The sequence below is a fragment of the Alloscardovia sp. HMSC034E08 genome, assembly GCF_001813415.1.
Taxonomy (GTDB): domain Bacteria; phylum Actinomycetota; class Actinomycetes; order Actinomycetales; family Bifidobacteriaceae; genus Alloscardovia; species Alloscardovia omnicolens.
Genome location: NZ_KV812468.1, coordinates 864,373 through 979,715, shown reverse-complemented (window position 1 = coordinate 979,715; position 115,343 = coordinate 864,373). Strand labels below are relative to the sequence as shown.

Genomic DNA, 115,343 nt, shown 5'->3' with positions numbered 1-115,343 from the left:
CTCACGCATTACATCAACAGTAGCCACTGTATCGGCCAAAGCAGTATGAAAATCACCATGAGGATACACACCATAATATTGTGTGGTATCAATCAGCTTACGAGAACCTGGTCGATGACTTACAGCACGATCAATAACCAAAGGATCGAGCACAAGAAGTTCTCTTTGAGCATGCGCTAAAAAGTTTTCGGTATCACGGTCGCGCAGCTCAGTAGTGACATCAGCTAAACCAATCTTATGCATATCGCCGTTAAGCATAGCAATATCAAACGGAGCGTTATAGGCTAACACAGGAATATTTCTTAACTGAGCAGCAATAATAATATCGCTTATTTCATGAATACTGTCCACCTGATCAGCGCCGTGAGTAGCTAAAAATTCATCAGTAAAACCATTCACGCGGCTAGCAGCAGGATGCATAGGCATACGAGGATTAATAACCCATGATTGCGTTACGTCGCTCGTGAAATCTTTATGAGGATAACGCAAAACAAGTGAAGCAGACACAATAGAATCCTTACCAGATATAGTGCCTGTTGTTTCCGTATCAAAACCCAAAATAAAACTGTCAGCCAGAGCAGTATCCATACTCTGAACAGGAATCGCTTGTATCGTGTCGGCTAAAGACGTCATGCGTACCATTATTGTGCAACAATAAGACCTATGACAACACACGAAAAACGAGCCCAGTTTGAAGCACAGGCTATGCCCATTGTGGATCAACTCTATCGTTTTGCAATGAAACTCACGAATAATCCCGAGGATGCGCAAGATCTTGTGCAAGACACCTTCGAACGTGGGTTCAAAAATTACGACTCCTTCGAACAAGGCACAAATTTTGCTGCATGGATGACAACTATTGAAAGAAATCTCTATTTCAATCAATACAACAAAGCGAAAAGACGCCCACAACGCGCTAACTCCAGTACGGGCGAATACGATGACTGGGATATTTACGCAGCACATGAGCACTCATCAGAAGAACTTAAATCTGCAGAGCAAACTTTTATGGATGCTTTTGCTCCAGAAGAAATAATTGCCGCACTCAATAAACTTTCTCCAGAACGGCGAGAGGTCTTTATAGCCGCAGCTATTGACGGTAAAAGTTACGCTCAGGTAGCTGAAGAACAAAGCGTAAAAATAGGAACTGTTATGAGCCGTCTGAACCGCGCTCGCAAGCAGTTAAAAGAAGAACTAGAACAGTATGCGGCTGAGCGGGGGATTTACGCTCAGCGTGAAGAGAAGTAATGGCATGCGCTGTTTGTGGTTGATATGAGAAGATAGGATTTTTGGAGGAATAATGAGTACGTACGTACGGAGCAACCAAGTGGTAACAGTACGGTGTAATTTTAACTGTGGCTCATCTGTGATGATTAATCGCTACACGCGCATCGATTTGAACGATAGACCGAGTGCGATTGTATCTACCTGTTCTTTGGTGTCGGAAATGCGCTCAGGAATTATGCCGGAGCTTGAAGGGGAGTGCTTTGATCCGAATACCTGCTGCGATGCGCGCGAACGTGAGATGATTGCTGCGATTAAGGATTGCTTGAGACCTGTGCAGGCACCAGCATCGTTATATGAGCGCTTGCAGGAGTGTATTGACTGTTTATGTGAGTAGAGGAGTAGAGTTTGGCTGGTTTTATTGTTGGTCGGCTCCCATCAGCTTGTCATCGGCTTGTGAGGATTCTGTAATTTTTTAGGTTACTGGTGTTGGTATAATAGATGTCGTTGTTGCGATGGGGCGTCTAGATATGTGCATATGACGGTATGTATGGTATGCACATGATGGCGTCTCTTTGTATGTTCTAACGGTAGTGAGGAATAAATGGAGACGCATTCACTGTATACGAGAATGAAGCGAGCAAGCTTTATTGCTGTTTTTATTTTTGCAGTTGGATCTCTTGCCCTTGCTGGTATTGCCGCTGCTCATGCAGATGATTCCGCACAATGTGTTCAACCTAATAGCGTAGAACTTCCATCTGAACGTACTCATGATTCTGATGCTCATTTTTGCGATATGAATTATGAGCGATTTGCACAGCAGGTATGCTCTGCATAATTTTTCTTGTATTTTCTTCTTATTTTAAGCTTTAGCTTTTCGGTTTTTTATTGAAGTTTGATTTTGGCTTATTAGTCAGGTTGTATTGGTAGGAGCGCAGTTAAGAGTTCTTCTTTCTCAGTTTTGACTAAATTCAAGCGGATTCTGCAATTACGCACTCAGCATGGGGCTTGTCGGATTTTTGTGTAAATGGTTTTGATTATGGCAGGTTATTGAATCTGTTTGAGTAAAGAAACGGGACTTCGATTGAGTATTTTGGTAGATTACGCGGTTTTCAGTAAAGTATACGGGAGAGTTGACCCTAAACATGTGGGTTCTGCCAAGTCGTGTGTTGTAGATTATGACACGTTGAACGTGTCCTTTCTCACAGCAGTTAAAACCTTTAAGCCAAACCTTGCAAAAGCCATATCACGTATAACGGTTCTTCGGAGTTTAGAGGGGGTTATGTAGGTTTTCGGTTGTAGGTGCGTGGAGGTTGTGAGCGTGGCGCGCTGACAATGCGTGCGTCCTTTTTTAGGTGATAGCAGCTCTCATACGTTCCTGAAAGTTGCTAGCGTCGCACGCACACAACGCCAACGTCCATAATTACGGTGAAATCAGCGCTCAGGAGTGCGTGGAAGTTGCTAGCGCGGAACGCTAACAACACTCGCGTCCATCGTTGGGAGGGTGCCAGAAATTTTGTGTAAATGGTTGGTTGCCCTATGGTGATTTTATTGCTTGTTTTTCAGGGATTGTAGTAGTGGCGTGACCCTGTGATGTGGCTGATTTAGTGCTGGCTAGTTGACTCTGTCTGTAATGAGACAAGACGCGTTCAACGTGCCTTGTCTCATTACACATGCCGATTGACAAAACAGAGATGGAGAAGCAATCATCGCCTATAACCCCGACGCAATCAATCCTCCTGCGTCATCCAAAGGCAGATTCACCAATTAAACCACATACACAAAAAACTTACACCCTCGGTCTTGAGGCTGGTCGCAATGAGGTTGTGCTTGACCTGGCTATCTTGGTTCATCGCACAGTTGAGCAAAAAGGTTAGCCGATATACTGTGCACACCATAACCTTTCGTCTTTCTCGTACAGCACACACAACTATAAGAGGTATTGCTCTTCTTTAAGAGTGTCGCATGGCAGCACACTGCTCCCAGTAAGTCCGCGTTCAACGTGTCATGTCTGGGAGCATGCAAAACCGCATATCTCACAGAGAAACCTCGCTCATCAAGTGCCACACACAGGTATGACTTGCTGAAAGACCATGTCACTTACACTAGGTTACATAATCAAGCCCTGCTCCAGCGAGCCAAATCCAACAAAATCATTTACACAAAAAACGGGCACGCCCCGCGTTCATGCACGAATCATGAAGTACCCTAATATGACCACTCGCGCTACCTGTTATCAGAGAAATAAGCCGGTTCTTGCAGCACAATCCTACAATACTCCGACCAATGCGCCAGATCCTACGGCAGTCAATCGCAAGCAACTAAGCCCGACTAACCGCCTGCAGAGCTAAAAGCAACGGGAACTATCTCGAAAGAGATAATCCCCGTAAAGTATATGCTACGTTGAAAAAATCAACGAGGCTTATGCATTTGGCCTCTTGCCGTGGTTTGCAGCCTTCTTACGGCGTTCACGACGCATACGTCCGCGCTTACCCATGGTAAACTCCTTTTACTTGTAAATTTACTTTATAGAGTATGCCATATACTCAAGACTGGCTGAGCATATGGCATGCAAAGCGTGCGTGAACTTTACTTCACTTCTCGAGCTGCATAAGAGATAGTTGTGCGGCTACTGCGTCCAGGTTCAATCACAATCACATCTTTGCCACTCTTAAACGCATTCGCATATGCCGTTTGAGGTTCGATGGCAACACCTGCAGGTTTGTGCGATGCTTCCCAACCAAAACCATTGCACACCTGGAAGGACGTAATGGTCTCATCGCCGGTAATAAGCACTTCAATGCCATCTGGTCGCGTAAATACAGCCTGAATTGAGCCATCAGCCGCATAGTCAAGATCTGTCCATGCATCATCAAAGGATTGAATGCCCAGAGGGTTCCCCTCGCGCAGATCGTAACGAGTTCCGTCAACAGCTTCTAAACCTGTTGGCAAAAGACGGTCATTAACAGTAACATGTGTGCGCGCAGGAAGATTCAAACGGCATTCACCGTTTGTAGCGTCTAGCTTGGCGGTAGTTTCTGCCTCAGAACCGCTAGCAAACCAAGGATGTGTAGCTAAAGCCCATGGAGCATTGGTGTCCCCGTTATTGAAGGCTTCAATGCTTAACTGCAATCCGTCATCAGCGTGAACAGTGTAGGTAACTGTAACGAGCAAATCAAATGGATATGATGCCAAGTTTGGGGTACGCCAGCTTAGACTTACGCTCGAAGTAGATAATGCCTCTAACTTCCATGGATAGCGATACCCCAAACCGTGAATAGAGTTATGACGTTCGTGCTCGTCAATAGGGAAGGAGTAATCCTTACCCTCGAAGCTATATTCACCATCTTCAATACGGTTTGGATACGGAATAAGAATCTGCCCACTACATGCTTTTACTGGATAGTTAGGGTCGAAAGGAACAACAATATTCTTGCCATTTATGGTGAAGCTTTCCAATGCCGCACCCTGCTCAGTTACTACAGCTGTGTAGCTTCCGGCATGAATAGTGTATTCTTGTCCTGCTCGAGAGGGGAGAATGCCTGCCATATGTACCTCTTTCGTACGTTATATCCTCGTTAAGTTTTAACGAGGATGACTACCTCGATCGGCAACTTCTGTAATTTTAGCATTAAGCTGACCGATTAAGTCAATTGGTTTAACTTCTATGCTCAGTCCGCGTTTTCCTCCTGAAACGAGGATTGTAGTGTGCTGCTTAGCGCTTGTATCGAGAACTGTTTCGTGAGGATTTTTATGACCGAAAGGAGAGATACCTCCTACAACATACCCTGTGCTTCGTTGAGCCATCTGAGGATCTGCCATATGCGCTTTTTTGGCGCTGAAAGTAGAGGCAACTGCTTTGAGATTAACATGACAGGTAACAGGAACAATAACAGTAACCATGCGTTCGCCAGGTTTCTCGCCAACATCAACGAGGAGCGTTTTATAAATACGGTTAGCAGGAACATCAAGTTGAGTTGCTCCTTCTAAACCGAAACCATCCGCCATATGATCTGCATTATGTTCGTAAGTGTAGGTTGTGTAGGCTATGCCTGCGCTTTCAAGTTCTTGTAGAGCGGCTGTAGCAGCTGAAGCATGATTTTTCTTTTTCTTAGCCATGTTTTTAACTTTAGTCAGGCGATTGGAATAAAAAAATCAGGGTAGTGCGAGCGAAAAAACACTACCCTGAAGACTTAGTTTGTGAGCGACTACTCTAAGCCAATCGACTTGAGCTGATGTACTCGAACAGAGGAATAGGATGTAGACCCTGATTCGCTGACCAATTCAACTGCACGCTCACCCTCGCCAGCATAACTGTATGAGCTCAGAACCTGTTTACCGCCATTGACATAAACTTCTACGCAACCGCGATCAACGAAAATGCGCAAATCTAAACGACCAGTTGACACTTCAGCATCGCTAACAGGTGCTGCGCGGTATCCGCGGTCTCCTGCATAAGCAGTCTGACGGTCAATAACGACGCGCTTGGTCTGCTGATCATACGCAATATAAGTGAAGGAGCCGTCTTCTGTAGCGTGTACGCGCACACCGGTACGTTCTGCAGAAGTAGAAGTCAAATCAATGCTTAGCTCAAGTTCCACACACTGAGCGTCACGCTCAAGGCGAAGCACAGAATTGTGAGAAACGCTTACTGAACCCCAATCCTGAGTAGCGCTACGTAATCCCAGCATTTCTGCGGCAGGAGCAGTATGCACATCTCCATCAGCACCCAAGGTAATCTCACGAGGAAGAGTTAAATTACCGCACCAGCCGTCAGCCTGCATGGGAATAGGCTGTTCGAATGGACTCATCCAACCGTACATAAGCTGACGTGAACCGTCATTGAAAGATTGTGGAGCGTAATAATTGTGACCCCAATCCCACAAACGGAACTCAGTTTCAGGCTTAAAGGATTCGCCTGGCTTCCATGTTCCAATCATATAACCAGCATTATTTACGTTGCGGTTCATATAACCGTTTGCTTCAGCGCCCATAGCAGAGAAGCCAATAACCCACTTCTCGTTACCGTCTTTATCGATAAGAGGGAAGAAGTCAGGGCATTCGAGCATAAAGACGTTCTTATCAGGATGTTCGAATAGAACGCGATCATAGATCCAATGAACCATATCATCAGAGGTGAAGAGCCACATTTGACCACGTTTGTCTGCCGAGGAGACGCCAAAGGTCATGTACCAGGTATCTCCTGTTTTCCATACCTTAGGATCGCGGTAATGGTGGTCTACTTGATTAGTTGGGCAGTCAATAATCATGCCGCGCTTTGTAAAGCTTTTTAATCCATCGTCATTTGGCTGTGCAAGCATCTGCACCTGCCAATCGCCACCCGTATTATCTGCTCCATTTGCCCAACGATGTCCGGTGTAGTAGAAGTTAATTTCTCCATCATTGCCAATCACTGCAGAGCCGGAGAAAACGCCGTCTTTTTCTTCTTCAAGACTTGGGGCGAAAGCAATAGGTTCGCGCTGCCAGGTGAGCATATCAGCAGAAGAAACATGACCCCAGTGCATTGGACCCCACTGCGTGCCATAAGGGTGAAGCTGATAGAACACATGCCAGCGACCCTTATAGAAGCACAAACCATTAGGGTCGTTAATCCAACCGCCGTTAGAAGCGATATGAAAACGAGGATACCAGCGGTTATTACGGCTTTCGGCAAGTTGAGCAACTGCTTGTTCAGCGCGTGCTAGTTCTTCGTCATGCTGCGCAGTAGTATGAATAACTGGCTCGTCAGGAATAAAGTTTGTCATGATTGTACCTTTCAACAGTGAAATGGATATGCGTTTATGCGGTCTGCATAGCTTTGAGCTGCTTATCGGTGTAGAACGGATCTCCGCCAACCTCTTGATCATCCTTCTTCAAGATGAAGAAACCATAAATGAGTGCAGCCAAAACGATGGCAGAGATTGTTAAGAAGGTTGTGCGGTCGCCCAGAGCATCGTGTAATGCGCCCAATGGCGTGGAGAAAATAACCTGACCAACTTGAGAAGCCACCTGGAAACCAACCATGTAGAGAGTTGCAGACAGCTTCGTATCGAAGTGCAAGGTGAAGTAGCGGAAGGTTGGCAACACAAACAGAGGCACTTCAATAGAGTGGAACATCTTGACGATAGAGATAGAAATATGGTCGTGGAAGATGCCGCACAAACCGATACGAGCAAACATAATGAAAGCGCCGCACAGGAGTGCATTACGCACGCCAATTTTGCGCATAATAATTGGCACAACACCCATCATGGCGGATTCCATGAATACCTGAATACCGTTGAGTGTGGAGTAGGTGCTATTACCGATTTCTTCGGTTGGGAACAGGCTGGTGTAGTAGGTTGGGAACATCTGCTGATCGAAAACCGTATAGAACGTGTTAGTCAGCAGCATAAAGACGATGAGCAACCACAAGGTTGGCATAGTTAAGACGGAAAGCATATCTTTTATAGAAGGATTGCTTGGAGCTGCTTCATTATCTTGATTGCCAGATAGCGCTTCTTTCTGCTGAGATGGAACCCAGAAAGCGTAAATAGCAAGCATTGCCAGACCGAATACAGAACCAACCCAGAAGTTAATCATTGGATTGATGTTAAAGATGTGACCTGCTACTAAAGCAACAATAGCGTAACCGAATGAACCCCATGCGCGGGACTGTCCAAATTCGAAATCAAACTTACGGGAGTAACGTTCGGTTAATGCTTCAATAAGAGAGCAACCAGCCATAAAGCCCGCAGATAAGACAACAGATCCCAACAGAGCGCCAATGAAACGAACTGATCCGCCAGCTTGAATCATGGGAGCGTAGATGAAGTGAACGAATGGACCTACTAAAGCTGCAATAGCAGAAATTGCAATTGCAAGATGGCGCTTAATACCTAACTGGTCTTGAATAGCGCCGTAAGCAAACATAATAATTAGTGTCGCTAAGGAATTGATGGAATAGATTTGACCAACTTCAGCTCCATTGAGTCCAATGGTATTGAGCCAACGCTGGAAGAATGACCACCAGATGCCCCATGAGCAGAAGAACATAAAAATGCCAAAAGAACTTTGTAAATAGGAAGGATTCTTCCATACTTGAAAACGACTGTGTTCCATGTAACTCTCATTTCTGTTTTATTAGCGAACGATCATCTTTGTTCAATGAGCTAACAATTTTGTATACTATAGCGTCAAACGTTTGACGTCAAACGATTGACAAAGTTTTCCGAATAATGAACGGAAATTTTCTTGTATCTCAAAAAATGGACTGTTATTCCTGTGTGTATACTGAGTTTTTCTCTACTAGAGTGCAGTGAATAGTTACATCTCCATTACTTGATAAAGCTGGCAGGGGAGCAGTGGTCTCAGGTAGCTCAAAACTATGCGGATCTTTATTTTCGATTAAACTAATCAGCTTGCAAGCTGCCCAATATCCCATTTCGTAGTGAGGAAGCTCCACAGTAGAAAGTTGGGGAGAAAGAGTTTCTGCTAAAACGCGGTGGTTATCCACACCCACCACCTGTATATCTTTACCAATTGTCAGGCCTTTGCGTGCAGCAGTGTCATACACGTACCAAGCGCGTGCATCATTAAAGCAGAAGAATCCGTCAGGCTTGTGCGTATCCATCAAGGCGCGTACTTTACTTAACGCGTCGTCGTTGTGATGCACTTGAATAGCTAAATCCTTATCAAAAGGAAGTCCTGCTTCATGCAGAGCCTTTTTATATCCTTCTAATCGTAAACCTTCAGCAAGCATAGGCTCTTCACAACCAATATAGGCAATGCGCGTGCAACCTGCGGCAATCAAATGCTTTGTGGCATCGTAACCAATAGAAACTTCATCTGGAACTATGCCAGTGCGGTGCACAGAAGCAAAAGAATCTTTCTGTGCAGTTGAATCGCTCATAGCATCGGTAGCATTAACCAAAATCGTATGATAATCGCGTAGACTATCTGGAACGATTGCTCGGCGATTCGACATTTTAGCAATAAAGAATCCATCTACACCATAACGTTGAAGAGCGGTTATCTCTGTTTCTTCGTTTGATGCTCCGTCCGTAGACACGGTCATAATCACATATCCATACTTGCTGGCGGCATCTTGAGCGCCTAAAATCATAAGACCTGCATAGGGTGTGGTTGCTACCTCTTCGCTGAGGAAGCCTAAAATATGCGTTTGGCTGGTGCGCAATCCGCGCGCCATCAGGTTAGGAGAGTAGCCGAGATCTTTGGCAATCTTTCGGATTTTTTCCGCGATAGCAGGTTTGATACGTCCAGAATCACGATTATTCAAAACCAGCGAGACGGTAGAGATGGAAACACCTGCAATCTGTGAAATCTCTTTCATTGTCGTCATTGAATCTATCCTTACAAGGCTTGTCTCTTCGTTGAACTGGCGCTTCTGGTCAGACTCGTTACGAGTCTGCTTGAATATCCTTTTGCATGATACATGGCACTGAAAACCTTCACATGGGTGAGTCGCGTCCCGCACAGTTTCTTATATTGATTATGGGTGTCATCCCTTCTGAATCGAGGAATAACGCCCATAATCAAATACTTTTAGCCAATCAAGCTGTTAATCAAGCTGCTCAGAAGAAGCCATCTGAGCAGTCATGCCCTTGTTAATATGCTTCTTCAGAGGGTCTCCATCAACGTCCTGAGTATCTTTCTTAATAATAATCAAGCCGTAAACGAACGCTATAAAGGTAATAGCTGTCATAACCATAAAAGTAGTGGTGCTGCCTGTGCTATCGAGCAAGTAACCCAACGGGGTAGAGAAGATAATCTGACCGCCCTGAGAAGCAAACTGGAAACCAACCAAGTAGAGCGTAGCAGACATCTTCGTGTTGTAATGCAAAGTGAAGTAGCGCATAGCAGGCAAAACTGTAAATGGCATCTGCAAAGCGTGCATCATGCGGTCTGCAGAGAGCAGATAAATGTTATTTCCCATAAGAAGAACAAGACCAATGCGAGCAAACATAACGAAACCGCCCAAAAGCAGAGAGTTACGCACGCCAATTTTTTCCATAATGATTGGAGCCAAAGCCATGCACGCTGCTTCTAAGAACACCTGAACGCCGTTAATAACAGCATATGTATCCGTTCCCACAACAGAATCAGAGAACTGATCAACATAGTAGGAAGGGAACATTTGCTGGTCGAAAACGTTATAGAAAGAGTTCGTGAACAGCATGAAGGCCATAATAATCCATACTTCTGGCATGCGCAGAACGCCTAAAATATCATGCAAAGATGGGGTAGTAGCAGCCTGCGATGTTGAGCCTGCTTCCTGATGCATAAGCTCGCGCTGTTCTTGTGGAATCCAGAAGGTGTAAATAGCCAAAACGCCTACTGCAAAGAATGATCCTAACCAGAAAATAAGTAATGGATGAATGGTGGAAGCTACGCCAGCAAAAAGAGCTACGATAGCATAGCCTAATGAACCCCATGCGCGGGTTTGACCGAATACAAAGTTGAATTTACGTGAGCATTTTTCGCCGATTGCCTCGACGAGCGAGTTACCAGCAATAAAGCCTGCGGATAGTACTACGGCGCCCACAAGAATACCAATAAAACGTACCGCTCCAGGGGTGCTCAACATAGGCGCATAGATGAAGGTGACGAACGGTCCAATAAGCGCTGCAATAGTGGATACTGCAATAATAAGATGACGACGAATACCCAACTGGTCTTGAACTGCACCGTACACGAGGAGAAGGATAAGGGTGACTAATGAGTTGGTAGAGTAAATCTGACCAACTTCGGTTGCGCTGAGATGAACACTCTCCTTTAACCAAATACGGAAGAATGACCACCAAATTCCATAGGCGCAGAAGAACAGGAAAATGCCGGCCGAATTTTGCAAGTAGGACGGATTTTTCCACATGGGTAAACTACGTTGTTTCATTTTTCGCTCTCGTTTCTGTTTCATTTTAGCGAGTGTGAACACTTGTGCTAAAAGCCCAAACAGACTTTATACTAAGCATTCAAACGATTGACGTCAAACGATTGAAATTAGTTTTTCTGGGAAAGAAAACCAATATGGGGGATATTGCTGGAAATGGACATATGATATGTTCGTTTTGTGCTGTTATATATCTTTATTCGTGTTAGATTTCGAACGGGTTCGAAGCATGAAAAATAGCTGATTATAGGGAAAGGCTATATATTTGTTCGTTCGTTCACCTTTAGGGCAGTGAACGACTGTGATAAATTGCACATTTGACACATTGTGAGACGAAAATATGAGAAAGCAAGTTAACGGTGCTGACTTACGTGATATGGGGAAGTGATTACTGGCTAGTGTGATGCTGATGGGACTTTGCTTCACTACATCTGGAGAGAAAGCAAAGCTGATACAGTGCGTGTGATTTTAGTGGGTGTTTTATTCTTTGGATTCCTGTGGCAGGTCGGAGCGCTTGGTCGGTTCGTGAAATATGCTTTGCATTAGCACTTCACGATTCACACATGTATGAGGACTTTAATCACTCTTAAAAGTGCGCGTGTGCGTTGTTAGCGCTCGGCGCTAGCAACTTCTACGTAGTCGCGAGCGAGAATTGAGAGGGTTTTTCGAGCGCACATGTTGTCAGCGTTCCATGCCCACAACTTCCACGCACCTACAATCTACAAAACCTACAAAACCCCGGTAAATCGAACGAACCAGAAAAAGTAATTCCAGCAGCAACCAATCCCATATCTGATTCCAATATCCGATTCCATACCAATCCAGGGTTGTGCTTCCCAGCAAAGAAAACCTCCTTCATCTGCTCAAGAGCAAAAGAAGGAGGTCCCAATAAATCAATATAAATCAATAAACGTTATGCATAAGCTATATGCTCACCAATAACGCTTTTGCAATATTTACTCGTTAATCTCAGCGAAGTGCAAGAGAGTACGAATCATGTTGCAGGTGAAGCCATACTCGTTGTCGTAGAATGCTACGGTCTGAACGAGCTGCTTGTCGCCAGCAGTGTTTACTACGGTCTGAGTTGGATCGAATACGCCACCGTGGGTGTCGCCGATAATATCGGACGACACGATGCCGTCCTCATTGTAGCCGTAGTACTCAGTGTCGGAGAATGCTTCCTTGAATGCTGCGTTGATCTCGTCAGCAGTTACCTTCTCGCGAAGCTGAGTGGTGAGCTCAGTGATGGATCCATCTGGAACCTGAACGCGCTGTGCGTGACCCTGGAACTTGCCGTCTACGGAAGGAACAACCTTACCAATAGCCTTAGCCGCACCAGTGCTGTGAGGAATGGTATTCACAGCAGCTGCGCGGTTGTTGCGACCGTTCTTGTTGCGAGGGCCATCGAGGATCATCTGAGTACCGGTGTAAGCGTGGATAGTGGTCATGAAGCCAACTTCGATGCCCCACTTCTCATCGAGAAGCTTAACCATTGCAGCCATAGAGTTGGTGGTGCAAGAACCTGCGGAAACAATTGCATCTGCTGGGGTCAAGATGTCGTGGTTTACACCGTATACAACGGTAGGAGTGGTGTCGTCCTTAGCAGGAGCGGAGATAAGAACCTTCTTAGCGCCTGCATCCAAGTGAGCCTGGGATTTCTCAGCAGAAGTGTAGAAGCCGGTGCACTCAAGAACGTACTCAACACCATCATTCTTTACCCATGGGATATCCTTAGCATCGCGTTCTGCGTATACTGGATATTCCTTACCGTCAACCACGAGAGCAGTGTCAGTTGCGGAAATCTCATATGCAGTGCCATCGTCATGCTTGAATGGACCCTGGCTGCTGTCGTACTTGAGCAGGTAAGCGAGCATGGATGGGGTGGTCAAATCGTTGATTGCTGCAACATCGATGTCACCAGCTGCACCGCCACGGTTCTGAAGCTCGAGAATACGACGGAATGCGAGACGACCGATACGGCCGAAACCGTTAATACCAATCTTTACTGTCATTTAATACTTCCTTATTAACTGTGCCGTGATTTATATTCTGTTATATACATCACGAAATGAGGCTTATTGCCAACGTGTTTTATTTTAATGTGCGCTATGTACTGAGTGAATCGTGTCGCATAGTTTTACGCTGCGTGCTTACCTCGGCGAGGTGTTGAAACTGTCTGCATATTCAAATGTTCAGACTTCTGTGTCTGCACTGCTCCGAAATCGCCGTCCTCTATCACATGACTATCTACGAGAGGAGATGGTGCCTCACTCGGATACATAATAACGAGCGATCCACCATCAACAGCAATCAAAGCAGGAGTATCAGGTAAAAATTCGTTACTCAATCCTACAGGATTAATACTGCTCATTTCAACGTCATCAAGAGTGTATTTCAAACCTTCTAACGACACATGAGCACAGGTGCTGGAATACGAAAAAACAGACAGCGGTCGCCTACTCGCAACATATCCTGCAGGAAAACGCAAAACAGAGTCAGTAATAACAGTGCAAATCATATGGTCAGCATGCATAAAAGCAATCCCGCCATGCGCTGCAATTTTTGCGGCCAACTGAATGTTTGCAAAACTGTGGTCCATCCGACCGCCAAAAACGCCGTAAAATTCGAAACTACGAATGCCGAGCTGCCAAGCGTAACGCACAGCAGCCATCATATCGGAGTCATCTTTCTCTGCAGGCAATTCAATCATGCGTGTAGAAGCAGAAACAGAATAATCATCGACAACTGAATCCATATCTCCAATAAAAGCGTGAGGAGTAACGCCTAAAGCTGTTACGTGGTCGTAGCCGCCGTCAGCAGCAATAACATAAGCATTCGCTGGAATAAAAGGCATTTCATCGAAATACTCACCTGCGCCAAAAATAACTGCTTTTTTAGCTCTACGGAAACTCGACTGCTTATTGCTAGAAATGCTCATATGTCTAGTATACGGTGGGTGTATGAGTAATGAAGCAAATACAGTAGCAAGCAATGACGATGCAAACTCGCGCGTGGCTTATTTTGCAGGCGGGTGTTTCTGGGGTTTGGAGGAATACTTCAAGAAAGTTCAGGGAGTTATAACGACCCGTGTTGGATACGCAAACTCAAGTGTTGTGAACCCGAGCTATGAACAGGTCTGTTCAGGCGCTACGGGAGCAGCTGAAACTGTTGAAGTTCTCTACGATCCTGACCTCGTTAGTTTGCGCGTGCTTACCCTGTTATTCCTCGACGTGATTGATCCATGGAGTGTAAACCGTCAAGGGAATGATGTTGGTGCTCAATATCATTCAGGCTTGTATCTGTATGGTAGCGATGAACAGCAGCAAGAGCAGAAAGACGTTTTTCGCACCGCTATCGCTCAGTTAGAAGCTCGGGAGCAGCTCTCCGGCAAGGAATGCGCAGTTGAGGTTGTTCCTCTGCAGAACTTTTATGCTGCTGAAGACTATCATCAAGATTATCTTGACAAGAATCCTCAAGGATACTGTCATATTTCTGTGCAAGCCATGTTGCGTGTTCCTCAGCGACAGAAATATATTGAGCGCATTTGGCAGCTAAGCAATTTGAGTTATGCAGTTACGCAAAATGCAGACACTGAGCGACCTTTTGCGAATGCTTATGACCGCACTTTTGAACCGGGAATTTATGTTGATATTGTTTCGCGCAAACCGCTGTTTGTGTCGTCAACAAAGTTTGATTCCGGTTGTGGCTGGCCGTCGTTTAGTAAGCCAATTAATAACGATGATCTTGTTGAAGTTGCTGATTACTCGCTCTTTGGTCGTTCGCACATAGAAGTGCGTGCAAAAGATTCAGACATTCATTTGGGACACGTTTTTACTGACGGTCCGCAGGATATGGGAGGGCTGCGTTACTGCATGAACTCCGCTTCCTTGGAGTTTATTCCGCTTGAGGATTTGGAAGAAAAAGGATATGGCGATTTGATTGAGCTCGTGCTTCAGGGCGAGAACTGATTGCTGAGATAGCGCAGGATAGTAAAAGATAGCGCGAGATAGTACATAGCGCTTTTTCTGCTTTCTTCGCGTGCTTTTTTACTTTCTTTTTTGCTGCTTGGTATGACGGATAGGTACGTGTTATGCCTAGCAGCTGTTTTTGGACATTGATTCTGGTGATTTTTCACAGCCGCGCATGTACGTTCGCGCGCAACGTGCGTAACAGCGGCTTTCGTGAGTAAAAATGCGCTGTTCGGCGTTGTAGAACAGGACGGATGCGTACTCATCGTGTGCAATAGCAGATGAGCTAGGTAACATAATCGTTACATAAAAATTCTTGTAAGATAACAGCCCGTGTATAAAATAGCGTTTTACATGTTGAGATAAAGAAGAATTAAGGAGGATATATGGCTGCCAAAAGCGTTCATGTTGGCGAGAATATTGAAAATCCACTTGTTGAACTCAGCCATGTAGAGAAGCATTACGGCGATTTGCATGTACTTAAGAATATCAATCTTAAGGTAGGCAAGGGTCAAGTAATGGTGGTTTTGGGACCATCTGGTTCTGGTAAATCAACTATGTGTCGCACTATTAACCGCTTGGAAACCATCGACTCAGGTGTTATTCGTATTGATGGTGAACCTCTTCCAGAAGAAGGCAGAGATTTGGCGAACCTGCGTGCAGAAGTGGGTATGGTATTCCAGCAGTTCAACCTGTTTGCAAACAAGACGATTTTGCAGAACGTCGCTTTGGCTCCTATGAAGGTGCGTCATATTGCTAAGCAAGAAGCTGAAGATGAAGCTATGGAGTTGCTCGCTCGCGTAGGCGTAGATTCCCAGGCAGCAAAAATGCCTGCACAGCTTTCCGGTGGTCAGCAGCAGCGTGTAGCTATTGCTCGCGCTTTGGCTATGCATCCTAAGGTTATGCTTTTCGATGAGCCAACCTCGGCACTCGATCCAGAAATGGTGAACGAAGTTCTCGACACTATGACCGAGCTGGCACACGAAGGTATGACCATGATTTGCGTAACCCACGAAATGGGCTTCGCTCGCAAGGTTGCCGACAATATTGTCTTTATGGCAGACGGCAAGATTTTGGAAGCAGGCACGCCTGAAGAGTTCTTCGAAAACCCTCAAACAGATCGTGCAAAGGACTTCCTGTCTAAGATTCTTAAGCACTAAAGCGGGGCAGGAGTTATGAAGAAGTTTATTCATAAAGCTCTGGCAACGGCTTTAACCGTTGTTAGCGTGGCGTCGCTGGCTGCGTGCTCAACGTCCTCCAGCAGCGATGACCGCAAAATTACTATTGGTATTAAATTCGATCAGCCAGGTGTGGGCTTTAAGAAGGGTGGCACCTACACAGGTTTCGATGTGTCTGTAGCGCGCTATATTGCCAACTACATGGGCTACGAAGATTATCAGATTGAATGGAAAGAAGCCCCATCGAAGCAGCGCGAAGCTATGCTGCAAAATAATGATGTCGACATGATTTTGGCTTCGTATTCCATTACCGACGACCGTAAGAAAACCGTTGATTTTGCAGGTCCATATTTGGTCGCAGGTCAGGATTTGCTCGTGCGTTCCGACAACACCACCATTAAGGGACCAAATGATTTAAACGGTAAGCGTTTGTGCTCGGTAACCGGTTCTACCTCGGCTGTCGTTATTAAGGAAAAGTATTCCGATAAGGTTCAGCTTATGGAACAGCCTGGCTACGCTGAGTGTGCAACTGCTTTGTTCTCGGGCATTGTAGACGCCGTAACCACCGATAATATTATTTTGGCTGGTTTGGCTGCCAACTCCCGCGGTCGCTTAAAGCTCGTGAACGCGCCATTTACTCAGGAATATTATGGCGTAGGTATTCACAAAGGCAATACTGGTTTAGCTCAGCAAATTAACGCTGCTATTAAAGAAATGGTTAGCTCGGGTGCATGGCAGAAAGCTATTGAAGATAACACCCGTGGCACTGGTTTCTCTCCAGATAAGGAATATAATCCACCAAAAGCAACCGAGGGGGAGGGAAAGTAATGAACGACATTCTTAATCTGTTCACTGAATACGATGTCGTCGGCGCTTTCTGGGTGAATATTACGCTCACCTTCTGGTCGGCTGTTATCGCCACAATTTTGGGTGTTTTGCTCATTATGATGCGCATTAGCCCAATCTCGTCCTTGCGCGGTTTTGCAGCAGGATACACGGAATTCTTTAAGAATATGCCGCTGACCATCATTATGGTGTTTATGGTTTTGGGTGTGTTCGGTCAGCTCAAAGTGTGCTTCTCCGACACCTTCGCTATTAACTTCTTCTGGTTGTCTGTGGTTGGTTTGGGTGTGTATACGGCTGCATTCGTGTGCGAATCTTTGCGCAGCGGTATTAATACTGTGCCGGTTGGTCAGGCAGAAGCATCGCGTGCACTCGGTCTCACCTTTATGCAGTCTGCAACGCAGATTATTTTACCTCAGGCTATCCGCGGTTCCGTGGCGCCTTTAGGAAATACTTTGATTGCTTTGCTTAAGAACTCGACTGTAGCGGCTGCAGCGTCTGTAGCTACAGAAACATCGAGTTTAATGAGCAGTATGATTGAGTTCCATTCGCAGCATATTATTGCTATCTTCCTTATTTTTGCGATTGGCTATCTCATTTTGATTATTCCTATTGGTTTGCTCACCACATATTTGTCTAACAGATTGGCGGTGCGTCGATGAAAAATCAAGATACTTCTACAAAACTGCTTTTCGACGAGCCAGGTCCACGCGGTCGTCGCCGTATTCGTATCCTCAACTGGGTGGCTATTGTTCTTATTGCACTGTTCGTCGTCTCCATTTTGATGCGACTGCATAACCCTCCTCAGGGCGAAAACCAGCTGTCCTGGCAGCTGTGGCAGCCAGCTTTGGAACTCGAAGCATGGACGGATTTCTATCTGCCAGGTTTGGGCCTTACTTTGGGCGCTTCGGTTACCGGTATTATTGGCTCGCTTATTTTTGGCTTGTTCTTTGGTGTGCTGCGTTTGTTACCAAACGTTATTTTGCGCTCCATCGCCGGCCTGATCGTTGAGTTCTGCCGTGCAGTTCCAGTGCTTATTATGATGGTCTTCTTCTGGCGTTGGTTCGCCGGCATCGGCATTAAGCACTCGTCCTATTACTCGGTTGTGCTCGCTTTGATTTTGTATAACGGTTCCGTTATCGCAGAGCTTGTACGCTCGGGTGTAGGAAATCTGCCAGGAGGCCAGCGCGAAGCATCTTTGGCTTTGGGCTTAACACGCACTCAGGCGCTTATGAGCATTGAAGTGCCTCAGGCTATTTACGCTATGTTGCCAGCAACGGTTACACAGCTTGTGGTTGCTTTAAAGGATACCGCTTTAGGTTCGATTATTCTGTACACCGATTTGTTGCAGGAATCTCGCCGACTTGGCTCCATGTACTTCAATATTTTGCAGACGCTGACTGTTGCAGCCGTTGTCTACTTTATTGTGTGCTGGATCGTATCGCGTATTGCAGAAGCCTTGCCTCACTGGATGGCTAACCACACCTCGGGTGCTGTGGAAGAAGAAGTTGTGCCTCCAATCGCAGTTATGGATGCAACAAACCGTAACCAGATTAAGGCAGCAAAAACTCCTCGACCATTCGGTGGTACGCAATCTGTGTATCCAGATCACTTCCATGGTTCACACGCCCACAACGAGCACTGGGCTCATAACCACTACGTTGAGCAGGAGAATCTGGATCACCCACACCATTATCGTGAGGAAGCTAAGAAATACACGAAAGAGGCCATGCAAGCCCTTGGTTTAAAGAAGAAACCAAAGAAGGATGAGCCTAAGAAGTAACAGCTCCACGATGCTCCTGTTGTCTTGCTAAGCGCGAGAGGGCAGGAGCATCTGCTTTTGTCTAGGCTTATGGTAATATTGTCAAGGCTTGAGAAATCAAGAAAGTGGAATTTCCCACCTGGAAGTTTTTTGTGACTTCGGGTTCAGACTTAGGTCGCACTGCACGCAGGTGCTACTAAGAGCATCGGATTCTTTACAAGAATTTATATGCCGCATCTGTATGCAGGTAGACACAGGTCTCTGGGATGTACCCACGCATAGTTTTACGAATGGAGACATCATCACTGAACCGCGTATTAACGATGAAATTCGCACACCACAGCTGCGCCTGATTGGACCTAAGGGTGAACAGGTGGGCGTTGTTGCCACTTCAGTCGCTCTCAATCTTGCTCGCGAAGCAAATTTGGATTTGGTTGAAGTTGCACCTAATGCAAAGCCACCGGTGGCTAAACTCATCGACTATGGTAAGTACAAGTACAACGAAAAGATTAAGGCTCGCGAAGCACGCCGCAACCAAAGCACTGCTGAGGTTAAGGAGATTCGTTTCCGCCTTAAGATTGACGATCATGATTTTGAAGTGAAGAAGGGTCACGTTGAGCGATTCCTTAATGGTGGCGACAAAGTGAAAGTCACTATTATGCTTCGTGGACGTGAGCAGTCTCGTCCAGTTGGAGGCGTGGAACTTCTACAGCGTTTGGCTGACGAAGTTCAGGAGTCTGGCTCCATTGAATCACGTCCTCGTCAGGATGGTCGCAACATTATCATGGTGCTCGCACCAAAGGGCAAGAAAGTTCAGACTCAGTCTGAGCAGCGCCGACGTGGTGCAGAGTCTCGTGCAGAGCGTCAAGCACGTCAAGCCGCTCGTCTGAACGCGAAGCGTGAAGCTCAGACACAAGCTGTGGCTGAAGCAGAAAGCAAGCTGGCAGACGCAACTGCGAACAAGACTTCTTCCCAGAAGACGACAAGCAAGGAGGGCAGCAATGCCTAAGATGAAAAGTAACTCCGCTGCATCTAAGCGAATCCGCGTGACTGGTTCCGGTAAGCTCATGCAGGCAGGTTCTGCAATGCGCCACAACTTGGAGCACAAGAGCGCACGTAAGCGTCGTGCTTTGAAGGCAGACCAGGTACTCGCACCAGCACAGAGCAAGAAGCTCAAGAGCATGATCGCTAAGTAAGCGCGTGCTGGATTAGGATTTTTTAGAAAGCAGAGGAAATACTATGGCACGTGTAAAGCGCGCAGTTAATGCTCACAAGAAGCGTCGTGTTGTTCTCGAACGCGCTAGCGGTTATCGCGGTCAGCGTTCTCGCCTTTACCGCAAGGCAAAGGAACAGCTCCTTCACTCATTTAACTACAACTTCCGCGACCGTAAGGCTCGCAAGGGTGACTTCCGCAAGCTGTGGATTACCCGTATTAATGTTGCAGTTCGTGCTGAAGGCATTACATACAACCGCTTCATCCAGGGCCTTCGCCTTGCAGGCATCGAACTCGATCGCCGTGCATTGGCGGAGCTCGCTGTAAGCGATGCAGAAACCTTCAAGGCAATTGTGGAGCAGGCAAAGGCAGCTCTTCCAGCTGATGTGAACGCTCCAGTTGAGGCTTAAGTAGCACTCAAGAATTACTTGGCTTAACCTGTAAGTAAACGGAACCTCCGCACAGTTTTCTGCGCGGAGGTTCCGTGTAGAGTAGCACATATGAGTTTTGAGCAGCAGATCGAACAATTTAGCGTTCATATTGGCGTGGAACGCGGTTTATCGCCCGCAACAGTTAGCGCCTATCAATCAGATCTCAATAAATATATAACGTGGCTTACATCGCGAGGCATCGAAAAAGCGGAAGAAATTCACCGTGAGGATATAGAGCAATTTATCACCTCTCTCAGTGGCATGAGCGCTCGAAGTATTGCGCGATCTTTAGCCTCTATCCATGAATTTCATAAGTTCCTCAGCGCAGAAGGTATTGTTCCTGCAGATGTTTCTCAAGGAGTAAAAGCGCCAAAAGTAGGCAGTTCCTTGCCGAACGTTCTCACTATCGATGAAGTATCTCGCATAATCGACGTTGCAGCTCAGTCAGCGCAAACGGGCGATCCGGTTAGTATCCGTGACCGCGCACTTTTGGAGTTTATGTACGCCTCAGCTGCACGTGTTACCGAAACTGTTGGTTTAGATTTAACTAATCTCGATCTTAACGATCGTGTGGCTCGTTTACTCGGAAAAGGTGATAAACAACGCCTCGTACCGCTAGGATCATATGCTTGTGAAGCGCTCAGCGAGTATCTTGCAACTGGGCGTGAACAGTTAGCGCTGAAATCTAAAACAGGCATAGAGCAGCGCGCAGTTTTTCTCAATAAACGAGGTAAAAGGTTATCCCGTCAAAGCGTGTGGGAAATCGTTAAACAGTATGCAGCTCTAGCTCAGGTACATAAAGATATTCATCCGCATACGCTGCGTCATTCGTGTGCTACGCATCTTGTTCAGGGGGGAGCAGACGTGCGTACAGTACAGGAATTACTAGGTCACGCATCGGTTACCACAACGCAAATCTATACGCATGTTTCCCCGCAAACACTTATAGAAAGCTATATTTTATCGCATCCTCGAGCGCGCTAAAGTTCTGCAAAGTTGTCTGCAAAACTTTATTCATATCACTTATCTGCTCGCATATCCCACGAAAATAGTATGATGGAAAGTAAGAGATGAGAGAAAGTTACTGGTAGATATGAATACTTTTGTGAAAAAATGTGTAAATCTAGCGCCAGGTATGGCGATAAGTTTGGTGATTGGTCTTGCTGCGTGGGTTTTAGGCAAGTTTCTGCCAGAAATTGGCGGACCTATTTTTGCAATATTGCTCGGAATGCTTATTGCTTTAGCATGGAAAAAGAAGGGCGCTGCAGCATCCGGTATTAGTTTTACCTCGAAATACGTTCTGCAAACAGCGGTAGCTCTTCTTGGTTTTGGATTAAATCTTGCTGTTGTTGCTCAAACTGGATGGCAGTCTTTGCCTATTATTGTAGTAACGATTACGGTTGCTCTCGTTTTGGCATGGCTGATGAGTAAAGCGCTACGAATGACCTCTAATACAGCCATTTTGATTGGTGTCGGCTCCTCTATTTGCGGAGGTTCGGCAATTGCCGCCACAGCTCCCGTTATTAAAGCGCGTGATGAAGAAGTAGCACAATCAATTTCTGTTATTTTTCTTTTTAACGTTATTGCTGCTTTGCTCTTCCCGCTGCTGGGTATGGCGTGCGGTATGAGTACGACCTCGGGAGAGGTTTTCGGTATTTTCTCTGGAACGGCAGTCAACGATACTTCGTCTGTTACAGCTGCAGCGGCTACGTGGGACACTATGTGGCGCTTGGGATCTGCGACTTTAGATAAAGCTGTCACCGTGAAGCTCACTCGTACTCTAGCCATTATTCCTATCACCTTAGTTTTGGCTATTCTCGTGCAACGCAAACAAGCTGCGCAAGAGGGGAGTGAATCGAAGTCTACTTTTTCCTTAAAGCGCGCCTTCCCACAGTTTATTCTCTGGTTTATTGTAGCATCTCTTATCACCACTCTTGCAGGATTCATGGGTGTTGCTCCTGAATCATTTAACCTGCTCAAAGAGCTGTCTAAGTTCTTTGTGATTATGGCGATGGCTGCGATTGGCTTGAACAGCGATCTAGTTCATCTGATTAAGACTGGCGGAAAACCACTGCTTTTGGGCGCTGTATGTTGGATTGGTATTACTATATCGAGTTTGCTGATGATGATTGCGCTAGGATTACTATAAGAGCAAGTATTTAGCGAACGATTGCATATGCGGTCTTGTGACCTGATGGTTGGAGACCGCATTATTTATGCTGTTTTAAGTAGAACGGGTGACATAGATACGAAAATACAAAGTTTTTGCAACACGTTTCTGACAACGTTTGCAAAATAAAAAAATGTAGTGCATAATGGTGTTATCCGTTTTACGGTGTTCATCGCAGAAGATGATGACGGAAAGATATTCGATATGTGGCACGCATATCGGGAGGAGGATTCGATGATGAATCGAGTATTGAAGTCAACAGTAGCAGTAACTGCAGTGGCAGCAATGTCTTTGGGAGCATTGGCAGCATGTGGTAATTCGAGTGCTTCCGATAATGGCAAGGGTAAGGTGTACTTCCTTAACTTCAAGCCAGAAAATGCAGACCAGTGGAAGCAGCTTGCTAAGGACTATACCAAGGAGACTGGCGTTCAGGTAAAGGTTCAGAACGCAGCTTCTGGTACATACGAACAGACTTTGAAGTCCGAAATTGCAAAGAGCGAAGCTCCAACTTTGTTCCAGGTAAACGGCCCAGTAGGCTACCAGAACTGGAAGAAGTACACTGCAGACCTGTCCAAGACTTACTTGTACGATCAGCTTGTCGATAAGGACACTGCATTAAAGGATGGTGATAAGGTTGTTGGTGTTCCTTACGTAACTGAGACCTACGGCATCATCTACAACAAGGACATCTTGAACAAGTACTTCGCTTTGTCGGATGCAGCAGTGAAGTCCGCAGAAGAAATCAATAGCTTCGACAAGCTCAAGGAAGTTGCTGACGGTATTCAAAAGCACAAGGATGAACTCGGCGTAGACGGTGCCTTCACCTCTGCAGGTTTCGATTCCAGCTCTGACTGGCGCTTTAAGACTCACTTGGCTAACCTGCCTCTGTACTACGAATTCCAGAAGGATAAGGTAACCGAGCAGCCTGCAACAGTAAAGGGTACATATCTGAAGAACTTCAAGAACATCTTCGATCTGTACATTACCGATTCCACCACTCCAAAGACTCAGCTGAGCTCCAAGACTGGTGACGACGCAAACTCTGAGTTCGCTCTCGGAAAGGCTGCTTTCTACCAGAATGGTACATGGGCATGGTCCGATCTAAAGAAGGCGGGCATGAGTGCTGACTCCCTCGGCATGATGCCAATCTACATCGGTGTTGACGGTGAAGAAAACCAGGGTCTGACCACTGGTTCCGAAAACTACTGGTGCATTAACGACAAGGCATCCGATAAGGATAAGAAGGCTACTGAAGACTTCCTCAAGTGGGTTATTAGCTCTGACGAAGGTAAGAAGTCGATGACTGAAGACATGGGCTTCACTGTTCCATTCAAGACCTTCGCTGACTCCACTCCAGACAACCCATTGGTCAAGATTGCAGTAGAAGATGCTAGCTCTGGCAAGAAGCCAGTTTCGTGGAACTTCACCTTCATGCCTTCCGAAACATGGAAGAACAACCTCGGTAGCGCAATGCTTGAATATGCACAGGGCACCGGGAACTGGGATGCTGTGAAGACAGCATTCGTTGATGGTTGGAAGACTGAATACGATGCTTCGCACTAAATGTTGTGAGAAGTAACTAGCTCTCTGTTAAATCCTGAGTCTCCTTTTTGGGAGGGGGCTCAGGATTTTTTTATTGGTGAGGGAGACTTTGCGGGCTTTGGTAATTATTCAACCTCTGCGTCTGAGCATTAGAAACTGCATTAAAGGTTCTTTGTTTTTTGGGAGAGCAGGTGCGTGGAGGTTGTGAGCGCGGTGCGCTGACAATGTGTGCGCTCGAAAAACTCTCTCAGCCCTCGCCCATGCGTAAATCATGGAACGCTATACCAAGTCATGCTTCACGCATCACTCAAGTTCCTACGCACCGCGATAATAACCAAATGGAATAAGCCAACCCCAATCAAATCCCACGAAATTCAAAGCCCTCCTAAAATCCAAAGAACCGCTTTCGCGTAAGTCTACGAACTGATTATCTAAAGCAAAGCCCGTCCGCACAATACTGCAGACGGGCTATCTGTATGAGCGCTAAAATGTGTAATTACGCGCGAGGTCGGGAAGTAGAGGAGCGCACAATAAGCTCAGCCTTTTCTACTACAAAAGTCTCGTCAATCTCTTTGCTGTCAATCAGCTCTAATGCCATGCGTGCAGCCTTGCGAGCCATATCCACTGGGTTCTGGCGAATTGTTGTTAATCCCAAATCTGCGCTATACGAACCATCATCAAATCCCACAATCGACACGTCATGCGGAATGTGAATGCCACTACGTTCGAGTAAGAATTGCAGAGGGATGGCAATACCGTCTTCCTGACATGCAATAGCTGTTGGCAGCGGATCCATAGCAAGAACTTGAGAAGCCACATCACTAATATTGTATTGCCCATTCTCACTAATCTCGCATGCAATACTGCGAATGCGTACTCCGTGATCTTTGCAATAGTTCATAAACGAATCGATACGATTTTGCACAGAGAAGTGCAAAGAAACTTCACGATGTGTATTCACATACACAATCTCTTTGTGTCCTAGTTGAATCAAATGCCGAGCAGCAATCTCAGATCCATGAATATCATCAATGTTAATAGCGGCGGTGAAACCGAGCTCCTCAGAGTTGTCGGCATTAATACCAATAATAGGAACCCCGATGGAATTGAGCTGTTCTACCTCGTCGCGGTCAATACTGAAAGATGAAACAATAACAGCATCCGCATTGCGTCGCACAGGCAGAGTTTGGAAAAACTCTTTGCGCTCATCAATGCTACCAATCTGGAACACAGAAACGTCATAGCCGGCTTCATGAAAAATCTCGTTAAGTCCCTCAAAAACCGAAGAAATGAACCATAAATTCATTTTGCCGCTCATCAGCAGCGCAATGCGTAATGACTTCCCGGATTTCAAAGCTGCTGCTGAACGCGATAGAGAAAAATGCATCTGTGCAGCAATGGCAAGAATGCGGTCACGGGTTTTTGCCGATACTAAATCCGGTCTAGTGAACGCGCGAGAAACGGTGGACGTGGATACGCCTGCAGCCTCTGCTACATCCTGAATAGTGTGTTCCATGCTTCTAACCTCCGTACTAAAAGTAGCATATTGCACAGTGAATGCGAACGCACCCCAACGCGACTACAAACGTTTGCAATAATCTATCAATTAAGAATGTGCACAGTCTATGTGCATGTTATTTCTTTTATTATACGTCATAAACGCCGAAATATAGCGAAAATTACAAAGTCAATTGTATATGCTTCTTGCATTCATACGCAATTTTGTTTAAAATATCTTGCGCGACATATTGCAATAAATTTGACATTCTATGCAAACGATGTCTATTATAGTTTTACTGTTTAAATCTGCCATGCTTGACCACAGCGGAGTGCGAGCGGTGCACAATACTAATGCATAGAGGCAGGGCAGTATTTCGAAGGAGGAGAGCCATATGGCAGTAGATATGGTCGGAAAAGCAGTCAGAAAGTGGTGGGGCTTGTTTGCGCTTCCCACATTCCTGGCCTTTATTGTTGGCTTTATTGTGCCATTCATTATGGGTGTGTACTTAAGCTTGTGTGAATTTACAACAGTAACTGATGGTGAGTTTGTAGGCTTCAAAAACTACGCGAAAGCTTTAGCAGATAAAGAATTCCTTCACGCTCTCGGATTCTCTGCAGCCTTTACAGTAGTTACTACCATTGCTATTAATGTTATTGCTTTTGCTATCGCTTATATGCTTACTCGAGCAATCAAGGGTTCATCGTTATACCGTTCCGCACTGTTTATGCCAAACCTTATCGGCGGTATTGTGCTCGGTTATATTTGGTTGCTCTTACTCAACGGTATTCTTGCTCACTGGGGTCGCGCATTAACCTACTCAGGTGTGTACGGTTTCTGGGGTTTGGTGCTGGTGGTTAGTTGGCAGCAAATTGGTTATATGATGATTATTTATATCGCTGGTTTGCAATCCTTATCATCCGATGTTATTGAAGCTGCAGCAGTAGATGGTGCAACAGGAATGCAAACAATGTTCCGTATTATTATTCCTTTGATGATGCCATCGATTACTGTGTGCTCCTTCTTAACAGTAACCAACGGCTTTAAGCTTTATGATCAGAACTTAGCATTGACTAACGGCGCTCCAAGTAATATGTCTGAAGGCTTGGCAATGAATATTACCCGCACCTTCTATGGACGTATGGGTTGGGAAGGTGTAGGCCAAGCTAAAGCGGTTCTCTTCTTTATCTTGGTTGCAGTTATTGCCTTGATCCAAAACAGACTCACCACAAGCAAGGAGGTGCAGGCATAATGAATAGCAATAATACGGTCAAGCACAGTGGATTCTGGTCTGCATTCTTCGCTGTTCTCAGCTTATTGTGGATTTTCCCTATTGTTCTGGTATTCATCAACTCCTTCAAGCAGAAGGCATATATTTCCGAAAACGCTTTCTCTCTCCCTACGAGTAAATCCTTTGTGGGGCTTGAGAACTATACGCGCGGTATTGAAACCACGAACCTCTTCACCTCGTTTGGATGGACCTTCTTTATTACAGTGGGAGCGGTTACGCTGATTCTTCTGTGCACCTCCATGTGCGCATGGTGGATTGTGCGCGTAGACAATTGGGTAGCTAAACTGCTCTACACCCTGTTCCTGTTCAATATGATTGTGCCATTCCAAATGGTGATGTTTACTCTTTCGAAGTTTGTCGATATGCTTAAGCTGAACACTCCTTGGGGTTTGTGGTTCATCTACTTGGGTTTCGGAGCTGGTCTCGCGGTATTCATCTTCACTGGTGTTATTAAGGGTATTCCAAAGTCCTTGGAAGAATCAGCAATGATTGACGGAGCATCAGTGCCACGCACATTCTTCCAGATTGTTGTGCCAATTATGAAGCCATCGATTATCTCTGTAGCAATTTTGGAAGCTATGTGGATTTGGAATGACTACCTCTTGCCATACTTGACCTTGGATATTGAAAAATACAAGACTATTTCGGTAGCAGTACAGTATCTCAAGGGAGGCTACGGCTCGATTGATATGGGCTCAATGATGGCATGCCTCGTTTTGGCGATTATTCCAATTATTATCTTCTACCTCGCTTGCCAGAAGTACATTGTTAGCGGTGTTATGGCAGGTGCAGTTAAGGGATAAACTAGATTATTGCATCACGCTCAGGAGCGTAGGGAGAGCTATCCTTACGCTCCTGAACATATAGGGCAATGCATAACGAAGTACAGTTACAAGAGCAGTGAGCTAAGAACCAGAAATCCCAGAACTAGAAGTATTAGAAGCAGAGGAGATAGGCAATGAATTGGTTATCGCCAGATTCCAAGTTTATGGAAGCATGGAATAATACTACAGACGGTATTCTTATTAATCTGCTTATGTTACTGACTTCAGTTCCGCTTGTTACCATAGGAGCTGCCTTAGCTGCAGGTAACGAAACTGCGCGCAAAATGCTGCAAGGAGAGGGAAACTCGGTGGTGCGCACTTACTGGGCGTCATACAAATCCAACCTCGGTAAAGCAACACTATTATGGTTACCATATTTACTCACTGGCATTACTTTGTTTGGTATGTGGGCTTTTTTGCATGAACCTTGGGCTATGGTAATAGAGATTTTCCTCAGTATTATGTGGGTTCTTGGTTTTGAATGGACTTTTGCTGTTCAAGCCCGTTTTGATAATACGGTTGCGCGCACATGGCTTAACGCTTTTGTTTTTGCATTGAGCAATCCGCTTTTTACTGCACTTTTGATTATTATTGACGTTGCTTTTATTTTTATTATTGTGGGAACTGTTATGTATCTTTCTCCTGTACTCTTTCTCGTGATTGTTTTTGGGTACGGAAGTATGCTCATGCTTCATGTGCCCTTTACTGAGCGAGCTTTTTCTCGCTATATTCAATAAAATGTAGTGTTATTAACATATCTGAGACAATCACAGTAACAACCACAAGAGCTTTCGCCTAGACGTGCTAATCTAATAACATGCCAACAGATCTTTTGGGTCGAGAGTACGAAACTTTCCCCGCACCGAAAACACTGGAACAACACGGTCCTGCTCGAATTATTGCTATGTGCAATCAAAAAGGTGGAGTGGGTAAAACAACCAGTAGTGTCAACATTGCTGGTGCGCTTAGTCAGTATGGTAGGCGAGTTCTTGTTGTGGATTTCGATCCACAGGGTGCGGCATCAGTTGCATTAGGTGTGAACGCAAACAAAGTGCCTAATACTATTTATACGGCTATGTTTAACTCGAGCATGGATGTGCATGACGTTATTCAACACACCCGTTTTCCAGATTTGGATGTTATTCCAGCAAATATCGATTTGTCTGCTGCCGAAGTTCAGCTCGTCACTGAAGTAGGTCGTGAACAGGTGTTGGCATCTGTTCTACGCCAGGTGCGTAACGAATACGATCTGATTTTAATTGACTGCCAACCATCATTAGGTTTACTTACTGTTAACGCTCTCACAGCCGCAGACGGAGTCATTATTCCTGTAGCTGCAGAGTTCTTCGCCTTACGTGGTGTAGCCTTGCTGATGGATTCCATAGAAAAAGTAAAAAGCCGTATTAATCCTCAACTGGAAGTTTACGGCGTTTTAATGACCATGTATACGCGCACTTTGCACGCTGAAGAGGTAGTCCAGCGAATTTATGATGCCTTCCCAGGTAAGGTTTTCCACACAGTTATTTCGCGTTCTATTAAAATTGCTGACGCATCGGTGGCAGCAAAACCAATAACCATGTTTTCTCCTCAGCATGCTACAGCGAAGGAATATCGTGAAGTAGCTCGCGAAATTGTGGCTCAAGGAATTGTTGCCTAGTTTTCAGGCTGTGCGTAGGTAAGGTAAGCGGTGGCTGAAAGTTTTCACGTCGATCTTGAGGAATATCAAGGTCTTTTTGACGTACTTCTCAGTCTCGTCAGCCAAAGGCAGTTAGAGCTTACTCAGATCTCATTATCTGCTGTTACTGAGGAATTCGTAGCCTACATTAAACAGCTGGATATGCGCGATAATGCTGACCAAGTCAGCTCATTTATCGATGTTGCATCGATTTTGATTGAAGCGAAATCCGCGCAGCTTATACCTCGTGAGCAAGCGGATGAAGATTTTGAAGCACACCTTGAAGCCTTGCAGCAACGCGATTTGCTGTTCGCTCGTCTGTTACAGTATCGCGCCTTCAAAACAGCAGGCGAGGAGTTCCGTCGCAGTTTTGCCGCTCATTCAGGACGCTTCGCTCATCCGGGAACGTTGACTCAGGCTTTGGCACAGCTTATACCAGAAGTAGAGATGACGTTGTCTCTTGATGATTTAGCCCGTTTAGCAGCTCATGTTGTTGCCGATGCTCCTGCGAGTGAGGTATCTGTGTCCCAGCTACACGTTCCTCTGGTTGATTTGCGGATGCAAGCAGGTATTGTACGTGAACGTTTGCGTTTAGCAGGAGATAGAGCAGATGTTACTTTTGCTGAACTGATTAGTGATGCAAAGGAAAAGATTGAAGTAGTGGCTCGTTTTCTTGCTATTTTGGCTTTCTTTAAGCAGGGAGTTGTGCAGCTCAAACAGGCACAACCTTTTGATGATTTGCATGTTCGTTGGCTTAACGAGATGGATACGGCCGAAACAGTGGATGTGGTGGCGATTTCTGAAGGAGATTTTGCATGAGTACCGATACCTCTACCGCACTTCATACCGCCAGCGCAGAGCGCTCAGAACTGCATAGTGCCCTAGAAGCAGTGCTTATGGTTACTGATCATCCGTTAGAATCCGCAGAACTTGTAAATATTATGCGTGATGCAGGTTTTATTAGCGGAACGGATAATGATATTGCTACTGCTATCGAGGAGTGCTTCGAGTACTTAGCACAGGAATATACACAGCAAAACCGCGGTTTCGAATTGCATCATAATCTACAAGGCTGGCAGTTAGTCAATGCCCAAGAATTTGAGCAAGTCGTGGCTCATTTTATTGCTGATGGTCAAACAGCACGTCTATCTCAAGCAGCCTTAGAAACCCTCGCTATTATTGCCTATAAACAGCCGATGACGCGCGCTCAAGTCAGTGGTATTCGTGGTGTAAGCTCAGACGGTGTTATTCGTTCTCTAACTGTGCACGGTCTTATCCGAGAGCAGGGAAGCGATGAACAAAGTCATGCAGCCCTGCTCGTAACAACCGGTCTTTTTCTCGACAAAATGGGCATTCAATCTTTAGAAGAATTACCAAGTTTAGCGCCGTTCTTGCCTGAATCTGTTCTTGCACAAACTGAACAAGAATAATCACCTTCTTTTTATCTTCTCTCTATCTTTTCCGTATCGCGTGCTGTGTCTGCGTGAAAGCGTACACTTGTAAAGGTTTGTGTCTCGCGCACGAGCGCTTGACTCTCAATAAGCTTTTTCAATCAGCTAATAAAGAGGTAATGAATGGCAATTCGCTCTAATATCCGTAATGTGGCAATTGTTGCACACGTAGATCATGGTAAAACTACGCTGGTGAACGCAATGCTTCAGCAGTCTAACGTCTTCTCTGAGCGTGAAGAAGTTCCAGATCGCGTCATGGATTCTGGCGATATCGAGCGCGAGAAGGGTATTACTATTCTCGCGAAGAATACCGCTATTCATTACAATGGTCCAGCAGCTCAGGCTTTGGGCGAGAGCGATGGTATTGTTATTAACGTAGTCGACACTCCTGGTCACGCCGATTTCGGTGGCGAGGTAGAGCGCGGTATTTCTATGGTTGACGGCGTTGTTCTGCTCGTCGACGCTTCGGAAGGTCCATTGCCTCAGACGCGTTTTGTGCTGCGTAAGGCTTTGGAAGCTAAGCTGCCAGTTATTTTGGCTATAAATAAGACTGATCGTCCAGATGCTCGTATTAGCGAAGTCGTATCCGAAGCAACAGATTTGCTGCTCGGTTTGGCTCAGGACGTTGTCGAAGAGGGTGTGGATCTCGATTTGGATTCTCTGCTCGATCTGCCAGTTATTTACTGCGCTGCTAAGGCAGGACGTTCCAGCGTGAACCAGCCAGCAGATGGTGACGTTCCAGATAACGATAACCTCGAGCCTCTCTTCGAAATGATTGTGAAGAACATTCCTGCTCCTCACTACAACGAAGATACTCCTTTGCAGGCTCACGTCACCAATATCGATGCGTCAGATTATTTGGGACGTTTAGGTTTGGTTCGTATTTACTCCGGAGAGCTGCTTAAAGGTAAGCAGTATGGATTGGCACGAACAGATGGCAAGATTGTTAACTTTAAGTTGACCGAGATTTTGCGCACCGAAGGCTTGGACCGCGTTCCAGCAGAAAGCGCTGGCCCTGGCGACATCGTTGCTATTGCAGGTGTGGACGATATTATGATTGGCGAGACCATCGTCGATCCTCAAGATCCACAGCCATTGCCACTCATTCACGTGGATGAGCCAGCAATTTCCATGACTTTCGGTACAAACGATTCGCCTTTGGCTGGTACTGAGGGCAAGGATCACAAGCTGACCGCTCGTATGCTCAAGGACCGTTTGGATAAGGAACTGATTGGTAACGTGTCCATTCAGGTTATCGATACTGACCGTCCAGATGTATGGGAAGTTCGCGGTCGCGGTGAATTGGCTTTGGCTGTTTTGGCTGAAGAGATGCGTCGTGAAGGCTTCGAACTGACTGTGGGTCGCCCACAAGTTGTGACGCGCACTGTTGACGGCAAGGTTATGGAGCCATTCGAGCACTCGACTATCGATGTGCCAGAAGAGTACATGGGCGCTGTAACCCAGTTGATGGCTGCGCGTAAGGGACGTATGGATTCTATGACGAACCACGGCTCTGGTTGGGTGCGTATGGAGTTTACTGTTCCAAGCCGCGGATTGATTGGCTTTAGAACCCAGTTGCTGTCAAGCACTCGTGGAACAGGTATTGCATCCTCGATTTCTGCTGGCTACGATGAGTGGGCTGGCGAGATTGTGGTTCGTCAGAACGGTTCTATGGTTGCCGATCGTCAGGGTAAAGCTAGCCCATATGCTATGCAGAAGTTGCAGGCTCGCGGTAACTTCTTCGTGCAGCCACAGTCCCCAGTATATGAGGGTCAGGTTGTGGGCGTTACTGGTAAGCCAGGCGACTTGGACATTAACATTACGCTGGAAAAGCATATGACGAATATGCGTTCTGCAACAGCAGATGTTCTCGAAACCTTAACTCCGCCAATTCAGATGAGCTTGGAAGAGTCCTTGGACTTTGCGAACGATGATGAGTGCGTAGAAGTAACACCTGAATCCATTCGCGTGCGCAAGATTATTCTTAGCCGCGATGCTTGGTACAAGTGGCATGCTCAGCAACGTCGTCAGTCTAAGCAGAAGTAAGCACAAGTAAAGGTTGATTATAAAGTGTCTACCCAGCCCAAAAGCCTCACATCTTGGCTCACCACTATCGCTTTTGCGATAGTGGTGGCTGTGGTAGGCACTTTTGCATACCGTTTGGGTGCTGCCTACAATATTCCCTATGGTTTGTTCTTAACCCTTCTTGCTGTGGGCATGTCGAGCTTTATGGCAGGAGTGCGCGGCAATATTTGGCATATTTTTGCGCATGGAGCTGTGTCTATTGGCATTACGTGGGCAATGGCATTATCGAGTACGAGTACGGTGGTGGCTTTAGGTGGTTCCTCGCTGATTACCTATTGGTCGCAGCATTGTTCGCTTTACTGGTTGTATGGCATTATTGTTGTACATCTGGTCGTTATGTTTTTACCGGCTCGATGGACGAAGGCTTTCCAAGACTAAAAACCCTTAGACACAAAGGATGCTTATGCGCTTGTACTATTTAGGTCCGCACGGTTCGTTTACGCATCAAGCAGCACAAGCAGCAGCGCAGCGGTACAGTAAGAGCGGCGACAGCGTTGAGCTGAGCGCCTGCGCGAACGAGCGAGAAATTGTGTCGCATGTAGAAGCCACTGATGGCTGGGGCATTATCGCTTGGGAAAATAATGTCGAAGGCTATATCGCTCAAAATCTCGACCGTCTTATCGACGCGCATAATATTGCGGGCATCGACCGCCTGAGCGTAAATGTTGAGTTTGACGCTTTCGTGCGCAAAGATCACACAGAACTGATTGAAGTGAGCGCTCATCCGCACGGTTTAGCGCAATGTACTAAGTTTATCGCGGACAATCAGCTTCGTTTAGTTCCCGCGCAATCAAATACAGCGGCCTGCGAAAACCTGCAGCCGCATCAAATAGCTTTAGGACCTCAAAACTCGGGGGAGCTGTACGGTTTAGACACCTATAAACGCGCGGTTCAGGATTATAGTGGCGCACACACAGATTTTCTCGTTCTCGCACCGCGCGAAGCCGTTGTAGAGCGTAACCGCTTGCGCTGCGCTTCGAAGGCTTCCTGCGAAAGCATTATTACTGTTATTCCGCTGTTTACTGGTCCAGGCGTAGTAGCGAATCTGTTGGACGTGTTCCGCGATAACGGTTTAAACATGACCAGCCTTATTTCTCGCCCGATTAAGGCGGTGGACGGTACGTACAGTTTTGTGATTACTTTAGACGCGGCACCGTGGGACGCGAATATGCAGGCCGTTTTACGCGAGATAGAAGAGCACGGTGATTGGGTAAAGATTTTAGCCGTCTATGAGCAGCGCGATATAACGCATGTGCCGGTGTCGCAATGGAATTTGCCGCAGGTGGGAATCAACCCGATGTTGGTGGAGGAGTAGACAGTGAAGATTGGTATTGCAGGACTCGGCTTGATTGGCGGATCCCTCGCATTAGCCTTGCGCGAGAACGGTTTCGACGTTGTGGCGTGGAATCATCGTAGCGCTCCTTACGAGGCTGCGCGCACAAACGGTATCGAATGCGCTCGCCGTATAGAAGAGCTTGCCGCGGCTGAGCCGGATGTTCTCGTTTTGTGCACGCCTTTGAAGGCGATGGATTCGGTTTTGCAGCGTTTAGCGCCGGTATTATCGCACAAGACAACGCTTACCGATGTGGGCAGCGTAAAGCGCGAAGTATTAGACAGTGTATCTCGCCACGGTTTGCGCTCGGTTTTTGTGGGTGCGCATCCTATGGCTGGCAATGAGCTCGCAGGTTTTGACGCTGCAGATGCACGGTTATTTGATGGTGCAACGTGGGCGTTAACTGTAGAAAAAGATACTGACCGTGAGCGTTTTATTCACGTGGGACAAATGGTGTGCGATGGCGTAAAAAACCGTTTTATCGTAACCACGTCCGTTGAGCACGATAAAGCAACGGCTCAAATTTCTCATATGCCCCATGTGGTGGCTACCGCCTTGGCTGCACAGTTGGTGGATAATCCTGTGTCGAACGTGGCGTTGGCTTTGGCTGCAGGCTCGTGGCGCGATATGACGCGCGTAGCTCTGACCACTCCTGATCGTACGCAGGCGATGGTGGACGAGAATCCCGATAACGTGGCAGTTTTGTTGCATGGCATGGCGCAGCGACTTGAAGAAGCGGCAGAGCTTATCGAGAAGGGCGCGCCTTTGGCGAGCTTCTTTATGCGCGCGCAGCCGTATCGCGAGGTGAAGGCAAAGCTGAACAAAAAGATTCCAGAGGGAGTCTTTACTGTGCGCTGTGGGGAAAGCGACGATTCCTGGGCTTCGGATTTAGTAGCAGCATCGCGTCGTGGCGGTCGCGTTGAGCATATTGATGTTGTTGAAGCTACTGTGCGTCATTTCCCGCATTTGCGCGAGGAGGAATAGGTTTTAACCGCACAATCTTGCTGACTTCAATCCGCACAATCTGAGAGGGACGCGAACCGTTCGCCGCTGCATCGCGCTGCAAAACGAGAGCATCAGAGTGTGTCTCGAGAACGTGGCCCACGAAATCACGGAACTGCGTACGCCCTGTGAAACTATCGGTACCATCGGCAGTGCGCACAACAATGCGCGCACCCAACGGTATAGACTCTAAAGACACCATAGTGAGTATTATACTGAACACAGTTGCGCGAAGGAGGGTGCATGGACGAGGCGTTGGAGCAATATCTCAACTATATTCGCACGAATAAAGGCTTAAGCCCAGCAACTTTGCGCGCCTATCGGAGCGATCTTTCCGAAGCTTTCCGTGTGTTCGCCTTACGAGGACTTAACTCTCTCGAGGATATTACTCGCGATCATATCCGCTCTTGGATGGCACACGAAATGCATCGAGGAGCCACAAAATCAACAGTAGCGCGCAAAATCGTGGCGCTGCGCGGCTTCTTTTCCTACGCGTATACGCACGGCTTGTGCAGTACTAATCCTGCAGAATCAATCTCTACTCCCAAGCATTCCTCACGCCTGCCGGAAGTCTTAAGCAAAGACCAAGCAGAAGCTTTTATGGATGCGCCAAGTGGGGGAGAAGTAGAGGAAGATCCCGTCGCTCATGCGCATACTCTGCGTGATTCGGCCATGTTGGAGCTTCTGTATGCCACAGGAATTCGTGTGTCTGAGCTGGTCGGGCTTAATCTCGAAGATATCAACCTGAGTGAGCGGCTCCTAAAAGTAACGGGTAAAGGAAATAAGCAGCGCGTTGTTCCTTTCGGTCTGCCTGCGGCGCGCGCCTTAGAAGCGTGGATAGAGCAGGGGCGTTCTCTCGTGGCGAACAAAAAAACGCCGAGTGGAGCAGTGTTCTTGGGAAATCGCGGTGGTCGCATCGATCAGCGTATTGTGCGCGCGATTGTGCATCAACGTGCTCAGACTGCTGGAGTGCCCGATATTGCGCCGCATGCGCTGCGTCACAGTGCGGCCACACATATGCTCAACGGGGGAGCGGACCTGCGCGAGGTACAAGAGATTCTTGGCCATTCCTCGCTGTCTACGACGCAACGTTATACGCATGTGTCTATGGATAAGCTCAAAAAAACCTATGCGCAGGCTTTTCCGCGCGCATAAAGGCGTATTCCATATTCTGAAACGACAGTTGCGGTGCATAACTATAAATTTCTTTACTCGCAAAAACACTCGTTTTGCCTGTATTTATGCAATGTTTTATACATGACTATGCATAAATATATAATAATAAATATCAGATTTCTTTGATTTGGTATCCAATTCGAAACAATTTTCTGATACATTGATGCGGTATGTTCATACGAGTAATCGTGTGAGTGTACTTCGTGCATAATATCCGCCAATAAGCGGAGATGAAGAAAGAGATAGACATGAAGAAGTCGAAGTTAATGATGATGACCGCGGCCGTTGCTGCAGCTGTCATGACATTAGGCGCATGCGGCGCCTCCAAGGGTGGCTCTTCTAACAGCGCCTCTAGTGATTCTGTAATTACGGCTTTCGGTTCCGAGCCAGAAAACGCATTGATTCCAGCAATGACCAACGAATCCGGTGGTTTCCGTGCCGTTGATTTGCTGTTTTCCGGTCTCGTAGGTTTCGATACTAAGGGTAACGCAAAGAACGAAGTTGCTAAGAGCATCAAGGCTAACGACGATAACACTAAGTACGACATCGAAATTAGTGGCGACTGGAAGTTTACTGACGGTACTAAGGTAACCGCCGAATCCTTCACAAAGGCATGGAGCTACGCTGCTGTTGCTGCAAACTCGATGCTGAACAACTCTTGGTTCTCTAATATTAAGGGTTACGACGAGCTTCAGGCAGACGGTACTGCAAGCGATGCTCAGTTGAGCGGTTTGACTGTAACCGACGATACTCACTTCTCTGTAGAGCTCAAGAACAGCTCGTCCACCTTCCCAATTCAGGTGGGTTACCAAGCATTTATGCCATTGCCAGAATCCTTCTACAAGGATCCAAAGGCATTCGGTCAGAAACCAGTAGGTAACGGTGCATACAAGTTCAAGTCTTGGGAGCACAATCAGTCCATTAATCTCGTAAAGAACGACGATTACAAGGGCAACTTCCCAGGTAAGGCAAAGGAAATCGACTTCAAGATTTACACCGATATGGATACTGCATATGCAGATATTCAGGCAGGTAACTTGGATGTTATGGAATCCGTTCCAACCTCTGCAACCACTACTTTCGAGTCTGACTCTTCCGTACAGGCATACAACAAGCCTGGTTCTGTAATTCAGACTCTCACCATTCCAACCGATATGGATCACTTCCGCATGGACGACGAAGGTCGTTTGCGTCGTGCAGCAATCTCTCGCGCAATTAACCGCGAACAAATTGTAAAGAAGGTTCTCGGTGGCACTGGTACTCCAGCAGTAGACTACGTAACTCCAGCAATGCCTGGCTACTCCGAAGACCTTAAGGGCAACGAAGTACTCAAGTACGATGCTAACGAAGCTAAGAAGCTGTGGGAAGAAGCTAACAAGATTAGCGACTGGGGCAACACTAAGCTCACTTTGAGCTACAACGCAGACGGTGGTCACAAGGACATCTTCGATGCATATGCAAACTCTATTAAGAATGCTTTGGGCATCGATGCAGAAGCAACTCCAGTTGCAACCTTCCAACAGCTGCGTCAGGAAATTAACAACCGTTCCCTCAAGTCCATCTTCCGCGCAGGTTGGATGCCAGATTACCCATCCCCAGAAAACTACTTGCAGCCATTGTACAGCTCTGCTGCTGCAGACGGTAACGGTTCGAACGATGGTGACTACAAGAACCCTGAATTCGATGCTCTGCTCGTAAAGGCTAACGCTGCAGCAAGCGTAGAAGATGCAAACAAGGTATACCAGGAAGCAGAAGAGATGCTGCTCAAGGATCTGCCAAGTATCCCGATCTGCTATGCAAACAGCAAGGGCGTAGCAGCTCAGGGCGTTAAGGGCTTCACCATTGGTTGGAACTCTATGCCAGACTATCGCGCTTTGACTAAGTAAGTAAAAGAAAGTTATCTTGCTCAGTTAAGTATTAGCGAAACTCAAGAATTGGTGCTCATCTCGGGTAATATACCTGAGATGAGCACCTTCGAGGTGTAAAAGGGGTCTCACAACGTCCCGTTCATCTCGAAACGCGCAGTTCACATTGCGCGGTGTACTATGTCTAACCGATTAACACAAGTACACGTAAAACATGAAGAAAGATTGTGGGAAAAGCACAAGGAGATAATATATGTGGAAATACTTTCTACGCCGTGTGCTACAAATGATTCCAGTTGTTCTGGGTACCACGTTGCTTATTTACGCGTTGGTATTCGCACTTCCTGGCGATCCAGTTGTAGCAATGTTTGGCGATAAGCCAGTAAACGAGGCTATCGCTCAACAGATTCGAGCTGAGTACCATCTTGATCAGCCCTTCATCGTTCAGTATTTATACTTCCTTAAGAACGCCTTAACCTTGGACTTTGGTAACACCTTGCGCGGTGGCCGTCCTGTTATCGATGTTATTGCTTCTGCTTTCCCAGTAACCATTAAGCTGGGTCTTATGGCTTTCTGCTTCGAAGCTATTTTCGGCGTTATTTTCGGCATTATTTCCGGCTTAAAGAAGGGCAAGTGGTACGACTCCGTAATTCTTATCGTATCCTTGCTGCTCATCTCGGTTCCAACCTTCGTTGTTGGCTTCCTTATGCAGTACTTCTTGGGTGTGAAATGGGAAATCTTGCCTGTAACCGCAGGTGCGAACCCTGGCTTTATCGATTTGCTCATGCCAGCAATGGTGCTCGGCTCTGTATCGATGGCCTACATTATTCGCTTAACTCGCCGCGAAGTGTCGTCTAACCGTACTCTCGATTATGTGCGCACTGCTCGTGCTAAGGGTTTGAGTAACCGCAATGTTATTGTGCACCACATTTTGCGTAACTCCCTTATTCCAGTTGTTACGTATTTGGGTGCAGATTTGGGTGCTCTTATGGGTGGTGCAATGATTTCCGAGCGTATCTTTAACATCAACGGTATTGGTAACACCTTGTACAAGGCTATTTTGCAGGGCGAATCGAACCTCGTTGTATCTATTGTTACCGTGCTCGTGCTCATCTTCGTTATCTGCAACCTGGTTGTCGATATGATTTATGCTGTTCTCGACCCACGTATTCGTTACGCTTAAAGGAGACGAACGATAATGACTCAGAATTATTCACCACTTCCAGGTCAAGAACGTTACGTCGCTCCACTGGAAGAGACACCACTCAAAGCAGTTGATTCCGTCGATGCAGATGCCCCAGCAACAAGCATGTGGGCAGATGCATGGCGTAGCCTGCGCAAGAATCCGCTGTTTATTATTTCCGCAATTTTTATTCTCTTTATCGCCTTCGTAGCACTGTTTCCAAAGGTGTTTACGAATCTCAATCCTAACTATTGCGTGCTCGACAACTCGGCTGAGCCAGCAAGCCCCGGTCACTTCTTCGGCTTCGACCGTCAGGGTTGCGATATTTACGCTCGTGTAATCTATGGCACGCGCACCTCTCTGTCCGTTGGTATTCTCACCACTCTTATTGTGGTTCTTGCTGGTGGTCTTATTGGCGCTATTGCAGGTTACTTCGGCGGTTGGGTAGATGCTCTGCTGTCCCGCATCGTCGATATCTTCTACGCTATTCCGCTCTTGCTTGGTGCAATCGTAGTACTCCAGATGTTCACCACCTCGTCTTCTATTTGGAAGATTATTCTGGTTATGGCCATGTTCGGTTGGGTATCTATTGCTCGTATTGCGCGAAGCTCCGTTTTGGAAACAAAGAACCTTGAGTTCAATACTGCATCGACCGCTTTGGGTTCAACTCCAGTGCGTAACCTCTTCCGCCACGTTATTCCAAACGCTTTGGCTCCAGTTCTTGTTGTAGGTACCACATCGCTGGCAAGCTACATTGTGCTGGAAGCAACCTTGAGCTTCTTGGGTCTTGGCTTGCCATCGAGCAGCGTAAGCTGGGGTGGCGATATCTCCACCGCTCAAACCATGCTGCGCACCAATCCAATGGTTCTGTTCTGGCCATCTGCTGCATTAGCGATTACCGCTCTCGCCTTCATCATGTTGGGCGATGCTGTAAGCGATGCCTTGGATCCTAAGAGCCGTACAGAGTAGAGTAGAGGAGATTTACGATGACTGAAAATACAAACATTCCATCCCCTCTTCTTGAGGTTAGCAATTTAAACGTTGAGTTCAACACCTCCGTGGGTTCCGTAAAGGCTGTGCGCAACGCCAGTTTTAACGTGTACCCAGGCCAGTGGGTAGCTATTGTAGGTGAATCCGGTTCGGGTAAGTCTACGTCTGCTATGGCTGCTATGGGTTTGCTCGCAGGAACCGGTCATATTACCTCCGGCTCCATTAAGCTCGAGGGTGAAGAGATTTCTGGTTTCACTCCTAAGCAGTTTGAGGCTATCCGCGGTTCGAAGATGGGCTTGGTTCCACAAGATCCGATGTCGAACTTGAATCCTGTTCACCGCATTGAGCGTCAGATTAAAGAAGCTCTCGTGGCCAATAACGTCGATATTAAGCGCGAAAAGCGTATCGCTCTTACCGATGTTTTGGAGCTGTCTGAGCGTGAGCAGTCTGCTCGTCAGTTTGTGAAGGACGATGATGATGAGCTCTTCCTTGGTTCGGCTCAGCGCGGCGATTTGATTGCTGCAGCACGCGCGGCAGGCGGTTCTGCTGTGTCGGAAGAAACGTACCAGCAGTGGGAGCAGGAGTGGATTCCTGGTTCTATTACCCGCTGGCTCGTTCTGCAAGATATGGTTACGGCAGGCATTAGCGAAGACAAGGCCAGCGAAATCGTAACCAAGTATGTTATTGGTTCTACGATGAGCGACCGTATTGCTGGTTTGCTCGACGAAGCAGGTATGCCAGATGCTGCTATGCGTGCTCGCCAGTATCCACATGAGTATTCTGGTGGTATGCGTCAGCGTGCGTTGATTGCTATGGGTTTGGCTGCTCGTCCTCGTCTGCTTATTGCCGATGAGCCAACTTCTGCTTTGGACGTTACTGTTCAGAAGAAGATTCTCGATCATTTACATGATTTGACCGATTCGCTCGGAACTGCAGTACTTTTTATTACCCACGATTTGGGTTTGGCTGCAGAACGCGCTCATCATATTGTGGTTATGTATAAGGGACAGGTTGTAGAGTCTGGTCCAAGTTTGGAAGTTCTCCAGCATCCTCAGCATCCATACACCAAGCGTTTGGTATCGGCTGCTCCATCGCTGGCTTCCAAGCGTATGGAATCTACTGTTAAGCGTGCAGAGGTACACGAAGAGCAGGCTGCAGCAGGGCATCCAGAAAACGTAAACGACACTGTTATTTCTGTAAAAAATCTGGTGCGTGAGTTTAAGGTTCCAGGACGCAAGGAAATGTTTAAGGCCGTAGACGACGTGTCCTTCGATGTGAAGCGTGGCACCACTTTGGCTATTGTAGGTGAGTCCGGTTCTGGTAAGTCTACTGTGGCGAACATGGTGCTCCATTTGCTCGACCCAACCAGCGGTACTGTAACTTACGAGGGAGAAGATATTCACTCTTTCGATAAGAAGCAGTTGCTCGACTTCCGTCGCCACGTACAGCCAGTCTTCCAGAACCCTTATGGTTCCTTGGATCCAACGTATACAATTTTCCGCTCTATCGAAGAGCCTTTGCGTATTCACAAGATTGGCAATCCTAAGAGCCGTGAAGCTCGCGTGCGTGAGTTGCTCGATATGGTAGAAATGCCACAGTCGGTTATGAGTCGTTATCCAAACGAGCTTTCTGGCGGTCAGCGTCAGCGTATTGCTGTGGCTCGCGCTATGGCTTTAAATCCAGATGTTATTGTGGCCGACGAAGCTGTATCTGCATTGGATGTGCTGGTGCAAGATCAGGTTCTGCATCTGCTCAACGATTTGCAAGCAGAACGCGGCTTAACCTATCTGTTTATTACGCACGATTTGGCAGTAGTTCGCCAGATTGCCGATGATGTTGTGGTTATGCAGCACGGTAAGCTCGTCGAACATGCTTCCACCGATGAGGTGTTTAACAACCCTCAAACCCAGTACACGTGCGATCTTTTGGATGCTATTCCAGGTGGCAAGCTCGAACTCGGATTGGACGAATAACTCTATGGTTATTTCGATTACAACATCGAATTTGAATGGTGTTCGTGCTGCAAAGCGCAAAGATATGTATTCTTGGGTGGAGCAGCACACGCCAGACGTGTGGGCTATTCAGGAAGTGCGTGCGCCACAAAGCGAGATTGACCCGATTTTTAGCGAAATCAGTGGTATCTATGTGCAATCGCCGAAAGGCGCCAGCATGAGCGAACCGCTCACGTGCCAGAACGAAATCTGCCGTATTAAAGGACGCGCAGGTGTCGGACTCCTGAGCGCTCTGCCAGTAGTGGAGCAGCGTTACGGTCTGCTCGATCTGGAAGAAGACGTCGATTCGGGTCGTTGGATTGAATCCGATATTCGCACTCCAGAAGGCTATACGATAACGGTAGTCAGCGTTTACGTGCATGCGGGTAATGTGGATCATCCCGATAAAATGGAGCAGAAGTTCCGTTTCCTCGAGAAGATGACCGAGCGTATGCGCCAACTGCAAGATATCGCTGCCGCTGGCGGTAATCAAGCGGTTCTATGCGGAGACTTTAATATCGCGCACACGCCTATCGATATTAAAAACGCAAAGTCGAACGAGAAATCAGCAGGTTTCTTGCCAGAAGAGCGCGTCTATATCGATAAATGGCTTGATGAGCTCGAGTATGTGGACGTTATGCGCGACCTGGCGGGCGAGATTCAAGGTCCGTACACGTGGTGGTCGCAGCGCGGTAAAGCTTTCGATAACGATACAGGCTGGCGCATCGACTATCAGTTTGCAACACCTGAGTTAGCGCACACAGCACGCGGCTTTAGGATCGACAAAGCGCCGTCCTACGACACGCGATGGTCCGATCATGCGGCCTTGACCATTACGTACGAGGTGTAAAACCCGCATAAAGCAAAGCCATGAGTGGAACAGAAATGTTCGACTCATGGCTTTCAGCATTTTTTAAGGTGCGTACCCTAATGTATTCTTGAGTTTCGTAACGCTTGCGAAAGGATAATTATGGGATTCTTCGGCTTCAGTAAGAAGAAGACAGAGGATGTCGAGGAGGAAGTCCTCGACCAGACCAGCGACAGCACTCAAGAAGATGCGCAGGATATTGAACTTCATGGTCCATGGGATATCAATGATGATGACGCCCCAGACTACGATGAATACTTGAATATGGGAGCTTTGTATCTGCCATTCCTCTTTGGCATTGAATTGCGTTTGAAGGCTTCAAATGCTGACGGCAATATTGTGAGTACCACAATCACCTATAAGAATTCCTCATTGGAAATGGAGGTCTTTGCTGCTCCAAAGTCAATGGGTATTTGGGATGAAGTGCGTCAAGAGTTCCTCGATAATCGCGCAAAAGCAGAAGAAACAGATGGTTTCTTTGGCAAAGAAATTTTGCTGCCTGTAACCGTTCAAGGCAAAGAAGTAATGTCTCGCATTGTTGGCGTTGACGGTCCTCGTTGGATGGTTCGCGCGATTTTTACCGGTCCAGCAGCCACTGACGATAGCTCAGAAGAGAAGCAAGCTCTCGATAAGTTCCTTTCTGACGTAGTAGTGAACCGCGGTTCCGAGCCTTTGGCTCCGCGCGATCGTGTCTTCTTAAGCCGTCCTCTTACACCGTCACAGGTTAAGGAAATGGAAGCTGCTGCTGCCCAAGCTGCAGAGAATGAAAACGATCACAACCAATTCGAATTACCTGAAGATCCAGATGGCTATGGTCAGCAAAGTCAGGTGCAGCACACGTTGCGTCGCGGTCCGCTTTTCTCTGAGATGCGCTAATGTCTACCAGCGAAAACGGAAAGGATAAAGGTCTTAAATCTTTGGCAGATTCCTCCGATGACTTCTCCGTATGGGAAGCCATCAGAGGTTGGCGTGGTGTAGCTGAGGCGGTTGTGCCATTCGTCGCTTTTACCGTGAGCTACATTTTCACTCAAAACTTGATTTTGTCACTGATTTGTGTGGGTGTTTTGCTCACCGCAATTATTGTCGCCCGTCTTGTTCAAAAGCAAACGCTTATGGGCGCTCTTTCTGGAACCTTCGTTACGTTTATTTCTGTGGCTTTTGCTGCACTACAGAATTCAGCTCGTGATTTTTACAGTCCAGGCATTTTTATTAATACTTTTGCGGTTCTGATTCTTATGGCTTCTCTCATACTGAGAAAGCCGGGTATTGGTTGGATACTTGATCAGTTTACCAGCGAATCGACGATGCAGAGCTTATATAAGCCGTACGTGCGGACCACGTGGGTATGGATTGGCGGCTTCGTCTTGCGCTTAGCTGTGGAAGTGCCACTGTATATTATGCATAACGTTGAAGCTTTGGGAGCGGCACGTATTATTACAGGAGTGCCGCTTTTTGCTTGTATGTTGCTTATATCTTGGCTGATTATTGCTCCTGCTCGTAAGAAAGACAAAAATGACTGATAGCTCCACTGAGTCACAGCTTAAGAACGTGGGCGATGGACGCCTCGAAGCTAACGTTGTTATTGAACGTTTTGCTGATCAGGGACGTTGCATAACACATATTGATGGTCGCGTAGTTTTTGTGCGCTTTGCTTTGCCTGGCGAAAAAGTACGTGTACGTATTGATGAACCGCATAATCGCAAAGACCGTTTTTGGACTGCTGAAGTAACTGATGTGTATGAAGCTAGCCCATATCGTGTTGAGCCTTCATGGACTCTTGCTGGACCTCTGGCATGGGGTGGAGGAGTAGGTGGAGCAGATCTCACCCATGTGTCTTTGGAAGGGCAGCTAGCGTGGAAACAAGCCAGCATTGAGGAACAGATAAAGCGCATTGGCAAGATTGACGGCATACATGTTCCTGTTCTTCGCGTTCCAGAGGACGAGGGTGCTCAGGGACTGCATTGGCGTACGCGCGTTGAATTTATTACAGATGACAATGGGTTTGTGTCTATGCGTCGCCGTGAATCGCATGATCGCGTGCGTGTTACCGATATGCCTTTAGCATCCGCGCAGGTTCTCAAGGTTACTGAACATCTAGATTTGTTTAATCGTCGTTTTGAGCCAGGTTCACATCTTCGTATTACGACCCCGGAGCCACGCGAAGGGCAAGAAGATGTTCTAGCTTCCGGCAACTGGGCTCTTATGATTAACCAGGAACTGGCAGAAGGTCGCGAATACGTACGTGAGCGCGTGCAGTTGAATGATGGCAAAGCAATGGAATACAGTGTGCTTGCCTCCGGATTCTGGCAGATGCATCGTATGGCTCCACAAGTTTTAGCTAACGATGTGCTTGATCTTGCGCGTGAATATGCACAGATAGACGATAAGAGCGTGATATGGGATTTGTATTCCGGCTCGGGACTGTTTACTATGCCTCTTGCTTCTCGTATAGTACCGAACAGGGAAGTGCTCGCGATAGAGGGCGCTGAACAGGCGGTTTCTTCAGCAATCAAAAACGCGAAACGTAATAATATTAGCAACGTAACCGAGGTTGCGGGCGATGTGCTTCAGTCTTTACGTCATGTGAAGAAAAACTATGCGAACCTTGATCAGCCGGATTTGGTTGTTCTCGATCCGCCGCGTGCAGGGGCGGGCAAGAAAGTTGTGGAACAGATTGCTGCTTCTGGCGCTTCCAGCGTTATTTATGTGTCGTGTAATCCTGCTTCTCTAGCACGTGATTTAGCTGTTTTCACTGCGCAGGGCTATGAGCTGAGCTTTATTCACGCACATGATATTTACCCGATGACGCATCATGTGGAGTGTGTTGTATTGATGTCAAGGGCAGATGTGAAATGACCTCTACGCCTATTGAAATCAATAAATTGAGTCCAAGATTTAATTGGGGAGGGGCACAATTTAGATGTGGCGGGTGTATCATTATCAATGATTGGAGTTGTATGACTTATTCATTTATAATGAAAGATGTAAAAACACTCAAATGTGGGATTGATCAAGCTGATTGGAAACGTCAGAGAAAGGAAAATCCAACGCTATACCGTAGTTAGGTAAGGTAATTATGAAAACAAAAAAGCATAAAAATGTTATCAGAGTTTTTTCGCTTGTATTGATGTCCTTGATGCTTATGTTTATGTCATGGGCACCAATGGCATATTCCGAAAACTTGCAAGACAAACCTCAATCTGAAACGCAAATTGTTCCTCCTGTAAAGGAAGAACAATCAAGTATCAAATCCAACGAGGAACAGAGTAATGGGCTAGAGATCGGGCCGGAGATTATTGATCAACCAGTCCGTCAAATAGCTGTACAGACACCAACCATTAACCCTGTTTATCACGATGCCACAACTATTTCTGGCGCTAATGTACAACGAGCAAGAATTAACAACACGATTGTAAGAGGTACTATACATGTGACCCTAAAAGATAAGAATGGTGTAGTTAAAGCTGATCTTTCCGTTACCCCTAGGAGTGGAACACGCTGGACTGTAAATCTACTTGGCGGCCTTACTGTTGCAGAAGGCGATACCGTCACTGCCTATCAAACTTTGGGTGAAGATGTATCTCCTGTGGTGACCGCAAATGCTGAGAAAGGCTTAAACCGTAAGCACAAAGATGACCTGGAGATGCCATCCGGTGAAATCTGGATTGAACAGGCGGGAGCCGCCAATATAGTCAATGCAGAAGAACAAGAAGAAGCTTTGAGATTAGTAAAGGCCGCAAATCCTGCAATAGCTAAAGATATAAAATCTGTTAAACTAAACATTTATGGAACTACTCAACCTAAGACGGCCAAGATTAATGTAACTTATACTGATGGCACAACATCAGGTGAAATTGAGGCGCTCGATTTAATAGTTAAACCAGTAACCGAAACCTCAAGAGGAACTGTCCTTAATAAAATTACAATTGTAGATAATGTTATTAAGGGAAAATTAGAAGGAGATGGACCTTTTGATGGCATAAAAGTACAATTAGTCCTTAAAGTTAATAAGAATGGATTAGATCAATATTGCAATAAAAATAAGTGTAGAGTTGACAAAGACTCATCTGATCCAATAGAAGTAACCGTAGATTCAACTACAGGAGAGTTCACGTACACTCTTACAGGTAGGGAGAAATTAGAAGCTGATCAGGTTGTTGGTGTTTCCGTAAAAGAAAAGAACAAGTTTGTATCGTGTGGAACCTTTACTGTTACGTTGCCAACACCAAAGAAAACAGATGTTCGGGATCCTAAAAAACTAACAGAAGATGATAAAACAGCTATCATTAATGCTATTAAAGAAGCATATAAAGCGCCAGATGGCACATCTAGATTACCAAATGGAACCGGATTCTATGATGGAGCACCTGCAGTTATACAAATTGATGATAGGGGCAATGCCAAGATATTTAATGGAAATGATGTAAAAGGTAATTGGGACAATGACGGAAATTTTGTTCCAGAAAAAAATGAAGATGGTTCATACAAAATAAATGATGGGGCTAAACCAACAACAGCAATCCCCGCCAAAGATCTAGTGAAAAATATTGCGCCTAAATCTCCAGGGATTGTGGTAGATACGGATAAGGGTGAAGTAGCTATTACCCCGCCTGCCTATGAAAAAGCAGGTGATGATACCGACTTGGCATCCTACACGATTACCTATAAGGACGCGTCAGATGTCGAGAGAACCCTCAAATTAACCAGAACCGTAGACGCTAATACTGGCAACACTACCTGGACATCAGATGGTATGACCGTTGATGCGAATACTGGGGTAGTAACCCTACAGATTAAAGATTTAGCAGTCGGAGCCACCATCACGGCAACCGCTAAAGACAATGGTGGTCTTGAGGGAGACAGCGATCCTCTCACATCCGATCCAGCAAGTAAGAAACTGGAAACGGCTAAAATAACCTATGATGCTAATGGCGGTACCGGAGTCGTTGACGGTGTGGAACTTAACAAGGGAATGAAATATAAGCTTTCCGCCAATGCATTCATCGCTCCGGAAAATCAAGAATTTGACACCTGGGAAGTGGGTGGCGAAAAGTTAGCGCCTGGCACTGAAATTACGGTTGACAAAGATACACAAGTCAAAGCAATTTGGAAGAGGATCAAGCTAAAAATCACTACATCCGTAATAAACGGAACCATTGATCCGAGCTGTGATGCGTATAAGGGAGACAACAAGACCATAAACTATGCACCAAAGGATGATTACAAGCTGAAGAGGGTAACCGTTGATGGTGAGGAAGTGGATATAGCTAAGTATCCAAGTAGCTATACCTTTACGAATCTCGATAAAAACCATGAAATAGACGTTGTGTATGAACCCCCTACATACACAGTGACCTATAGCTGGGATGGAGAGGCACCGGAGGAAAAGGCTGTTCCGAAAGATACAGGCACCTACCACAAGGGTGATCACTACACCGTAGATACCACCTACAAGCCGGGCGATACGGTAAAAGGAGAGAAGGACGGTAAGAAAGGTACATGGACCTTTAGCGGTTGGACTGATCCGAACAACGGCACCATGGGTGACCAGAACGCAACCATCACGGGTTCCTGGACATTTAAGGTAGAACCGGCCAATCCGAAAGATCCACAGAACCCAGGAATGCCAGGTTCTGTAAATAAAAATACAGGACATAAGAAGGTCAATTCTCGTATACGTGCTCTACCAAAAACTGGCGATCCAACGAGTACATCATTCTATGTAGGTGTTATCGCACTAATTGGATCTGCTCTTTTGGCACTAGCACTGGGTCATAAGAAAAATAACAACCAATAAGCTAGGCAGTGCAACTTAGGGAGTTTGTAATCCCGAAAATTACGGTATAGTCGTGAAATGCGACTATACCGTAATTTGTCTTTCTTTTTTGCGGTGGCATAACTCACCTGCAGTTCCGTACGATACGCATCCTCTGCACCCTGTACTGGAATGGTATTGGTCTTAACGCTCGCGGTCATAACTTTTGTCGTCGCGCATGAAAGTGCCATCCATGTCCACGCCTATAACAGAAATCATTGCTCCTCCTTAAGCTATTGATTATATGGTATTAAAGAGGCTGTGATGAGTTACTGTGGCTGGGAGAGCGCGTTTGAGCTGGGCCGCGCGTATCGCGACAGCGAGTGGGGTATTCAGGTGCGCGACGACCACAAACAGTTTGAGTTTTTGATGATGGAAGTTATGCAGTGCGGCTCTCGAGGGAACTGATGCTTAAGAAGCGCGAAATTTTCCGCGCGTGCTTCGCTTCTTTTGATTTCGATACGGTCGCCGCTTTCACTGATACAGATGTTGAGCGGATCTTGGGCTATGAGGGGGATGATTCGGTCCGAGCGTAAAGTTCGTGTGGTGATGAATAACGCGCGCTGCTTCTAAAAGATCCGTAGCGAGTTCGGCAGTTTTACTAATTATCTGTGGGCTTATACCGATAATAAAAACGTGGTGTATAAAGGGCACGGAGACGGCGCTATTCCTGTGAGTAATTACCTGTCGGATAAAGTGAGTAAGGACTTAAAGCGACGTGGCTTTAAATACGTGAGCAGTATTACGATTTACTCGCATTTGCAAGCGTGAGGGATTATTAATGACCACGATTACGACTGCCCGTGCTATAGGGAGGTTGTGGAGAATTATCCTGTTGCGTTAAGCGTAGGTATGGGGAGAGTATGTAAGCTTGGAGTGAGAGAAGAGGGGACTATGTTCATGACCACGCAAAAACACACTCGTCTGTACGTCTGTATTTCGTTAGCTGTGGCGCTTGCTTTAGTTTTTGTTCTGTTTAAGACTCATGAGGCAAAAGTATCTGATTGTATTGCAGTGAACGATGCGTATGCTCGAGCTTTTCGAGCATATAAGGATGAGTTACGCAGCGCTGCCGACGTGAAGGAATGCGTTGAGAGTGACGATGAGGTGCTGGATAAACGAGCATATTCACAGCTGACTACAGAAATGAGTAAGAACGTGATTCGCGCAACTGCTCTGAACTGTGATATTCCATGGTGGAGAACGTTTAACTCATTTACAGGAACTATGAAGGCCCAGACTGAAGATCTGAAAGATCGCAGGCGAGAAAGCGAAGAATTGAGGCGTACAGTTGAGAATTCTCGCACGTCTCAAGTGATCCTCAAAGCGCGGTGTGCTGCACAAACTGTTCTTGAAGAAGCGAAGAAAGTACTAAACCTTAGCGACCAGGATCTTGACGCTGCGAGTCGCGAGGCTCGTGCCTCGCTCAAACGCGCTGTGGATGCGCTCACTAAGGTGTTGAACGAGAAGAAGCCAAAGCTTGAAGCGATATACAAAGCTACGCAAGCTGTGGCACAGTCCGAAGAGATGATGAATCTGAAACAAGAAGTGAGCAGTCAAGCGCGCGACGCCGGATTGAGGAGTACGTGCAGAAGTTGGGGGGAGTAAGTTTTTTTAGATGGTGTGTCGTGAGAAAAGTAACTATATCCCGTGCTATTGGGCGTTTAGTAGATAGTCTGTAATTAGGTTTGTATATCTTCACGAGTATTACCAAAGGAATTCGATATGTTTTTGAAGAGGGTAAAATAATTGAATATCTTTTATCGATTGGTTTGGCTTGGCCACTTGTATCGGTTCTACATATTTGTATTATCCTCCTCGATACGTATTGAATAGAAATAGTCAAATGGCGACTAAAACCATAGAGAAGGGGATATCATGGTCTCGGAAAGTATTGATCAGATGAATTCTTCAATAAATATTGAAGAACCGAAGAAATATGAGTTGGTGATTACAGCTGATTCCATTAGCTGTAATCACCAACAATTCTATTCAGAAAATCCGCAGCGCAGAACCGGTACAGCTCTAATAGATATATATTTTCGCTCAGGACGTGGCGAAGAAACCCATCGGGACGTTCCAAGAGAACAAGGTCGAGGTTTCCAAAATTTAGTTTGTCAAATATTTGAGAATCAGTTAGATGCCTTATCCCGTGAAGAAAAACGCGAATTTCCTATTGTGTGGGATGGTAATCGCCGTATGGTTAGGGGTTTATTCCTCGAAAGCAGAATTTGCGCAAGAGCCAAAGAATAAAGGTCTCGCACGTGATAATCATCCTCTTTATCATATTTATGAGTATGGTGACGGGCGCCAATTTGTATTTTTATTGTTCGAGTATGTTTGCAGCTACGAACCTGGCTCAAAGAATGTTTGAATCGGTGGGGTAATCCTGGGGATAGTTTCGTTGTAATTTATCGTGATCGGGCTACAAGGAAATCAAGTAAGAGTTAACACTCTTACTAATTCATATGCTTCTTCTGAAAATAAGTCTATTGATATGAAGATTAAAGACTACGCTAAGATTATTCGTAAGTCCGGCAACGCAATTTTCCGTGGTGTCCCTGGAACGGGTAAGTCATACTTAGCTAAGCAGATTGCCGCGTACATTGTTAGTGATGGATAAGTGTCTGACATGGAGGATCTGTCTGATAATCAGAAGAAGCAGATTGAGTTTGTTCAGTTCCATCCAGGCTACGATTACTCGGATTTCGTAGAAGGTCTGCATCCACGAGTCAACGAAGATGGTTCTATAGGATTCCAACTGCGAGATGGTGTCTTCAAGCAGTTCGTTTCAGCTGCACGAAAGAGTGTAGGAGCCGGGGAGACTCAGAAGAGCTACGTGTTTATTATCGATGAGATTAATCGAGGAGAGATCTCCAAGATCTTAGGAGAACTCTTCTTCTCTATCAATCCGGGCTATCGCAGTCCTTCTGGCGTAATTTCTACTCAGTATTCAAATATGCATTCCGATAACACTGAGAAGTTCTATATCCCCGAGAACGTCTACATTATCGGTACTATGAACGATATCGCCCGCTCCGTAGATAGCTTTGATTTCGCAATGCGTTGTAGGTTCCGTTTTGTCGAACTTACAGCAGACAGCCAGAAGTCTATGCTGAACGGTTTGGTGGACAAGTCGATACGTGGTGAAACTGTGACACGAATGGATAGCCTGAACGTAGAGACTGGGAAGACTGAAGATCTTAACGAGAACTACCATATTGGTCCTGCGTACTTCTTGAAGCTCAATGACTTCGGCTTTGATGACCTATGGAAAGACTATCTTGCTCCATTATTGTAAGAGTATGTTCGTGATCTGCCAGAAGAAAATGTGACGTTAGAAAAGTTCAAGAAGACATATAAGTTGCCTGAAGATCCTGCGTCTGGATCTACGGAGGGAACGGAAAATGAAGATTCAGAAGCTTAAGGACAATTCAGGTTACGAAGCTGCTGGATTACACGATATTCCTGAATTGTTGGAGCGTCTTTCTAATAAAACACTCCAACAGTTGGAAGATGATGGTGTGTTTATTTTCCTTCCGTTTATTGGTGATGCAGAAGACGTTGGCAAAACAGACATTGTTCTTTCTTACGACAAATCGAAGAAGCAATATTGTACTAGCAATGTGATGGGCTGCTTAGGGTATAAGGATGAAAGATTAACGATTGTATCTAGTTTCGGAGAAGATCAAGACTATTTCTTCTAATATTTGTTCAAGAAAGTGTTGGATATTCCGAACATTGTCAATTTGAATATCAGTGCGAAATACGGATAATCAGGTATTTAATTACTTGTTATTCCTTTTCCCATACTATTTGAAGAACGCTATGCGAAAGGGATTGTATAAGCAGTATATTAGTCGAGAATATAACGATGCTAACGTAAAGGAACAATCGATATTGCTCGCCATATTAAGAACAATACCCCGTTTATCGGGAAGATTGCGTATTCTCAGCGAGAGTTTTCATACGACAATCATGTTCTGGAGTTTGTTCGCCAAACGATTGAATTCATACGAGGTAGGAGTGACACCCGAGTGTTACTGTCCGCTATAAAGAATGAAGTTCGTCTGGTCGTCGAGGCAATACAATCGTATGAGTTTCACGATCGCCGTAAGGTTATCGCTCAGAATAAGAAGTTTTCTGTTCAGCATGCGTATTTTAACGAGTATAAGTATCTGCAACGGTTATGTTTGTTAATCCTGCAATACCGACAGTACCAGCTCGGTATTGGTGCGAGAAAGATTGAAGGTATTCTTTTCGATGGCGCATGGTCGTGGGAAGTATATGTGAGCAGTCTTATCGCCACGGAATTCTATCATCCGAGGAATAAGAATGGTGAGGGAGTTCGGCAACTTTTTACCAACGATTTTGGCAGTAAAGAAGGCCTTATTTACCCTGATTTCATCGGTACGAATCCTGACGAACATGTTATCGCTGATGCGAAATATAAGCCAAGCGAGAATATTTATGGTCGCGATTATCTTCAGGTTCCGGCTTATATGTTCCGCTTCGATGCGAAACGTGGATATTATTTGTATCCACGCGCTATAGGAGATGAGGATCAGCTTCTCAAGCTGAATCGAGGAGTAACTGTTGGAAAAGAGCTGAACCAAGGAATAGTCGATGAGAGCCCTGTACAGCCTCGTGGAGACGTTGAGGTGCGTAAGTTGGGCTTGGCAATCCCACCTGAATCCGGATCATTCTCCGATTTTGAGCAGCAGATGGAATTAAGCGAACGGCAGTTTCGTGATAAATTCATCGGTCAACTCGACCAATAGATTTACGTAGCATCGTGCATTGGGTACTTTTGTATCCGATGCACAACTCTAAAATGTACTTACTCCAGCACCGTCAGTGTTCTCTTATGTAACAGCTGTGCGTGCTGACCACGAACGTTTTTATCTGGCCACGTCATATAGGCGTAGACCTTACCGTTCGCGTAGTCCTGGATCTGGGAAACAATGAGACCTGTTTCCCAGATCCAGTTAATCATGAACTTGTCGTCGCCTAAATCGTAGGCTTCGTACGGCTCACTCTCTGTCTCGGGAACACCCTCGGCACGCTTCGAGGGCACATGCCAGGTGAGCTGTGTTTCCGAGTCGAAAGTAATTTCGAAATGATACCCAGTCTCGTAGTTCACATCGATCGTGCGACTGTGAAGTTTTCGTAAACACTCATGATTATCTTCTTAACTTTTACTCGTTAATACCGAAACCGCCGGTCCAGTTAATCTGTTCGCTGGCAGCCAGGGTCATTTGCAGGAAGCCAGTAGCTTCCATTTCGCGAGCGCGCTTTAGAGCGCCTGCATCCAGGACGTTGAGAGTGGAACCGTTCAAAGTGTCAATCAAAACCTGCTTAGCAGCCTTATCGTCGCCTGCTACAAGAACGGTTGTTGTGGTGTCGCCCACCTTGCCGCTAGCGAGGGTCGCTGCGAAGTTGGTGTTAAATGCCTTAAGAACCTTGCTGTCTGGCAACTGCTCCTGCAAGAGCTGCGCTGCAGAGCTATCGGAAGGAACGACAAGCTCGTCTCAGGTTTCGAAGTTGAGTGGGTTGGAAATATCTACAACAACCTTGCCAGCAAGCTGCTGCTTGTACTGCTGAGCGATGGAAGCGATAGTGGGGAATGGTACTGCGAGAATAACGAGGTCGCCTAACTGTTCAACAGTGTCTGCAGAACCGTAGTAATGTACAGTGTGGTTTATCTCGAGGTTGCCGCCGATAGCCTTACCCATGTTATCCTTGCCGAAAATTGTGATGTTCATAATATTCCTTTCTTAACCTCTGGTGTATGATGTTATTCATGTTACACGTTAGTATCTTTTGGTAAGTAGACACTTTTAAGTGCCTAAGAGGTGTGTCGGTGAGCACTTGTGAAGGAGAGATAATGTCAGCTGTGTTATTAGATGCAGGTTTATGTCCGGTAGCTACCACGATAGAACTGATTGGTGGCAAGTGGAAGATTTTGATTTTGCGCGAACTGCTTAAAGGTCCACAGCGTTACCGCGATTTAAAGAGCAATGTGCGCGGAGTGAGCCAGAAAATGCTTACCCAGTCTTTGCGTGAGATGGAAGCAGATAACCTGATTATTCGTACCGTTTATGCTGAGGTTCCACCACGCGTTGAGTATAAGCTCAGTTCTGTGGGGGAGAGCATGGGCACGATGATTGAAAGCATGCAGCAATGGGGACGAAGCTTCCTTGATAGTGCCGATGATGAGTATTTGCAGGATAGGTTTGGTTGGAGTGGTAAGTAGAATAGCCGTTATGCAAGAGGAGGTTTGCTATTAATTCTTCTAAGTCTGTATCTGTGTAATTGAAAGATTCGCTTGGCTGTAGACAAAGCATTTTCGAGAAAAATTTACCGAATCGATGCTTACGCTATAGTGGACTATCTTAAACAATCTTGAATGTACTTGCAAAGTTGCATCCGAAAATAAGAGGACTATACTGGGCTGAACCGTTAAGGTAAAAATTTCAGGCACTCACTCAAAAAAGAGGAATAACTATGCTAGATCAGCGCCTAACTAACAAGCAGATTGCAAGTTTTTCAAGGATAAGGAAGAAGTGCCTGCTCCAGTAACTGACGCACTTATTGCAGGTGTCCATGTTCAGCACAGTGGTGGTTCCATTGAGTGTGCGCAGGAAGAAGGTATTGAGAATCCTACTCAGTACTGGCATCTCATGGAGTCGTGGAGTGCATGAAGCAAGGATGACCAGGTCTTTGGAAAGACTATCCGCTGTGGCGAGCTCATTTTGTGGGTGACTGAAGTATCTCAAGCAGTTCCAAATGAAGAACTACAGAAACCTGTTGACGACGTACTGCGTCTGCACAATGAGCTCGGTTATGACCGTGCATATGTACAGGGAAATCAGTTAATTCAAGACGTATGCTTCGATCGCATGATTGAAGTTGGGCTGAAGAATACTGCAGAATAATCACTGTCTTACTATGAATTAAGGCTCTTGCAATTGCAAGAGCCTTTTACTTTTGAATGGAAATAAGTTAGTATTTCCATTCAAAAGTAAAATTCATATGAATGGTAATACAATGTATCGAACTGCAATAATCCAAAAAATGGAAGAGAATAATAATATTCTTACTGCTTCACAGCTGCTAGAGCTGGGTATGTCTAAGATGGCCCTAACTAATTATGTGCGAAGCGGCTTTCTTGTTCGTCTGGCTCATGGATACTACGCTCTTTCGGAAACGGTGGAAGACGATATGTTCTTGCTAGGACAACGGTTTTCATATATTGTGTTTTCTCATGAAACTGCGCTGTTTCTTAACGGTTTATCGAATCGCGCTCCATTCGTTCATTCGGTTACAATCCCTAGTAATACGTCGCTACCATCGTCGATGAATGGTGAATATAAGTGTTACTATGTGAAACCAGAACTGCATCGTGTAGGTGTGATTAAACAACAAACAACGTTTTCTCACACTGTTACCTGTTACAATCCAGAACGCACGATGTGCGATATTATTCACAGTCGCCACCGTATGGACGATGAAACGGTAATCGCTGCACTGAAAAATTACGCGCATTATTCGCATAAGGACCTAATAAAGCTAGGTGAATATGCTCAAATGTTCAACGTTGAGAGAAAACTAAGAGAATATATGGAGTTGCTGTTATGACGGCGCAATCAATGAGTTTCAAAGCGAAAATTCGCAATGAGGCTAAGCTTAAGGGAATTCCTGTGCAAGTGGTGCTTCAGAACGTTATGTTTGAGCGCTTTCTCGAAAGATTGTCGTTATCATCGTATCGCGATAAATTTATTATTAAAGGAGGTATGCCTATTTCTACCCTGGTTGGTCTAGATACTCGCTCAACCATGGATCTCGATGCAACTGTTCGCAATATGTAATTACAAGAAGAAGAACTAGAAACTGCTCTTCGTTCCATTATGTCTATTGACGTTGGAGATGCTGTCAGCTTCAAAATTACGTCAGCTAAACCAATTCGAAAAGACGATGTTTATGGTGGATATATGATGAAGATGAATGCCGTATTTCAAAACATCATTACCCCTTTATCAATCGATATTTCCATTGGAGATATCGTCACTCCTCATCCAATGGTGTGTGAATTCTGTGGCATACTGGATGAATCTGTCAGCTTTCAGATATTGGGGTATAGCATCGAAACCATTTTGGCAGAAAAGTGTGAGGCAATACTGAGCAGAGGAATAACAACTACTCGTCCGCGTGATTATTACGATGTCTATGTTCTCACGTCCACAAAGGATTACAGCCAGAGTGTGTTTCGGCAAGCTTTAAAAGCAACCGCTCAGCATAGGGGAACATGGGAACAGATTCAAGACATTCAAACGATCATAAATTAAATAGAGCAGAGTAAGGCTTTATCCGATGTGTGGGCGAGGTATAGTCGCGAGTTCTCTTATGCGAACAACATCTCGTTTCAACAAATCATCGATGCGCTCAGAAAGTTACTTGCGGAATAGAGCCTTCTCCTCCTCCTCCTCCTCGTACACTTCCATAAACTCGCTCACAAAATCTCGAACCTGCTCAAGAGTCAGGGAACTATATTGCAGCACAAAACCATCAGCAGTTTGGGCATGCTTATGGCGCACATATCGCTCGATTGGCTGCAATACAATCTCTCGCTGAGCTAAACGAGCAGAAATGTTACGTACAAAACTTTCTGGCATGCGCTGGCTATCAGTCAGTTCAAGAACGCAGTGCAAACCCGCGTCAGCGCCAACGAAACGGAAAGAACGAGCCAGAGGAGAGCTCTCGAAAGAGTCAATCAAAGTGTCACGTACCTCGCGATGATGTTTGCGCAAACGGTTCACGTGCCGCTCATACGCTCCCGAACGCATAAATTTCGCTAAAGTCAGCTGCTCTACGGTTGAGACAGTAGAAGAATAAAAACCCATTTTCTCGAAAAACTCGTCACGTAGAGAATCGGGCAAAACCATATAGCCCACGCGGAAAAGCGAACCGAGCGTGTGTGAAAACGTGTTCATATAAATAACGCTCTGCGTAGTATCGATGCTAAACAGGCTGACCAGTGGCGGTCCGGAAAAACGAAACTCTGCATCATAATCGTCTTCAATAATCAAGCGGTTCGGTGCGCTCGCAGCCCAAGCGAGTAGCTCATAACGGCGCGGAACCGAAGTGATGCGGCCGGTAGGAAACTGGTGCGAGGGCATAACGTGGGCGATGCGCGCGCCTGTCATGTCGAGAATGTCGGTGCGAATGCCATGCTCATCCATGGGAATATGTGCGGTGTGCACTTCGTGCGCGGAATATATATCGGCTAAACGTGGGTAACCTGGATCTTCCACGGCATACATGGCGGAGCGACCTAGGAACTGAATGAGCAGATTGTACAGAATTTGTGAGCCGGCAGCCACCACAATATTGTTGGCGGATACGTTCATTCCGCGCGTGGTGTGTAGTTGTTCGACAATCGCCTGACGCAGTGGTAAACAGCCAAACGGCTCAGAGTCAGGTGGTCCTTGATGGTCGAGGTCAGCAATAACCGAACGCATGGTGCTCAACCATGTTTGGTAAGGGAAAATTCCTTGAGGGAGAGCATTGGAGCTGAGGTTAATACGCCAGTTTTTTGTGACGGTAACTGGCGTGTTTGTGTGGGTAGTTGTCTGATTGTGTAAAGTTGGCGGCGCAGAAATCTTCGCCACATAAAAGCCCTGACGAGGTTTCGAATAAATATAGCCTTCGGAAGCAAGCTGCACGTATGCGTTCTCCACAGTAATAACAGAAACGCCCAGATGCTGTGCAAAAGCACGCTTGGCTGGCAGTTTCGTGTGTGCAGGCAAAAGACCGTGTGTAATATCGGCGCGAATTTGCTCATATAAAAACATGTAGCGCGTGCAATCGCCACGCGCAGATAAATCGTAGGTGAGCATGTTCTTCCTGACCTTATTGTGACCTTATAAATATTTCATAAATTGAGTATTTTCACAAAGTCACAAGGCTAATAGTCTGAATTGTGGACGGAAAAGTTCGATGCATAAGAAAAAGGTGGGGAAAATGACCGACAATCACAACGATACTCAATCACGTGTGGCTCTCAACAAGCAGCTGGCTCAAATGCTTAAAGGTGGCGTCATTATGGACGTTACCAATGCCGAACAAGCTCGTATTGCTCAGGATGCGGGTGCTTGTGCGGTTATGGCGTTGGAGCGTATTCCAGCAGATATTCGCGCGGCGGGCGGTGTTTCGCGCATGAGTGATCCACGACTGATTAAAGAGATTCAAAATGCTGTGAGTATTCCAGTTATGGCGAAGGTTCGTATTGGTCATTTTGTGGAAGCGCAAGTTTTGCAGGCTCTTGAAATTGACTACATTGACGAGTCTGAGGTGCTTTCGCCGGCAGATAACGTTTTTCATATTAATAAGAACGATTTCGATGTTCCATTCGTCTGTGGTGCTAAGGATTTGGGCGAGGCTCTGCGCCGCATTAGCGAGGGTGCGTCCATGATTCGTACGAAGGGGGAGCCGGGCACGGGTGATGTTGTGCAGGCTGTAACGCATATGCGCCTTATTCAGTCGCAAATTCGTCACGTTGTTTCCTTGCGTGAAGATGAGCTGTTTGAAGAAGCCAAGAAGCTTGGTGTGCCAGTAGATTTGCTGCGTTTTGTGCACGACAACGGCAAGCTGCCAGTCGTTAATTTTGCCGCCGGTGGAGTAGCAACTCCTGCCGATGCTGCATTAATGATGCAGTTGGGAGCTGAAGGAGTGTTCGTTGGCTCGGGCATTTTCAAGTCGGGTAACCCTCGCAAGCGTGCAGCGGCTATCGTGAAGTCTGTAACAAACTATACGGATGCAACGCTTATTGCTGAACTTTCTGAAGATCTAGGTGAAGCAATGGTGGGTATTAACGAGCAGGAGATTGAGCTGCTCATGGCTCAGCGCGGCGAATAACGCGGTCGAGGGAGAAAGCATGAAGAAAGTAGGAGTTCTTGCTGTTCAGGGCGCGTTCGTCGAGCACGAACAGCGCTTAGCTCAGCTCGGCGTTTCTGCTGTAGAACTGCGCCAAGCAAGCGATATCTCAGGCGATCTAGACGGTCTTATCTTACCGGGCGGTGAAAGTACGGTTCAATCAAAACTGCTGCGCGAACTGAATATGTTCGAACCGTTACGCGAACTGATTGACGGCGGTTTGCCCGTTCTGGGTACATGCGCGGGTTTAATTTTATTAGCTCGCGAAATAGAAAACGATGCGGTTGACGGTTTTGCGAGCCTGCCCGTGCGTGTGCAGCGCAATGCATACGGCCGTCAGCTTGGCAGTTTCCATACGCCTGCGCGCTTAAACAGTACTGATGGTTCGCGCGACATACCGGCAACGTTTATCCGCGCGCCGCGTATTGAAGCTCTGCTGGATAAAGAGGTGCAGCCTCTTGTTGAGCTAGAAGATGGAACTATTGCGGGCGTGCAGTATAAAAATATGCTTGGTCTCAGCTTTCATACAGAACTCGATGATGATATGAGTATCTATGAGCAGTTCTTGAGCTATGAGTAAACTGTGAGGCACCATAATTACAAGAAGAGGGGTAAAAATAGCTCGACAACCTATGGGATTCTTTGGCACTGGCGGGTATAAAGGATATCTCGGTATTGCCATAATGTCTTTGCAGGCATTTGCTGCTATAAACAAGGTGAAAGTGAAGCCAGAAAATATCGCAAATTATATTGAGAAAAATGGTGAAGAGCTGACTTCTAAGGACATTGAGAAACTTTACCGCTTCTGTGGCTATGAACCGCCAGAACAGTAATAGTTTTCTATGTGAGATATATTTACGCGGTAATATTCGTTAGGGTATTCTATAAAGTTAGCTTAATTGGGGAGGAAGTATATGGTATCAGTAGCAATTAACGGTTATGGAAACTTGGGTCGAGGTGTAGAACGTGTCCTCGCGCTGGCTCCAGACATGGAATGTGTGGGCGTATTTACGCGCCGCGATCCAGCAACCGTTACCACATACGGTGCGCCAGTATACGCTCTCGATAAGCTGAGCGATTTTAAGGGCAAAATCGATGTTGTCATTAACTGTGGTGGCTCTGCAACCGATTTGGAAGTGCAGACTCCAGAAGTTGCCAAGCTGTTTAACGTTGTCGATTCTTTCGATACACACGCTAAGATTCCACAGCATTTCGCTACTGTAGACGAGGCTGCTCGCGAAGCAGGTACAACTGCAATTATTTCTGCAGGTTGGGATCCAGGTCTGTTTTCTATGATTCGTGTGCTTGGTGAAGCAGTTTTGCCTCAGGGGCGTTCAACAACCTTCTGGGGACGTGGTGTTTCTCAAGGCCATTCTGACGCTATTCGCCGCATTGAGGGCGTTCTCGATGCTCGCCAATACACAATTCCTGTAGAAGAAACAGTAGAGGCTGTGAAGACGGGTAAAGATGCAGAACTGACTGCACGTACTATGCATACTCGTGAATGCTATGTTGTGGCAGAACAGGGTGCTGATTTAGAGCGTATTGAACGCGAAATCGTGACTATGCCAAACTATTTCGCAGACTATAACACTACTGTGCACTTTATTTCTGCTGAGGAACTCGCAGAAAAACACAACGGTATTCCTCATGGCGGTCAAGTGATTCGCACGGGAAGCACTGCTGAAGATGTTAACCATGCAATTCACTTCGAGCTGGCTTTGGATTCTAATCCAGAATTTACTGGTTCTGTGCTTGTAGCAACCGCTCGCGCTTGCGCTAAGAAGTCAGCAGCAGGATTGACTGGTGCATACTCTGTTTTCGATCTGAGCTTGGCAGAGCTTTCTGCACGTTCTGCAGAAGATTTGCGTGCACATTCCTTGTAAAAGCTAAGTAAAGTATTAATTGAGTATTGACTCTGGCTCGAAGTTGTTTATGCGATTTCGAGCCTTTGCTTATTTAGGTTTGATCGGTGAGATGCAGATGTGCATGTTATACTCACTATTACATGTTGAGTAAGGGAGTCTGCTGTGCAATTTTCAAACCGCTTTGCCGTTGCTATTCATATGTTTGCATACATTCATACATATGAAGGCGAAGAAAAAATGACGAGCGCCAATCTTGCTCGCAGTGTTAATGTTAATCCAGTAGTGATTCGTCAGATTCTCTCTAAGCTCAAAGCTGCGGGGTTGCTTAATAGTAGTCAGGGAAGTTCGCACATTGAAATTGCTAAGAATCCTGAAGATATTACACTTCTCGATATTTTTCGTGCTCTCGATATGATGCGCGAAGATAGACTTTTTGGATATCACAGTAATCCTTCGACTGAGTGCCCAGTGGGACGCAATATTCATGCGGTGCTTGATGATCAACTTCTTGATGTGCAACGGGCGATGGAAAATAGTCTGCAATCTGTGACTTTGGCGGATGTGTTTAAAGATACTGCTTCTTATGTGTGGCGCTGAAGTTTGTTTTATCTATACGGCTCTTACCTTTTAGGTAAGAGCCGTTGTTTTTATGCGAAGTATCACGTAACACGCCGAAAACATGTAAGTATTGACGTTACAAGAAAAAGGGTTTATAAATAGACATGTAATTATTATAGTTACATGTATGAAATGGAGATACTGAGATGACAAGCGTAGTAGTAATTGGTTCGAATGGTAAATCTGGACGTCTTATTGTAGAAGAACTTGTAAATCGTGGCTTCGATGTTACAGGTATTAGCCATGGTAATGAGAACAAGTCCCAGGCACAGCATTATGTAAGCAAAGATTTGTTTGACCTCACTAAGGAAGATGTGGCACATGCAGATGTAGTGGTCAGTGCTTTTGGTACATGGACTGAAGGAACTTTGCCTTTGCATGTAAAGGTTGTGAATCATATTTCTGATTTATTGTCGGGCACAGATAAGCGTTTCTTGGTTGTAGGCGGTGCTGGTAGCTTATATGTTGATGATGCTCATACCGTACAGTTGCTTAACACTCCAGAATTTCCAGTGCAATTCCGTCCTTTGGCTCAAGCTCAAACTGATGCTTTAGAGCAGTTGCGCAAGCGCGATGATGTGCGCTGGACTTTTGTGAGCCCTGCGGCTGATTTCCAAGCTGATGGTGAACGTGCGGGACGCTATATTCTTGCGGGTGAGAAGTTTACTGTAAACAGCAAGGGAGAAAGCGTGCTGAGCTACGCTGACTATGCTATTGCTTTTGCTGATGAGATTGAAAAGGGTGATCATATTCGCGAGCGTATTAGCGTACTAGGTGAGTAATCTAGAAAAAATACGCCATTATTGCTGGAGCTATCATGAACACTGCATATATAAAATCGTATGCGTGAACATGAATTATTGTGTAACGAGAGCGAGATGCATCTTCATCAAAGCCTTTGGATTGCATGGCTTCAGCAAGTAGTTCCGACGTTCTCATGGAATGAACGAGCATAGGAACAAGCGGTTTCAAAGAAAGCTTGCTCATGCGTATGCCGCGAGCGCGCATAGCAAGCTTTACTTGTTTGTAATCACGTTTTATAAGTGGGGCAAGATTGAAAGCGGCTAAAATCGAATATGAATAAGCAGTAGGAATATGAAGATTATCGCGTAATGAGTAAATAAATTTTTCGGGTGTGATGGTCAATGCAAATACAAGCCCTAGTCCAGCAAAAGATAAAATACGTGAAGATAGTATAAGACCTGAAGTCAATCCGTTGCTATGAGCTGAATAGAAATATCCAGTCAAAAACATTCCTGAGGCGGCTATTGCTGCAGGAATGGATGTGATAATAATACGACGAAGACGGGCATGACTGGTAAAGATAAGTAATAGGACCGAAGTGACAAAATATCCAATATGAAGGCTAATATTCGTATGCGTGGATAGCAAAAGTGCACTGATAATAGTTGCTATCATTTTCACGCTTGGGTTAATTCGTTCGAGTATCGCACAACGCATACTTATCGCAGGCATGCAAAACCTCCATCGGCAACTCGGTAAATACGATGAGCATAAGCTGTCGCTAGAGCGCGGTCATGTGTTGTCATAATAACGCTTAAATTACTTTGTGTGCATGCCTCTAGGAGCAGCTTCATAATGGCCTGTGTATGTGCACAATCTTGACCATAGGTCGGTTCGTCTAGCAACACAATATTCTGCTCGGCGGCAAGAGCAATAAGTACTGCTAAGCGCCTTTGTTGACCTTGAGAAAGTGTAAAAGGTGATTGGTCAGCATATTCTTCGAGCGAAAATGTGCTCAGTAGATCGTTAATATCTGCTGATTTGCCAGCACAATCCAAAGATGCCGTAAGCTCTTCTTTCAGTGTTTGGCAGAAAAACTGATCCGCAGGGTTTTGGAAAACTATTCCAATACGCTCGGTATCAATATGCTCCGTAAGTAGTTGAGTAAGAAATGTTGTTTTTCCTGCAGCTGAGTTACCAATAATGCAGGTAATTTGAGCATATGGGAAATGTGCATTCACAGTGAGCTGATTACCATTTCCTAGAGGAACAATCATATTTTTGAGAGAAAAAATTGACTGAGAGTTTGTTTGCGCCAACGGAGGCGCAAAATCTTCGTAGTTTTCTTGCGGCAGGAATAATCCGAGCTCCTGCATTTGTTCATGGTGTAGCTTTATATCTTCTACAGGTATTGCAGGAGTTATCTGACACGTATTATCCATAAGGTACACGTCATCAATAAGCGGTAACCATATATCAGCGCGGTGGTCAATAATCAAAAAATCTAAAGAACGTCCTGCTGCTCGTCTTTCTTGCTGAACCTGAGTGAGCAAAGCAGCTAAATCATGAGCAGAATCCTCATCAAGATTGGCAAATGGCTCATCTAGGATCCATAAGCGTGAATCAAAAAGCAGTAAACAAGCTAAAGAAGCGCGTTGTTTCTCTCCTCCCGATAAAACGCTCAGAGAGGTGTCGAGCAGATGCTCTGCATGAACTAATCGGGCTGCTTCGCTTACTTGTTCCATCATCTGTTCAGGGCAGGTATTCATATTTTCCAAACAGAACAGCATCTCATCACGTAGCGTGCGCATACAAAACTGTAGATGAGGGTTCTGGAACATCATCGACACGAGCCGACAACGGGAAGATGCAGACAGCTCTGATATGTTATCGCCATGTACTAATACGGTACCGTGCTCTATGAATCCGCCATTTTCAGGTAATAGTCCGGCAATAATACTGGCTAATGTTGATTTACCGCATCCAGACGGTCCCATCAGTAAGCAGTTGCGATTTGCAGGAACTTCAAAATTAATACTCTGAAGAACGGCATGGTGTTTACTAAAAGAAAAATCAAGATTTTTTACCTGAATAAGCGGATTCATAAAGCGTTAATACCTAATCCTTCAAATCGTTCGAAGCGTAAGAGTTTAAAATGCCAGCCTTAGCTAAGGTCTTGGTGAGTGTGTGTACCACAAAAGTGGAGAAGAACAAAGCAGATACTATACGCACAGCCAGCATCAATGCCAAAATTGGAATACTAATCTGAGAATAACCACTGACAAACCAGTTATAAACTAAAGTGATGCTGGACGCGGTAATGCTTGAAATCGCTAGCATAGTTGGAGTGAATTTCTTATAGCGTGTGAGTGCAAAAGGTAGTTCAAATCCCAAACCTTCCACTAATCCGGTAACAATAACCATCGGTCCGAAGAAATTACCCATAAGAGTTTCGAGAACTGCAGCAATAACTTCGGCAATAAGTCCAACACCAGGCTTGCGAATAACATAAATCGCGAAAGCAGCTGCCATGTACCAAATACCGAAGAATGGTTCGTATCCAAAGCTCGCCAAACCAAAAGGAGTAAGAGCTGTTGTTACGGGCACAGCAGCATAGACAGCGGCTAAATAAACCACGCCAAAAACAACGGCAGTAATCGCCATCATAAGAATATCTTTGAGTTTCAAAGTCATAATAGTGAGTCTTTCTACAATGAGTAGGAAAATTAAGTACGTGTCTTTACTGCTCGTCATCGCTTACGCTTGGGGAATGAACAGATAAGGTTACTTCGAAAATGTAGTGGTGAATATTGGAACCACAGTAGTTCACAGTCCATGCAATGTAATCGAAAATATCTTGCACGTCACCTGCTAAATATGTGTTGTAATGAGCGGTGCGTGAGTAGATACCTGCATCGATAGCATGATTAACAATGTGTGCGATATGATGCATATAATCATCAACCCCCATAGGGTAGAGAGCAATTTTCGCACGTACAGGGAAATGCTTATTGCGCATATGAGCGTTGGCAAGCTCATCATTTTCGTCTAAATATACATCGGCATCACGGTCGCCTGGGCAGCCTTTGGAGAAGGTTGCCTCCATAGTCATGTGAACGTTTGGCTGCTCGGCACCTGTGAAAAATGCTCGAACTGCATCTACTACATGAATATCGCGACCACGATAAACAGTAGACATCTCATCTGTATCTGACCAGATCTTTGAAGTATCTGTCTGAGCGATAGCGTTCATAAGAATATCAACGAAATTATCGCACATCGGGGAGGCTGAAAAACGACAGCCAGTAATCTGCAAACTTGCTCCATCGATACCGCAGACAGTATTGCCATACGTAACATGTTCAGTGGAGGTGGTCATGGTTGTAGTCTCCTTTTCTAGACCTTCTATGGTCCAGGAGACTCGTTGCACTCCTTGAGCGGTGTACACTCGTTTTGTGCTCGTCACTTCCTTCGCTGGTATTAACCAGATCAGGTTCAATGGGTTTTATTCTCAGCCACGCGACTCCCCAGGACTCGGTAAGCGTAACATAGAAAGACGACATGAGTTTGTTTTCATAATGTATTAAAGGAGCTTTCGTTTGGATATTATCCCACCGCATCATCGCCGAAATATAGCTATAACCCTAGGATTTATCGGTGGCGCCATTGACGTCTATTGCCACACTCAATTCAAAACTCTTGTTGCCACGCAAACAGGGAATGTTGTGATGATGGCAAGCGATATTCTTGATAAAAAGTACTCGTTTTTATTGCTAAACTCGTTGCTATTATCCTTTTTGCTATTGGTTTTGTAGCGGGCATATACATAAAGCAGCATGCTCGCACAGCATTATGGCGCATTTACGCACTTATTCCTATGACAGTTGCCACTGTTATTTTGCCTTTTATTCATTCGCATACCGTACTGAGCATAATGGTATTGTCTTTTGGTACCGGAATTGTAATGAATTCTTATGCTGGCACAAAGATTGAAACCGTTCCCTATACCATCATGATGACCTCAGGAAATTTCCGCCGCATGCTCAGCAGTATCTATGCTTTCGTCACTACGCCAGCAAAAAACGTAGTGCACAAGTTCGTCGCGATGTGAGTAATTATGTAATTATTGTGCTTAGTTTCTTAGCAGGAGCTTTTGTTAGTGCTGTTGCAGTGCATGTATGTGGAGCGTATGCCGTATGGCTTGTAACCCTTGCATTACTTGTTGTTTCATATCTGTATGCCACCTCGGTTTTGCGAGAAAATTTGAAGGATAAGGTATTCTAAGAGTTTCATACAGTTTGCCAGTGGGTAGCACTCTGGTTAGTATAGCTATGTGATAAAGATGGATTATTCCAAGGAAATGGTATGTGCGGTTTTGTAGGATATCTCAGTTCAAGCGTTACTGATGCTCAAGTTATTAAGACTATGAGTGACGTTATTGCTCATCGTGGGCCGGATGACTGCGGTTATTACGATAACGGATACGCGCATTTCGGCTTCCGTCGCCTCAGTATTATTGATGTGCAAGAAGGTGCTCAGCCTATTTATAACGCTACAAACGATATTGTTATTATTTTTAACGGCGAAATTTACAATTACAAAGAACTGCGTTCAGAGCTGATTGAAGAAGGCTACACTTTTAAAACACATACTGATACAGAAGTTATTCTGCATGGTTACGAAGCATGGGGAGAAGAAGGCGTCCTTTCCAAATTACGCGGTATGTTTGCTTTTACTATTTGGGATGATAACGAGAAAAAACTGTTTGGTGCTCGTGATCATTTCGGCATTAAACCGTTCTACTACACGCAGATTGGTGATGACTTTGTATTTGGTTCCGAAATCAAATCTTTCTTGCCATATCCTACGTTTAAGAAGGAAGTAAATCCTCAAGCTCTCAAAAATTATCTGGTATTCCAATACAATCCTCTGGGCGAAACCTTCTTCAAGGGAGTTCACAAGCTACGTCCAGGTCACTACTTCATCTTCAAAAACAACAAACTGACTATTAAGCAATACTTTAAGATTGAACTCGACTATAAAGACGAGGGCTTTGAGCAAACGGTTGCCAATATAGATAAGGAAGTTGAAGATTCCATTCGCTACCATAAGCGTAGCGATGTGGAAGTGGGAGCTTTTCTATCTGGTGGAGTGGACTCAAGCTATGTTGTAGCTAAAGCACATGTTGATAAAACCTTCTCAGTTGGTTTTGAGAATAAAGGTTTTGACGAAACGATGTATGCGCGCGAGCTCTCAAAAGATTTGAACATCGATAATTTTACGAAGATGATTACGCCAGATGAGTTCTTCGAAGGTGTTCAAAAAGTACAGTATTATTCCGATGAGCCACATGCCAACCTGTCTGCTGTACCATTGTATTTCTTAGCTCGTATGGCAAGAGAGCAAGTGAAAGTGGTGCTTTCAGGTGAAGGTGCAGATGAGCTTTTTGCTGGATATAACGACTATGAGATGCCATGGTTAAACCGAGCATATCGTGTTTTGCCATTCTGGTTGCGCAACTGGTTGTATAAGAAAACCAAGGATTTACCGCATTTCCACGGCAAGACGATTATTACCAAGTTTGGTGAAAAACTCGAGGATTCCTATATTGGTTTAGCAAAGATTATGAGCGATGACGAAGCAAATGATATTGTGACGTCACAGTACAAGAATCCTGTGAAGGCAAGCGATTTAACTCGTAAATATTATGACGATGTTAAAGACATGGATGAAGTATCTAAGCGTGTGTACTTAGATATGAATATGTGGATTGTAGAAGATATTCTTCTTAAGGCCGATAAAATGACCATGGCTAATTCGCTTGAGCTTCGCGTTCCTTTGCTCGACAAGGAGATGTGGAATCTTGCACGCCGTATTCCACCAAAGTATAAAGTGCATAACACTACAACAAAGTATGCCTTTAGAGAGGCTGCTCGTCGAGCATTACCTGAAGCTTGGTCGAAGCGCCGTAAAGTTGGTTTCTTGGTGCCGTTTATTAAGTACATTGAACAAGACAAGTACTATAACATCGTTAAGAGCATGTTTAATGAGCCATTTGTGGGTCAATTCTTCGATATAGGCAAGATTAATGCCTTGCTTGATGATCATTACCATGGTGTGAAAAATAATGGACGTAAAGTCTATACAATTTATACTTTCTTAGTGTGGTATAGCATTTACTTTGTTCATAACACGGTAGAAAACTCTGTACAGAACGCAGGAGTAAGCCATGAATAAAGCCGTTGTTTTAGGCTGTAACTACTATATTGGTTTAAGTATTATTCGATGCTTAGGTTCCGAAGGTGTGCCTGTGGTCGCATGTGATTACGACTTTAAGAAGGCTTATGCTGCCCGATCGAAGTATGTGAGTGAACGTTTGAACGTGCCGAGCTTGAATAAGTTCGACGCTCAAGCATGTGCTGACCTCATAGAGTATGGCAAAAAACAGTCAGAAAAACCTGTGCTTTTTCCTACTCATGATAAATATGTGGAGTTTATCGACACATATTATGATCAGCTGTCTGAGTATTTCTTAGTAAGCCAAGCAGAGAACGGTTTGAACTCTCGTGTTCTTGATAAGTGGACTTTAGGTAAGCTTGCTCAAGAACATGACGTGCGTATTCCGGCAACTATTAGCGTTAACGATGAGCAATTTGAGAGCAAAGTGCTCGGTATTGGTTTTCCTTGCATGATTAAACCAGTAGATACGGTTGTGTTTACGAAAGTTTTTAGACAGAAGATTTTCTTATGCAATGATATGGAAAGCCTGAAAAGTAGGATTGCTGCGTGTGCTGAACATAATATTGATGTTTTCGTTCAAGAACTTGTGCCAGGTTTTGATGATCATATGTTGACATATGATTTTTACATTAACAGAGAAGGTAAGACCACACATTACATGACTGCTCATAAGTTTAGGCAGTGGCCGATTAATTTCGGTGCCTCTGTTTTTACGGAGCAGAAGTATGACAAGCGCTTAGTGGAAATTGGCAAAGACTTCGTAGAAAAAATTGGCTATCGTGGTTTTGGCGAGATTGAGTTCAAAGAACACGAGAACACCAAAGAAATCTATTTGATTGAAATTAACGCGCGAACAACCAACTTTAATAATCTTATTTATAAAGTTGGTCTCAATATGCCGTATGTAGCATACCTAGATGTAACGGGACAACTCAACGAAACAAAGTTCCTTGAGCACAATACAAATTATGCCTTTATTTATGGTTTAGAAGACTTCTTTGCTTTGCTTGCTTATTCGAAAACAAAGCAGCTGTCTTTCTGGAAGGGATTCTTCCAGATTTTCACGAAGAAACTCGCACCTGCAATATTCTCATGGTCGGATCTTAAACCGTGGTGTGCTTTTAACGCTATGCTTATGGGCAGGGTGTGGCGCAAGATAACAAGGAGATAATGCATGTATAAAGGTGGAGTTATTGGTGGCATGGGTCCTTTAGCTACGGTCGAATTTTATAACCGACTGGTGCGTAAGAGTCCCGCAAACTCTGATAATGAGCATGCTGATGTAATTATTCTGAATCATGCAACCATTCCTGATCGCACACGATGCATTATGAATCATCGTGATGATGATTTTCTCAATGCAATTCGTCCTGATTTTGATTTGCTGAATTCTTTAGGTGTTAAGGTTATTGCTATTCCATGTAATACCAGTCATTACTATTACGATAAGCTGTGCGAATTCACAGATATTCCCATTGTCAATATGGTGGAAAGTTCCATTATTGAAGCGAAAAAACGTGGGTTCACTCGTGCTTGTGTTTTCTGCACAGAAGGAACAGCATCGTCAGGTATTTATGAAAGGTATGCGCTCAAACATGGTCTGACTATTGTTGAGCTGGACGAGGCTGATCGTACAGCTATGATGGATACGATTTATTCCATTAAGGCAAAAAATTCTACAGAAGGGGAGAAGCTCAACGATGTTATCTCCCAATACTGTGACGCTCAGACTGTGGGTATTATTGCGTGTACCGAGTTAAGTTTGATTGATTTAGACGAGGCGAATAAGCCTTTGGCGTTGGATGCTCTCGATGTGTTGGTTGCACGCACATTAGAGTATCTGTATGAAACGAAGTAGATTACTACTTTATCTTTCATGCTGTGGCTTATCTTGTGAACATGACGATAGTCACAGCATGAATATTTTGCTGTTCCCCCCCCCTAATATTTTGCCCTGAGAATATTCAGGAATTTTTCAGCTTGCTTATGTAAGAATGCTAGTCTGAAGAAGTCAAGACGTTTAAGGGTAAAATGAAAACGGATTTACCAAGTTTTTGACCGGTTGTTGTCGGTAGCGATACGAATGCATACGATGTGGCACGATCTTTTCACTCTGTATATGGTGGGGTAACGAAGGTTTTCTGCAAATCTGAACTGCTTATGGTTGCTCACTCCAAGATTTGCGATGTGAGTGTTATTCCTGATTTCGCTGATGACGCTGTGCTTGTGCGTACTTTGATTGAATACGCACAGCAGCATGCTCAGGCGCGTTTGGTTCTTTTTGCTGCGAGTGAAGAGTATGTGCATCGGATTTTATCGGTTCGTGATGAGCTATCACAGTATTACATTATTCCGTATGCTCAGAAAGACCTAGGATTACGTATTTCCGATAAGCCACAGTTCTATGCGATGTGTGAGCAATACAATCTGCCATATCCTAGAACAACAGTTGTTACGCGAGAATGCTACAACGAGATTGATTCTATGGATTTTCCTTATGGATATCCAGTGATTATTAAACCTTCTGAAAGTACGAATTACTTCAACACGCGATTTATCGGAAAAGAAAAAGCATTTATTATTCACAATCGTCATGAATATCAATCAACTTTGCGTACTGTCTTCGATTCACAATACGCATACCCGATGCTCGTACAAAAATATGTAAGCGGTCCTGTATCGAACGAATACGTTATCAATATGTATGTTGATCGTTAGTCACATGTGCGCACTATGAGCGTTGGTCACATTCTTATTGACGAGCCAGATCCAACGTTGCGCGGTAACTATGTGGCGATTGCCAGTGCAGAGATGACTCCACAACTGCAACATCTCTGTGACAGTATTCGTGCCTTCGTTAAGCAGATAGGCTTTGCAGGTATTTGCAATTTTGACGTGAAGATTGATGAAAATGATGGCTTATTCTATATTTTTGAAATGAATTTATGCCAAGGTTTTTCAAGTTTCTGCTCGACCTTGGCAGGCGCGAATTTGGTGCGCGCTGCTTTTAATGATCTTGTGTGCAATCAGCCTGTCGAATCGCAGACCGTGTATGGAACTCAGAAGTTTGTATGGCTCAACTGTGGGCAGAGATTATTTAATCATGTAGTGAAAAAATATCATTCACAGCTCGCTGAACATGTTCCTTCTACCACGAATATTGGTAATACCTTGGATTACCGTCGAGATGGGCACTGGAAACGCAGAATACTAATTAGACGCTATTTGCGTGGATATAATAAGCACATACTTGCTCAATATCGTCAGCAATCTTAGTCGAAACGTTTTCAACGCGCAACGAGCACGGTCTGCACGGCTATATCAAAACTATCGGGCGTAAAATCGCATACCTGACAGCCATATGTCGTGCTGATCGTTGAGCCAGCAAAACCGCTCAAAAAACGATCGTAATACCCGCCGCCATAGCCGATACGAAAGCCGTTGTGATTGACGGCAACGAGTGGCACATGAATCATGTCAATCGAATCAATGCTCACTATACTGTCTGCAGTATGCGCAAGCGGCTCAAGAATTCCAAAAGATGAGCGCACTAAATCACTGCTAGTTATATCGCAAAACTCCATACCTCGGTGAGCTAAGGTACGGGGGATAAGTACCTGCTTGTCATCCTTTAACGCTCGTTCAATAAAATCTTGCGTATTATATTCGTGAGGCAGAGCCATATATGTGGCTATAACCCTAGCATGCACATATTCAGGCGTGTTGCACAACTTCTCGAGAAGATACTTGTCGTCGCGACCTTTCTTCTTCCTATCTAGCGCTTTCATAGCCTGTAAAACATGGGCGCGAATTTCTTTTTTGCTCATACCTATGCTCATAGTGCTAGTGTACTCTGTGCATTCTCGTTAGAATGGGAAAAGAGTAAATGAGGGCACTACTGTAAAGCATGCGCATAAAGGAGCAGAGGATATGACTAATCGCGACAAATCCGACAAAACACAGGCATCGTTGCATAATAAACGCGCCTCATTGTCGGAGGTTAATCGCAGTATTACCGTTACGCAGTCACGGTCGTTCTGGCGAAACTTTTTTACTTTCTCTGGTCCGGGTGCTCTTGTGGCAGTGGGATATATGGATCCAGGAAATTGGATTACCAGTGTTGTAGGCGGTGCAACTTATAAATATGCTTTGCTCAGCGTTATTTTGCTGTCATCTTTGGTTGCTATGCAGCTTCAGCATATGTGCGGGAAACTGGGATTGGTAACCCATCAGGATTTAGCTCAGCATCTGGCTGCACGTTCTCCAAAATGGCTGCGTTGGATACTTTTCGTTGTGATTGAACTTGCTCTGGTTGCCACTGATTTAGCAGAAGTATTAGGCTCGGCTATTGCTCTTCATCTGCTTTTTGATATTCCTATATTGATTGCGATTATTATTACTGTTCTCGATGTGATTATTTTGCTGGGGCTTATGCATTTGGGCTTTAGAAAGATAGAAGCTGTTGTGTCGGCTCTTATCTTTACGATTGTAGTTATTTTTGGTTATTTGGTTGCTTTGTCTGGACCAGATTTTGGCGATATTATGCGCGGATATATTCCTAATCCTGGAACTTTTATGAGCGGTAAGGATTCAGCAACAATTTTGGCGCTGAGTTTGGGTATTATCGGTGCAACAGTTATGCCGCATAACTTATATTTACATTCTTCGATTGTGCAGACACGAGATGTTGATTCTCGCAATGAGCAGGAGCTGGATAAAGCTGTGCGTTTTATGACTTTAGATTCAAACGTACAGTTAAGCATGGCTTTTGTAGTTAATTCGCTTTTATTGATTTTGGGAGCTTCTGTTTTTTATGGTCATGCTCAGGATGTTATGGCTTTCGAACAAATGTACAATGCTCTGGCGAATCCTCACATCGCGGGGGTTATTGCTAGTAAATTTGTGGCAACTCTTTTTGCAGTCGCTTTGCTGGCGAGCGGTCAGAATTCAACAATTACGGGTACTTTGACTGGTCAGATTGTTTTAGAAGGTTTTATGCATATTAAAGCGCCACAATGGATTATTCGTTTACTGACTCGTGCTATTACTCTTGTGCCAGTTATAGTTGTAGCAGTTCTGAGCAATGGTTCCGAGCATAGTTTGGACGATTTAATTGTGTATTCTCAGGTATTCCTTTCACTTGCTTTGCCGTTCTCTATCTACCCGCTGATTTATTTCACGTCTAAAAAGTCTATTATGGGGCATTATGCTAATGCACGATGGAACACCATTCTTGGCTATGTGGTGGCAACAGTACTTACTATATTAAATCTTCAGCTCATAGTGTCTGTGGTGATGTAAGATGCTTCGCGGAGTAAATTTAGGTAACTGGTTGGTTCTGGAAAAGTGGATGGATTCCACGCCTTTTCACGGGAGTGAAGCTGCAGATGAAGTATGGCTCCATCGTGACTACGGTCACTCTGTACATGATGTGCTTCGCAAACATCGTGACACGTATATTACTGAGGAAGATTTTGAATCTTTGCATGGTGCAGGGGTTGGGCTCGTCCGTATTCCTGTTCCATATTTCGTTTTTGGCGACCGTGATCCATACCTTGGCTGTATTGAATATATTGACCGTGCTTTTGAATGGGCAGAAAAACGTGCTATGCGTATTCTTTTAGACTTGCATACCGTGCCAGGCAGTCAAAACGGTTTTGATAATGGTGGATTATCTGGAGTAGCACGATGGCATAGCAATGAAGAAGAAGTGCTCTTCGCCTTGTCTGTTATTGAACGTTTGGGCATACGCTACGGTAAACGGGCTGGCCTCTATGGTATTGAAGTTTTGAACGAACCTGCGAGTTGGAGTGTATGGCGTGCGAATAAGAAGACATATGTGGCGCGCGATCCTCAAGAAGCAGAAGGTTCAGCGCATGTTCCTATAAAGTTTCTCATACGTTTTTACAAAGCGGCATACAGCAGGTTGCGTCGTGTATTAGGAAACGATAAGGTCATAGTTTTTCATGATGGTTTTCGTTTGATGTCTTGGCCGTGGATACGCATAACACGCTTGAGAACAATGCATAATATTGCTTTCGATACGCATATTTATTCTACCTTTATAGAACGTTCAATGCCTGCATGGATTGCGCGGCTTGTGCAGTATGCGTCATGGCGGCGTAATTTTTATCGGTTCTTTTATGATATGCAACAGTTACGTATTCGTTGTGTGCGTGCAGCCGGTGCAGATGTGATAGTGGGCGAGTGGTGCGTAGAAAATCAAGAAAGTTTAGTTCTTGAAGAATATACGCATGATTTTGAGGATATGCAGTTATCTGCGTATGAGTCTGCAGGCGTGAGCGCTGAATTTATGTGGAGCTACCAGACAGAAAGAGATGAGAAAAAACGAGAGCGATTAACAACATCGTGGAAGAGATTTTGGGACTGGCGTTATTGGCATAGGGGAAACGAGAACTAGAACGAACATATAGTATGGGGAGAACCGATAGCATCGGTTCTCCCCATCATCCTTTTCATATCTTGCTGTTGAGTTTTCCTATAGTTTTAATCGTGGACTGCGAAAACTGCTCGCTGAAGATCACTTCGCCGAGAAGAATGACCAATAAGAACTTCAAATTCGCCATTTTCTACAATTCGATGACCTTGAGCATCTACAATAGAGCAGTCAGACACCGGAATATTGAACTCCACAGTGCGAGTTTCTCCGGCTTCTAAAGTAATGCGCTTAAATGCTTTCAGTTCACGATCTGTCCAGCTCACTGACGTTACAATATCGCCAATATACAGCTGCACGATTTCCGCGCCTGAGCGTTTACCTGTATTGGTTACGTCAATCTGTGCATGAATTACTTCTCCATGAGCATACGCAGGAACAGTTACTTGTGGAGTATTCTCATCTGGCATAGCCCATACAGTACTCGAAATATCTTCGACACTTTCTTGAGTACGATGAGTGTCCAATAGGGTAATATCGCCATATTCAAAACTCGTATACGATAAACCTTCTCCAAAAGCGAAAGCTGGGTCTTGCGTCAAATCCGCATAACGGTTACCATGCTGACCGCGAATCTGGTTGTAATATACAGGCAATTGACCAGCATGACGAGGGAAAGTAATAGGTAAACGACCTGATGGATTAACCACACCATAGATGATTTCGGCGAGCGCTTGCCCACCCTTCATGCCCGGACTTGGAGCCCATAACAGAGCGTTAGCTTGTAGAGCGCTGTCAGGCAGAACTTGAGGCTTACTCGACATAAGAACAATAACTGTTGGAGTGCCGGTAGCAGTTACTGCATCAATGAGCGCGTTTTGACCGCCTAACAGTTCTAACGTGGCTGTAGAGCAGCCTTCGCCAATAAGCTGTATAACGTCGCCAACAACAACGACGGCAACATCAGCGTTCTTCGCGTTCTCTACGGCTTCATCAATAAGATGTTGATCAATTGCAGCGCTTTGACCTACAAGAGGACGAGGCTGCCCATCAGGATAAAACTCGCCATTTGGATCTGGAACGAGGTCAATAATATTCGCCCCCTGAGCAGTGGTCATGCTCCAACCTTCAGGTAGAAGTTTTTCTAAACCGTCTTTAATAGTTGTGATTTTCTCGCGTGGATGACCATCTTTAATCCACTCAACTTGACCTGAGTTTCCTGCCCAATCGCCCAACTGTGTTTGAGCATCATTAATCAGCGATCCAATCAAAGCGATAGAACCAGATGCAGCTTCAAGAGGTAAAGTACCGTCATTGTGTAACAGAGTAATGCTTTCGCGGGTTAGTTCAAGATTAGCTTGAGCATGTTCATCGTTACCAATAATACGAGCAGCAGCATCCGCATCTGGCAGACGAGGATCTTCAAATAATCCCATACGGAACTTCAAAGCCAAAATGCGGCTGACTGAACCATCTAACTCACTTTCATCGAGCAGACCTCGCTGAACAGCCTCATACGTAGCTTTAAAGAACTCAGGGGAAGTCATAATAAAATCATTGCCTGCACGTACTGCTGCAACCGCTGCTTGCACAGGATTTTGCATTACGCGCTGCTCCCATACTAAACGACTCACATTAGCCCAATCAGTAATAAGCGTGCCCTTATAACCCCACTGATTGCGCAAAACATCGTTGAGTAACCATTTATTCACGGTAATAGGTACGCCTTCAATCGACTCGTAACCCAGCATAAACGTGCCAATACCTTCTTTTGCCACACGTTCAAAAGGAGGAAGGAACCATGAGGCGAGCTTGCGGTGAGATAAATCTGCTTCAGAAGCATCGCGTCCACCTTGAGTTTCGGAATATCCAGCAAAATGCTTTGCAGTAGCCAAAATCGAGTTCTTTCCCAGCGGCTTGTCGGAGTTGGTCATGCTGCCGCCTTGGTATCCGCGAGTCATAGCAGAAGCTAATTCGCCGATGAGATAAGGGTCTTCTCCGAAAGTTTCTCCTACACGACCCCATCGTGTGTCGCGAGAAATACATAAGACAGGGGAGAAAGTCCACTGCACGCCAGTCGTCACAGCTTCTCGCGCAGTAATGCGAGCAGCTTCCTCAATCTTTTCGCTATCCCAGCTGCACGCCATACCAAGCTGTTCAGGGAAAATCGTTGCACCAGGATAGAAAGAATAACCGTGAATAAGATCATCACCCACCAGCAGAGGAATTCGCAAACGAGTGCGTTGAACTAAATCGTTTGCTCGATATAAGTCAGCGGGAGATGTATGCAAAATAGAACCAGCGGTTTTGCCAAGAACTATATCATCCAAATCATCCTGAGCATTGAGTTGCAACATCTGACCAATCTTCTCACGCAATGTCATGCGTGAAAGGAGATCAGCCACACGCTCGTCCACACTGAGCTGAGAATCCCAATACGCTTCTGTGTTGTTTGCTTCTGTTGTGTTAGGTGCGTCGTTGCTAGTCATTTAAGTCCTCTCTGAATTAAATGTTTGCGAGTACTACTCTAAGCAGTGGCGTTGAAAAGTTGAGTATGGTGTGTTGATATTCCCTGCGAACTCATACCTACGACACACGGTATTCCCATATCGTGGACGACATGATTTTTATTTTCCTAAGGCTTATGGTAACTTCATAGCAACGCACAAACAAGAAAGGAGCATGGCATGCGTAATCTGTCCCTCATCGCATGGCGTAGCTGGCGTGCTTGGCGCACCTGGCAAGGATAGATTGCATGTATGTTCCTCACATAGATGCATATTCCTCAGCAGGACCTGTATCTATGTGAGATACTCGAAAGCTACACTCCACTGTTTGGCTCAGCAGAATTCTCATCTAGATAGACGATGAGAATTTTTTATATGTTCTCTCTAAATGGTTCTGATGAATCCTTCACTCATACACAACCAATACATAACGAACAGAAAGAACATAAGATGACCACTACAGCAGCTCAACCAATCACATCAGCAGGATACTTCGGCGAATTTGGAGGCAGTTTCGTTCCTGAGCCAATCCAAAAACTGCTCGATGAGTTAGAAACAACTTTCAACGCTTCCAAGGATGATCCAGAATTCATTGCGCAATATCATCAATTACTTGCGCAGTATGCTGGTCGTGAAACACCACTGTATTATGCTGAGTCTCTCACACGCTATCTTGGTGGCGCGCGCGTGTACTTAAAGCGTGAAGACCTCAATCATTTAGGTTCTCACAAACTTAATAATGTTCTCGGCCAGATTTTATTAGCGAAACGGATGGGCAAAACCCGCGTTATTGCTGAAACTGGAGCAGGACAACACGGCGTGGCAACAGCCGCAGCGGCAGCACGTTTCGGCATGCAATGCGATATTTATATGGGAGCAGTCGATGCTCAACGTCAGCAACTCAATGTTTTCCGCATGGAACTCATGGGCGCAACCGTACATGCTGTTGAGGATGGAACAGCCACACTGAAAAATGCTGTAGACGCAGCATTCGCCGCATGGATGAACGATCTCGACGCCTTCTATGTGCTCGGATCTGCAGTAGGTCCACATCCTTACCCAAGCATTGTGCACGAGTTCCAAAAGATTATTTCTGTGGAATCACGCCGTCAAATTCTTGAACAAGAAGGTCGCTTGCCAGACGCTGTTATTGCCTGCGTAGGTGGAGGCTCGAATGCCATTGGCGCATTCTCGCAATATATTGACGATGAAAACGTTAGCCTCATTGGTGTGGAAGCAACAGGTAAAGGTTTAGATACTCCTCTTCACGCTGCAACCATGGAAAAAGGACGCATTGGTATTATTGACGGCATGAAAACCTACTCACTGTTTGACGATAATGGTGAGATTGCAGAAGTATATTCCATTTCTGCTGGATTAGATTATCCAGGAGTAGGACCAGAACACGCTTTCCTTAAAGATTCAGGTCGCGTTGAATATACAGGAGCTACCGATGATGAAGCTGTGGATGCTCTTGTTACCTTGAGCAAAACTGAAGGTATTTTGCCAGCCATTGAAAGTTCTCACGCTTTGGCAGAAGCTATCAAACGCGCGCCACACATGAGCCCTGACCAGATTATTATCGTGAACGTTTCAGGGCGTGGCGACAAAGACGTACAGCAAGTAAAAGATTATTTGGCTCAACGCGCATAAATCCTAAACCTACAATACGAAAGACACTACTATGGCTCCTACTATCGCTCTGGCTGCATTAATGATACTATTCGCCTTCAGTGAGTATATTGCGTCCAAAACTCGGGCAACTATTTCGAGCGTTCTCGCTCTAGCTGTGCTCATGCTAGCAGGATTTTGGACAGGAATATTGCCAAAAGATATTTTTGAAACGACAGGCATTAAAACTTTTGGTACGTTGATTGCCGGTTTATTAATTACATCACTTGCTACCACGCTTGATTTTGCGGAAATGAAACGACAAATCAAGGTTATTATTATTGCGCTAGTAGGAGTTGCGGGTGGAACAGCTTTGATTTTTGCTGCAGGTTACGCTTTCCATATGTTTGATTTTGCACTGGCGGGAAGTCCGATTTTTGCGGGCGGAAGTGCGGCAACACTGCTGATAACTACTGCTTTAGATGGAAAAGGGTATGAATTAATTATTACTTTCTGCTTGGGGCTACTTATTTTCCAAAAGTTCGTGGGTATTCCTATAGCATCATACTTCTTAAAGAAAGAAGCACGCGCTTTTATAGCTGATAATAATGCTGTTGCCCAGTACGCGCATGGTAACCAGTCAGACAGTGCAACAAAACCTAAACTGTTACAGATTCCTGAAAAAGAACAGAAAGCTTCTACATATTTAGCAAAACTTTCATTGATCGCAGTAATCAGTTATGTGCTTGCAGGCTTAACACATGGGGCAGTGCACTATTTTGTGATGTGCTTGATTGTGGGAGCAATCGCATACGCTCTAGGTTTTCTCGAATCCGGTATTCTGCAGAAAGCACAATCTAATGGGCTAATCATGTTCTTGGTCACAGTGCTTATCTTCTCCAATCTGGCATCGGTAACCCCAGCCGTGATTGCACATATTGTTGGTCCCCTCATCCTTTTTATGAGCATGGGTGTTATCGGGGTGCTCGCACTCAGTTACCTCACAGGTAAACTCCTGCACGTCAGCCCATATCTCGCCATGGTCCTAGGTATCAGCTGCACATTCGGATTCCCAACCACACTCGTGATGCCTCAAGAAGTGGCATCGAGCGTAGCAAGCAACGACACACAGAAACAAGCTATCGAAAACTATCTCGTACCAAAAATGCTGGTAGCTGGAATCATTACCGTCACCATAGCCTCAGTACTTATGGCTGGCGCAGTCGTCAACTATTTCTAAACCTATAGAAAGATAAACCAATGAACGGAACAGACGCAATCATCAGCGCTTTTCTTCACGAGCGCGAACAAGAAATCATCGATACTGTTGAAAACATCGTCAACATAGATAGCGGATCGAGGAATATTGAAGGAACAACCGCGGTCGCCACAGTTTTGAGCGAACGGCTCGCACAGTACGGAATTGAGGTACAACTCGAACCAAGTCAAGGAGCAGGGCCTCTACTTGTTGCGCATATTAATCAAGACAACACGAGCCAAGCTCCCATCAGCTTCCTGGGACATATGGATACTGTTTTCCCAGACGGCACAGCAGCTGAACACCCGTTCAGTATCGACGATAATGGCAATGCGCACGGGCCAGGCGTTGTCGATATGAAACCAGGCGCAGTCATCGCCGTCTATACACTGATTGCTCTGAACCAACTCAGCACTTTTACACAACCAGTGCAGCTCGTGTTAGTCAGTGATGAAGAAAACCTTCATATGTTTTCTAACGCTCGAGAAATCATCCAACAACACACACAAACGAGCCAATACGTGCTCAACTTTGAAACTGGACAGCTTGATGATGGCATTGTGCTCAGCCGAAAAGGCGGCATGATTGTAGACATTGAAGTTTTCGGTAAAGCAGCACACTCAGGTATGGCAGTGCGCGAAGGACGATCAGCCATTCTCGATATAGCACACAAAATCATCGCTATAGAAGCACTCAACGATATAGATAATGGCATACTTCTCAACTGTGGGAAAATAGAAGGCGGAATTGGCGAAAACGTCATACCAGACTACGCAAAAGTTAGTATCGGCGCACGATTCGATACGGTAGAACAACGCGATTACGTTATTAACGAGCTTACACAACTATCTGAGACTGCATACGTAGAAGATACGCGCGCACACATGAATATTCGCACCATTATGGATGCCATGATGCGCACAGACGAAAGCGAAAAACTCTTTGAGAAACTTAGTGCAACAGCACGACGTATAGGCTACGGCTCAATCCACGCTAGCCATGTGAATGGTGTATCTGACGCAGGTATTACCAGCTCATTAGGTATTCCTACATTATGCGCTCTCGGCGCTCGCGGTACAGGCGCACATAGCAGTACAGGAGAATACTCTCAGGTGGCATCTTATGTGCAGCGTGCGCAATTAGCTGCGTGTTTTGTGGCGCAGCAGGGGGAATAGAGTGAACAGCGGGAGTAGCTGGTGTGCCGGTGAGTAGCGGCGTAAGGGGAGCAGCGGGAGTAATGCCGCTGAGAAATTATATAGCTACGTTGTAGTTGACGACACGTTGAACGGGTTCTCTCTCGCAACGGGTAGAACACTGAAAGTGGCGTGTTCACTGTTGTAGTTTATGACACGTCCAACGTGTCATAAACTACAACAGCCAAAACCTTTAAGTCAGCCCTAGTAAAAGCAATAGCACACGCAACTAGGGTGTGTCAGGAATTTTGTGTAGGTGGTGGGTTGCCCTATGGTGAGTTCTCTTTAGGGCTATTGAGGCTGGTCGCAATGAGGTTGTATTTGACCTTAGGATATCTTGGTTCATCGCACAGTTAATCAAAAAGGTTAGCCAGTATGCTGTGCACACCATAACCTTTCGCCTTTCTCGTGCAACACACACAACATATAAGAGATATTGCTCTTATTTAAGAGTGCTACATGGCAACAAACCTCTCCCAGTGATGCTGCGTTGAACACGTTATGTTTGGGACAGAAAAACAAACGCTAATCAGTCTGAAATATGCTCCCAGTGAAGCCGTGTTCAACACGTCATGTTTGGGAACATACAAAACCACATACACAAAAAACCTGACACGCACGTGTGCGCCCATCTATGTGCGACTTTAACCTAAAACCCGCGATTTTAACCTAAAACTCACGCCTCATCCTACAATAAAAACATGATGAAAATCAAAATTATTGCAGTGGGCAAACTGAAAGAAAAATATTGGGAACAAGCTATCGACGAGTATGTGAAGAGACTGGGTGCTTACTGCACTATAGATATTGTGGAGCTGACAGACGAAAAAACACCTGATAAAGCCAGCGCTAAAGAAGATGAACATATTCTCGCAACAGAAGGTGAACGCATTCTAGGCAAAATCGGTCATGACGATTATGTTATTGCTCTCGCGATTGAAGGCACACTGATTACAAGCGAAGCTTTAGCATCCCAACTAGAAAAACTCAGTGTGCATGGAACAAGCAAAATTACTTTTGTTATTGGTGGGTCACTTGGTTTATCTCCTCAGGTCAAGCAACGCGCCAATGAACTTATTTCTTTCGGACGTATTACTTTGCCTCATCAGTTAGCTCGTGTTGTGCTTAGCGAGCAGATTTATCGCGCATACAGAATCATGAATCATCAGGCATACCATAAATAGGAAACACGCAGTTAGTATGCTTAGCAAACAAAGATAATTAGCATGCAACTCTACGGAAACTTAACAAAGTACTACTCCTATGACCACTCACACAACACATGAAATCAACGCGCACGAAGAACTATCACCCTCAAACCCTCATACTCTAACCATCGGTCTGCTCGTCAGCTTGAAGCGTGGTGAAGTCGAGCAGATTGCAGAGCGTTCGGGCATAATAGTGCGTAGTTTTATGCCTGTTCAAGACGATGAGAACGCGCGTACACCTCGTGCAGTTTCATCCGTGCAGCTGGACGTGAACGATTTAGCACACTGCGATATTATTTTTGGTTGGCATCCCCATCTTGCTCAGGCTGTTGCTATGCCTGGCTCTCAGATTCGCTGGATACAGTTGTTTAGCGCAGGCGCTGATTACGTTCCTTTGGACTGTATGCGTCACAATAACATCATAGTAACCACGGCAAGCGGCGCAAATGCTCCAAATATTGCACAGCAAGTTCTTGCATATATGCTGATGTTCGAGAGGCGCTTGCACTTACATGTGCGCGAAGCTCAGCTGGGTTTATGGACGCAGTGGGGCGGTTGGGGTGAGTTGACCGGTAAAACCGTCTGCGTTCTTGGAACAGGAGAAATTGGCACAGAAACAGCACGTTTATGCCATGCTATGTCCATGACAACCATCGGCGTTAATAGGTCAGGGCATAGCAGTGAGAATTTTGATTCATGCCTAGACCTTACACATATGAGAGAGACGATTGCGCAGGCTGATTATGTGGTGAACGCTTTGCCTTTGACTGCCGATACAGCAGATTGTGTGAATGCTCAGGTATTTCAAGCGATGAAAAGTAGCGCATATTACATCAACGTAGGTCGTGGAAAAACTACTGTGAGCCGTGATTTAGTAAGCGCTATCCAATCGGGCAATATTGCTGGCGCTGCTTTAGACGTATTCGATACTGAGCCATTACCGCACAACGATATTTTATGGACTCTGCCTAATGTTATATGCACTCCACATACAGCTGGTTATAGTGATATGTACACTCAGCGCGTGTTGAATTCTTTTCTTGATAATCTTAATTCGTTTGCATGCGACAGACAGCCGAAAAAGCATATTCTTAACCTCAACGCAGGCTATTAGGAAGACTTCAGGCTTGCACATGTAAGCGCAGCGGTAGAGAGCAGAACGTAGCGAAAGAATACCACGGACGTTTAATATGAACCTTTGCCACGAGCTATCGCCACGAACGAGAAGAGAGCATGAAAGTGTGGATGAGGTCTGATGACACAACACCTGAGCAGCGAGCCTGAAAACATTGAGATAGGCGAGGGAGCACAGTTAGTACACGCGCGTGATTCCTCACACATACTGTTTTCGCTGTTTCTTATGCTCGCAGGCCTCATCATGCGAGCACCCATAGTAGTTTTGCCAATTTATATTGAGCCTATGGCAGAGCACATGCATCGTGATGTGGGAAGTTTCGGTATTATTACGAGCCTTCCTTTAGTTATGTTTGTTGTGGTCTCACTTCTTGTGCCATGGTTAGTGCAAAAGATCAATCTCACGCGCACATTGCAAGTAGCATCTGTTTTTATTTTTGTTGGCTCTATGCTGCGTGGAGTACTAACATGGAATACCATGCTTGCTGGCACGGTTTTAGTGGGCATTGGTATAGCTATTTTGAACATTGGTATGCCAACTTTAGTGTCTGAGAAATTCTCACAACAGCCTGGGCTGTATACCATGCGATACTGCGCTGCCATAGTTGTGGGCGCTATTGTCCTCGTTCTTCTCTCACCTTTCGTATCTGCAACGATTGGCTGGCAAGCTATGCTGTGGGTGATGGCTGCTATGACCGCGTGTCCGATGCTTTTGTCGTTCTTTTTACCTCAACTAACAGTAGAAACTCCTGAGGCAACGGACTCTGAGAACAAAGGGACGCATAACTCGGTTATTGATCTGAGCCTTCTTCGAGATGTGCGCATATGGCTTTTTATTGGCATGTTCGCTGGTCAATCGTTCTTGAGCTATACGATGAGCGCATGGCTTCCCAGTATTTTGAACGCAGGCGATGTTCAGTCTGTGCATCACACCATTATTATGCTTATTTTTAATGCAATCGGTTTACCTATTTCTGTGGGCATTCCATTCTTCGTAGCACGTACTTCACGTCATTATCATATTATTGCGGTAACGGCTTTAACAGCTTTACAGGTTGGCGTAGCTGCTCTTTTCCCTCTGCACTCAGTTTTGGGCATCTCATACTGGTACGTTTTTGCTACGGTTACCTGCGCCTTCTTTACGACTATTTTCGTGATGGTTTTGACCTTTTATCCGATTAAGGCTGCTACTGCTGCAGATGCTGCAGAGATTTCCGGCATGTCTCAATCAGTGGGCTATCTTATTGCAGCAACAGGTCCTGTTTTATACGGCTGGATGTATGGAGATGCTATGCCAGGCGTATCCTTCGTTTTTGCCATGATTTTAGTTGTCGTGATTAATGCGTGGTGTTCATGGCATGTTATTCGTATGAATGTGTTCAACGTTCGTAACACACAGGAGAAGCACTAATGACTCGCGAGATTCAACTGTACAGTGTATACCGTCATTTTAAGGGTAATTATTATTACGTAGAAGACTGCGCTACAGACAGCGAAAGCGGTGAAACGGTCGTGATTTATAGGCCTTTATATGGTGAGCGTCGTCTGTGGGTGCGTCCGTTAAGTATGTTTTTATCTGCTGTTGATAGGCAGAAATACCCTCATGCTGAGCAAGAGTATAGATTTGAACAGATAGATTTGTGACATTTCCTCTATTTTGTCATCTTTATTATTGAGTAGGAGTTCACTCGCATAATATCGATGGCAACGATTCCATAACGGGATGGGATTGAGAAAGACGTGCAGCACACTGTAGTGCATAGGGGGATTATTATGTTATTCCAAGTATATGGGGCACATGCCGCCACCCAATGGTTGGGTTGGATTATGGTTTTTGTGGCACTGATTGCTTTGAACGAGTTATCTCGCCGTTCGAAAGCTGGCGGTTTGATTATGTTTGCCGCTTTACCAGCAGCAATGACCGTCTACTGTATAGCTGTTATTAGTGGAGCAGCTATGGGAGCTGACTGGGCTGTGAACAATCCAACGAATGTTTTTGCTAATGGATGGTTCCACTACGCTAAAGTTTACGCAGCTCTAGCAGGATGCCTCGGCTTTATGGTGATTAAATATCGCTGGGGAAAGCTTGGTAAAGCCCGTTGGTTTAGAGCTTTTCCTTTCGCTATCGTTGCGTTAAATATTTTAATTGCAGTTATCTCTGATTTTGAATCAGCAGCGCACTTCTTTACCGGCAACTACACCATGATGAACGGTTCTCCAGTATGGACCACATCCGAGCATATTACCGTGGTTACTGGCTGGCACAATGTATTTAATGGTGTGGCAGGTTTGATTAACATCATGTGCATGACTGGCTGGTGGGCAGTCTACTCGTCAAAGAAAAAAGACGATATGATTTGGGCAGATATGACATGGGTATTCATCGTATCTTACGATTTGTGGAACTTCTGCTACACCTACAATAATTTGCCAAATCATTCTTGGTATTGCGGTTTTGCTTTATTATTGGCTCCAACCGTGGCAAATATGCTATGGAATAAGGGAGGATGGATTCAAAATCGTGCTAATACCTTGGCTATCTGGTGCATGTTTGCTCAGGTCTTCCCACAATTCCAAACATCCATGCCTGAGCTGGGAGTAGATAGTCCATTCGCAGTTAATTCCACAATGAATGCTACAGCAAATCTGTGGATATCTGTTCTTGCCTTACTCGCAAATATTGCAGCCATTGGTTATATTGTCTACCGTGCACACAAGTTGCAGGTTAACCCGTACACGCATGAAGTCTTTACGGGAACTCGTGACTTTGAAAAGGCGAATGCTCGCGTTGATGAATTCGATCGAGAAGCAATTATTGCTGTGAAGTAAAAAAGTTGGTCGGCATGTGAACTGCCGACCAACTTCTGTATTTACTCTGATAAGAAGTGTTTCTCGTCTGGCAGTACCCAACTAAGGATGAGCGCTACCACAAAGGCAATAGCAATCGCATTAGAGAAGACTGACTGGAAGAGAGCAGGGAAGTACTGGAAAATACCCTGAGCCTGAGTAAAACTAATACCGATGGTTAAAGCCAAAGTCACAATAGTAATATTGCGTTGCGTAAAACCGGCTTTAGCAATCATCTGAATGCCTGCCAACACAATCGAGCCGAACATCATAATCGTGCAGCCGCCCAAAACAGCCTGAGGAAGCGAATTAAATACTGCAGCTAAACAAGGGAAGAAGCTTGCCAGAATCAAAATCAAACCACCGGTCAAAATAACTTTACGGTTTACTACCCTGGTAATAGCCACCAAGCCAACGTTCTGCGCAAAAGAAGTTAATGGCAAAGCGCCAAAGAAACCTGCAACAGAAGAGATAAAACCGTCACCGGCAATAGCTCCAGCAGTTTCGCGGTCTGTTGGTTCACGGTTAAAACCAACCTGAGTTAAAGACGAGGTATTACCCAAAACTTCTACAGAAGAAACTACATACAGCAAAGTGAAAGATACAATCGCATTCACATCAAACTTAATACCAAAAGACATAAGAGGAGCAATATGAGGTAAAGATACAATGCTCAAGCCTTGGAAATTACTAAAATCTACCATATGAGGAGCAATGCCGCTGAGAGTAAAAATCAAAGCAATAATATAGCCAACAACAAGACCGAAAAGCACGGATAATTGTTTAGCAATACCTCGAGTTAAAACTTGGAAAGCAAGGCAAGCAACCAAAGTGATAGTAGCGACGGTGAGGTTCTGCCACGAACCAAAATCTTTCGCTCCAGATCCGCCACCAAAAGAGGTAGCGCCCACAGACAGCAAAGAAAAACCAATAGTTGTTACCACTACTGCAGAAACAATCGGATTAATAAATGGTTTCCAATATTGTGCGGTAAGTCCCAAAAGCAACTCAACAAAGCCGCCCACAATCACAGCACCAATTACTGCTCCATAACCTAACTTAGGGTCAGAAGCGACTAAAGTTGCTGCGGCTACATAGGTAAAAGATATGCCCGTAACGATTGGCAGACGACCGCCAATTCGCCATAAAGGGTAAAGCTGCAAACATGTGCCCAAACCGGCCACAAGCAGAGCGGAACTAATAATCCATGCACTTTGCTCTGCGGTGAGTTGAGCAGCAGCAACCACAATCGCAATAGGCGCAAGGTTGGCAACGAACATGGCAAGCACATGCTGAATACCAAAAGGAATGCCAGTCCATAGGGAAATCTTGCCATCGAGCTGACGCAAAGCAGCTTCAGTTGAGCCTAAACTCGATGGAGGAGTAGTGCTGTTTGTCTCAGCAGAAGACGTACTCGTCATCTGTAATCTCTCTTTCTCTCTTACAGTTCTTCTTGACGTGTAGCACGTAGGGCGAGCCTGAGTTGTTACCTTGTGTTGTCACCTGAGTTGCGCCGCACATCAAGAAGATAAATAGTTAAGGCTGTGCGATTGCTTTCGTGTGATTGCGCTCGTACAGCCTTAGCCTACATTTTAATAAAACTCAATGCTTCCATCGGTGGCATCCATAGTGCGGATTCTCGCTAAAGATTCCACGCGATACCCACGTTGACGTAACGCATCGCCACCGCCTTGGAAGCCTTTTTCCACAGCAATACCGAAGCCTTCAACAACAACTCCGGCGCTTTCGCAAATATGAAGTAAACCATTGAGAGCATTACCATTGGCTAAGAAGTCATCGATAATAAGCACATGCTCACCTTCAGTAAGGAACTTCTTTCCCACAATCACAGGGAATTCCTTTTGTTTTGTAAAGGAATAAATTGACGTGGAATACTGCTCGCCATCAAGGTTAATGGACTGAGCTTTCTTTGCGAAAACAACAGGGACGTTCTGGAAGTGACGTGCAGCCATGCACGCGATGCCAATGCCAGAAGCTTCGATGGTCAGAATCTTATCGATGCGCGTGCCTTCGAATAAACGCGCCCATTCTTCGCCCATTTTATCGAATAACGTAATATCGCACTGGTGATTCAAAAACGCATCTACTTTGAGCACGTCGCCAGGCTTAACAGTTCCCTCTTCGCGTATGCGATCTTCAAGAAGCTTCATGGAAAATCCAATTCTTCATACACTTGTCTGGCGTCAACATGGCCTGCTTAAAGCGAACTGACCCGCTGAAAGCAAGCACGCGAACAGCGCTAACAAGTTGTGTCGGATAGTGTGTACGCAACATAAGTATGCGTCCAAATAGCATAACGCGCGCGTGTGACGTGAGCGGGGTTGTGTGGCGAGGTGGAATTGGGGGTGAGGTTGTGTTGACCGGGGCTGGGCAGTCTGCGGTGGTGGTAATCGGATTTGGCTGGTTTTGGGGCGCGGTCGGGCGCAAAAGCGAATGCATGTTGTGCGCAACGCCGCTTTAATCCGTGATGAATAAACATGTACACTTCTGGTCTGTAAGCCGCGTGTGCTAAAAAAGAGCAATGAGTTTTTCGCAGTCAGGTTTCGATTTTGATGGTTATGCACACGAAGGCACGAACAATACGCATACTAATGCTGATAGTCAGAGCCTTACAGAAACAGGAGTGTATGCTCGCACAGCTCAGGATCTGCTTGGCGGTCTGAACGCTCATCAGCTCGAAGCCGTACAATACGAGGGGCCTGCACTGTTGATTGGTGCGGGTGCTGGTTCAGGTAAAACGCGCGTGTTAACGCGCCGTATTGCATGGGCTTTAACGCAATGGCGTGCTTATCCAAGCCAAATTCTGGCTATTACCTTTACGAACAAGGCTGCAGCTGAAATGAAGGAACGTTTGGGTTCTCTTATTGGCCCGGTTGCACAAAAGATGTGGGTATCGACTTTTCACTCCGCTTGTGTGCGTATTTTACGCCGCCATGGAGAATCTATTGGTTTGAAATCAGGTTTTACCATTTACGATACTGCTGACTGCCAGCGCTTGGTAAACCTGATTGCAGGTGAACTCAATATTGACACGAAGCGTTATACTCCGCGCAGTATTTTGGGCGCTATTTCGGATTATAAGAATCAGCTGATTGGTTGGCGTGAAGCTTTAGCACATGCTGCCAGCGATTATGTGCCCGGAAAGCGCGGTCAGCATATTGCTAATTTAGGCAATAAAGAAGAAGTTTTTGCAGTGTGCTATGCAGAGTATCAGCATCGTTTGAAGGTTGCAAATTCTGTTGACTTTGATGATTTACTTGTGCGCACTGTAGAACTTTTCCGCACAGATATGCAGGCTTTGGAGTTTTACCGCAGGCGCTTCAGCTTTATTTTTGTAGATGAGTATCAGGATACCAACCACGCTCAGTATGTGCTTATCCGTTTATTGGCAAGCAAGGAATTACCTGACGCTACGCCAATGGCTCGTCCTGCGTGGGTAACAGTTGTGGGTGATTCTGATCAGTCAATTTATGCTTTCCGTGGCGCAGATATTTCGAATATTTTGGATTTTGAGAAAGACTTCGATAATGCTCGAACTATTATGCTCGAACAGAATTATCGGTCTACTCAAAATATTTTGAACGCTGCCAATGCAGTGATTTCTCAAAATTCGAATCGCACGCCAAAGAAATTATGGACTGATTTAGGTGAAGGTGCTTTGATTACTGGCTATGCTGCAGATAATGCCCAGCAGGAAGCACAGTGGATAGCGCAGGAAATTGCGCGTATGGAAGCTGAAGGCGAATTCCCATATTCCCAGATGGCTATTATGTATCGTGCGAATGCTCAGTCGCGTTCCTTAGAAGAAGGGCTGATTAATGAGCATATTCCATATCAGATAGTGGGAGGAACACGTTTCTACGAGCGTGCTGAAATTAAGGATGCTATGGCTTATGTGCATGCCATTGCAAATCCAGCTGATGATGTGAGTACGCGGCGTATTTTGAACGTGCCTAAGCGAGGTTTGGGTGCGCGCGCGGAAGCGTTACTTAACGAGGATGCTGCTTCACGTGGCGATACGTTTTGGAGTGCAATTGAGTTTATTGAGCGCAATAGTGCAATTTCTGCGCGTAGTAAGAAGGGGATTGTTGCTTTCCGTGATTTAATGCGTTCGTTGCGTGCTTTTGCTGTGGAACATGACAATAAGCCAAGCGAAATTATTGCTGAAGTGCTTAACAAGTCAGGATTGCTTGAGACTCTAAGACAATCAGAAGACCCTCAGGATGCTACGCGCGTAGATAATCTCAGTCAGTTGCAGTCCGTGGCTGCTGAATACGAGCAGAACACGCCTGACGCTACTTTAGCTGGTTTCTTGGAGACTACTGCTTTGGTTGCTGATTCTGACCAGTTACCGGGAGAAGGCGAAGACCACGGCACTGTTACTTTAATGACTCTACATACCGCGAAAGGATTGGAATATCCTGTGGTCTTCTTGCCTGGTATGGAGCAAGGAACCTTCCCTCATTCACGCAGTATTGAAGACGAAAAAGAGCTTTCTGAAGAACGACGTTTAGCTTATGTGGGTATTACTCGAGCTCAGCGAAAACTGTACGTGACGCGTGCAGCAGTTCGCTCGCAATGGGGGCAGGCTAGCGAAATGATGCCAAGCCAGTTCTTAGATGAAATTCCTGATAATTTGATGCGCTGGGAACGCCGTGAAGCAACGGTAGAGAAGATGCGTAGCAGCTGGGCAGGGGGAGATGAGTTCGGCAGCGATGATTTCGATGATTTTACTGATTACGGTAGCTGGTCGTCACGTCCATCACCGAAATCAACTTATGGATCTGCGCGTTCTTCTTCACGCTCGACTTTCGGAGGCGGATCATCATCCCCACACATGCATTACGGTACGAGTTCTGTGGGAACACGGTCAACGTCTCGACGTAATCAAAGTTCTGGAGCCTTCTCCTCCGCGCGTAGCGGTCAAATAACAACGAAGCGTGTTAGCGCAACGAAAACCGCTGCGTCTTCTTCAGTCAAGGAAAACTCCTTTACTATTGCTGACTTTTGTGTGGGTGAAAAAATCATCCATGAAAAGCACGGCTTAGGAACAATCGTTTCTATGGAAGATAAAGGAACAAATTCCGTTCTCGTGGTGAACTTCGGTTCTTCAGGAACAAAACGGTTGCTTATTCGTTTATCACCTATCGAAAAACTCTAATCCTCAAGCTTTTGTAGATATGCAGGTGTAGACTCATGAACGTTGTGTGCGTAATGCTTCATGCTTTGCGTGCATAACTCTGGAGTCTTGGCCCATCTGCGGGTCGGCAGTGCACAGCACTGTTAAACGTTGAACGAGTAGACGATGTTCAGCGCTAAGCGCAGGAGTGGCTGACTCGGTGAATAAACAGACGGTTTATCCACCTTGCATATCTACAACAGAAGGAAATTAAATGACTAAGGTACAGCGTGCACGCCGTCAGGTGCGTCTTTCCCGCTCCCTCGGCATCGCTTTGACCCCAAAGGCTCAGCGTATCTTCGAAAAGCGTCCATACGGTCCAGGTGAACATGGTCGCGATCGTCGTCGTGCAGAGTCCGATTACGCAGTACGTTTGCGCGAAAAGCAGCGTCTCCGCGCACAGTACGGCATCTCTGAAAAGCAGATGCGTGCGATTTATGAAAAGTCACGTCGCGAAGCTGGTCAGACCGGTAACGCGATGTTGGTTAACCTCGAATCTCGTCTTGATGCTCTCGTGCTTCGTGCTGGCTTTGCTCGCACATCTGCACAGGCTCGTCAGTTCGTTGTTCACCGTCACATCCTCGTTGATGGAAACATCGTGGATCGCCCAAGCTACCATGTAAAGCCAGGTCAGACCATTCAGGTTAAGCCAAAGAGTCAGACCATGGAGCCATTCCAGGCAGCAGCTGAAGGCGTACACCGCGACGTTCTCCCAGCAGTTCCAGGCTATCTTGACGTCAACTTGGCAGCTCTCAAGGCTACCTTGACACGTAAGCCAGAAGTAGAAGAAATCCCAGTAACTGTTAACATTCAGTACGTGGTCGAACACTACTCTCGCTAAAAAGAACTGTGTTTCTGCTGTTTACACGGCAATACACGCAGCAGAAACGAAACAATTTACGGCATACATACACGAAACCATCGCCACATGGCATTCTCTTCGAAGAGAGCGTCATACAAGGCGGTGGTTTTTCGTTTGTAAATTCATGTGTTGTAGATTATGACACGTTGAACGTGTCCTCACTTACCACAGTCAGAACTCTCAAAAGCAACGTGGTGAAGTTTTTCAGCATACATCTATCGAATACGTCACGTCTTACAGCTGTTTGTCCATGTAAATCAGTGTAAATCAGTCCTGGTGAGAGTGGAGCGGTACAGACAAGCGAAGATGTAAAGCCTAAAACACCGTAACTGCGTCAATCTCAATCAGAACCTCGCTCATAATTGTTTGGAATCTTGCTCGTCCTGTCTGCACAGCATTGCTCAACCCCGCTAAGCCCCAAGAGCACAGTAAAAGTTAATCAGGATTAATCCATTGCCAACATATTCAAAATATTCGAAACAATGGAAACGACTATCGCGCCAAGCAGAGACCATCCGAAACCGTCTGATATAACGCCGGTGCCGAACAAAGAGTGCGACATGAGCGGGGCGATTTCGAAGCAAAAAGTGTTGACAATCAAAGCAGCCAAACCAAAGGTCAGCACCGTGAGCGGCAACATAAAAATATGTAGGATAGGTTTAATCGAAACGTTAATAAAGGCCAAAAAGAGCGCGAAAGTTCCATACGCAACCCACGAATAATCGCCGATAATATGCAGACCAGGAACGAGCCATACAGTAACACTTGTAGCAATGGTGAGAACAAGCCAATTCAACAGAAATCTTTTCATATGTACAGTATAAACGAGAGGGCGTAGGCTTTGCAGAGAGCTTAAGCATGGTAGAGCGGAACTAAACAGCCGGAAGAAAGTTAGCCAATGAACTAGAGTAGTAGCATGACTATTCATTTATATCTGGTACGACATGGTCAAACCTATTTTAATCTGTATAACCGTCTGCAAGGCTGGTCAAATTCACCGCTGACCGAGGCTGGCCGAGCAGACGCAGTGAAAGCTGGCAACAAGCTAGCAAAAGTTCCGCTCAGTGCAGCATTCTGTTCAGATACGACGCGCGCTCAAGACACCGCTCGCGCGATTTTGCAGCTTAATACGCACTCACTCGATGCGAACATAACTGAGCCAGAAGCGCATATGGAGTTCCGCGAGCAATTTTACGGGTATTTCGAAGGGCGCGATATGAGCGAAGCATGGTGGGCAGCTGGAGCGCCACACGGAGCATCAACCTACGCTCAAATCCTAGAAAAATTTGGTCCGCAAGCGACGCGCGACTTTTTGAAGGAAGCCGATCCCTTCCATCACGCAGAAAATAACGAAGAGTATTGGCAGCGTATCGAGCGCGGCTTTAAGATTATTGCTGATTCGCCTAATGTTGACGATGAGAGTCACGTTTTGTTAATTTCTCACGGTAACACGCTACTCAGTCTTATGCAGCGCTTAACTGTTAACACAGATGCCAACAGTTCACACAGTTTTGATTTAACGGTTCGTCCGGCAAACGGTTCTGTGACGCGCATTGATTGTGATGCAGATAAGCTCGGCTCTGATTTTGAGGCGGCGCTAACAGTTGTGGGATATAACGAGTAAGTATCGTTCAAGCGCACATGTTGCGTAGCGCGAATACAGACGCTTGCGTGGCGTGCGAACACGAGCGTTTAGTAGTGCGTGAGCGCAAGTACAAATACCTACGCCTACGCCTACGCCTAGTGGTAGCCTAGTGCCATATGTCTTTTATGCGGACATGAGGCTACAGCACATAATTGCACATAAAGGAGAGACTATGGATTTAGGACAGGTCGCGAGCCTGATTGCGGCAATCGTTTTTGCTATTCTTGCAGGCTTCCTTATTTATCCGCTCATTCGTTTGGGTAAGCTGTTCGATCAGATCGCGCAAACCGTAAAGGAAACAGGCGATCACGCTATTCCTGCGCTCGATGAGAGCGTTACGACTGTGCAGAAGGTAAATCAGTCTCTCGAGGATGTGAACCAGATTTCCTCGGCTGCCTCCACAACAGCAAATAATGTGGGCGCTTTAACGGATTTGTATGGTGCTGTGCTGGGCAAGCCGCTCATTAAGGTAGCCGCTATATTTTATGGCGCAAAGCAGGCAGTAAGCGGTTTTGTGAAGAACAGCGACGGTAGCGCTTCTGCAAACACAACAAGCAACAACAAGTAGGAGAGTAGATGATTAAGCGAATCTTCTGGTTTTTAGTAGGCTTCGGAGCCGGACTTGTTGTGGCCAGCAAAGCGCAGGCTTATGTTCGCGCGCATACGCCACGTATGGCTCGTGAGTTTGTGCTTGGACCAGACCAAGATAATGTAGCGATGCGTACTTTAGGCTCTTTGATTGCTGACTTTAGAAAGTATAGCAACGAAAAAGAAGCTGAGATGAACGAAAAGTACGCTCGTAAGTTTGGAGAGAACTAAGACGAACTTAGACCAACTAATACAAGTTTTTTAGACAGATAGTAATTCAAGGAGTAATGCGTTTATGCGCACGTCAGAAATTGCACAGAGATATACAGGATATTTTGAGAAACATGGTCATTTGGTTGTTCCATCGGCCTCACTTATTTCCCCTAATCCAACCACACTGTTCACTATTGCAGGTATGGTTCCTTTCGTTCCTTATTTGCTGGGTGAACAAACACCTCCAAGCAAGCGCATTACCAGCAATCAGAAGTGTGTGCGCACACTCGACATTGATGAAGTAGGTAAAACAACACGACACGGTACCTTCTTCCAAATGTTGGGTAACTTCTCCTTTGGTGATTACTTCAAGGAAGAAGCTATTCACTACGCATGGGAGTTGCTCACCACGCCTCAAGACCAGGGCGGTTACGGCTTTGACGTGGAGAAGTTGTGGGTGACCACCTTCACCGATGATGAAGAAGCACGTGCTATTTGGCGCAATGAGGGCATGGATTCAGAACACATGCAGGTTATGGGCATGGAAGACAATTTCTGGACTATGGGCGGACCTGGTCCTGGTGGTCCTTGCTCGGAGATTTATGTTGATCGTGGACCACAGTACGGTAAAGAGGGCGGTCCGATTGCCGATGAAGACCGCTACACCGAGATTTGGGACTTGGTGTTCGAAAACTACGAAGTCGATAACGTGAAGTCGAAGACCGACCTGCATATTGTGGGAGAACTGGCACACAAGAATATCGATACCGGCATGGGATTGGAGCGCGTGGCTTACTTGCTGCAAGGCAAGGAAAATATGTATGAGACCGATGAGCTCTTCCCAGTTATCGAAGCTGCCGAGAAGCTCTCTGGTCTCACGTATGGCGAGAACGAAGAAAACGACGTGCGTTTCCGCGTTGTAGCAGATCATGTTCGTTCTGCTTTGATGATTATGAGCGACGGCGTGCGTCCATCGAACGAAGGCCGCGGCTACGTTTTGCGTCGTTTGCTGCGTCGCACTATGCGTTCGATGAAGACCTTGGGTGTGCAAGAGGAAGTTCTTCCACACTTGCTGCCAGTATCCAAGGGCTTAATGAGCGCAAGCTACCCAGACTTGAATGACTCCTTCGCAGACATCGAAAACGCTGCGTACGGCGAAGAAGATGCTTTCCGCCGCACTTTGGATAATGGTACAACCATTTTGGATGTTGCTGTGTCTAAGGCAAAGAAGAATGGTACTGCCGTTTCTGGTGCAGACGCTTTCTCCTTGCACGATACTTATGGCTTCCCGATTGAGTTGACTCTCGAAATGGCCGCTGAACAGGGTGTGCAGGTTGATGAGGTATCCTTCCGCTCTCTGATGGCTGAGCAAAAGGCTCGTGCTCGTGCTGATGCTTTGAAGAAGCGTGGAAACGTTGATCTGAGCGTTTATGATGATGTGAAGAAGGAACTTGAAGCTCCTATCGACTTCTTGGGATATACAGACATGTCTGCACGCGGTCGTGTGTTAGGCATTATCCAAGAGGGCAAAGGTGCTGTTCCAGCAGTTACTGCTCCTGCTCAGGTTGAAGTTATTCTCGACCGCACACCTTTCTATGCAGAAGCTGGTGGTCAGCTTGCTGATCAAGGTGAGATTCTTTCTGATGACGGTGCAGTACTTGAAGTAGATGATGTGCAAAAGCCTGTTAAGGATTTGATTGTTCATCAGTGCCGTTTGGTTGAAGGTACCTTAACTGTTGATGCTTCTGTTACAGCTTCTATTGATGTTGAACGCCGTGGAGCTATTGCTCGCTCTCATACTGCTACCCATATGGTGCATAAGGCTTTGCGTGAAGAACTGGGGCCTCAGGCTACACAGCGCGGTTCGGAAGATGCTCCAAATCGTTTGCGTTTTGACTTCCAGTGGGCATCGGCACCGTCAGATCAGGCAATGAATTCCGTAGAAGCTCGTGTGAACGAGAAATTGCGTGAGAATTTGTCTGTAACCACTGAAGAGATGAAGTTTGACGATGCTCTCGCTTTGGGTGCTATGCATTTGTTCGGTGAAAAGTACGGCGATATTGTGCGCGTCGTATCTATTGGCGAAGATGGTTGGAGCCGAGAACTATGCGGCGGTACTCACGTAGACCACGTGGGTAAGCTTGGTGTTGTAACCCTGATGAGTGAGTCTTCTGTGGGTACTGGTGTGCGCCGAGTGGATGCAGTTGTAGGTCAAAAAGCTTACGATTTCCATGCTCGCGAGCATGCTTTAGTATCTCAGTTGTCTGACGTATTGCATGCTCGTCCAGACGAGTTAGCAGATCGTATTGCAAGCTTGATGGATAAGCTCAAGGAATCTGATCGTAAGCTTGCTGCGCTTTATGAATCACAGCTCAAAGCACAAATTCCTGCTTTGGTGGAATCTGCCCGCTTGTCAAGCGATGATGTGGTTGTTGTGGCTTCTCATGTAGGCCAGTTCGGCTCCACAGATGCTTTGCGTTCAGCAGTAATGGATGTGCGCGCACAAATTGGTGATAACAAGCCAGTTGTTGTTGCATTGGCTGGTGTAGGAGAATCTGGTAGCCCATCGATTATTGTGGCCACTAACGACCCAGCACGAGATAAAGGTTTGAAAGCTGGAGATCTTGTGCGCAATGCATCCAAGATGCTTGGAGGTGGCGGTGGCGGTAAGCCTGATTTCGCTCAAGGTGGCGGTCAGGATGCATCGCGCATCGACGCAGCACTTGAAGATTTAACTGCTGCAGTACAGTCACGTTAAGGCTTAACGTGACGAATAAAAACGTGTGGATGGGAGTAGATTTAGGAAACGCTCGCGTAGGTATTGCGCTGAGCGATCCTGATTTACTCCTGGCACATCCAGAAGATAATATTCATGCTTCTGGAGACTATTTTTACGTTCTTGATGATGTTATTGCATGTGTAGACGACTATGATGTTAATCATATTGTTGTCGGTTATCCTCTACAATTAAATGGGGAAGAGGGCAAAAGTGCTAAAAAAGCGAAGCGCTGGACTCAGGCACTACGGAAAAAACTCGACCTCTATGGTTTGAATGACGTAACGATAGAATTAAAAGATGAACGATTGAGTTCTGTGGCAGCTCATGATCAGTTGCTTGATGCAGGTATTTCGATGCGTCACCACAGAACAATAATTGATAGTCAGGCCGCTGTAATCCTGTTACAATCGGCATTAGATGATCATAGAGCTCGTATGCGGAGATAAACTCAATGACCAACGATAATGATTTGTTCGATATGTTCACCAATGGTGGTGAACATCAAGACCAAGAAAAAAATGCGAGACAGATTGCATCAGATATAAGTATCCAATCTGATCCTTCTGCACCTCCATTGCCACCACATCGTCGCCGTGAAGCACGTTTAGCACGTAAACGTGCTCGTCAGAAGAAACGCCGCCGTTTATATGCGCTTCTTCTCATCTTGGCTTTGATTGCCGGCATAGGTTTTGGCGGTTATAAAGTAATCAACGTTATTAAACGCGCAACGCAGAGCACCGTTCAAAAAGAATCTCAATCTCTTGACTATCCAGGACCAGGAGAAGGAAATGTTCTCTTCGTAATTAACGAGGGCGACGATACCTCAGTTATAGCGAAAAATTTGGTGAACGCTGGCGTTGTACGCAGTGCTGGAGCTTTCCTTAAAGTTGTGGAGCTTGCAGATGCATCGAAAAAATTGCAAGTTGGTTCTTTCGAATTAAAGAAGAAGATGTCTGCCGCTCAAGTAGTCGCTATTATTACTGATCCGTCGCAAATTAGCGGCGCACTTGTTATCAAACCGGGTGAACGCAATACGGATATTATTAAAGCTGCAGTGCAAATTACAGATTTCTCTCAAGAAGACTTTGATGCTGTGCTCAATGATGCTAATGCGGGCATTCTGCCTGCAGTGGCTCAGGGCAACTATGAGGGCTGGTTTGAACCAGGCACCTACAATGCAAAGAATGCAAGCTCTGCTCGCGAAATTATTAGCCAAATGGTAGCTAAGCGCATTGCTAAACTAAAGGCGTTGAATGTAACAGAAGATCAGTATCGCACAGTGCTGATTAAGGCATCAATTGTGGAAGCTGAAGTTAATAAGTCGGATTATTACGGTAAGGTATCTCGCGTTATTGAAAACCGTTTAGCACAAGATATGAGTTTAGGTATGGATTCTGTGGTGGCTTATGGTTTGGGAATTCGCGGCACAGAACTGACTAATGCTCAGCTGAACGACTCAAGTAATCCATATAATGTGCGTATCCATAAGGGATTACCACCAAGTGCTATTGGCAATCCAGGTGATTCTGCTATTAAAGCCGTACTGGAGCCTGAAGAAGGAAATTGGTTGTACTTCGTTACTGTCAATCTCGATACTGGTGAAACGAAGTTTACGGATTCAGATGCTCAGTTCGAGGAATACGCGAAAGAACTTCGTCAGTGGGAAGTAGATAATCCACGATAAAACTAACTAAGGGCGTGGCATAGCTGTGCCCTTAGTTATATGCAAAGAAATATAATGCTATGGTCAGTAACGCGCAGAAAAATTGAGTGGGCACACACGCTATCGAGGTTTTCCTCTTTCTCAGCAGTAAAAACATAATTTGAAGCAAAAGAACAGCAGACATGAGCAGCCACCAAATAATCAGCAAAACCCAAGATCTCAGTCCTGTCGGTACAAAAAATAATACGCTGACGGCAAGAGCTGTCACATCTCCCAGACCTAATCCTCCTCGAGCAATCAGGAATAAAACGAACTGAGTGCCACACGCAATCAGAATAAAAACTGAAGCAGTACGCACAGCTGTAACGCCTAGAAAAACATAAAACCATATCAACTGAATGGACACAGCACTGAGTACTGCCCAACGAGGTACTGAACGCGCCAAAAAATCGTAAATACTTAAGAAAAGTCCGCCTAGTAAACAGGGAAGCACATAAAAGCTATATAAAAGGTAGTCCATTCCGTAAGATATACCCTAGAAAGTTCAGCCAAACAAAAAACAGTACTGATACTGTGCATAAGTAGGTACGCTGTGAATAACTTCAGCTACTTGAGCGAGAAGGCTGACCATACGAGGATAGCGAGGAGCATACATGTTACGGTGGCAGACAGCAGGCGAATCTCACGGTGAGGCACTTGTTGCCATGATTGAAGGTCTTCCTAGCGGCGTAGATATTACCAGTGAAGACATTAAGCAAGCTTTAGCTCGCCGACGTCTGGGATATGGTCGCGGAGCACGCATGAAATTTGAACAAGATCAAGTACGTTTGCTCACGGGTGTTCGTCACGGTTCAACCTTAGGTTCACCGATTGCTATTGAAATTGGTAATACGGAATGGCCAAAATGGACGCAAGTGATGAGCGCGGATCCTCTGCCAGACGATGTAGAACTTCCTGACAACGGACGCAACGCAGCCCTGAGCAATCCTCGTCCTGGACACGCTGATTTAACAGGTATGCGCAAATACGGTTTTACTGATGCTCGACCAGTTTTGGAACGTTCCTCGGCACGCGAAACCGCATCACGGGTAGCTCTTGGCCAGGTTGCTGCGAACTTTTTGAAGCAAGTTGCTGGCATTGAAACTGTGGCTCATGTTATTTCTATCGGCGGTGAATACGTAAGTGAAGACGCTCCACTGCCAACTCCAGCAGATGTAGAAGCTCTTGACGCATCCGCCACACGTAGTTTAGATGCTGAAGCCGTTGAGCGTATGAAAAAGCGTATTGATGAGGTAAAAAAGCAAGGAAACACTCTTGGTGGAGTAATTGAAGTTATTGCCTATAATGTGCCTGCAGGAGTAGGAACCTACGTGGAATCCGATCGTCGCTTGGATGCTGCTTTGGCTGCTAATGTGATGAGTATTCAAGCCATTAAAGGTGTGGAAATCGGTGATGGCTTCAAAGAAGCAGACCGTTTAGGTTCAGAAGCACACGATGAAATTGCTCGTGAAGATGGCAAGATTTACCGTTTAACAAATCGTGCTGGCGGTATTGAAGGATCGATGTCTAACGGTGAACCTATTCGTGTGCGCGCAGCAATGAAGCCGATTTCTTCCTCGCCTCGCGCTTTACGCACTGTTAATGTGCTCACTGGGGAAGAAGCAACAGCAATCCATCAGCGTTCGGATGCTACCGCAGTTCCTGCTGCATCTGTAGTAGCTGAAGCTATGGTGCGTTTAACCTTGGCACAGTTTATTATCGAAAAGTTCGGTGGAGATAGCGTAGCGGAAACACGCCGTAATATTGAGTCATATCTGGCAAGCTGGCCTGAATATTTGCAGTAGTTGAGTTTCGAGGAGTATATATGGCGCGTGTTCCGCAAGTAGTATTTATTGGTATGCCTGGTTCGGGCAAAACTCGTATTGGTAAGGAAATTTCATCTCTGATGTCTGTATCTTTTAATGATTCAGACGATGAGATTGAACGCAGCGAGGGCATGCGCATTCCCGATATTTTCGAGGAGCTGGGTGAGCGCCGTTTCCGAGAGATAGAACGCGATATTATTGCTGATTTTGTTGATGTATCTGACGCGGTACACAAGGGTGAGCGCATTATTTTTGATGGAGTTCTTTCTTTGGGCGGCGGTGCTCCTATGCGCCCAGAAACTCAAGAAAACTTGCGTATGTATATCCAGACAGGTGGGCACGTTGTGTATTTGAATGCACAAGCTGATGAAGCTATTGAACATGCAACCCGCTCAGGAAATAGACCTTTGCTGGCGCATAATCCAGAAAAAGTGTGGATGGATTTATATGCTCAGCGTCACGACACATATATGGATTTAGCCAGTTACGTTCTTTCCACACATGGTAAAACTCCTCGACAGGCAGCTCAAACAGTTATGGATATGCTCAACGAACACGTTATTCACGTCAGCGGTGCTCAACCTGAATATGATGTGCGTATTGGCACATCGACTATGCGTCATTTACCAGCAATTTTAGGTGAAAATACAGTACGTGTGGCTCTTATTCACACCACTCAAGTGCAACGACACAGCGATAAAGCACGCGCTATTTTGCGTCGAGCAGGCTACGAGGTTACAGAAATCGTTATTCCTGATGCAGAACACGGCAAAACTTTGCCTGTCGTTTCCAGAGCATGGAATACTCTGGGCGAAATTGGCTTTACCCGCTCAGATGCCATTGTTGGCTTAGGTGGTGGTGCGGCAACTGATGTTGCTGGTTTTATTGCTGCTACATGGTTACGAGGCATTCGCTATGTTAATTGCCCAACATCGCTTCTCGCTATGGTTGATGCCTCAACCGGTGGGAAAACTGGTATTAATACGGAAACCGGTAAAAATCTCGTGGGTAGTTTCTACACGCCCGCAGGCGTTTTGGCTGATGTTGATACATTGCGCACACTCGATCAGCGTATTTTTATTGAAGGTCTTGGTGAGGTTATTAAAGCAGGCTATATTGCTGACCCACAGATTATTCGTATTGTGCGCGCACATGCTGATATGCTCAAAAATCTTGATCCCGCACAGATAAGTGATGATGAGATGGATGTGATTATTGAACTGATTGATCGCAGCGTGCGCGTGAAAGAACGTCATGTGAGTGCAGACCTTAAAGAGCAGGGCTTGCGCGAGTTCTTAAATTATGGGCACACCTTGGGTCATGCTATTGAAAAGATTGAACATTTTACATGGCGTCACGGTGAAGCGGTTGCAGTGGGCATGGTATTTGCTGCCGAGTTAGCTCGTATTCATGGCATTGTTAATGATGATTTTGTGCGCGATACTCGCAACATATTGGAATCAGTAGGATTACCAACCGTATGGGACGCTCCTGATGATGAGACTGTTTTGCAAATTATGCATCGCGATAAGAAAGCACGCGGCAATATGCTGCGTTTTGTAGTTGTCGATGAGATTGGTCATGCTCGCCGTTTGGAAGATCCAAGCGAAAGCAGTGTTTTAGAAGCCTTGCATGCAGTAAGTAGCCATCATAATAAATAATCGCAACGCACACTAAACGCTCAAAGTGTGACAAGAGAAACGATATAGAGACGTAAAGGAAGCGGTATGGTAAAAAGGGCAAAAGTTTCGAAAATTGTAGTGATTAATGGTCCTAATCTTGGTCGTTTAGGGGTACGCGAGCCAGAAATCTATGGTAGTGCTACTTTAGAGGACTTGCGTGCAGCTTGTACCCAGTGGGGGCAGGAACTGGGCATTGACGTAGAAGTGCGTCAAAGCGATAGCGAAGCAGAAGTTATTGGTTGGATGCATCAAGCTGTTGATGAGAAAACTCCTGTTGTTCTCAATCCTGCCGCTTTTACGCATTATTCCTATGGTTTAGCTGATGCTGCGGCTCAGGTTACAGACGTTCATATTCCGCTGATTGAGGTGCATATTTCTAATCCTGCAGGGCGCGAAGATTTCCGTAAGCATTCTGTTATTTCACCTATTGCTACGGGAACTATTACAGGCATGGGATTTTATGGATATAAGTTAGCGCTTGACGCTGCTGTTCATGCTCTCGAGGATTAAATTGAGGAATGATATGCTCGCTTTTCACAACGATTACCATGCAGGCGCACATCCTGAGGTTTTGAAGGCTCTCGTAAGTACGAATGGTGCTGCTCAGGATGGTTACGGAGCAGATGAATACAGTGAATCCGCACGTGCGCGTATTCGTCACGCAATAGAGGATGAGCAAGCCGAAGTTTTCTTTGTAACAGGTGGTACGCAAACGAATCAGCTGGTTATTGATACCATGCTATCTGCTTGGGAAGGCGTTATTAGCGCAGATACCGGTCATGTGAGCGTGCATGAAGCAGGTGCTATTGAGTTTTGCGGGCATAAAGTTTTGACTGTGCCAAGCGAAAACGGTTTGATGGATCCGAACGATGTTCGCTCGTTAGCACGTAACTTTTATGATGATCCTAATCATGAGCATATGGTTTTTCCAGGCATGGTGTATTTGAGCTATCCATCGGAATACGGCACGCTGTATAGCGCTGACCAGTTGCATGAGATTCGTGCTATTTGTGATGAGTTCAATATGCGCTTGTTTATTGATGGCGCTCGTTTAGCGTATGCGCTTGGCTCTGCAAGTGAGCATCTCAGTTTGGCTCAGTTGGCGCAGATAGCTGACGCTTTTTATGCGGGCGGGACAAAAGCTGGAGCGCTGCTAGGTGAAGCGGTTATTTTCCCTGCAGGGCGTGGTGAGCGTGGTAGCTCTCCGGCACATTTTATTACTCGAATGAAGCAGCATGGCGCTCTACTTGCTCAAGGGCGTGCTATGGGAGTACAGTTCGACGCACTGTTTACCGATGGCTTGTATGAGCGCATCGGAACTCAGGCAGATGAGTTGGCACAACGTCTGGTAGGTGTTATGCGTTCTCATGGTTTTGAAGAGTATTTGATTAGCTCCACGAATCAACAGTTTTTTGTGATGAATAAAAAGCAGTTTGAAGCGTTAAGCGCAGTAGCTCAGGTGAGTTTATGGGAGGCTCCTAGTAATGGGCGCTATATTGTTCGTATGGTGACGGGCTGGGATACGACTGAAGAGATGATTGACCAGTTGGATAAAGCTTTATCGATATAGTATCGATAAAGTTGGGGAGCGGGCGTGTCAGGCTTCTCCGTGGGGTTTTAGTGGATTCGTGTGCCCCCCAGACATGACGTGTTCAACGCAGTCTGACTGGGAGAGGTTTGTTGCCATGTAGCACTCTTAAATAAGAGTAATACTTCTTATGGTTGTGTGTGCTGTAAGAGAAAGACGAAAGGTTATGGTGTGCACAGTATATCGGCTAACCTTTTTTGGTTGACTGTGTGATGAACCAAGATATCCTAAGGTCAAGTACGGCATCATTGTGAACAGCCTCAAGACCCTGAAAAATAACTCACCATAGGGCAACCCACCGCCTACACAAAAACCCTGACACTCTCTGGGGAGTGGTAGTGAGGAATTCTGCTGTAACGGAACTCCTCACTATACAACCTGTTAGTCGCAGCTATTAGATACGTCTTGCAAAGTTGAATCGTGTAAAAATTGCATCGGCAATAATTCCTGTAATCAGTAGAACACTTGTGCTTATCGGAATACTATCGATAAAAATAAAACCAATAATTTCTCCTGCAATAATGGTTATGACAATTGAAACAGAGGTTACGCGATCGAGACGATGGATTTTCTTATTAAAAATCGTATGTAGTAGCACGCCAATATAAAACAGACCGACTCCACTAATCAAAAACATATGCGCGCTACGTGGATGCGCAATATTTATGTAATCATAAGCAATCGTCACGAGATTAATGCCGAACCAAATCAAGTAATGAAAATGTACCATAATTGTTGCTTTACGACCATCTCCTTCTTCATCTATAGGATGGTCAAATTCAGCAAAAATAGAACACAAAGAGGTTCACAATAATCAGATAACTAAGCACATTAACAATGGAGAAAGATTTCACATCGAAATAGAGCGAAATGCCTACCAGAAGCTCACCCAGCGTAATAATAGTTAATAATCCTAAACGTTCAATAAGATGCGGAACATTAATCGGCACGATGGAAACACGGTTATTCATAATGAGTGGATAGATTAAGAAAATCGTAACCGATATACATACAATAATAACTCCTGCAATGCCGCCTATAGCTTTGCCAATAACTAGCCCAGCAAGACGCATAGCAAGCATTTTTAGGAAGACTAAACTCACCTGCGCATCAGGGGTGTGCGCACGAGAATAGGCAATAAAAGTATATTGAGCAATATGGATAACTGATAAAGCAATTAATCCAAAGGAAAAGAGCTTAAAGTCTTCGAAAGATTCAGAGGTTGCGTAATGTCCCATAAAAGCAGAAGACGCATTTGCAGCACAGTCATAGAAATAATATCTTTCAGATTGTGCTCGCCGAAACGATTAAAATAAATATTTTGAATATTCCATGATCCAATGAAGCTAATAAATACTGTGATATACAGTAAGACCGTTATTCATGTGACGGCATGGTGACGTAAAGGTTCAAAAATCTCAGTTATTTGAGATACGGCGTAGACAAAAACGAGATCATAGAAAAGCTCAGTAACAGAGACTTTCCTTGCTATTTTTCTGGCATATGTATGTCCTCGCGTAGATTCAGTTGATTTTATGAGTAGTTGTGCAACACAGACTACGATTGAACGTTTTCTTAAAGCTCTACAATATAGCAAAAAATGATGAGAGTGAATGGTTGAAATACGCGGTTAAATAAATTTTTTTACTGCTGAAAGTAAAATCTAAACGAGCATAATATAAACTTATTGTCTATTGAACAGAGAATGAAAGTATGCTGAAAAGTTGCAGCGTGTTTTAGGCTTTGAATTCGTCATGTGAAACTGATATACTTAAATCCCATGGTTAATGAACATGGCAATAATTCTGAGCATATTACAAAGCATATTTTCGTCACTGGCGGCGTTGTTTCTTCTCTTGGTAAAGGTCTTACAGCTTCCTCATTGGGACGCTTATTACGTAGCCGTGGTTTAAGCGTTCTTCAGCAGAAGTTGGATCCATATATCAATGTAGATCCAGGTACCATGAATCCGTTCCAGCACGGTGAAGTATATGTTACTGAAGATGGTGCGGAAACTGATTTGGATATTGGTCACTACGAGCGTTTCTTGGATGTTCCTTTAAGCCAGAGTGCTAATGTGACCACAGGTCAGATTTACCAGAACGTGTTGCGTAAGGAACGCGCCGGAGAATATTTGGGTCAGTGCGTGCAGGTGATTCCACATATTACCAACGAGATTAAGGAACGTATGCGTTCCCAGGCTGGCGACGATGTGGACGTTATTATTACCGAAATTGGTGGCACGGTTGGCGATATTGAGTCGCAGCCATTCTTGGAAGCGGCTCGTGAGGTACGCACTGAGCTTGGTCCAACAAACTGTATGTTCGTGCACGTCTCTTTGGTACCATGGATTGCCTCCGCTCATGAGCTCAAGACCAAGCCAACTCAGCATTCTGTAATGATGTTGCGCCAACTGGGTATTCGCCCAGATGCGTTGGTTTTGCGTTCCGATCGTCCACTCAACCAGGGTATTAAAGACAAGATTTCCTTGATGTGCGATGTGGCAGAAAACGCAGTGGTCAACTGTGTGGATGTGCCAAGCATCTACGAAATCCCAACCATGTTGCACACCGAAGGTCTCGACTCCTATGTTGTCGAGCATTTGGAGCTTAAGTGTGGCGACGTTGATTGGGCTGAATGGGGAGACCTGCTCGACCGCGTGCACCATCCAAAGGACGAAATTACCATCGGTATTATTGGCAAGTACATTGATTTGCCAGATGCATACTTATCGGTTACTGAGGCTATTAAAGCTGGTGGTTTCGGCAACTATGTGCGTGCCAAGATTGAGTGGATTTCTGCCGATAATTGCGAAACCGACGAGGGTGCACAGCGCTACTTAAGTAACTTGGACGGTATTGTTATTCCAGGTGGTTTCGGTATTCGCGGTATTGAAGGCAAGATTAACGCATTGCGTTACGCGCGTGAAAATAAGCTGCCTGCACTGGGTATCTGCTTGGGCATGCAGTCTATGGTTATTGAGTACACCCGCAACGTTTTGGGTTATGCTGATGCGAACTCTTCGGAATTCGAAGATGGCACCACGCATCCAGTAATTGCTACGATGGAAGAGCAAAAAGATATTGTGTCCGGTCACGGAGATATGGGTCACACCATGCGTTTGGGATCCTATCCTGCAGTGCTTAAGGAGAAGTCTTTGGCTGCAGATCTGTACGGTTCTACGAAGGTTGCCGAACGTCACCGCCATCGTTATGAGGTTGCTGTAGCTATTAAGCCAGAACTCGAAGCTGCGGGCTTGTCTATTTGCGGTTCGAGCCCAGACGGTCAGCTTGCAGAATTCGTTGAGCTTCCTCAGGATGTACACCCATTCTATATTGGTACACAGGCACACCCAGAGTTTAAGAGCCGCCCAACCAAGCCACACCCACTGTTCGCTGGTTTGGTGAAGGCTGCCGTAGATCGCAAGCATAAGAACGCTTAATTAAGTGTTTTTAAGTGTTCGAACGAGCCAAGCGCCACGGTTGTGAGTATTGTCACATCTGTGGCGCTTTGTGTTCGCTTATAAGAAAAAGACTTCTCAACGCCCGTACAATGGGAACTTAGAGGATGTTTTAAGGAGGTGACGCGTGTCTCACGAAGATGTAGAGATGAATAAATACATCGATGCCCGCGGTGGTGTAAACACAGAGAAACTTCAGCAAGATGACGAGCTGATTTCTCAGTTTGGTGAATACAGCTACGGTTGGCATGACTCTGACGAAGCAGGTAAAGCTGCTAAAAAGGGTATTGATGAGAACGTTGTTCGAGAAATTTCAGCAGACAAGGGTGAACCTGATTGGATGCTGGAGATGCGTTTGCGAGGCTATAAAGCTTTCGTAGACAAGCCAATGCCAGATTGGGGAGTCGACTTATCTGGTTTTGATGCCGACGATTTTAAGTACTATGTGAAGCCTATTGAAAAGCAGGCGAAGAGCTGGGAAGAACTTCCCGACGATATCCGCACCACATACGATCGTTTAGGTATTCCAGAAGCAGAAAAGAATCGTCTGGTCTCTGGCGTGGCAGCACAGTACGAATCAGAAGTTATCTACAACTCCATTCGCGACGATTTGGCTGCCCAGGGCGTTATTTTCGTCGATACCGATACGGCAGTGCGCGAATACCCAGACCTCGTAAAGAAGTATTTCGGTACGGTTGTTTCTCCAGAAGACAATAAGTTTGGCGCGTTGAATACCGCAGCATGGTCGGGTGGTTCCTTCGTATACGTGCCAAAGGGTGTGCATGTAGAAATTCCTCTGCAGGCGTACTTCCGTATTAATACTCCTGCTATGGGTCAGTTCGAACGCACGCTTATTATTGCCGACGAAGGCTCCTACGTGCATTATGTAGAAGGCTGTACGGCTCCTATCTATTCTGAGGATTCGTTGCATGCTGCCATCGTGGAAATTATTGTAGAAAAGCATGCTCGCGTGCGCTACACCACGGTGCAGAACTGGTCGAATAACGTGTACAACCTGGTTACCCAGCGTGCGTACGTGCGCGAAGGAGGCACCATGGAATGGGTGGATGGAAATATTGGTTCCAAAGCCACCATGAAGTATCCGGCATGTATTTTGGCAGAACCTTATGCCAAAGCAGAAACCATGTCTTTGGGCTTTGCTGGTAAGGGACAGTACCAAGATACAGGTGCGAAGATGATTCACCTGGCACCTCATACCAGTTCCACGATTGTTGCGAAGTCTATTTCGCGCGGCGGTGGTCGCTCTGCTTATCGTGGTTTGGTCAAGATTGTGAAGGGCGCCGAAGGTTCGAGCTCCAACGTTGTGTGCGATGCTTTGCTCGTAGACGATTTCTCTCGTTCCGACACCTATCCACACGTGGATGTGCGCGAAGACGATGTGTCGATGGCGCACGAAGCAACCGTGTCGAAGGTATCCGAAGATCAGCTGTTCTACTTAATGAGTCGCGGTATCGAAGAAAAAGAAGCTATGGGCATGATTGTGCGCGGCTTCGTCGAACCAATTTCGCGTGAGCTTCCTATGGAATACGCTTTGGAGCTGAACCGTTTGGTCGAGCTGCAGATGGAAGGATCGGTGGGATAGTGGCCACACGTAAAGAAATTCAGATTCCTGTTGCAGACCCCAATAATCCGTATGCGATTCCTGCAGCAATGCCGTCGAGCGCAGACCGCAACCCTCGCTCTTTTGAGATTGTTGATTTTGCTGTGCCAACGCGCAAGCAGGAAGATTGGCGTTTTACCCCAGTCGAGCGCATCGCTGAGTTTGCTGAGGTTTTCGAACCTGCAGGTCAGTTGCGCTATGAGCTTAGCTCGATTGATGGTTCGGCCGCGCCAGCAGGCGTAACGCTCGAAACAATTAGTAAGAGCCAGGCTCCAGCCGGTAGCGTGTCGAAGCCAAACGACCGCGTTTCTGCAGTTGAGTGGAACAGTGGCGAGAGCGCCGTGCACCTGCATGTTGCCGAAGATACTGCTGTTCCAGTTCTGCTTAAGATTACGAGCTCCAGCTTCGATCTCGATAGCTTCCACTTGGTGATTACCACGGCTGCCAATGTGCATGCTGACGTGGTTGTGGAGCACTTTGGTGATGCACACATCGCTGAGGGTGTGGAGATTTCTACTGGTGATTTCTCTGAAGTATCAACCACATTTATTCATGAATGGTCTGATAAGTCTAAGCATGTGGGTAATCATCGTATTCATGTGGGTAAAGCTGCTACCTTGCGTCACAGTGCTGTTACCCTCGGCGGTGATGTGGTTCGCATTCGTATGGATCAGGATTTCGGTGGTGAGCAAGGTGATTTAACCATGCTTGGCATCTACTTCTCTGAATCTGGTGAGCATATTGAGCATCGCACTATGGTGGTACATAACCATCCTGAATGCAAGTCTCGCGTTATTTATAAGGGAGCTTTGTCAGGCAAGGATGCACACTCCACGTGGGTGGGTAATGCTTTGATTGAGCCAACTGCTCCAGGAACAGATTCCTACGAGTTAAACAGAAACTTGATTTTAGTGCCGGGCGCTATTGCAGATTCGGAACCAAATTTGGAAATTGAAAATGGAAATATTGTGGGCGCTGGACATGCCAGCTCGGTAGGACGTTTTGATGATGAAGAGCTGTTCTACCTGATGAGCCGCGGTATTCCAGAGAAAGAAGCACAAAAACTTGTGGTTGCGGGCTTCTTCAACGAATTGATTGAACAAATCGATATTCCAGCGATTTCCGAGCACTTAATGAACACTGTTCACGCCCGTCTTGAAAGGTAATCATGTCTGTTATTGAAATTAAAGATCTTCACGCATCCGTGGAGACAAACGAGGGTCGCAAGCAGATCCTTAAAGGCGTTAACCTAACGATTAATTCCAACGAAACTCACGCTATTATGGGACCAAACGGTTCCGGTAAATCCACTTTGGCATATACCTTAGCTGGTCATCCTAAGTATGAAGTAGATTCTGGTGAAGTTCTGCTCGATGGCGTTGATATTTTGCCAATGACTCCAGATGAGCGTGCACAGGCAGGCTTGTTCCTGGCTATGCAGTATCCAGTAGAGGTTCCAGGCGTGGCAATGACTAACTTCTTACGCACTGCTAAAACCGCTATTGATGGTGAAGCACCAGCTATTCGCCAGTGGACCAAGGACCTTAACGCAGCGATGAAGAACCTTCGTATGGATCCTAAGTTCGCTACTCGTTCTGTGAACGAAGGCTTCTCCGGCGGCGAGAAGAAACGTGCAGAAGTTCTCCAGCTTGAACTACTTAAGCCGAAGTTCGCTATTTTAGACGAAACAGATTCTGGTTTGGACGTGGACGCTTTGCGCATTGTGTCTGAAGGTGTGAACCGTGCAAAGGACAATACAGGTTTGGGCATTATGATGGTGACCCATTACACCCGTATTCTCAAGTACATTAAGCCAGATATTGTGCATGTATTTACCGATGGTCATATTGTAGAAACAGCAGGTCCTGAACTGGCTGATTATTTGGAAGAGCACGGTTACGACAAGTATCTTCCAGAAGGTACAACCGAGTCTGCTCAGGCATAAACACCCAGAAACTGTTCAGCTTATGGCGATGTTCCTCATAACGTCGTCATAAGCTGTATTGTTATTTTTACGTACGTTATGAGGAGTTATCCATGTCATTTAATAGCAACACTATTCGTTCTCAATTCCCTCTTCTTACACAGGAAGTGCATGGATATCCGTTAGTGTACTTAGATTCTGGAGCTACTTCTCAAAAACCTCAGGCTGTTATTGATGCTGAATCCGCGTTTTACAACACAATTAATGCAGGTGTTCACCGCGGGGCACACGAATTAGCATCATTGAGCACGGATGCATACGAAAACGGCCGCTACGCAGTGGCACGTTTAATCGGTGCGCATTATGGAGAAGGTTCTGATGAAATCGTTGTAGCTGGGGGAGCGACCGCTGGTTTGAATATGCTTGCTAATGCTTTTGATCATGCCAGTCATGACGGTATAGGACCTTTTGCTGTAGGACCTTCAGATAGCATTGTAACTTCTCGAGCAGAACATCATTCAGTTCTTTTACCTTTCCAAGAGCTTGCTCGTAGAACAGGTGCGCGTTTAGACTTCTTTGATTTAGATGATTCAGGACGCATTGTTACTACTTCTGAATCTCTTGCACGTGTTATTACTGAGCATACGAAAATAGTGGCTGTTACTCATATATCGAATGTGACGGGAGCTACCACCGACATTCCAGCTATTGTGCGTAGGGCGCATGAAGTTGGTGCAATAGTTGTACTCGACGCCTGCCAAAGCGTTCCTCATCTTCCTATCGATGTACATGAACTTGATGTTGATTTTGCCGCTTTTAGCGCGCATAAAATGTATGGACCTACAGGTGTTGGTTTCCTCTATGGCAAACGCGAGATGCTCGAAAAACTACCTCCGATGAATTTCGGAGGATCCATGGTGGAGCTTGCATGGTTAGATAAGCCGGCACAATATATGGCTCCTCCAGCTAAATTTGAAGCGGGTACACAGCCGGTTGCTCAAGTTGTGGCATCAGGAGTTGCTGCTAACTGGATGATGGACTTAGGTATGGAAAACCTAGCCGCACATGAACATGAGCTTGTAGAACACCTTATGCAGATTCAAGATATTGACCATGTGCGTATTTTAGGGCCAACAGATACAACAGATCGCATAGGCACAGTAGCGTTTGAGATTGACGATGTTCATCCTCATGATGTGGGGCAGTTTATTGATTCTCGCGGTATTGCTATTCGTGTGGGACACCACTGTGCTCAACCAATTCACCGTCATTTCGGCGTGTATGCGTCTAACCGTGTGTCTCTAGGCGTGTACAATACGCATGAGGATATTGACCGTCTTTTAGAAGCTGTTGCAGAAGTATACGGTTTCTTCCACCGCTAAACGAGGAGTTGTATGTTCGAGTCAATGAGTAATGCTGAGCTGGAACAGATGTATCAAGAGGTTATTCTCGAAGCATCGAAAGCGCCTCATGGTAAGCAGAAGTTTGCAGCGGACATTACCAGTGCTGACGCAGAAAAATCAGATAATGCTGTAGCACATGCAACTTTGAGTGCAGAACATGAGTATTGCGTTACAGCACAATCTCATCAATTCAATCCAACCTGTGGAGATGAAGTAACTGTGCGGGTAGAGCTTACGAATGGAAAAAACGACGAACCTATCCGCATTGAAAAACTTATGTGGGACGGACAAGGATGCTCTATTTCTCAAGCAAGCCTATCTATTATGTATGATCTGGTTGCTGGAAAAACTCTCGACGAGGCTATGGAATTGTTCCGAACCTTCCATAAACTCATGGAATCACGTGGAGCAGGTCTAGAAAATGAAGAAGAAATCGAATCGCTCGACGATGCCATAGTTTTTCAAGGCGTATCGCGCTATCCGATGCGTATTAAATGCGCTCTTTTAGGATGGGAAGGTCTTAAAGATTCAGCCGCTCAAGCGCTCACTCATATCAATCAATAAAATCAGGGAGAAACAAGATTATGGCAGCCAACAATCTGGTTCCACAACCTTCGGGCAGTATTCTTGATGCAGTGTCACGTGTTTTTGATGACTCACAGCTTGCACAACAAATTGCCCAGAATCCTTCCTCAGCAGGTATGCTAGAAGAATCATATAAAAAAGCTCAGGTCAAGGAGGCATCCCAAATGACTGAGGCACAAAACACAGAGGAATTTAAAGGCGTTACCTTAACATTCATTGATGAAATCGGTAGGGTAACGGCTAAAGATGTAAAGGAAGCTCTCCATCAGGTTACTGATCCTGAACTGGGTGTGGATGTTGTTGATCTCGGTTTAGTCTATGGCATTGAAATCGATGAACTCGGCCGAGCTATTTTAACTATGACGCTTACCACACCAGCATGCCCATTAACCGATCTTATTGAAGATGAATGTGCTGCTGTTCTTGCTGGATTAGTAG

General features: G+C 45.6%; 115 protein-coding genes, 5 pseudogenes and 1 riboswitch (2 of these 121 only partly in view). Of the genes and pseudogenes, 91 read left to right on the top strand and 29 right to left on the bottom strand.

Annotated features, from left to right (window positions below; genetic code table 11):
* On the bottom strand, positions 1-633 hold the 5' portion of the coding sequence (locus HMPREF2909_RS05830) for a 3'-5' exonuclease family protein (RefSeq protein ID WP_084797277.1). 147 nt of this gene lie to the left of the window's left edge; the window shows 633 of its 780 coding nt (coding positions 1-633); its start codon is at positions 631-633; its stop codon lies beyond the left edge, outside the window.
* Positions 634-663: 30 nt separating this feature from the next.
* Here HMPREF2909_RS05830 and HMPREF2909_RS05825 point away from each other — a divergent pair, with 30 nt between their 5' ends.
* From HMPREF2909_RS05825 to HMPREF2909_RS05810, 4 genes are all read left to right on the top strand, one after another.
* Positions 664-1,248, top strand: a complete 585-nt coding sequence (locus HMPREF2909_RS05825) for a sigma-70 family RNA polymerase sigma factor (protein WP_071415562.1) — start codon at positions 664-666, stop codon at positions 1,246-1,248.
* A 118-nt stretch (positions 1,249-1,366) separates the two neighbouring features.
* Positions 1,367-1,621, top strand: coding sequence for a hypothetical protein (locus HMPREF2909_RS05820; protein ID WP_148130805.1), 255 nt, complete (start codon positions 1,367-1,369; stop codon positions 1,619-1,621).
* A gap of 207 nt (positions 1,622-1,828) precedes the next feature.
* Positions 1,829-2,062, top strand: coding sequence for a hypothetical protein (locus HMPREF2909_RS05815; RefSeq protein WP_148130804.1), 234 nt, complete (start codon positions 1,829-1,831; stop codon positions 2,060-2,062).
* Positions 2,063-2,918: 856 nt separating this feature from the next.
* Positions 2,919-3,101, top strand: a complete 183-nt coding sequence (locus tag HMPREF2909_RS05810; protein WP_071415560.1) for a hypothetical protein — start codon at positions 2,919-2,921, stop codon at positions 3,099-3,101.
* A 545-nt stretch (positions 3,102-3,646) separates the two neighbouring features.
* Here HMPREF2909_RS05810 and HMPREF2909_RS09880 read toward each other — a convergent pair.
* The 9 genes from HMPREF2909_RS09880 to HMPREF2909_RS05770 all read right to left on the bottom strand — a co-directional run bounded on the left by HMPREF2909_RS09880 (position 3,647) and on the right by HMPREF2909_RS05770 (position 14,051).
* Positions 3,647-3,721 (bottom strand): 50S ribosomal protein bL37, encoded by a 75-nt coding sequence (locus tag HMPREF2909_RS09880; protein ID WP_372656330.1) that lies wholly within the window; start codon positions 3,719-3,721, stop codon positions 3,647-3,649.
* Between the two features lie 92 nt (positions 3,722-3,813).
* Positions 3,814-4,773 (bottom strand): aldose 1-epimerase family protein, encoded by a 960-nt coding sequence (locus HMPREF2909_RS05805; RefSeq protein ID WP_071415559.1) that lies wholly within the window; start codon positions 4,771-4,773, stop codon positions 3,814-3,816.
* Positions 4,774-4,809: 36 nt separating this feature from the next.
* Entirely contained in the window at positions 4,810-5,343 is a 534-nt protein-coding gene (gene ybaK, locus HMPREF2909_RS05800) for a Cys-tRNA(Pro) deacylase (RefSeq protein ID WP_071415558.1), read from the bottom strand.
* Between the two features lie 89 nt (positions 5,344-5,432).
* Positions 5,433-6,989: a glycoside hydrolase family 32 protein gene (locus tag HMPREF2909_RS05795; RefSeq protein ID WP_071415557.1), complete on the bottom strand. Its 1,557-nt coding sequence runs from the start codon at positions 6,987-6,989 to the stop codon at positions 5,433-5,435.
* 34 nt (positions 6,990-7,023) lie between these two features.
* Positions 7,024-8,325: an MFS transporter gene (locus HMPREF2909_RS05790; protein ID WP_071415556.1), complete on the bottom strand. Its 1,302-nt coding sequence runs from the start codon at positions 8,323-8,325 to the stop codon at positions 7,024-7,026.
* Between the two features lie 154 nt (positions 8,326-8,479).
* Positions 8,480-9,565 (bottom strand): LacI family DNA-binding transcriptional regulator, encoded by a 1,086-nt coding sequence (locus HMPREF2909_RS05785; RefSeq protein WP_071415555.1) that lies wholly within the window; start codon positions 9,563-9,565, stop codon positions 8,480-8,482.
* A gap of 219 nt (positions 9,566-9,784) precedes the next feature.
* Positions 9,785-11,116: an oligosaccharide MFS transporter gene (locus HMPREF2909_RS05780; RefSeq protein WP_071415554.1), complete on the bottom strand. Its 1,332-nt coding sequence runs from the start codon at positions 11,114-11,116 to the stop codon at positions 9,785-9,787.
* A 953-nt stretch (positions 11,117-12,069) separates the two neighbouring features.
* Positions 12,070-13,125 carry a type I glyceraldehyde-3-phosphate dehydrogenase gene (gene gap, locus HMPREF2909_RS05775; protein WP_071415553.1) on the bottom strand — a complete coding sequence of 352 codons (1,056 nt, stop codon included), beginning with the start codon at positions 13,123-13,125 and terminating at the stop codon, positions 12,070-12,072.
* Between the two features lie 125 nt (positions 13,126-13,250).
* Positions 13,251-14,051 carry a thiamine diphosphokinase gene (locus HMPREF2909_RS05770; RefSeq protein ID WP_071415552.1) on the bottom strand — a complete coding sequence of 267 codons (801 nt, stop codon included), beginning with the start codon at positions 14,049-14,051 and terminating at the stop codon, positions 13,251-13,253.
* A gap of 22 nt (positions 14,052-14,073) precedes the next feature.
* Here HMPREF2909_RS05770 and msrA point away from each other — a divergent pair, with 22 nt between their 5' ends.
* The 11 genes from msrA (at position 14,074) to HMPREF2909_RS05715 (ending at position 24,241) form a co-directional block, all read left to right on the top strand.
* Complete coding sequence (gene msrA / locus HMPREF2909_RS05765) at positions 14,074-15,081, top strand: peptide-methionine (S)-S-oxide reductase MsrA (RefSeq protein ID WP_071415551.1); 1,008 nt, start codon at positions 14,074-14,076, stop codon at positions 15,079-15,081.
* Positions 15,082-15,467: 386 nt separating this feature from the next.
* Positions 15,468-16,241, top strand: coding sequence for an amino acid ABC transporter ATP-binding protein (locus tag HMPREF2909_RS05760; RefSeq protein ID WP_071415550.1), 774 nt, complete (start codon positions 15,468-15,470; stop codon positions 16,239-16,241).
* 15 nt (positions 16,242-16,256) lie between these two features.
* Positions 16,257-17,087 carry a glutamate ABC transporter substrate-binding protein gene (locus HMPREF2909_RS05755; RefSeq protein WP_071415549.1) on the top strand — a complete coding sequence of 277 codons (831 nt, stop codon included), beginning with the start codon at positions 16,257-16,259 and terminating at the stop codon, positions 17,085-17,087.
* Complete coding sequence (locus HMPREF2909_RS05750) at positions 17,087-17,764, top strand: amino acid ABC transporter permease (protein WP_071415548.1); 678 nt, start codon at positions 17,087-17,089, stop codon at positions 17,762-17,764. Before HMPREF2909_RS05755 ends, HMPREF2909_RS05750 begins: the two co-directional genes overlap by 1 nt.
* A complete protein-coding gene (locus HMPREF2909_RS05745) occupies positions 17,761-18,885 on the top strand; it encodes an amino acid ABC transporter permease (protein ID WP_071415547.1) in 1,125 nt (374 codons plus the stop codon). The genes HMPREF2909_RS05750 and HMPREF2909_RS05745 overlap by 4 nt, the downstream gene beginning before the upstream one ends.
* A gap of 220 nt (positions 18,886-19,105) precedes the next feature.
* Positions 19,106-19,873, top strand: a complete 768-nt coding sequence (gene infC / locus HMPREF2909_RS05740; protein WP_021618215.1) for a translation initiation factor IF-3 — start codon at positions 19,106-19,108, stop codon at positions 19,871-19,873.
* Positions 19,866-20,060 carry a 50S ribosomal protein L35 gene (rpmI, locus tag HMPREF2909_RS05735; protein WP_021618216.1) on the top strand — a complete coding sequence of 65 codons (195 nt, stop codon included), beginning with the start codon at positions 19,866-19,868 and terminating at the stop codon, positions 20,058-20,060. The genes infC and rpmI overlap by 8 nt, the downstream gene beginning before the upstream one ends.
* A 43-nt stretch (positions 20,061-20,103) precedes the next feature.
* Positions 20,104-20,487 carry a 50S ribosomal protein L20 gene (gene rplT, locus HMPREF2909_RS05730; RefSeq protein WP_021618217.1) on the top strand — a complete coding sequence of 128 codons (384 nt, stop codon included), beginning with the start codon at positions 20,104-20,106 and terminating at the stop codon, positions 20,485-20,487.
* A gap of 90 nt (positions 20,488-20,577) precedes the next feature.
* Complete coding sequence (gene xerD / locus HMPREF2909_RS05725) at positions 20,578-21,492, top strand: site-specific tyrosine recombinase XerD (protein WP_071415546.1); 915 nt, start codon at positions 20,578-20,580, stop codon at positions 21,490-21,492.
* Positions 21,493-21,643: 151 nt separating this feature from the next.
* Positions 21,644-22,657 (top strand): YeiH family protein, encoded by a 1,014-nt coding sequence (locus HMPREF2909_RS05720; protein WP_210387877.1) that lies wholly within the window; start codon positions 21,644-21,646, stop codon positions 22,655-22,657.
* Positions 22,658-22,912: 255 nt separating this feature from the next.
* Positions 22,913-24,241 carry an ABC transporter substrate-binding protein gene (locus HMPREF2909_RS05715; RefSeq protein ID WP_071415544.1) on the top strand — a complete coding sequence of 443 codons (1,329 nt, stop codon included), beginning with the start codon at positions 22,913-22,915 and terminating at the stop codon, positions 24,239-24,241.
* 294 nt (positions 24,242-24,535) lie between these two features.
* Here HMPREF2909_RS05715 and HMPREF2909_RS09180 read toward each other — a convergent pair whose 3' ends face one another.
* Positions 24,536-24,673, bottom strand: a complete 138-nt coding sequence (locus tag HMPREF2909_RS09180; RefSeq protein WP_168165268.1) for a hypothetical protein — start codon at positions 24,671-24,673, stop codon at positions 24,536-24,538.
* 43 nt (positions 24,674-24,716) lie between these two features.
* Positions 24,717-25,736, bottom strand: coding sequence for a LacI family DNA-binding transcriptional regulator (locus HMPREF2909_RS05710; protein ID WP_071415543.1), 1,020 nt, complete (start codon positions 25,734-25,736; stop codon positions 24,717-24,719).
* 376 nt (positions 25,737-26,112) lie between these two features.
* On the opposite strand from HMPREF2909_RS05710, the gene HMPREF2909_RS05705 reads away from it, so the two are divergent.
* The 10 genes from HMPREF2909_RS05705 (at position 26,113) to HMPREF2909_RS05660 (ending at position 35,361) form a co-directional block, all read left to right on the top strand.
* The gene (locus HMPREF2909_RS05705) at positions 26,113-26,970 is read left to right on the top strand and encodes a carbohydrate ABC transporter permease (protein ID WP_071415542.1); all 858 of its coding nucleotides are present in this window, start codon (positions 26,113-26,115) and stop codon (positions 26,968-26,970) included.
* The gene (locus tag HMPREF2909_RS05700) at positions 26,970-27,812 is read left to right on the top strand and encodes a carbohydrate ABC transporter permease (protein ID WP_021618224.1); all 843 of its coding nucleotides are present in this window, start codon (positions 26,970-26,972) and stop codon (positions 27,810-27,812) included. Before HMPREF2909_RS05705 ends, HMPREF2909_RS05700 begins: the two co-directional genes overlap by 1 nt.
* 155 nt (positions 27,813-27,967) lie before the next feature.
* The gene (locus HMPREF2909_RS05695) at positions 27,968-28,570 is read left to right on the top strand and encodes a DUF624 domain-containing protein (RefSeq protein WP_071415541.1); all 603 of its coding nucleotides are present in this window, start codon (positions 27,968-27,970) and stop codon (positions 28,568-28,570) included.
* An 80-nt stretch (positions 28,571-28,650) separates the two neighbouring features.
* A complete protein-coding gene (locus HMPREF2909_RS05690; RefSeq protein WP_021618226.1) occupies positions 28,651-29,490 on the top strand; it encodes a ParA family protein in 840 nt (279 codons plus the stop codon).
* 30 nt (positions 29,491-29,520) lie between these two features.
* Positions 29,521-30,327: a segregation and condensation protein A gene (locus HMPREF2909_RS05685; protein ID WP_071415540.1), complete on the top strand. Its 807-nt coding sequence runs from the start codon at positions 29,521-29,523 to the stop codon at positions 30,325-30,327.
* Positions 30,324-30,938 (top strand): SMC-Scp complex subunit ScpB, encoded by a 615-nt coding sequence (gene scpB, locus HMPREF2909_RS05680; RefSeq protein WP_021618228.1) that lies wholly within the window; start codon positions 30,324-30,326, stop codon positions 30,936-30,938. Before HMPREF2909_RS05685 ends, scpB begins: the two co-directional genes overlap by 4 nt.
* 144 nt (positions 30,939-31,082) lie before the next feature.
* On the top strand, positions 31,083-33,005 hold the full coding sequence (gene typA, locus HMPREF2909_RS05675; protein ID WP_022856314.1) for a translational GTPase TypA: 1,923 nt from the start codon (positions 31,083-31,085) through the stop codon (positions 33,003-33,005).
* A gap of 24 nt (positions 33,006-33,029) precedes the next feature.
* Positions 33,030-33,422, top strand: a complete 393-nt coding sequence (locus tag HMPREF2909_RS05670; RefSeq protein ID WP_071415539.1) for a hypothetical protein — start codon at positions 33,030-33,032, stop codon at positions 33,420-33,422.
* Positions 33,423-33,447: 25 nt separating this feature from the next.
* The gene (locus HMPREF2909_RS05665) at positions 33,448-34,359 is read left to right on the top strand and encodes a prephenate dehydratase (RefSeq protein WP_246815520.1); all 912 of its coding nucleotides are present in this window, start codon (positions 33,448-33,450) and stop codon (positions 34,357-34,359) included.
* A gap of 3 nt (positions 34,360-34,362) precedes the next feature.
* Positions 34,363-35,361 carry a prephenate dehydrogenase gene (locus tag HMPREF2909_RS05660; protein ID WP_071415537.1) on the top strand — a complete coding sequence of 333 codons (999 nt, stop codon included), beginning with the start codon at positions 34,363-34,365 and terminating at the stop codon, positions 35,359-35,361.
* On the opposite strand, the gene HMPREF2909_RS05655 is transcribed toward HMPREF2909_RS05660, so the two are convergent.
* Positions 35,321-35,581, bottom strand: coding sequence for a DUF6725 family protein (locus HMPREF2909_RS05655; protein ID WP_071415536.1), 261 nt, complete (start codon positions 35,579-35,581; stop codon positions 35,321-35,323). The two genes, HMPREF2909_RS05660 and HMPREF2909_RS05655, sit on opposite strands and share 41 nt — an antisense overlap.
* A 41-nt stretch (positions 35,582-35,622) precedes the next feature.
* Between HMPREF2909_RS05655 and xerC the strand changes: the two genes are divergently transcribed.
* The 18 genes and pseudogenes from xerC to HMPREF2909_RS09315 all read left to right on the top strand — a co-directional run bounded on the left by xerC (position 35,623) and on the right by HMPREF2909_RS09315 (position 54,048).
* A complete protein-coding gene (gene xerC / locus HMPREF2909_RS05650; RefSeq protein ID WP_071415535.1) occupies positions 35,623-36,534 on the top strand; it encodes a tyrosine recombinase XerC in 912 nt (303 codons plus the stop codon).
* Positions 36,535-36,803: 269 nt separating this feature from the next.
* Positions 36,804-38,441 (top strand): peptide ABC transporter substrate-binding protein, encoded by a 1,638-nt coding sequence (locus HMPREF2909_RS05645; RefSeq protein WP_071415534.1) that lies wholly within the window; start codon positions 36,804-36,806, stop codon positions 38,439-38,441.
* A 232-nt stretch (positions 38,442-38,673) separates the two neighbouring features.
* A complete protein-coding gene (locus HMPREF2909_RS05640) occupies positions 38,674-39,603 on the top strand; it encodes an ABC transporter permease (protein WP_021618235.1) in 930 nt (309 codons plus the stop codon).
* 15 nt (positions 39,604-39,618) lie between these two features.
* The gene (locus HMPREF2909_RS05635; RefSeq protein ID WP_071415533.1) at positions 39,619-40,572 is read left to right on the top strand and encodes an ABC transporter permease; all 954 of its coding nucleotides are present in this window, start codon (positions 39,619-39,621) and stop codon (positions 40,570-40,572) included.
* Between the two features lie 44 nt (positions 40,573-40,616).
* Positions 40,617-42,566 (top strand): annotated as a pseudogene (locus HMPREF2909_RS05630) (dipeptide ABC transporter ATP-binding protein); the annotation flags it as partial.
* Positions 42,567-42,570: 4 nt separating this feature from the next.
* Positions 42,571-43,434, top strand: coding sequence for an exodeoxyribonuclease III (locus tag HMPREF2909_RS05625; protein ID WP_071415531.1), 864 nt, complete (start codon positions 42,571-42,573; stop codon positions 43,432-43,434).
* A 120-nt stretch (positions 43,435-43,554) separates the two neighbouring features.
* Positions 43,555-44,328: a DUF3710 domain-containing protein gene (locus HMPREF2909_RS05620; protein WP_071415530.1), complete on the top strand. Its 774-nt coding sequence runs from the start codon at positions 43,555-43,557 to the stop codon at positions 44,326-44,328.
* Entirely contained in the window at positions 44,328-44,972 is a 645-nt protein-coding gene (locus HMPREF2909_RS05615) for a DUF3159 domain-containing protein (RefSeq protein WP_071415529.1), read from the top strand. Before HMPREF2909_RS05620 ends, HMPREF2909_RS05615 begins: the two co-directional genes overlap by 1 nt.
* Positions 44,965-46,308, top strand: a complete 1,344-nt coding sequence (locus tag HMPREF2909_RS05610) for a class I SAM-dependent RNA methyltransferase (RefSeq protein ID WP_071415528.1) — start codon at positions 44,965-44,967, stop codon at positions 46,306-46,308. The genes HMPREF2909_RS05615 and HMPREF2909_RS05610 overlap by 8 nt, the downstream gene beginning before the upstream one ends.
* A 220-nt stretch (positions 46,309-46,528) precedes the next feature.
* On the top strand, positions 46,529-49,249 hold the full coding sequence (locus HMPREF2909_RS05605) for an SHIRT domain-containing protein (RefSeq protein WP_071415527.1): 2,721 nt from the start codon (positions 46,529-46,531) through the stop codon (positions 49,247-49,249).
* A 282-nt stretch (positions 49,250-49,531) separates the two neighbouring features.
* Positions 49,532-49,803, top strand: a pseudogene (locus HMPREF2909_RS09875) (DNA-3-methyladenine glycosylase I).
* Between the two features lie 40 nt (positions 49,804-49,843).
* Positions 49,844-50,038, top strand: coding sequence for a DNA-3-methyladenine glycosylase I (locus HMPREF2909_RS09870; RefSeq protein ID WP_210387911.1), 195 nt, complete (start codon positions 49,844-49,846; stop codon positions 50,036-50,038).
* A gap of 129 nt (positions 50,039-50,167) precedes the next feature.
* Positions 50,168-50,875, top strand: coding sequence for a kinetochore Spc7 family protein (locus tag HMPREF2909_RS09170; protein WP_168165267.1), 708 nt, complete (start codon positions 50,168-50,170; stop codon positions 50,873-50,875).
* 270 nt (positions 50,876-51,145) lie between these two features.
* Positions 51,146-51,520, top strand: coding sequence for a hypothetical protein (locus HMPREF2909_RS05595; RefSeq protein WP_071415525.1), 375 nt, complete (start codon positions 51,146-51,148; stop codon positions 51,518-51,520).
* A gap of 244 nt (positions 51,521-51,764) precedes the next feature.
* On the top strand, positions 51,765-51,890 hold the full coding sequence (locus tag HMPREF2909_RS09625) for a hypothetical protein (protein WP_256375717.1): 126 nt from the start codon (positions 51,765-51,767) through the stop codon (positions 51,888-51,890).
* A gap of 9 nt (positions 51,891-51,899) precedes the next feature.
* Positions 51,900-52,568: an McrB family protein gene (locus HMPREF2909_RS05585; protein WP_246815553.1), complete on the top strand. Its 669-nt coding sequence runs from the start codon at positions 51,900-51,902 to the stop codon at positions 52,566-52,568.
* A gap of 106 nt (positions 52,569-52,674) precedes the next feature.
* Positions 52,675-52,974, top strand: a complete 300-nt coding sequence (locus tag HMPREF2909_RS09320; protein WP_210387874.1) for a hypothetical protein — start codon at positions 52,675-52,677, stop codon at positions 52,972-52,974.
* A 186-nt stretch (positions 52,975-53,160) separates the two neighbouring features.
* Positions 53,161-54,048 carry a 5-methylcytosine restriction system specificity protein McrC gene (locus tag HMPREF2909_RS09315; RefSeq protein ID WP_210387910.1) on the top strand — a complete coding sequence of 296 codons (888 nt, stop codon included), beginning with the start codon at positions 53,161-53,163 and terminating at the stop codon, positions 54,046-54,048.
* 59 nt (positions 54,049-54,107) lie between these two features.
* Here the strand turns inward: HMPREF2909_RS09315 and HMPREF2909_RS05575 are convergent.
* The 3 genes and pseudogenes from HMPREF2909_RS05575 to HMPREF2909_RS09470 all read right to left on the bottom strand — a co-directional run.
* A pseudogene (locus tag HMPREF2909_RS05575) lies at positions 54,108-54,425 on the bottom strand (MoaF-related domain-containing protein); the annotation flags it as partial.
* Between the two features lie 40 nt (positions 54,426-54,465).
* Positions 54,466-54,744 (bottom strand): NAD(P)-binding domain-containing protein, encoded by a 279-nt coding sequence (locus HMPREF2909_RS09475; protein WP_246815519.1) that lies wholly within the window; start codon positions 54,742-54,744, stop codon positions 54,466-54,468.
* A gap of 54 nt (positions 54,745-54,798) precedes the next feature.
* A complete protein-coding gene (locus tag HMPREF2909_RS09470) occupies positions 54,799-55,032 on the bottom strand; it encodes an NAD(P)-binding domain-containing protein (RefSeq protein ID WP_246815518.1) in 234 nt (77 codons plus the stop codon).
* Positions 55,033-55,154: 122 nt separating this feature from the next.
* On the opposite strand from HMPREF2909_RS09470, the gene HMPREF2909_RS05565 reads away from it, so the two are divergent.
* The 5 genes and pseudogenes from HMPREF2909_RS05565 (at position 55,155) to HMPREF2909_RS09305 (ending at position 57,615) form a co-directional block, all read left to right on the top strand.
* On the top strand, positions 55,155-55,523 hold the full coding sequence (locus HMPREF2909_RS05565; RefSeq protein WP_071415521.1) for a winged helix-turn-helix transcriptional regulator: 369 nt from the start codon (positions 55,155-55,157) through the stop codon (positions 55,521-55,523).
* 310 nt (positions 55,524-55,833) lie between these two features.
* Positions 55,834-55,971 (top strand): hypothetical protein, encoded by a 138-nt coding sequence (locus HMPREF2909_RS09165; RefSeq protein ID WP_168165266.1) that lies wholly within the window; start codon positions 55,834-55,836, stop codon positions 55,969-55,971.
* A gap of 57 nt (positions 55,972-56,028) precedes the next feature.
* Positions 56,029-56,205: a hypothetical protein gene (locus HMPREF2909_RS09160; protein ID WP_168165265.1), complete on the top strand. Its 177-nt coding sequence runs from the start codon at positions 56,029-56,031 to the stop codon at positions 56,203-56,205.
* 139 nt (positions 56,206-56,344) lie between these two features.
* The gene (locus HMPREF2909_RS05560; RefSeq protein ID WP_084797348.1) at positions 56,345-56,908 is read left to right on the top strand and encodes a type IV toxin-antitoxin system AbiEi family antitoxin domain-containing protein; all 564 of its coding nucleotides are present in this window, start codon (positions 56,345-56,347) and stop codon (positions 56,906-56,908) included.
* A pseudogene (locus HMPREF2909_RS09305) lies at positions 56,905-57,615 on the top strand (nucleotidyl transferase AbiEii/AbiGii toxin family protein). Before HMPREF2909_RS05560 ends, HMPREF2909_RS09305 begins: the two are co-directional and overlap by 4 nt.
* A 105-nt stretch (positions 57,616-57,720) precedes the next feature.
* On the opposite strand, the gene pdxR reads toward HMPREF2909_RS09305, so the two are convergent.
* Positions 57,721-59,166, bottom strand: coding sequence for a MocR-like pyridoxine biosynthesis transcription factor PdxR (gene pdxR, locus HMPREF2909_RS05550; RefSeq protein WP_071415520.1), 1,446 nt, complete (start codon positions 59,164-59,166; stop codon positions 57,721-57,723).
* 124 nt (positions 59,167-59,290) lie between these two features.
* On the opposite strand from pdxR, the gene pdxS reads away from it, so the two are divergent.
* The 6 genes from pdxS to HMPREF2909_RS05520 all read left to right on the top strand — a co-directional run bounded on the left by pdxS (position 59,291) and on the right by HMPREF2909_RS05520 (position 63,470).
* Positions 59,291-60,184 (top strand): pyridoxal 5'-phosphate synthase lyase subunit PdxS, encoded by an 894-nt coding sequence (pdxS, locus tag HMPREF2909_RS05545; RefSeq protein WP_071415519.1) that lies wholly within the window; start codon positions 59,291-59,293, stop codon positions 60,182-60,184.
* A 19-nt stretch (positions 60,185-60,203) separates the two neighbouring features.
* Positions 60,204-60,782, top strand: coding sequence for a pyridoxal 5'-phosphate synthase glutaminase subunit PdxT (gene pdxT / locus HMPREF2909_RS05540; RefSeq protein WP_071415518.1), 579 nt, complete (start codon positions 60,204-60,206; stop codon positions 60,780-60,782).
* 52 nt (positions 60,783-60,834) lie between these two features.
* Positions 60,835-61,035, top strand: a complete 201-nt coding sequence (locus tag HMPREF2909_RS05535; protein ID WP_071415517.1) for a hypothetical protein — start codon at positions 60,835-60,837, stop codon at positions 61,033-61,035.
* A gap of 81 nt (positions 61,036-61,116) precedes the next feature.
* Positions 61,117-62,088 carry a diaminopimelate dehydrogenase gene (locus HMPREF2909_RS05530; protein WP_071415516.1) on the top strand — a complete coding sequence of 324 codons (972 nt, stop codon included), beginning with the start codon at positions 61,117-61,119 and terminating at the stop codon, positions 62,086-62,088.
* A gap of 144 nt (positions 62,089-62,232) precedes the next feature.
* Positions 62,233-62,667 (top strand): Rrf2 family transcriptional regulator, encoded by a 435-nt coding sequence (locus HMPREF2909_RS05525; RefSeq protein ID WP_071415515.1) that lies wholly within the window; start codon positions 62,233-62,235, stop codon positions 62,665-62,667.
* Positions 62,668-62,834: 167 nt separating this feature from the next.
* Positions 62,835-63,470 (top strand): NAD(P)-dependent oxidoreductase, encoded by a 636-nt coding sequence (locus tag HMPREF2909_RS05520; protein ID WP_071415514.1) that lies wholly within the window; start codon positions 62,835-62,837, stop codon positions 63,468-63,470.
* A 1-nt stretch (position 63,471) separates the two neighbouring features.
* Here HMPREF2909_RS05520 and HMPREF2909_RS05515 read toward each other — a convergent pair whose 3' ends face one another.
* The 4 genes from HMPREF2909_RS05515 to HMPREF2909_RS05500 are packed head-to-tail and all read right to left on the bottom strand — an operon-like array spanning position 63,472 to position 66,811.
* Complete coding sequence (locus tag HMPREF2909_RS05515) at positions 63,472-64,164, bottom strand: energy-coupling factor transporter transmembrane component T family protein (protein WP_071415513.1); 693 nt, start codon at positions 64,162-64,164, stop codon at positions 63,472-63,474.
* Positions 64,152-65,537, bottom strand: coding sequence for an ABC transporter ATP-binding protein (locus HMPREF2909_RS05510; protein ID WP_071415512.1), 1,386 nt, complete (start codon positions 65,535-65,537; stop codon positions 64,152-64,154). The genes HMPREF2909_RS05515 and HMPREF2909_RS05510 overlap by 13 nt, the downstream gene beginning before the upstream one ends.
* A gap of 13 nt (positions 65,538-65,550) precedes the next feature.
* On the bottom strand, positions 65,551-66,126 hold the full coding sequence (locus HMPREF2909_RS05505) for an ECF transporter S component (RefSeq protein WP_071415511.1): 576 nt from the start codon (positions 66,124-66,126) through the stop codon (positions 65,551-65,553).
* Between the two features lie 46 nt (positions 66,127-66,172).
* The gene (locus HMPREF2909_RS05500) at positions 66,173-66,811 is read right to left on the bottom strand and encodes a YkoF family thiamine/hydroxymethylpyrimidine-binding protein (protein WP_071415510.1); all 639 of its coding nucleotides are present in this window, start codon (positions 66,809-66,811) and stop codon (positions 66,173-66,175) included.
* Between the two features lie 69 nt (positions 66,812-66,880).
* Positions 66,881-66,972, bottom strand: a riboswitch (TPP riboswitch).
* Positions 66,973-67,031: 59 nt separating this feature from the next.
* Here HMPREF2909_RS05500 and HMPREF2909_RS05495 point away from each other — a divergent pair.
* The 8 genes from HMPREF2909_RS05495 to HMPREF2909_RS05465 all read left to right on the top strand — a co-directional run bounded on the left by HMPREF2909_RS05495 (position 67,032) and on the right by HMPREF2909_RS05465 (position 72,948).
* Positions 67,032-67,247 carry a DUF1275 family protein gene (locus HMPREF2909_RS05495; protein WP_071415509.1) on the top strand — a complete coding sequence of 72 codons (216 nt, stop codon included), beginning with the start codon at positions 67,032-67,034 and terminating at the stop codon, positions 67,245-67,247.
* The gene (locus HMPREF2909_RS05490; RefSeq protein WP_084797274.1) at positions 67,202-67,543 is read left to right on the top strand and encodes a DUF1275 family protein; all 342 of its coding nucleotides are present in this window, start codon (positions 67,202-67,204) and stop codon (positions 67,541-67,543) included. Before HMPREF2909_RS05495 ends, HMPREF2909_RS05490 begins: the two co-directional genes overlap by 46 nt.
* Complete coding sequence (locus tag HMPREF2909_RS09040; protein ID WP_148130803.1) at positions 67,540-67,716, top strand: hypothetical protein; 177 nt, start codon at positions 67,540-67,542, stop codon at positions 67,714-67,716. Before HMPREF2909_RS05490 ends, HMPREF2909_RS09040 begins: the two co-directional genes overlap by 4 nt.
* Positions 67,717-67,797: 81 nt before the next feature.
* Positions 67,798-69,669: an asparagine synthase (glutamine-hydrolyzing) gene (gene asnB / locus HMPREF2909_RS05485; RefSeq protein WP_071415507.1), complete on the top strand. Its 1,872-nt coding sequence runs from the start codon at positions 67,798-67,800 to the stop codon at positions 69,667-69,669.
* Positions 69,662-70,843 carry a carboxylate--amine ligase gene (locus HMPREF2909_RS05480; RefSeq protein WP_071415506.1) on the top strand — a complete coding sequence of 394 codons (1,182 nt, stop codon included), beginning with the start codon at positions 69,662-69,664 and terminating at the stop codon, positions 70,841-70,843. The genes asnB and HMPREF2909_RS05480 overlap by 8 nt, the downstream gene beginning before the upstream one ends.
* A 3-nt stretch (positions 70,844-70,846) precedes the next feature.
* Positions 70,847-71,530: an aspartate/glutamate racemase family protein gene (locus tag HMPREF2909_RS05475; protein WP_071415505.1), complete on the top strand. Its 684-nt coding sequence runs from the start codon at positions 70,847-70,849 to the stop codon at positions 71,528-71,530.
* Between the two features lie 236 nt (positions 71,531-71,766).
* Positions 71,767-72,390, top strand: a complete 624-nt coding sequence (locus tag HMPREF2909_RS05470; RefSeq protein ID WP_148130802.1) for a hypothetical protein — start codon at positions 71,767-71,769, stop codon at positions 72,388-72,390.
* A 15-nt stretch (positions 72,391-72,405) separates the two neighbouring features.
* Positions 72,406-72,948, top strand: coding sequence for a hypothetical protein (locus HMPREF2909_RS05465; RefSeq protein ID WP_071415503.1), 543 nt, complete (start codon positions 72,406-72,408; stop codon positions 72,946-72,948).
* Between the two features lie 11 nt (positions 72,949-72,959).
* On the opposite strand, the gene HMPREF2909_RS05460 is transcribed toward HMPREF2909_RS05465, so the two are convergent.
* A complete protein-coding gene (locus tag HMPREF2909_RS05460; RefSeq protein ID WP_210387871.1) occupies positions 72,960-73,511 on the bottom strand; it encodes a 5-formyltetrahydrofolate cyclo-ligase in 552 nt (183 codons plus the stop codon).
* Positions 73,512-73,602: 91 nt separating this feature from the next.
* Between HMPREF2909_RS05460 and HMPREF2909_RS05455 the strand changes: the two genes are divergently transcribed.
* Both HMPREF2909_RS05455 and HMPREF2909_RS05450 read left to right on the top strand, forming a co-directional pair.
* A complete protein-coding gene (locus HMPREF2909_RS05455) occupies positions 73,603-74,973 on the top strand; it encodes an Nramp family divalent metal transporter (protein WP_071415502.1) in 1,371 nt (456 codons plus the stop codon).
* A gap of 1 nt (position 74,974) precedes the next feature.
* On the top strand, positions 74,975-76,093 hold the full coding sequence (locus HMPREF2909_RS05450; RefSeq protein WP_071415501.1) for a glycoside hydrolase family 5 protein: 1,119 nt from the start codon (positions 74,975-74,977) through the stop codon (positions 76,091-76,093).
* An 86-nt stretch (positions 76,094-76,179) separates the two neighbouring features.
* On the opposite strand, the gene HMPREF2909_RS05445 is transcribed toward HMPREF2909_RS05450, so the two are convergent.
* Positions 76,180-78,558, bottom strand: a complete 2,379-nt coding sequence (locus HMPREF2909_RS05445; protein ID WP_071415500.1) for a glycoside hydrolase family 3 N-terminal domain-containing protein — start codon at positions 78,556-78,558, stop codon at positions 76,180-76,182.
* A gap of 393 nt (positions 78,559-78,951) precedes the next feature.
* On the opposite strand from HMPREF2909_RS05445, the gene trpB reads away from it, so the two are divergent.
* The 8 genes from trpB (at position 78,952) to HMPREF2909_RS05405 (ending at position 87,809) form a co-directional block, all read left to right on the top strand.
* The gene (trpB, locus tag HMPREF2909_RS05440) at positions 78,952-80,229 is read left to right on the top strand and encodes a tryptophan synthase subunit beta (RefSeq protein ID WP_230467087.1); all 1,278 of its coding nucleotides are present in this window, start codon (positions 78,952-78,954) and stop codon (positions 80,227-80,229) included.
* 31 nt (positions 80,230-80,260) lie between these two features.
* Positions 80,261-81,427, top strand: coding sequence for a hypothetical protein (locus tag HMPREF2909_RS05435; protein ID WP_071415499.1), 1,167 nt, complete (start codon positions 80,261-80,263; stop codon positions 81,425-81,427).
* A gap of 20 nt (positions 81,428-81,447) precedes the next feature.
* Positions 81,448-82,620 (top strand): M20/M25/M40 family metallo-hydrolase, encoded by a 1,173-nt coding sequence (locus HMPREF2909_RS05430; RefSeq protein ID WP_071415498.1) that lies wholly within the window; start codon positions 81,448-81,450, stop codon positions 82,618-82,620.
* Positions 82,621-83,342: 722 nt separating this feature from the next.
* Positions 83,343-83,822, top strand: a complete 480-nt coding sequence (gene rlmH, locus HMPREF2909_RS05425) for a 23S rRNA (pseudouridine(1915)-N(3))-methyltransferase RlmH (RefSeq protein ID WP_071415497.1) — start codon at positions 83,343-83,345, stop codon at positions 83,820-83,822.
* Positions 83,823-83,901: 79 nt separating this feature from the next.
* Positions 83,902-84,960 carry an NAD(P)-dependent oxidoreductase gene (locus HMPREF2909_RS05420; RefSeq protein WP_084797273.1) on the top strand — a complete coding sequence of 353 codons (1,059 nt, stop codon included), beginning with the start codon at positions 83,902-83,904 and terminating at the stop codon, positions 84,958-84,960.
* 141 nt (positions 84,961-85,101) lie between these two features.
* Positions 85,102-86,391, top strand: a complete 1,290-nt coding sequence (locus tag HMPREF2909_RS05415; protein WP_071415496.1) for an MFS transporter — start codon at positions 85,102-85,104, stop codon at positions 86,389-86,391.
* Positions 86,391-86,624, top strand: coding sequence for a DUF1653 domain-containing protein (locus HMPREF2909_RS05410; protein WP_021618293.1), 234 nt, complete (start codon positions 86,391-86,393; stop codon positions 86,622-86,624). The genes HMPREF2909_RS05415 and HMPREF2909_RS05410 overlap by 1 nt, the downstream gene beginning before the upstream one ends.
* Positions 86,625-86,753: 129 nt before the next feature.
* The gene (locus HMPREF2909_RS05405; RefSeq protein ID WP_071415495.1) at positions 86,754-87,809 is read left to right on the top strand and encodes a DUF5692 family protein; all 1,056 of its coding nucleotides are present in this window, start codon (positions 86,754-86,756) and stop codon (positions 87,807-87,809) included.
* 41 nt (positions 87,810-87,850) lie between these two features.
* Here the strand turns inward: HMPREF2909_RS05405 and HMPREF2909_RS05400 are convergent, their stop codons facing one another.
* Together HMPREF2909_RS05400 and HMPREF2909_RS05395 are read right to left on the bottom strand one after the other, a co-directional pair.
* A complete protein-coding gene (locus tag HMPREF2909_RS05400; RefSeq protein WP_084797272.1) occupies positions 87,851-89,248 on the bottom strand; it encodes a uracil-xanthine permease family protein in 1,398 nt (465 codons plus the stop codon).
* Positions 89,249-89,419: 171 nt separating this feature from the next.
* Complete coding sequence (locus HMPREF2909_RS05395; protein ID WP_022856265.1) at positions 89,420-89,998, bottom strand: xanthine phosphoribosyltransferase; 579 nt, start codon at positions 89,996-89,998, stop codon at positions 89,420-89,422.
* Positions 89,999-90,369: 371 nt separating this feature from the next.
* On the opposite strand from HMPREF2909_RS05395, the gene HMPREF2909_RS05390 reads away from it, so the two are divergent.
* On the top strand, positions 90,370-93,009 hold the full coding sequence (locus tag HMPREF2909_RS05390; protein WP_084797271.1) for a UvrD-helicase domain-containing protein: 2,640 nt from the start codon (positions 90,370-90,372) through the stop codon (positions 93,007-93,009).
* 232 nt (positions 93,010-93,241) lie between these two features.
* Entirely contained in the window at positions 93,242-93,868 is a 627-nt protein-coding gene (gene rpsD / locus HMPREF2909_RS05385) for a 30S ribosomal protein S4 (protein ID WP_021618298.1), read from the top strand.
* A gap of 466 nt (positions 93,869-94,334) precedes the next feature.
* On the opposite strand, the gene HMPREF2909_RS05380 is transcribed toward rpsD, so the two are convergent.
* Positions 94,335-94,700, bottom strand: coding sequence for a phage holin family protein (locus HMPREF2909_RS05380; protein ID WP_071415494.1), 366 nt, complete (start codon positions 94,698-94,700; stop codon positions 94,335-94,337).
* 105 nt (positions 94,701-94,805) lie between these two features.
* Here HMPREF2909_RS05380 and HMPREF2909_RS05375 point away from each other — a divergent pair, with 105 nt between their 5' ends.
* From HMPREF2909_RS05375 to mltG, 6 genes are all read left to right on the top strand, one after another.
* Positions 94,806-95,513, top strand: a complete 708-nt coding sequence (locus HMPREF2909_RS05375; protein ID WP_022856263.1) for a histidine phosphatase family protein — start codon at positions 94,806-94,808, stop codon at positions 95,511-95,513.
* 193 nt (positions 95,514-95,706) lie between these two features.
* Positions 95,707-96,102 carry a DUF948 domain-containing protein gene (locus HMPREF2909_RS05370; RefSeq protein ID WP_071415493.1) on the top strand — a complete coding sequence of 132 codons (396 nt, stop codon included), beginning with the start codon at positions 95,707-95,709 and terminating at the stop codon, positions 96,100-96,102.
* An 8-nt stretch (positions 96,103-96,110) separates the two neighbouring features.
* Positions 96,111-96,353 carry a hypothetical protein gene (locus tag HMPREF2909_RS05365; RefSeq protein ID WP_021618302.1) on the top strand — a complete coding sequence of 81 codons (243 nt, stop codon included), beginning with the start codon at positions 96,111-96,113 and terminating at the stop codon, positions 96,351-96,353.
* A 64-nt stretch (positions 96,354-96,417) separates the two neighbouring features.
* Positions 96,418-99,093 carry an alanine--tRNA ligase gene (gene alaS / locus HMPREF2909_RS05360; RefSeq protein WP_071415492.1) on the top strand — a complete coding sequence of 892 codons (2,676 nt, stop codon included), beginning with the start codon at positions 96,418-96,420 and terminating at the stop codon, positions 99,091-99,093.
* 29 nt (positions 99,094-99,122) lie between these two features.
* Entirely contained in the window at positions 99,123-99,560 is a 438-nt protein-coding gene (gene ruvX, locus HMPREF2909_RS05355; protein ID WP_060808973.1) for a Holliday junction resolvase RuvX, read from the top strand.
* A gap of 5 nt (positions 99,561-99,565) precedes the next feature.
* Positions 99,566-100,798 carry an endolytic transglycosylase MltG gene (mltG, locus tag HMPREF2909_RS05350; protein ID WP_071415491.1) on the top strand — a complete coding sequence of 411 codons (1,233 nt, stop codon included), beginning with the start codon at positions 99,566-99,568 and terminating at the stop codon, positions 100,796-100,798.
* A 31-nt stretch (positions 100,799-100,829) separates the two neighbouring features.
* Here the strand turns inward: mltG and HMPREF2909_RS05345 are convergent, their stop codons facing one another.
* The gene (locus HMPREF2909_RS05345) at positions 100,830-101,297 is read right to left on the bottom strand and encodes a hypothetical protein (protein ID WP_021618306.1); all 468 of its coding nucleotides are present in this window, start codon (positions 101,295-101,297) and stop codon (positions 100,830-100,832) included.
* A gap of 133 nt (positions 101,298-101,430) precedes the next feature.
* Between HMPREF2909_RS05345 and aroC the strand changes: the two genes are divergently transcribed.
* The 4 genes from aroC (at position 101,431) to HMPREF2909_RS05325 (ending at position 105,894) form a co-directional block, all read left to right on the top strand.
* A complete protein-coding gene (aroC, locus tag HMPREF2909_RS05340; protein ID WP_071415490.1) occupies positions 101,431-102,621 on the top strand; it encodes a chorismate synthase in 1,191 nt (396 codons plus the stop codon).
* A gap of 20 nt (positions 102,622-102,641) precedes the next feature.
* Complete coding sequence (locus HMPREF2909_RS05335) at positions 102,642-104,303, top strand: bifunctional shikimate kinase/3-dehydroquinate synthase (protein WP_071415489.1); 1,662 nt, start codon at positions 102,642-102,644, stop codon at positions 104,301-104,303.
* 66 nt (positions 104,304-104,369) lie between these two features.
* A complete protein-coding gene (aroQ, locus tag HMPREF2909_RS05330; protein WP_071415488.1) occupies positions 104,370-104,834 on the top strand; it encodes a type II 3-dehydroquinate dehydratase in 465 nt (154 codons plus the stop codon).
* Between the two features lie 13 nt (positions 104,835-104,847).
* The gene (locus HMPREF2909_RS05325; protein ID WP_071415487.1) at positions 104,848-105,894 is read left to right on the top strand and encodes a threonine aldolase family protein; all 1,047 of its coding nucleotides are present in this window, start codon (positions 104,848-104,850) and stop codon (positions 105,892-105,894) included.
* Positions 105,895-106,306: 412 nt separating this feature from the next.
* On the opposite strand, the gene HMPREF2909_RS05320 is transcribed toward HMPREF2909_RS05325, so the two are convergent.
* Positions 106,307-106,642: a hypothetical protein gene (locus HMPREF2909_RS05320; protein ID WP_022856252.1), complete on the bottom strand. Its 336-nt coding sequence runs from the start codon at positions 106,640-106,642 to the stop codon at positions 106,307-106,309.
* Positions 106,643-106,691: 49 nt separating this feature from the next.
* Positions 106,692-107,162, bottom strand: a pseudogene (locus tag HMPREF2909_RS05315) (low temperature requirement protein A); the annotation flags it as partial.
* Positions 107,163-107,692: 530 nt separating this feature from the next.
* Between HMPREF2909_RS05315 and HMPREF2909_RS05310 the strand changes: the two are divergent.
* The 7 genes from HMPREF2909_RS05310 to HMPREF2909_RS05280 form a co-directional block, all read left to right on the top strand.
* Entirely contained in the window at positions 107,693-109,354 is a 1,662-nt protein-coding gene (locus HMPREF2909_RS05310; RefSeq protein ID WP_071415485.1) for a CTP synthase, read from the top strand.
* A gap of 166 nt (positions 109,355-109,520) precedes the next feature.
* Entirely contained in the window at positions 109,521-110,975 is a 1,455-nt protein-coding gene (sufB, locus tag HMPREF2909_RS05305; protein ID WP_021618314.1) for a Fe-S cluster assembly protein SufB, read from the top strand.
* Positions 110,975-112,159 carry a Fe-S cluster assembly protein SufD gene (gene sufD / locus HMPREF2909_RS05300; RefSeq protein ID WP_071415484.1) on the top strand — a complete coding sequence of 395 codons (1,185 nt, stop codon included), beginning with the start codon at positions 110,975-110,977 and terminating at the stop codon, positions 112,157-112,159. Before sufB ends, sufD begins: the two co-directional genes overlap by 1 nt.
* 2 nt (positions 112,160-112,161) lie before the next feature.
* The gene (gene sufC, locus HMPREF2909_RS05295; protein ID WP_049227475.1) at positions 112,162-112,938 is read left to right on the top strand and encodes a Fe-S cluster assembly ATPase SufC; all 777 of its coding nucleotides are present in this window, start codon (positions 112,162-112,164) and stop codon (positions 112,936-112,938) included.
* 92 nt (positions 112,939-113,030) lie between these two features.
* Positions 113,031-114,299, top strand: a complete 1,269-nt coding sequence (locus HMPREF2909_RS05290; RefSeq protein ID WP_071415483.1) for a SufS family cysteine desulfurase — start codon at positions 113,031-113,033, stop codon at positions 114,297-114,299.
* A gap of 12 nt (positions 114,300-114,311) precedes the next feature.
* Positions 114,312-114,884, top strand: a complete 573-nt coding sequence (gene sufU / locus HMPREF2909_RS05285) for a Fe-S cluster assembly sulfur transfer protein SufU (RefSeq protein WP_071415482.1) — start codon at positions 114,312-114,314, stop codon at positions 114,882-114,884.
* Positions 114,885-114,904: 20 nt separating this feature from the next.
* A protein-coding gene (locus HMPREF2909_RS05280) for a metal-sulfur cluster assembly factor (protein WP_021618319.1) crosses the window boundary here: on the top strand, positions 114,905-115,343 show its 5' portion. It continues 125 nt past the right edge of the window; only the first 439 of its 564 coding nucleotides appear in the window; the start codon lies at positions 114,905-114,907; the stop codon falls past the right edge of the window.

Excerpts from the sequence above, each read along its gene's own strand:
- HMPREF2909_RS05810 (WP_071415560.1), top strand. The coding sequence starts at position 2,919 with ATGGAGAAGCAATCATCGCCTATAACCCCGACGCAATCAATCCTCCTG.
- HMPREF2909_RS05560 (WP_084797348.1), top strand. The coding sequence starts at position 56,345 with ATGGAAGAGAATAATAATATTCTTACTGCTTCACAGCTGCTAGAGCTG.
- HMPREF2909_RS05430 (WP_071415498.1), top strand. The coding sequence starts at position 81,448 with ATGAACGGAACAGACGCAATCATCAGCGCTTTTCTTCACGAGCGCGAA.
- HMPREF2909_RS05325 (WP_071415487.1), top strand. The coding sequence starts at position 104,848 with ATGCTCGCTTTTCACAACGATTACCATGCAGGCGCACATCCTGAGGTT.
- rplT (WP_021618217.1), top strand. The coding sequence starts at position 20,104 with ATGGCACGTGTAAAGCGCGCAGTTAATGCTCACAAGAAGCGTCGTGTT.
- xerC (WP_071415535.1), top strand. The coding sequence starts at position 35,623 with ATGGACGAGGCGTTGGAGCAATATCTCAACTATATTCGCACGAATAAA.
- HMPREF2909_RS05435 (WP_071415499.1), top strand. The coding sequence starts at position 80,261 with ATGGCTCCTACTATCGCTCTGGCTGCATTAATGATACTATTCGCCTTC.
- HMPREF2909_RS05665 (WP_246815520.1), top strand. The coding sequence starts at position 33,448 with ATGCGCTTGTACTATTTAGGTCCGCACGGTTCGTTTACGCATCAAGCA.
- HMPREF2909_RS05815 (WP_148130804.1), top strand. The coding sequence starts at position 1,829 with ATGGAGACGCATTCACTGTATACGAGAATGAAGCGAGCAAGCTTTATT.
- HMPREF2909_RS05520 (WP_071415514.1), top strand. The coding sequence starts at position 62,835 with ATGACAAGCGTAGTAGTAATTGGTTCGAATGGTAAATCTGGACGTCTT.
- HMPREF2909_RS05770 (WP_071415552.1), bottom strand. The coding sequence starts at position 14,051 with ATGAGCATTTCTAGCAATAAGCAGTCGAGTTTCCGTAGAGCTAAAAAA.
- HMPREF2909_RS05615 (WP_071415529.1), top strand. The coding sequence starts at position 44,328 with ATGTCTACCAGCGAAAACGGAAAGGATAAAGGTCTTAAATCTTTGGCA.
- HMPREF2909_RS05290 (WP_071415483.1), top strand. The coding sequence starts at position 113,031 with ATGTCATTTAATAGCAACACTATTCGTTCTCAATTCCCTCTTCTTACA.
- HMPREF2909_RS09320 (WP_210387874.1), top strand. The coding sequence starts at position 52,675 with ATGAAGATTCAGAAGCTTAAGGACAATTCAGGTTACGAAGCTGCTGGA.
- HMPREF2909_RS05365 (WP_021618302.1), top strand. The coding sequence starts at position 96,111 with ATGATTAAGCGAATCTTCTGGTTTTTAGTAGGCTTCGGAGCCGGACTT.
- HMPREF2909_RS05795 (WP_071415557.1), bottom strand. The coding sequence starts at position 6,989 with ATGACAAACTTTATTCCTGACGAGCCAGTTATTCATACTACTGCGCAG.
- gap (WP_071415553.1), bottom strand. The coding sequence starts at position 13,125 with ATGACAGTAAAGATTGGTATTAACGGTTTCGGCCGTATCGGTCGTCTC.
- HMPREF2909_RS05780 (WP_071415554.1), bottom strand. The coding sequence starts at position 11,116 with ATGAAACAACGTAGTTTACCCATGTGGAAAAATCCGTCCTACTTGCAA.
- HMPREF2909_RS05695 (WP_071415541.1), top strand. The coding sequence starts at position 27,968 with ATGAATTGGTTATCGCCAGATTCCAAGTTTATGGAAGCATGGAATAAT.
- HMPREF2909_RS05480 (WP_071415506.1), top strand. The coding sequence starts at position 69,662 with ATGAATAAAGCCGTTGTTTTAGGCTGTAACTACTATATTGGTTTAAGT.
- ruvX (WP_060808973.1), top strand. The coding sequence starts at position 99,123 with ATGGGAGTAGATTTAGGAAACGCTCGCGTAGGTATTGCGCTGAGCGAT.
- alaS (WP_071415492.1), top strand. The coding sequence starts at position 96,418 with ATGCGCACGTCAGAAATTGCACAGAGATATACAGGATATTTTGAGAAA.
- HMPREF2909_RS05380 (WP_071415494.1), bottom strand. The coding sequence starts at position 94,700 with ATGAAAAGATTTCTGTTGAATTGGCTTGTTCTCACCATTGCTACAAGT.
- ybaK (WP_071415558.1), bottom strand. The coding sequence starts at position 5,343 with ATGGCTAAGAAAAAGAAAAATCATGCTTCAGCTGCTACAGCCGCTCTA.
- scpB (WP_021618228.1), top strand. The coding sequence starts at position 30,324 with ATGAGTACCGATACCTCTACCGCACTTCATACCGCCAGCGCAGAGCGC.
- pdxR (WP_071415520.1), bottom strand. The coding sequence starts at position 59,166 with ATGCTCACCTACGATTTATCTGCGCGTGGCGATTGCACGCGCTACATG.
- rpmI (WP_021618216.1), top strand. The coding sequence starts at position 19,866 with ATGCCTAAGATGAAAAGTAACTCCGCTGCATCTAAGCGAATCCGCGTG.
- HMPREF2909_RS05755 (WP_071415549.1), top strand. The coding sequence starts at position 16,257 with ATGAAGAAGTTTATTCATAAAGCTCTGGCAACGGCTTTAACCGTTGTT.
- infC (WP_021618215.1), top strand. The coding sequence starts at position 19,106 with ATGCAGGTAGACACAGGTCTCTGGGATGTACCCACGCATAGTTTTACG.
- HMPREF2909_RS05420 (WP_084797273.1), top strand. The coding sequence starts at position 83,902 with ATGACCACTCACACAACACATGAAATCAACGCGCACGAAGAACTATCA.
- HMPREF2909_RS05400 (WP_084797272.1), bottom strand. The coding sequence starts at position 89,248 with ATGACGAGTACGTCTTCTGCTGAGACAAACAGCACTACTCCTCCATCG.
- HMPREF2909_RS05345 (WP_021618306.1), bottom strand. The coding sequence starts at position 101,297 with ATGGACTACCTTTTATATAGCTTTTATGTGCTTCCCTGTTTACTAGGC.
- HMPREF2909_RS05610 (WP_071415528.1), top strand. The coding sequence starts at position 44,965 with ATGACTGATAGCTCCACTGAGTCACAGCTTAAGAACGTGGGCGATGGA.
- HMPREF2909_RS05640 (WP_021618235.1), top strand. The coding sequence starts at position 38,674 with ATGTGGAAATACTTTCTACGCCGTGTGCTACAAATGATTCCAGTTGTT.
- HMPREF2909_RS05320 (WP_022856252.1), bottom strand. The coding sequence starts at position 106,642 with ATGGTACATTTTCATTACTTGATTTGGTTCGGCATTAATCTCGTGACG.
- HMPREF2909_RS05500 (WP_071415510.1), bottom strand. The coding sequence starts at position 66,811 with ATGACCACCTCCACTGAACATGTTACGTATGGCAATACTGTCTGCGGT.
- HMPREF2909_RS05410 (WP_021618293.1), top strand. The coding sequence starts at position 86,391 with ATGACTCGCGAGATTCAACTGTACAGTGTATACCGTCATTTTAAGGGT.
- HMPREF2909_RS09470 (WP_246815518.1), bottom strand. The coding sequence starts at position 55,032 with ATGAACATCACAATTTTCGGCAAGGATAACATGGGTAAGGCTATCGGC.
- HMPREF2909_RS05635 (WP_071415533.1), top strand. The coding sequence starts at position 39,619 with ATGACTCAGAATTATTCACCACTTCCAGGTCAAGAACGTTACGTCGCT.
- HMPREF2909_RS05460 (WP_210387871.1), bottom strand. The coding sequence starts at position 73,511 with ATGAGCATAGGTATGAGCAAAAAAGAAATTCGCGCCCATGTTTTACAG.
- HMPREF2909_RS05710 (WP_071415543.1), bottom strand. The coding sequence starts at position 25,736 with ATGGAACACACTATTCAGGATGTAGCAGAGGCTGCAGGCGTATCCACG.
- HMPREF2909_RS05595 (WP_071415525.1), top strand. The coding sequence starts at position 51,146 with ATGGTCTCGGAAAGTATTGATCAGATGAATTCTTCAATAAATATTGAA.
- HMPREF2909_RS05745 (WP_071415547.1), top strand. The coding sequence starts at position 17,761 with ATGAAAAATCAAGATACTTCTACAAAACTGCTTTTCGACGAGCCAGGT.
- HMPREF2909_RS05790 (WP_071415556.1), bottom strand. The coding sequence starts at position 8,325 with ATGGAACACAGTCGTTTTCAAGTATGGAAGAATCCTTCCTATTTACAA.
- HMPREF2909_RS05450 (WP_071415501.1), top strand. The coding sequence starts at position 74,975 with ATGCTTCGCGGAGTAAATTTAGGTAACTGGTTGGTTCTGGAAAAGTGG.
- HMPREF2909_RS05530 (WP_071415516.1), top strand. The coding sequence starts at position 61,117 with ATGGTATCAGTAGCAATTAACGGTTATGGAAACTTGGGTCGAGGTGTA.
- mltG (WP_071415491.1), top strand. The coding sequence starts at position 99,566 with ATGACCAACGATAATGATTTGTTCGATATGTTCACCAATGGTGGTGAA.
- HMPREF2909_RS05585 (WP_246815553.1), top strand. The coding sequence starts at position 51,900 with ATGGAGGATCTGTCTGATAATCAGAAGAAGCAGATTGAGTTTGTTCAG.
- aroQ (WP_071415488.1), top strand. The coding sequence starts at position 104,370 with ATGGTAAAAAGGGCAAAAGTTTCGAAAATTGTAGTGATTAATGGTCCT.
- HMPREF2909_RS05720 (WP_210387877.1), top strand. The coding sequence starts at position 21,644 with ATGGCGATAAGTTTGGTGATTGGTCTTGCTGCGTGGGTTTTAGGCAAG.
- HMPREF2909_RS05475 (WP_071415505.1), top strand. The coding sequence starts at position 70,847 with ATGTATAAAGGTGGAGTTATTGGTGGCATGGGTCCTTTAGCTACGGTC.
- HMPREF2909_RS05405 (WP_071415495.1), top strand. The coding sequence starts at position 86,754 with ATGTTATTCCAAGTATATGGGGCACATGCCGCCACCCAATGGTTGGGT.
- HMPREF2909_RS05715 (WP_071415544.1), top strand. The coding sequence starts at position 22,913 with ATGATGAATCGAGTATTGAAGTCAACAGTAGCAGTAACTGCAGTGGCA.
- HMPREF2909_RS05515 (WP_071415513.1), bottom strand. The coding sequence starts at position 64,164 with ATGCCTGCGATAAGTATGCGTTGTGCGATACTCGAACGAATTAACCCA.
- HMPREF2909_RS05620 (WP_071415530.1), top strand. The coding sequence starts at position 43,555 with ATGGGATTCTTCGGCTTCAGTAAGAAGAAGACAGAGGATGTCGAGGAG.
- pdxT (WP_071415518.1), top strand. The coding sequence starts at position 60,204 with ATGAAGAAAGTAGGAGTTCTTGCTGTTCAGGGCGCGTTCGTCGAGCAC.
- xerD (WP_071415546.1), top strand. The coding sequence starts at position 20,578 with ATGAGTTTTGAGCAGCAGATCGAACAATTTAGCGTTCATATTGGCGTG.
- HMPREF2909_RS05700 (WP_021618224.1), top strand. The coding sequence starts at position 26,970 with ATGAATAGCAATAATACGGTCAAGCACAGTGGATTCTGGTCTGCATTC.
- HMPREF2909_RS05605 (WP_071415527.1), top strand. The coding sequence starts at position 46,529 with ATGAAAACAAAAAAGCATAAAAATGTTATCAGAGTTTTTTCGCTTGTA.
- HMPREF2909_RS05335 (WP_071415489.1), top strand. The coding sequence starts at position 102,642 with ATGGCGCGTGTTCCGCAAGTAGTATTTATTGGTATGCCTGGTTCGGGC.
- rpsD (WP_021618298.1), top strand. The coding sequence starts at position 93,242 with ATGACTAAGGTACAGCGTGCACGCCGTCAGGTGCGTCTTTCCCGCTCC.
- HMPREF2909_RS05760 (WP_071415550.1), top strand. The coding sequence starts at position 15,468 with ATGGCTGCCAAAAGCGTTCATGTTGGCGAGAATATTGAAAATCCACTT.
- HMPREF2909_RS05645 (WP_071415534.1), top strand. The coding sequence starts at position 36,804 with ATGAAGAAGTCGAAGTTAATGATGATGACCGCGGCCGTTGCTGCAGCT.
- HMPREF2909_RS05455 (WP_071415502.1), top strand. The coding sequence starts at position 73,603 with ATGACTAATCGCGACAAATCCGACAAAACACAGGCATCGTTGCATAAT.
- sufU (WP_071415482.1), top strand. The coding sequence starts at position 114,312 with ATGTTCGAGTCAATGAGTAATGCTGAGCTGGAACAGATGTATCAAGAG.
- HMPREF2909_RS05655 (WP_071415536.1), bottom strand. The coding sequence starts at position 35,581 with ATGGTGTCTTTAGAGTCTATACCGTTGGGTGCGCGCATTGTTGTGCGC.
- HMPREF2909_RS05785 (WP_071415555.1), bottom strand. The coding sequence starts at position 9,565 with ATGACGACAATGAAAGAGATTTCACAGATTGCAGGTGTTTCCATCTCT.
- HMPREF2909_RS05395 (WP_022856265.1), bottom strand. The coding sequence starts at position 89,998 with ATGAAGCTTCTTGAAGATCGCATACGCGAAGAGGGAACTGTTAAGCCT.
- HMPREF2909_RS05705 (WP_071415542.1), top strand. The coding sequence starts at position 26,113 with ATGGCAGTAGATATGGTCGGAAAAGCAGTCAGAAAGTGGTGGGGCTTG.
- HMPREF2909_RS05625 (WP_071415531.1), top strand. The coding sequence starts at position 42,571 with ATGGTTATTTCGATTACAACATCGAATTTGAATGGTGTTCGTGCTGCA.
- pdxS (WP_071415519.1), top strand. The coding sequence starts at position 59,291 with ATGACCGACAATCACAACGATACTCAATCACGTGTGGCTCTCAACAAG.
- HMPREF2909_RS09170 (WP_168165267.1), top strand. The coding sequence starts at position 50,168 with ATGACCACGCAAAAACACACTCGTCTGTACGTCTGTATTTCGTTAGCT.
- trpB (WP_230467087.1), top strand. The coding sequence starts at position 78,952 with ATGTTCTCTCTAAATGGTTCTGATGAATCCTTCACTCATACACAACCA.
- HMPREF2909_RS05415 (WP_071415496.1), top strand. The coding sequence starts at position 85,102 with ATGACACAACACCTGAGCAGCGAGCCTGAAAACATTGAGATAGGCGAG.
- rlmH (WP_071415497.1), top strand. The coding sequence starts at position 83,343 with ATGAAAATCAAAATTATTGCAGTGGGCAAACTGAAAGAAAAATATTGG.
- HMPREF2909_RS05690 (WP_021618226.1), top strand. The coding sequence starts at position 28,651 with ATGCCAACAGATCTTTTGGGTCGAGAGTACGAAACTTTCCCCGCACCG.
- HMPREF2909_RS05505 (WP_071415511.1), bottom strand. The coding sequence starts at position 66,126 with ATGACTTTGAAACTCAAAGATATTCTTATGATGGCGATTACTGCCGTT.
- HMPREF2909_RS05510 (WP_071415512.1), bottom strand. The coding sequence starts at position 65,537 with ATGAATCCGCTTATTCAGGTAAAAAATCTTGATTTTTCTTTTAGTAAA.
- msrA (WP_071415551.1), top strand. The coding sequence starts at position 14,074 with ATGAGTAATGAAGCAAATACAGTAGCAAGCAATGACGATGCAAACTCG.
- aroC (WP_071415490.1), top strand. The coding sequence starts at position 101,431 with ATGTTACGGTGGCAGACAGCAGGCGAATCTCACGGTGAGGCACTTGTT.
- HMPREF2909_RS05565 (WP_071415521.1), top strand. The coding sequence starts at position 55,155 with ATGTCAGCTGTGTTATTAGATGCAGGTTTATGTCCGGTAGCTACCACG.
- HMPREF2909_RS05310 (WP_071415485.1), top strand. The coding sequence starts at position 107,693 with ATGGTTAATGAACATGGCAATAATTCTGAGCATATTACAAAGCATATT.
- HMPREF2909_RS05370 (WP_071415493.1), top strand. The coding sequence starts at position 95,707 with ATGGATTTAGGACAGGTCGCGAGCCTGATTGCGGCAATCGTTTTTGCT.
- HMPREF2909_RS05825 (WP_071415562.1), top strand. The coding sequence starts at position 664 with ATGACAACACACGAAAAACGAGCCCAGTTTGAAGCACAGGCTATGCCC.
- HMPREF2909_RS05465 (WP_071415503.1), top strand. The coding sequence starts at position 72,406 with ATGAGCGTTGGTCACATTCTTATTGACGAGCCAGATCCAACGTTGCGC.
- HMPREF2909_RS05805 (WP_071415559.1), bottom strand. The coding sequence starts at position 4,773 with ATGGCAGGCATTCTCCCCTCTCGAGCAGGACAAGAATACACTATTCAT.
- HMPREF2909_RS05750 (WP_071415548.1), top strand. The coding sequence starts at position 17,087 with ATGAACGACATTCTTAATCTGTTCACTGAATACGATGTCGTCGGCGCT.
- sufB (WP_021618314.1), top strand. The coding sequence starts at position 109,521 with ATGAATAAATACATCGATGCCCGCGGTGGTGTAAACACAGAGAAACTT.
- typA (WP_022856314.1), top strand. The coding sequence starts at position 31,083 with ATGGCAATTCGCTCTAATATCCGTAATGTGGCAATTGTTGCACACGTA.
- sufC (WP_049227475.1), top strand. The coding sequence starts at position 112,162 with ATGTCTGTTATTGAAATTAAAGATCTTCACGCATCCGTGGAGACAAAC.
- HMPREF2909_RS05390 (WP_084797271.1), top strand. The coding sequence starts at position 90,370 with ATGAGTTTTTCGCAGTCAGGTTTCGATTTTGATGGTTATGCACACGAA.
- HMPREF2909_RS05535 (WP_071415517.1), top strand. The coding sequence starts at position 60,835 with ATGGGATTCTTTGGCACTGGCGGGTATAAAGGATATCTCGGTATTGCC.
- asnB (WP_071415507.1), top strand. The coding sequence starts at position 67,798 with ATGTGCGGTTTTGTAGGATATCTCAGTTCAAGCGTTACTGATGCTCAA.
- HMPREF2909_RS09625 (WP_256375717.1), top strand. The coding sequence starts at position 51,765 with ATGAAGATTAAAGACTACGCTAAGATTATTCGTAAGTCCGGCAACGCA.
- HMPREF2909_RS05375 (WP_022856263.1), top strand. The coding sequence starts at position 94,806 with ATGACTATTCATTTATATCTGGTACGACATGGTCAAACCTATTTTAAT.
- HMPREF2909_RS05445 (WP_071415500.1), bottom strand. The coding sequence starts at position 78,558 with ATGACTAGCAACGACGCACCTAACACAACAGAAGCAAACAACACAGAA.